Source organism: Streptococcus halichoeri, from assembly GCF_009870755.1.
Taxonomy (GTDB): Bacteria; Bacillota; Bacilli; order Lactobacillales; family Streptococcaceae; genus Streptococcus; species Streptococcus halichoeri.
In genome coordinates, this window is record NZ_WLZU01000006.1 from 1 (window position 1) to 88605 (window position 88605).

Below are 88605 nucleotides of genomic sequence, written 5' to 3' on the forward strand. Positions count from 1 at the left end.
ATGTTGGTACGGATCATACCCGTGAGTACATCCCTTTGTTGGCTTACAGTCCAGCATTTAAGGGCAATGGGGTATTGCCAGTTGGTCATTTTGCTGATATTTCTGCGACCATTGCTGAGAACTTTGGCGTGGAGACTGCCATGATTGGGGAAAGTTTCTTGGATCGTTTAGTGTAGGCATTACTAAGTAGGTGAGGGCTCGCGGCTTCTATCTGAGGCGTCAGCCCTTTTTTAGCTAGCTAAATTTCCTTTTGCAATCGGTACGTCCCAAGCAAAGGAAATAGCGAAGCTTTTTAAGAGAGGATGTTTCCAACAAACTAAGTGGTTAGGTTGTGGTATTTATTATTCGAAACAGAGTTGTTGGAAAAGCTAAACTTCTGTTGATTTTGAATTGTGACCGAAAGTCGGCTATCTTGCTGCTGCTTTTCGGTCTTTTTTTGATGAAGTTGCTTGGGCTTTGAGGTGGTTGCCTGTGGTTACGCAGGCATTTTGCTTTTAGCAATAGCAATAATAGCAGATTTGTAAGCTGTTCATGAGAATTTTATGAGATGGATTGGTTGGCAGAGTGCTTGTCTTACTTATAGTGCTATAAGATTTAGATAGTTCAGCTTATTAAAAGAAAGCGCTATCATTATAGAGAAAGGAAGGAAGCAGCTATGACTATTAGTACATTACATTTTGCTGACATTGTATCTTCTTATGATGCTAATTTTCCCATGTATCAAGTTTTGGATGCGGCTGGTCAAGTGGTTGATGCCAAAGCAATGGCTGAAGTATCAGAAGACGAATTAATTCAGTTAATGAAAACGATTACCTGGGGTAGGGCTATGGATGAACGGGTTATTCTTTTAAATCGCCAGGGAGCCCTAAGCAACTACGCACCAGGAGGAGGGCAAGAAGCTAGTCAGTATGGCTCTGTCTTAGCTCTTGAAAAAGGTGATGTTTTTGCCCCGACTTACCGAGATGTGTTTACAGGTGTTCAGTTTGGCATGACCCTGACCCAGGCTTTTTTATGGTATAAAGGCCATTTTAAGGCTAATCAATATCCAGAAGATCTGACGATGTACTCACCTAATGTGATTGTGGGAGGCACAGCAATTCAGGCTCTTGGTAATGCTATTGGTAAACGAATGAAGGGTGAAGCCAAGGTAGCATTGGCCCTGTGTGGCGACTCCTCAACCTCCCAAGGTGATTTTTACGAAGCTCTTAACTTTGCTGGTATTTTTAAGGCCCAATTGATCGCAGTTGTGCAAAATAATGGCTATGGCATTTCAGTGCCAACTGCTCGGCAAACCAAGGCTGCTACCCTAGCACAAAAGGCAGTTGCTGCAGGTATTCCAGCAGTTCGTGTCGATGGTATGGATCCAGTAGCTGTCTACTATACTGTCAAGAAAGCCAGGGATTATGTAATTGCCAATGGCCCAATCCTGATTGAAAATCTAACTTACCGTTTCGGACCACATACCATGTCTGATGATCCCAAACGCTACCGTGATGAGGCAGAAGTTGAGCAGTGGCGCAAGAAGGATCCTTTGATTAGATTAGGGCATTATCTCACTGAAAAAGGCTTATGGAGCCAAGAGCAAACAGATGCCATTTATGAAGACGTGAAAGAGCAGGCCAAAGCAGCCCTAGCTGAAATGGTTAAGACTCAGCCACAAAAAATCACAGATTTCTTAGGTTTTATGTTTGAGCAGGAACCTCAAAATATCCAAGAACAAAAAGCCATCTATGCTGCAAAGGAGGAAAACTAGTATGCCAGTTCTTACATTAGCCCAAGCTGTTAGTGATGGCTTAAAAGAAGCCATGCAAAAGTATGATAATGCACTGATCTTTGGTGAAGATGTCGGTAAAAATGGCGGTGTATTTCGGATTACGGCTGGCTTACAGGAAACTTTTGGTGAGGAGCGGGTTTTTGATACGCCGCTTGCTGAATCAGGGATTATCCACATGTCAGTTGGACTTGCGCAAGAAGGCTTTATTCCGCTGCCTGAGATTCAATTTTCTGGCTTCATCGTTGAAGCAATGGATGCCTTGATTGCTCAATTACCTCGGCAACGTTATCGTACTGGGGGAACAAGGCATGCGCAGGTAACGATTCGAGCACCTTATGGTGGTGGGGTCCATACTCCAGAGCTGCATTCTGATAGTTTAGAAGGCATGTTTGCTCAAATACCTGGTCTGCGAGTAGTAATCCCCTCTTCCGCTTATGATGCCAAGGGCTTACTCTTAGCTTCGATTGCTTCACCAGATCCGGTCTTTTTCTTAGAGCATCTGCGTCTTTACCGGACGGTGAAAGATGAGGTGCCTACAGGTTACTATACTGTTCCTTTGGATAAGGCAGCTATTGTTCACCAGGGATCTGATGTGACCCTTATTGGGTATGGTCAGATGATTCCTTTGGCGGTGCAAGCTGCAGAGGCTTTGGCATCTAAGGGTATTAGTGCAGAGGTGCTTGATTTGAGAACCATCTCACCAGTTGATTATGCAACCATTCAGGCTTCCATTACAAAGACCCACCGTGTCCTTGTCCTTCAAGAAGCCCAACGTCAAGCTGGGGTCGCTGGTCAAATCATGTCAGAAATTGCAGAGCGTTGCTTCATGGAACTTGATGCGCCGGTAGCGCGGGTGACCGCACCTGATACCATTTTTCCTTTTGGAATGGCTGAAGAACTCTGGTTACCTAGCGTTGAAGACATTGTTATGAAAGCACAAGAAATTGTAGAATTCTAGGAGGTCCATAATGTATCACTATATCCTACCAGATGCTGGCGAAGGAACCCACGAAAGCGCCATCATGTCTTGGTCAGCCCAAGTGGGTGATCAGGTCAAAGAAGACGATATTCTCTTAGAAATCGAAAGTGATAAGGCTGTTGTCGCATTACCTTGTCCTGTTGATGGTTACCTGGCCAAAATTTACGTTGAAGCAGGTGATATTGGCATTGTAGGGCAACCCATTGCCGATATTGCTGAAAGCAAAGAAGAATTACAGGCTGCATTAAAAGGTGGAGGGTCTGATGCTACTATGGCTAAAACCAAAGCAACAAGCACTACGTTAGCGAGTGACCTTGATCAGACAGACGTAGGCCAGTCTGCACTTGATTCTACCCAAACTAAGGACCAAAAGGATGCACAGCCAACTTCAGATAAGGACTGCCGGCAGTTAGCAGTTCCTCGTGTGCGCAAATATGCGCGTGCTAAAGGAATTGATCTCACCCAAGTAATAGGAACAGGCAATCATGGGCACATTACGATAGAAGATCTTGATACTTATCTGGCCCAAGCTTTAACACACAAGCAAGCGATTTCTTCTGAGCAAGATCAGCAAGCAAGGTCAGAGGATTATGACCAAGCTGCATTAGAGGAAAGGCAAACCCCGGCTTCTACTAATCCCCAAGCAAAGGGCAACCAAGACCTCTTTGTGGATACTATTGAAAAAATCCCAGCAATGCGCAGAACTATAGCCGATGCACTTTCTAAAAGCAGTAACCAGGTTGCACAGGTGACGGTCTTTGACCAAGTTGAAGTGGAAGCACTGGTAGCCCACCGGCAGAAAATGAAAGTGCTGGCTGCTGAAAGAGATATTAAATTAACCTTTACACCTTATTTGGTTAAAGCCTTGGTGGCCATGCTCAAACATTTCCCTGAACTGAATGTTTCCTTAGATATGGAAAAAAATGAGTTGCATCGCCATCAGTATTACAACATTGGTGTGGCAACAGATACCCCACGCGGTTTGATGGTACCGATGATCCGTAATGCACAAAGCAAAAGTCTGTTTGAAATTGCCAATGACATTTCAGCCATTGCTCAAAAAGCTCGCGATGGCAAGCTTGAAGCAACTGATATGGGTAAGGGTTCCATTTCAGTGACCAATGTTGGTGCAGCGGCAACGTCTGGGGTTTGGTCAACACCAATTATTAATTTGCCAGAAGTAGCCATTTTGAATGTTGGCCGGATTGATCAGCTTTTCCTCCCAGATGAAGAGGGCAACCCTATCCTTAAGCCTGTTATGAAGCTATCATTTGCTTTTGACCATCGTGTCGTTGATGGGGTCTATGCCCAACAAGCCATTAACCTGCTTAAGAATTATTTGCATGATCCAGATTTATTATTAGCAGAGGGGTGATGAGATGGTAGTTGGTGGATATACAAATGAAGTAGATACGATTGTTGTTGGTTCAGGTCCTGGAGGCTACGTAGCTGCTATCCGAGCTGCTCAGCTAGGGCAAAAAGTCGTGATAGTTGAGCGCCAAGCTATTGGAGGTACCTGTTTAAATGTGGGGTGCATCCCATCAAAAGCACTCATTCATGTCGGACAAGAATTTGCTAAAACAAAGGCAACTAGCCCCTTTGGTCTCCACTTATCTGGTCAGTTAGACTTTCAACAGGCACAACATTGGAAAGACCAGGCAGTTGTTGGCAAACTAACCAGTGGCATTGCTACCTTGTTGCGTAAAAATAAGGTTGATATTGTGCAAGGAGAAGCCCACTTTGTTGCTCCAGATACTCTGCACATCACACCCAAAGATGGTCTAGGTGAGGGTTATCGCTTTAAAAATGCTATTTTAGCCCTGGGCAGTCGGCCTATTGAATTGAAGGCCTTTGCCTTTAATCAAGATATTCTAGATTCCACAGGGCTTTTAAACCTCACGGCTATCCCGCAGGAATTAGCAATTATTGGCGGTGGCTATATCGGCATGGAGCTAGCTATGGCTTATGCTAATCTAGGCAGTCATGTCACTGTCTTAGAAGGAACTGATCGTGTACTTAGTGGTTTTGAGCCGGACTTGGTCAAACCAGTGCTTGCCCAAGCAGAAAAACTCGGCATGCGCATTTTAACTAATGCCCAAGCTTCACACTATGAAAAGACCGACCAGGGACTTGAACTCTTTTATCAATCACAAGGAAAAGCAGCTAGTATTCAGGCGGATAAAATTGCTGTTTTGGTCGGTCGCAAGCCCAATACCGATACCGTTAGTTTGGAACTTGCTGGCCTTGAGGTGGATGAGCGCGGTTTGATTCCGGTCAATGCGCAAATGCAGACCAGACAAAAACACATTTATGCCATCGGTGATATTACAACAGGTCCAGCTCTGGCTCATAAGGCCTCGTATGAGGGCAAGGTGGCTGCGCAAGCCATTTCAAATATTAAAGGCGTAGCCGCTGATTATCTCGCCCTTCCAACAGTTGCCTATACCCAACCAGAGATTGCTACGGTTGGTCTAACCAAGGAAAAAGCCAGCCAAGCAGGAATATCTGTCAAGGTAGCGACTTTTCGCTTTGCTAGCAATGGTCGTTCCTTATCAATGGGCAATACCGAAGGTTTTGTTCGGCTAGTGTCTGATAAAGCTGATAATCGCTTGATTGGTGCGCAAATGGTTGGGCCAGCAGTCAGTGAATTAATCGGCGAAGTCACTCTCGCTATTGAAAATTTACTAACAGCAGAAGATATAACACTCACAATCCATAATCACCCAAGTTTATCTGAGACGATTATGGATGCCAGTGAAGGCTTACTTGACCAGGCCATCCACCAATAGAGGTAAGAATATGGAAACTAAACTATCTGCAAAAGCATTTGCAATGAATGTCTTAAATGGTATTGCCACAGGAGCGGTGGTGGTTTTAATCCCTGGCGCCCTTTTATCAGAGCTTTTTAAAGCCTTAGCACCACACTTTCCTCTCTTAACCCCCTACCTTGGAATTTTTGGCATGTCCAATGCCCTAATGGGCTTGGTCTGTGGCACCATGGTTGGTGTTAACTTTAAATTTACTCCCATTCAGGCGGCTTCTTTGGGTCTTGCTACTGAGTTTGCTGCTGGTGCTGTTACCTTTAAAAAGGGGCTTATCGTGCTGGCCGGTACAGGCGACATCATTAATATGCTGCTTACTGCTGCCTTAGGAGCTGCACTCATTTTATTAGTGGGAAATGGCTTAAAAGCCTATACCATTTTGGTTATTCCACCTTTATTGTTAGTGGTAGTCGGTATTTTTGGTCGCCTGCTCCTGCCTTATGTCGCCAAAATTACCCAAGTCATTGGACTTGGCACGGCGCAGTTGCTTCATTTGCAGCCCCTAGTGATGTGTATCTTATTGGCGATTGTTTTTGGTATCTTAATTGTGTCACCAATTACCACTGTAGGTATAGCCTTGGCGATTTCCCTATCAGGTGTTGGTTCAGGTGCTGCAAATATTGGCATTTGTGCCTGTGGCTTTGGCTTTGCTGTGTTGGGCTGGTCAGTAAATTCCTACGGAACAAGCTTGGCTCATTTCCTAGGTTCGCCCAAGATTTCCATGCCAAATGTGGTCAAAAATCCAAAGACCTTATTACCCATTATCTGCTCGGCAGCTTGTTGTGGGGTTTTAGCAGATGTCTTTGATATTCAAGGAACGCCAATGAGTGCTGGTTTTGGCTTTAGTGGTTTGGTTGGTCCTATCAACCACTTAAATCTCGTTGCAGGAGGCTACTCGCTCACCAATCTGCTCATTGCCCTGCTGGTATTTGCTCTTGCTCCCCTTGGCTTTGGTTTTCTCTTTAAACACCTGTTTATGAATGTTCTTCATATTGTGAAACCTGAGGATTACAAATTAAATATTTAGTATTTGGTTAAAGAATGCAGGCATCATGTGAACAACCTGACAACTGCATTCTTTTTAAAAAAAGGAGTCCTGTATGTCCTTATTAATTGATAAATTATTAGAAGCTCGCCCGGAAATACAAACAACTGAGCAGCCCATCACACTAGTGGTCATCAAGGCTGCTGATGACCAAGTCTTAGCTTGTCTTGAAAAAGCTATTGCTGAACGGCGAGTTAACGCTTATCTCATTGATGACAAAAACAAACTAGCAGAAAAATTAGCAGCCTATCAGATTGATCCCAATTGGTATCAGATCATTGATCTAGCTGATGACCAAGCAGCGGCGGCTAAAGCGGTTCAATTGGTCAAAGAAGGAAAGGGCGATGCTATTTTAAAAGGCCACATTGCCACAGGCAAAGTCTTAAAAGAGGTTGTCAATAAAGAAACAGGTATCCGCCAAGCAGCGACTCTCTCTCATGTCGCTCTGCTAGCTGTGCCCCAATTAAAGAGATTACTGGCTATTACTGATGGTGGCTTGATTTTACAACCTGATCAGGCCACAGCTTCGGTAGTCATTGCAAATGCTGTAGAGATAATGTCGGCCTTGGGCCTAGCCCCTGTGAAAGTTGCCTTGCTATCAGCAGCAGAAAATCTGATTCCCAAATTGCCCTCTTCAGTCATGGAGACCCAACTCACCAAAGCCTACGCCGGCAAGGACCAGCTGGTGGTGGAAGGTCCTTTGTCCATTGATCTTTCCTTATCACCTAAAAGCGCCCGTACCAAAGAGTATCAAGGCAAGATTCAAGGTGATGCTGATGTTTTGTTTGCACCAGATATTGTCACCGGAAATGTTACCTCCAAGGCCTTGACCCTTTTTGGTGGCGCCGAAATGGCAGGGCTTATTATGGGGGCCCAAGTTCCTGTGATTATTACCTCAAGGAGTTCTAGCTTTGAAGAAAAATATGCCTCTTTATTGTTAGCCCAAATCCTCATGACCAAAAAGAGATAAGGAGAAGTTAATGAAGACCATTGTAGCTATAAATCCAGGGGCCACCTCGACAAAAGTTGCCCTCTTTACCAATCAGACGATGGCTTGGAAAGAAGAGATCACATATCAAGCTGCTGATTTAGCCCCCTTTGCTAAGGTTTATGACCAGTTTGATCTTCGCTTAAATGATATTGAAGTCATCCTTGCCAAGCACGCTGTGAGCCACATTGATTTAGCTGTTGGCCGAGGCGGATTGATTGGTCCAGTTAAACCAGGTGCCATCCTCGTCAATGATGCCTTAATTGAGCACCTAGAGCATCGACCTATTTTAGAGCACCCCTCTAATCTAGGAGCAAAATTAGCCAAAGCCTTGATGGCTAAGTACGGAAATGGCCAAGCAGCATTTGTCTATGATCCAGTGACGGTTGATTCCATGAAACCTGTCTCGCGGTTAACCGGCATCAAAGGCATCGAAAGAACCTCCACAGGTCATCATTTGAATATGCGAGCTGTCGCTAGAAAAGCAGCTCAAGCACTTGGTAAGAATTATGATGACGTTAATTTAGTCATTGCTCACATTGGAGGTGGCTCAAGTGCATCTGCCCATGAAAAAGGTCAGGTGGTTGATTTTGTTTCGGATGATGAAATCATGTTTTCGGCAGAGCGTTCAGGCGGTATGCCCCTAAAAGCCATGCTACCAGTGATTAAAGAACTAGGCATACCAGCATTTAACCAACTAGCACGCAAAAAAGCCGGTCTCCAATCGCATTGTGAGACGGCTGATTTACGCGAGGTAGAAGCACGCATCACACAAGGTGATGCCAATGCCAAACTTGTCTTTGAAGCCCTGGCTTTAGGGATTGCTAAAACATTAGCTGCTTTGGCAGCGAGCATTACAGGCCCAATTGATCAGGTCATTTTAACTGGGGGGATGGCTTACTCACAAGCCTTGTGTCAAGAAGTTGAAAAGCGCACCGCCTTTATTGCTCCCTTTAAAGCTTATCCAGGCGAGTGTGAGCTAGAAGCTTTAGCCCTTGGTGGTTTACGTGTCCTAAATAAGGCAGAAGCCTATCAGGTTTTATCCTTTGAAGCCTAGGATGAGGCTTTCATCGCTGCAATAAATCTGTGAATGGCATCAGCATTCTGACTTATTTTTTTGCGATAGGCCAGCCCTTGCTTGTAGGTATTGTGACTATCCATAAGGGGAATCCAAACCAATTCAGTCATGCTGCTATATACTTCTAATTCTTTGGGAAGAATGGTGATCACATCTAATCTATCAAGACTGCGCAGCAATATTTCAAAATCATCGTGAACCAAGATGATATGATCGCTAGTTCCTAGTTCTTGGCAGCGGTTTTTTGTGTATACCCCTAAAGCAAAATGGTCACTCAGGCTGGCAATATTATAGGGAGCAAGCTCGCCAAAACTCACCTCTTGTTTACCTGCTAGAGGATGTCCCTTAGGTACAACAACACAACCAGAATAGCTGGATTCTTCAATAGCCAAAAAATCAATTATAATATCAGGCTCAACCTGGGGCAAAGAAAGTATCCCAAGATCGATTTTTTCTTGGACCAGCAGGTGTTGCAGAGCCATTGAGCCGTCTTGGACGATATGGAGATTAATTGCAGGATTTTGCCGAATAAAGCGTGAGATCTGATCCATGTACTGCAGCATGGTCAAAAAAGTCACCCCAATTGTCAAAGTTTGTTTTTGCTTATCCACCTGTTCTTGCAGGTCAAAAACTAATTGATTAAAGGCTTTGACAATCGGCTCCCCACGCTCTTTGAGGAGTGTACCTGTCTCAGTAAGATTGAGCCGATGATTTTGGTAAATAAATAGCGGTGCATTCAATTCGTCTTCCATTTTTGAGATGGCTTGTTTCAGTGCCGGTTGTGACACGAATAAGATCTTGGACGCGTGCGAATAATTTTGTGCCTTGGCAATGGTTAAAAAGTAGGAAAGTTGTCTAATGTCCATAAGCGTTCTTTCTATTGCAAACTCTATTAAAAGCTAAGGAAGTTCCTAAAAGGAGGTGACATGATGAATCAGGAAAAATTAGCAAAACTGTTTACTACCTTTGTCCAAAAACACCACCTACCCCAAGCGATTGTGGCGCTTGAAACGACAGATAAAAAAGACAAAGTCCAGTTATCTTGGGGACAACTCCAGGCAGATTCGCCCTTTTTAATGGCTAGTGTGACAAAGTTATGGGTAACCACTCTAATCTTGCAACTGATTGACCAGAAAAAAGTTTTCTACGACTCTATTGTAACCGATTTCATCCCAAAAGAAAAGCTAGCTGGTATCCATTCCATGCTGCCTAAAAACCAGGATTTGCCGATTACTGTCGCTGATTTACTCTTTCAGCGCACAGGCTTTGGTAATATTTTTTATGAAGAGCCAATTCGTTTAAAAGAGCGCATTGCTCGTGAGGATTTTGCCTATAGTTGGCAAGAAATGAAGGAGTGGGTCCAGGCCACACCAGCTCATTTCCTACCAGGGAGCAAGGCCGCCTATTATGCTGATATTAATTTTACCTTGTTAGGACTTATTATTGAGCACATTTGCCACCAGGATCTGGATGTCTGTGTCGAAAAGGCGATTATGCTTCCTTTAGGCTTGCAGCATTCCTACCTTTGCAGCAGTGAATATGCTGTTATTCCCCCACTTTATACAGGCCGTGCCTATTTGGATAGGCCAAAAGTCGTAGCTAGTGGGCAGGGAGCTGGCGGTGGCGTATCCACCTGTCAGGATTTACTGGTGTTTATCCGTGCCTTTTTTGAAGGCCAGCTCTTTAACAAAGACCACTGGAATCGGCTCAAAGATTACTATCCCTTGCAGGCAGACTATGCTCCGGTCTTATATGGTGGAGGTCACATGCTGCTTGCAATGGGAAAGCCAGGAAATCACAAGCGTCCTGAATTTTATGGCCATTCTGGTATTTCTGGTGCCTTTGCCTTTTTTTGCCCCCAACTAAATCTCTACCTAAGTGGAACAACGGATAATGCTGGGCAATCATCCTTGTGTATCCAGCTAATCTATCTCTTGTTATCAGAGATTGAGCGCGAGCGTGACCAGACAAAAAGCAACAAAAGATGATAGCAAAGCAAGTAGAAAGAGAGGCAAAAAATAACCAAAGCTAGCTTGCTTCAAGTATACCTGCTTAACCAGGCGACCATTTAGCTCTTGGCAAGCCAGAGATAATTTGCTAAACTTGGCTAGGAATCAGAGCTTATAGATAGCTCAGACACATGTTTACAGTAAAGGCAGATGAATAGTATGGGAAAGAAATTTGTTTTAGCTCCTGACTCCTTTAAAGAGAGTCTATCAGCCATACAAGCCTGTCAGGCGATGACCAAGGGGATTCTTGCAGTTTTTCCGGATGCAGACATTTGTTCATTCCCGATGGCTGACGGGGGCGAAGGGACGGTGGATGCTCTTTTACAGGCCTTAGGAGGCAAACGGATCGACCTCACTGTTTCAGGGCCACTGGTAAAAGAGCAAGTCCGTGCTTATTATGGTTGGTTTCCAAAGCAGCAGCTAGCTGTAGTGGAAATGGCCAAGGCTAATGGCTTAGAGTTACTAGCTAGCAGCAAACGTAACCCGCTGCGCACTTCAAGCTATGGCACAGGCCAACTCATACGTCATGCTCTTAACCAAGGCGCTAAGCGTATCATTTTAGGACTTGGTGGCAGTGCCACCAACGATGGCGGTGCTGGAATGGCGCAAGCCTTGGGCCTAAGTTTTATCGGCCAAGACCAGCAAATCCTACCAGCTGGCCTTAGTGGGGGAACTTTAGCTGAAGTATCTGCCCTTGATGTGACAGCATTAGATTCCCGATTAGCACAGACAGAAATCATCCTGGCCTGTGATGTCACTAATCCCCTACTAGGTCCTAGCGGAGCTAGCCAGATTTTTGGTCCGCAAAAAGGAGCAACTGCTCAGATGATTCCAATTTTAGAAGAGAATCTCAAGCACTATGCTCGATTATTGCAACAAGCAGTAGGGCGTGATGTTGCCCTACAAGCTGGCGCAGGTGCAGCCGGTGGCTTAGGAGCTAGCTTATTAGCTTTGACCAATGCCCAATGGCAGCTTGGTAGCAACCTGATAGCAGACTTACTTGATCTGGAAGGAGCCATCAAAAATGCTGATTACGTCTTTACTGGTGAAGGTCGCATCGATGGGCAGACCGCCTTTGGTAAGGTTCCCTTGGGCGTAGCAAACCTTGCTCAGAAATACAACAAACCAGTTTATGCCTGTGTTGGTCAGATTGACCAGGGGAGTGCAAAGCTTTATCAAGCAGGAATAACAGCCATTTTTAGCCTCGTACCAGGGCCCATATCTTTGCCAGACGCCTTGGCCCAAGGGGCTGTTCATCTTGAAACTACCGTAGAAAACATTTGCCGCTTGCTTGCAAGCAGCCAAGCCCCATCTCTTACGTTTAGACCTTAAATCAGCTGCTAACACATAAACTACCTAAAATGCACTAGCTCGTGCAAAGGAGAGGGCAGGGATGTTGGAAAATCAGGAAATGAAAAAATACTTGCGCGACCTCTTGAATTGTGATAGAATATTTTGGTATGTGGTGCTAGCACATCCGTAAACACATTCTACCTAGGAGGAAATAAACCAAAATGGCTAAAGTATGTTATTTTACTGGTCGTAAAACCGTATCAGGAAACAACCGTTCACACGCTATGAACCAAACCAAACGTACCGTTAAACCAAACCTTCAAAAAGTAACAATCCTTGTTGATGGTAAACCTAAAAAAGTTTGGGCTTCAGCTCGTGCGCTTAAATCTGGTAAAGTTGAACGCGTTTAATTGAAATAAGCCTCAGGGCTTTTTTTCTTTTGACAAATCGCCGCAAGTTTGTCCTTGCCTCGATTTTTTACAATTCCCCTGAGATATGGTAGAATAAACTGACAAAACTTTATGAGGTAGCAATTATGACTGTAAAAATCAATACAAAAGATGGTCTTATTGAACTCTCTGACGATGTTATTGCAACTGTCGTTGGTGGTTCAGCAACGGAAATTTTTGGCGTTGTTGGCATGGCAAGCAAAAGTGCCATAAAAGATAATTTTCAATCACTACTTCGTAAAGAAAACTATTCCAAAGGAGTAGTGGTGAAATCAACAGAAACAGGTATTTCTGTTGACGTCTACACCGTGATGAGTTACGGTGTGAAAATTAGCGAAGTTTCGAAAAACATTCAAGAACGGGTGAAATTTAATCTAGAAAGTCAACTTGGCATTTCGGCTAATATGGTTAATGTTTACGTACAAAATATCAGGGTTGTAGGAGAAAAGTAGTGTCAAATATTACAACAAGCTTATTCCAAGAGATGATTCAAGCAGCTGCGACGCGTCTTGGAAAGCAAGCAGAATATGTTAATTCCTTAAACGTTTTCCCTGTTCCAGATGGTGATACTGGGACAAACATGGGAATGACCATGGATAATGGTGCCAAAGAAGTTGCTGATAAACCAGCAACAACCGTTGGAGAAGTTGGTCAAATCCTCTCTAAAGGGTTGCTTATGGGGGCGCGTGGCAATTCAGGCGTTATCACCTCACAATTGTTCCGTGGTTTTAGCCAAAGCATCAAAAACAAAACAGAACTTGATGGTAAGGCCCTAGCCCAAGCTTTTCAAGCCGGCGTTGAAGTAGCTTATAAAGCAGTTATGAAACCTGTCGAAGGCACCATTTTAACAGTCTCACGAGGAGCAGCTACAGCAGCTCTCAAAAAAGCAGAGACCAGTGATGACGCCATCGCAGTAATGGAAGCAGCCCTAAAAGGCGCTAAACGCGCCCTTGCTAAGACACCAGAATTACTTCCTGTCCTTAAAGAAGTTGGCGTAGTGGATTCAGGCGGCCAAGGCCTTGTCTTTATCTATGAAGGTTTTTTGTCTGCCCTAAATGGCGACTATGTTGCCTCAGAAGACTTCAAAGCAACCCCAGCTAATATGTCTGAAATGATTAATGCCGAACACCATAAAGCAGTTGTAGGACATGTGGCTACCGAAGACATTACCTATGGCTATTGTACGGAAATTATGGTGGCCCTAAAACAAGGACCAACCTATGTAAAAGAATTCAATTATGAAGAATTCCAAGGTTATTTGAGTAATCTGGGTGATTCTTTACTTGTCATCAATGATGATGAAATTGTTAAGGTGCATGTCCATACAGAAGACCCCGGGTTAGTGATGCAAGAAGGCTTGAAATTTGGTTCGCTTGTGAAGGTGAAAGTGGAAAATATGCGCAACCAGCATGATGCCCAAGTCCAAAAAACGAACCAAGCCAGCCAGGCAGCTCAACCAAAAGATTTTGGCTTAATTGCTGTTGTCGCAGGTGAAGGCCTAGCTGATATTTTCAAAGCTCAAGGCGTTGACTACATCATCTCAGGTGGTCAAACCATGAACCCATCCACCGAAGACATTGTGAAAGCCATTGAGGCAGTCAATGCCAAAAACGTGATTATTCTACCAAATAATAAAAATATCTTTATGGCTGCCCAGTCAGCAGCAGAAGTGGTCGAGCAAGCCGCAGCCGTTGTTGAAACAAGAACAGTGCCGCAAGGCTTAACCAGTCTACTTGCCTTTGACCCATCTAAATCCCTCCAAGAAAATGTGGCAGATATGACAGCCAGTCTATCAGACGTTGTTAGTGGCAGCATTACCCTGGCTGTGCGTGACACGTCCATTGACGGGCTTGATATTCACGAAAATGATTACCTGGGAATGGTTGATGGCAAAATTTTGGTATCTGATGCCAATCTAGAGACTGCCATCAAAGCAACTTTTGCTCAGATGATTACAGATGATAGTGAGATTGTTACTCTCTTTGTCGGAGAAGAAGGCAATCAAGCTTTTGCAAACGAGTTGGCTGACTACCTTGAAACCACCTATGAAGATATAGAAGTAGATATTCATCAAGGCATGCAACCTGTCTACCCTTATCTCATGAGTGTTGAGTAACATCCTTACAAAAATGAGTTTATCTTAATGCCCCACCTAGCGTAGCAAGTCGTCTGGTTATCAGTACCAGCTGACGCGTTAGAGTTTAGGGGCTTTTTTCTATTGCTAGCGCAGCTGATAAACTGCAGCTGGCATTAAAAAGAATTGACAATCCTAAAAAAAAGATTATAATTGTCTTATCACAATAAGTCAAAATCTAGAGGAGTTCCAGATGAATACTGCAATCATTGTCTTACTTTGTATTTTAGTACTGCTAGTATTAGTAGTGCTCAGTACACTTTATGTTGTCAAACAACAAACAGTCGCTATTATTGAACGATTTGGTAAATATCAAGTGACCGCAACTAGTGGGATTCACATCCGGATGCCCTTTGGCATTGATAAAATAGCTGCGCGTGTGCAGTTACGCCTCCTCCAATCAGAAATTGTCGTCGAAACAAAAACAAAAGACAATGTCTTTGTCACCCTCAATGTTGCCACCCAATACCGTGTGAATGAAAAAAATGTCACTGATGCTTACTACAAATTAATGAAGCCAGAAGCACAGATCAAGTCCTACATTGAAGACGCTCTACGCTCATCTGTACCCAAGCTCACCCTGGACGAATTATTCGAGAAAAAAGATGAGATCGCCTTGGAAGTCCAACATCAAGTGGCAGAGGAAATGTCCACCTATGGCTATATCATTGTTAAGACCTTGATCACTAAGGTTGAACCTGATGCCGAGGTCAAGCAATCAATGAATGAAATCAATGCCGCTCAACGTAAGCGCGTCGCTGCGCAAGAACTTGCTGAAGCAGATAAGATTAAGATTGTCACGGCGGCTTCTGCTGAAGCAGAAAAAGATCGCTTACATGGTGTGGGGATTGCCCAACAGCGTAAAGCAATTGTAGATGGCTTAGCAGATTCTATTCAAGAATTAAAAGAAGCTAACATTAGCTTGGATGAAGAGCAGATTATGTCTATCTTATTAACCAACCAATATTTAGATACCTTAAATACCTTTGCGTCTAAAGGCAATCAAACCCTGTTTTTGCCAAATACACCTAATGGTGTAGATGACATTCGCAGCCAAGTGCTATCAGCATTAAAAGTAAAATAAGGATTTTAGCTTTTCTTTAGTAGGTCAAGTAGGTTAGCACAAACGTCTATCAAGTTACCTCTCTTTTGCTAGAACTTTTGATTGCTCTGTGCTTGCCTGATAAGATACTAAAAAAAGACCATAAAAAACAACTAGAACGGAGGGATGTGTCCTAGTTGTTTTTTTGTTTGTCTGACTTTTAATGTTTTAGTTATTATTTCTTACCAAATCTCTTGTACTCATGAATAATCTTCAAAGCACGCTTTTTGGTTTTGATATTGGGACTCTTTAGCCGTCGGTAAGCCGATGCTAAATCAGTTTTTTCAGCCATAATAACCTCCTCATAAAAAGTATTTATTAACGTTAACAAAGACTAGTATAGCACAATAAACTTAACCGGTAAAGTATTTTAAGCAATTATTTTTTCTTGCTGGATTGACAACCTGCTCTATCCCAAATACCTCAGTGTTTTTAGCTGGTTTGGTGATTCATAGCTTACAGCTCTCTATGGAAGTCATTTTTGCCGTCCGAAGCCCTGCTAGTGGCCTTGGTGCCAGTGAACTTTTGCTTTTTTTATGGCGGCTTGTTTAGCCACAAAAACCCTCAAGCAGCTGATGGGACCAGTTTGCCTGAGGGTTGACTTGAATGCTTATGGCTGTGCTCATGTGTTCGTTAGAAGTCCTGTGTGAAAACCACTCTAGTCCTGACAAGAGTACTAGCTTAGGGCTTCTTAGCTTAAGAAACGTTGTAAAAATTCTTTGGTTCGTGCCTGAGTAGGGTTTTCAAAGATGTCTTGGGGCCGGCCTTCTTCGGCGATTAGGCCCTTATCCATAAAGATAATACGGTTAGAAACATCGCGGGCAAAATCCATTTCGTGGGTGACGATAATCATGGTTAGACCAGACTTGGCTAAATCTTGCATGATTTTTAAGACTTCGCCGACCATTTCAGGATCAAGGGCTGAGGTTGGTTCATCAAAGAGCATAGCTTCTGGATTGACAGATAGCGCGCGAGCAATGGCAACCCGTTGTTTTTGCCCGCCAGATAGTTGATTGGGCTTGGCTTTCCAATATTGTTCGGTCATACCAACAATAGTGAGGTTTTCTTTGGCGATTTTTTCAGCCTCAGCATGGCTACGCTTTAAGACCGTTGTCTGAGCCACAATAGCATTATCTAGCACATTGAGATTCTCAAAGAGATTGAAGGATTGAAAAACCATGCCGAGTTTTTCTCGATAATGGGTCAGATTATAGCCATCTGCTAGGACGTTTTTACCATGAAAGAGGACCTCTCCCGCCGTTGGCATTTCTAAGAGGTTAATAGAACGAAGTAAGGTTGACTTACCTGAGCCAGAAGAACCAATGATGGTAATCACCTCACCCTTGTTAACAGAAAGAGAAATATCTTTTAAGACTTCATTATGACCAAAGGATTTTTTTAAATGTTTAATTTCGATAATTGGTTCTGACATATTAGGCCTCCTCAACCAGAGCTGGACTGGCAACCCTTGTATAAGATTCATCGTCTAGGCGGCGTTCCACATAACGAAGAATGCGGGTGACAGTAAAGGTCAAGATAAAGTAAATGACGGCAATGAGCATAAAGGTTTGGAAGTACTGATAGTTCTGGGTAGCAACGGTATTACCTGAGAAATATAGTTCCACTACCGAGATAACATTTAGCACAGAAGTGTCTTTAATATTGATGACAAATTCATTCCCCGTGGCAGGGAGAATGTTACGTACCACCTGTGGCAAAATAATTTTGCGCATGGTTTGGCGGTGATTAAAACCAAGTGCCGTTGCGGCTTCAAACTGCCCCGCATCAACGGCGAAGATGCCTCCGCGGACAATTTCGCTCATGTAAGCACCTGTGTTGATCGACACGATAAAGATAGCCGCCAAGGTCCGATCCAGTGAAACCCCAAATGCTTGTGCGGTTCCATAGTAGATGACCATTGATTGTACAATCATCGGTGTGCCCCGAAAGACCTCAATGTAAATGGTTAGCAGACTACCAAAGAGCTTTTGGAAAAAGGCAGTTGTCTTATGCTTGGCTTTGGGTGCAGTACGATAGACACCGATTAATAAACCAATCATTAAGCCAATGACAGTCCCTACCATGGAAATGAGTAAGGTTAGGCCTGTCCCACGTAAGAACTGGTGCCAGTTGGTTAAAAGAATGGTCCACATTTGTTGGAAAAAGGATGGTTTTTCACCATTTTTTGCCTTGGCAAGAGTTGGCTGGTAGGTCACTACCTTGCGCATGAGTTTTTGCCGATCATGCTCGGATAGTTTGGCGAGGACTTGATTGACCTGCATGAGGCGAGGATCATCTTTTTTCATGCCAACTGAGATAGCAGTGTCTGTTTTTGAGAAGGTAAAACCTTGTTGTAGCGGAGCTATTTTAAAAGCAGGATTGGCATTTTCGGCTGTTAAGCCTTCGGGCTGTTCGGAGATATAAGCATCAATAACACCAGAAGATAAGGCCTGACGCATCTGTGAGAAATCTCCCATTGGGGTTTGCTTTTTAACCCCTTTGATCTGATCGATCAGTTTGACATGCCAGACGCCTTGTTGGGCTGTCACCTTTGCACCTGAAAAATCAGTAAGTGTGTGTGCCTTAGCAAAGCGGCTATCCTTGCGCACGACCAAGACGGGCTCGCTGGTATAATAACTGTCTGAGAAAGAAATTTCTTTTCGGCGTTCAGGAGTTGGGCTCATACCAGCAGCAATCATATCGATTTTACCAGAAGTTAGTGCTGGAATTAAACCTGTCCAGGAAGTTTTAACCACGATTAGGTCTTTGTCCATGGATTTAGCAATTTTTTTAGCAATTTGGACATCATAACCGTTGGCATAGGTCTTAGTTCCTTCGATGCGTACAGCACCGTTTTGATCATTGTCTTGTGTCCAGTTAAAGGGGGCATAGGCAGCCTCCATCCCCACACGAAGATACTGATCTGCTTTGACAGTCGAAAAGCCACTCAAAAAAAGCATAAGGGTCGCTGCCAAGTAGAGATATATCTTTTTCATAAAAGCTCCTGTCTCACTTCTCTATTTTTCTTTCCATTTTACAGCAAATCTGGGGTGATTGCAATTTAAATCATTTAAAAAATTGGAAAATTATACAAATACAGCCAAAAATATGATAAAAAATAAATTTTTGCTGCTCATTTCCTGACCTGCTGAGTTATTTATCCGAGCTCTACGGCTTTCTCGTTAAATAGCTGCGCAGCTTTTTTGAGCTAAAGGAGCCCATCAGACTAAAAAAACAAACTAGCACTCCCAAAGCAGCGCTATCTGGAAAAAAATAGGCGTGTTTTTAGAGGCTTCTTATGTCATTTTACGGTTTTTTTGGTAAACTTAAGGTAATATTTTAGGAATTTAGGAGAAATCATGTTATTTATTGAGCTTTTGAAAGCTATTTTCTTCGGGATTGTCGAAGGAATTACCGAGTGGTTGCCAATTTCTAGTACAGGGCACTTGATTTTGGTCCAAGAATTTATCACCTTAAAGCAAAATGCTTCCTATATGGAGATGTTTGATGTGGTGATTCAATTAGGTGCTATTCTAGCTGTTATCGTGGTTTATTTTGCCAGGCTTAATCCTTTTCAGCCTGGAAAAACAGCCAAAGAAGTCCGTCTGACCTGGCAACTATGGACTAAGGTGGTTGTGGCTATCATTCCGGTCGTTCTTGTTGGTCTTAAATTTAATGATTGGTTTAATAACCACTTTTATAATGTGATCACGGTGGCCTTGATGCTGATTATTTATGGGCTTGCCTTTATCTGGATTGAAAAAAGGCATCGGCATATGACGCCTCAGATCACCACTTTGGCCCAGATGCCCTATAAGACAGCCTTTTTAATAGGTCTCTTCCAAGTTTTAAGCATTATTCCAGGAACCAGCCGTTCAGGTGCAACCATCCTCGGCGGTATTTTAGTGGGAACCAGTCGGACAGTTGCCACAGAATTCACTTTCTTTTTAGGCATTCCCGTCATGTTTGGTGCCAGTCTCTTAAAGGTCGTTAAATATTTTGCAGCGGGCCATGGCTTTACCATGAGTCAATCCCTGATTTTACTCGTAGCCAGCCTAACCGCCTTTGTTGTTAGTTTGTACGCTATTAAGTTCTTAACAGACTATGTCAAACGACATGATTTCACCATTTTTGGCAAATATCGGATTGGGTTAGGAAGCTTGTTATTGATTTATTATGTCATCACACATTTGCGCTAGCTGATTCATGATTTAGCAGTCTTATAACCTGGCAAATCAGCAGAGCTAAGCTAGCCTTATTCAAATCAGCAGTACTAGGCTAGCTTTTTTAACACTAGTTGATAAGACTAACTCTCAAACAGTGGGCTAATCCTTTGTTGAGAGTTTTTTCATGGCCAATTAGCAAAGGTAAGGCAAGCTATCATTTCAACCGCTTGCTCAGCCAAAGCAAATCCAAGCAAAACAGGCAGACGTAGCTGCCTATGCGCCTGCTACTAACTGCTGGCACGAGCTGATTTTCTTGCCGTGAGCAGATGTCAGCTTGAGCGGCATTTTAGCAAAGATAGGAAGAAGTAGTCATAAAATTGCGATTTACAAGGTTTTCTTGTATAATAGAGTAACTACGCGTGCGAGGTATCTACTATGGAGATGAAACAAATTAGTGAAACAACACTAAAAATTACGATTAGTATGGATGATTTAGAAGAAAGAGGGATGGAATTAAAGGATTTCTTGATTCCTCAGGAGAAGACCGAAGAGTTCTTTTATTCTGTCATGGATGAGCTAGATCTTCCTGACACTTTTAAAGATAGTGGCATGTTGAGCTTTAGGGTCACACCGCGCAAAGACCGGCTTGATGTTTTTGTCACCAAATCAGACTTGAATAAGGACCTTGATTTTGAAGATCTGGCGGACCTGGGTGATATTTCCCAGATGTCTCCTGAGGAGTTTTTCAAATCACTGGAAAAATCCCTGCGGGAAAAAGGAGATACACAGGCTCATGAAAAGCTTGAAAAACTAGAAGAAGCCATGGAGGATGCCCTACAAGATCCAGATGCTTCTGCGACAGAGCAAGCTGCCATGAGCGAAGGAGATGAAGAGGAGGATGTTAATCCATTAGACTATATTCATTATGTTTTAGTTTTTGCTGATTTGCCTGCCGTCATTGAGTTTGCTCAGGCTATTGATTTTCAGGTGGAAGCTTCTGAACTTTATAAAGACAACAACCGTTACTATATGACCGTGCTATTGGATGTTCAAAACCAACCGGCTTATTATGCCTCAGTCATGTATGCTCGCCTGCTGGAACACGCTAGCCCCACGACAACAACGCGAGCTTACTTACAAGAGCATGCTCCCCAACTAATGGTAGATGGGGCGCTTGAAAAATTACAAAAGGTAAAATTGGTCTAAGGTTATGTTTCCATTTACATTTGACTATGTTTTAGTCTTAATTGGTGCCCTCTTAATTTCTTTAGTGCTAACGCCCTTGGTTCGCCTTTTGGCGTTTAAGGTGGGGGCAGTTGATTATCCCAATGCAAGACGGATTAACAAAGTCCCCATGCCAAGTAGCGGTGGCTTAGCCATTTTTATTTCCTTTGTCCTAACGACCCTTGTGATTGTGCCGATGATCTCGCAAGGGATTAGTATCCATGGACTTGATTATTTTTCATATATTCTGCCTGTGGTACTGGGGGGCTTTCTCGTCATGTTGACGGGTTATATTGACGATATTGTGGAAATCAGCCCCAAACTGAAGATGCTTGGCATCTTCTTTGGCAGTTTTGTGATTTGGGCCTTTACGGATTTTCATTTCAACAGCTTTAAAATTCCCTTTGGCGGCCCCTTGCTATCTTTTGGACCCATTGTGACCTTTATCTTGACCATCTTGTGGATTGTCTCCATTACCAATGCCATCAACCTAATCGATGGCTTAGATGGCCTAGTCAGTGGCGTTTCATTGATTAGCTTGCTGACCATGGCAATTGTCTCGTTCTTCTTTTTGCCCCAGCTTGATTTTTACCTAACCGTCACCCTCTTAATCCTGAGTGCCTCCATTGCGGGCTTTTTTCCCTACAATTACCACCCGGCGATAATCTACTTGGGAGATACGGGCTCACTATTTATTGGCTTTATGATCGGTGTGTTGTCCCTTCAGGGGTTAAAAAATGCTACCGCTGTGGTCGTGGTTACACCAGTGATCATCCTGGGCGTTCCGATCATGGATACCCTAGTGGCCATTATAAGGCGTAGCCTCTCTGGCAAAAAAATCTACGAGCCGGATAAGATGCACCTGCATCACCGCCTGCTCTCTATGGGTTTTAGCCATCGCGGGGCCGTCCTTGTCGTCTATGGCATTGCCATGCTCTTTTCCTTGATTTCCTTACTGCTCAACCTCTCTAGCCGCTTGGGCGGAGTGCTTTTGCTGTTTGGCCTGTTATTTGGCCTGGAAGTCTTCATTGAAGGTTTAGAGATTTGGGGCGAAAAGCGCACACCGCTCTTTAATCTCCTGAAATTTCTGGGTAACAGTGACTACCGCCAGAAAGTCCTACAAGCCAGACGTGACAGGCATAAGCATGACCACCACCATTAAGCTACCATTTGGGCGGAAGTGCTTAGTTAGCGAAGACCGCTTGGTGCGGCATCAGATTAGGACAAAAAAGACCGCTTGGTCTTCTTTTTTTGCTAGCAGTCCCCCTGGCCGCTAGGAACAACAAAGCTAAAGGAGGGTAGAGGCCTAAAAATGGCAGATTCAAAAAATAAAGTTTATAAAAATAAATGATATGCAATAGGAAAAATGAGAAGCAAAAATAGGTAGATAGCAACAACCGGAACTTAAAAAAGCACATCATCTATTGGTTTTTGCAATAAGCTCATATATCTTTAAAAAAGACAGGATTTGAGCTTTAAAAGCCTTTCCCATTCTCCTATAATACTCTGAGTAGAAAATATTAGTTACCTTACGATATTTTAATCACAAGGAAAAAGGAGAGACAGACAATTGAAAACGACCACACCCAAGCGCCTTAATCGGCTAGTTTGCCGCTATGGCTTGACTTCGGCGGCCCTATTACTAACCCTCGGGGGGGGGGTAAGCGTAAAGGCTGAAGAGCAACAATCTCCGTCGCTAGCAGAAGTAGCAAGAAAACTTAGGGACCGATCGGGGTCTCTGGATAGGCAGACTGTACCACCAGTTGCTACCACTGTAACCCATACTTGGGGAGCTTTAAACGATTATTCTACTTCAACTATTTATGACTACTTGCTTCTGTTACAAAGATATTTGGAAAATCAAAAAAAAGTTGAGAAGGAATGGAAAGAGATACTGGATCAAGCGCTTGAGGCTAGGACATTTCAAGGTCCCAAGGGTGACCGTGGTGAAACTGGCCCTGCCGGCCCGGCTGGCCCAATCGGTCCCGTAGGTGCTCGTGGTCCCGCTGGCCCGCAAGGTCCGCGTGGTGATAAAGGCGAAACCGGTGAGCGTGGCCAAGCCGGAGCAGCCGGCCCCCAAGGCCCAGCCGGTAAGAACGGAGACCGTGGTGAAACCGGCCCCGCTGGTCCCGCCGGCCCAATTGGTCCTGTAGGTGCACGAGGCCCCGCTGGTCCCCAAGGTCCGCGTGGCGATAAAGGCGAAACCGGCGAACGTGGTGAAGCCGGAGTAGCTGGCCCTAAAGGCGAAGTTGGCCCCGCCGGTCCACAAGGTCCGCGCGGTGATAAAGGCGAAACCGGTGAACGTGGTGAAGCCGGAGTAGCCGGCCCTAAGGGAGAAAAAGGCGACCAAGGAATTCAAGGCGAACGCGGTGAAAAGGGCGATCAAGGAATCCAAGGTGAACGCGGTGAAAAAGGTGACCAAGGAATCCAAGGCCCCCGTGGAGAGCAAGGCTTACAAGGCCTCCAAGGCGATCGTGGCGAAGCCGGCCCTAAGGGTGAAAAAGGTGACCAAGGTATCCAAGGTGAAAAAGGCGACCAAGGCCTCCAAGGTGAACGTGGTGAAGCTGGTCCTAAGGGTGATCAGGGTCCGCGTGGTGAGCAAGGACCCCAAGGTCCGCAAGGCACACCACAAAGCCCAGACAAGCCAGCAGAACCATCACCCCATGCACCAGAGCAGCACCGGCCACAGGTTCCTAGTCAACCTAATCAACCACAAACACCTGAGCAAGTGCCTCAAGACCGACCAGCTCCACAAGGTCAGTCAGCAGCGCCAACTGCTCCTAGTCGTCAGCCTCAGTCGATGCCAGCTCAGCCTCAGCTAGCCCCAGCGCCAGCTAGACACCAGCACTTACCAGCGACTGGTGAGCAGCGCCAGCCATTCTTCACAGCGGCGGCCCTAAGTGTCATGGCTATGGCGGGTGTTCTCACACACAAACGTAAGGAAAACAACTAACAATCCTATTTAAAAAACCACTACTAAAAAAGGTGGCTGTGCCCGTTCTGCCAGACTCAAGCACAGGTGCCACCCACTCTTACTGAGTGATTAGAGTCCTTTCATCTAGCCTTTGAGCAAGAGGAGAGGATCAACTGCCAAGGACAAGGGAAGAGCCGACTCACTCTCCCCTTGTTTTTGTTTTGGCAACATTTCCATATTCTGCCCTAGACAGAAAAAAAGCAGAGCCTCATCTTTTTTCGTAAAGTAATTTCCACCTTGTCTTGCCAATGGCAGCAAAAAAGTCTTATTCTTGGACTGACTGACCAGACAGTCGTCAGCTTCCTGGCTGTGCTAGACTAGCTCTTGCCTCCTAGCCCTTGGTAGTCCCGCCTGGCTTTTTTAGGCTAAGTAGGCTAGTCCTGGTTCGTCAGAAAGCCATTATAGGCTTTTTTTGTTATAATGAAATAGTGATGTTAAAAGTGAAACAGGCCTTCAAAGGGCCTGTTAGAAATAAATGAGGTGTAAGATGTCAACGCTTGAAATCATTGATTTACATGTTTCCATTGAGGAAAAAGAAATCATAAAAGGTCTCAATTTAAGCTTAGAAACGGGTGAAATTGCCGCCATTATGGGACCAAATGGCACAGGAAAGTCCACACTGTCTGCTGCCATTATGGGTAATCCCAATTACCAAGTTACCCAAGGAGAGATTCGCTTGGATGGTGTCAATATCCTGGAACTTGAGGTAGATGAACGGGCACGGCTGGGCCTTTTTCTCGCCATGCAGTATCCGGCTGAAATTCCTGGCATTACCAATGCCGAATTTATCCGAGCAGCTATGAATGCTGGCAAGGCTGATGACGATAAAATCTCAGTACGCGATTTTATCAGCAAATTAGACGACAAAATGGCTTTGCTTGGCATGAAAGAAGAAATGGCCGAGCGCTATCTTAATGAAGGCTTTTCTGGCGGTGAAAAGAAGCGAAATGAGATTTTGCAGCTACTCATGTTAGAACCTAAGTTTGCCCTGCTTGATGAGATTGATTCGGGCCTTGATATTGATGCCTTAAAAGTGGTCTCAAAGGGTGTTAATGCCATGCGGGGGCCAAACTTTGGGGCGATGATTATCACCCACTACCAACGCCTCTTGAATTACATCCAACCAGATAAGGTTCACGTGATGATGGATGGGCGGATTGTCCTTTCTGGCGGACCAGAGTTAGCAGCGCGCCTTGAAAAAGAAGGCTATGCCCAGATTGCTGAGGAACTTGGTCTTGATTACCATGAAGAAGTTTAATTTGTTACTTCGACAAAAAAGCAAAGGAGTTACAAATGTCAAAAGAATCACTAGTGCAATTTTCACAAGCCAAGGCTGAACCCAAGTGGCTACAAGATTACCGTCTCAAGGCCTTTGAGCAGATTGCTGATCTGCCCTTGCCCCATATTGAACGGGTCAAGTTTCACCGGTGGGACCTTGGTGACGGGACGATTGCTGATAACGAGGCCATTGGCGCGGTTCCTGATTTTGTCAACACTGGGAGTGGTCCTAAGCTAGTCCAGGTTGGTACCCAGACCGTCTTTGAGCAGCTCCCCTATGAGCTGGTAGAAAAGGGTGTGGTCTTTACGGATTTTTACTCCGCTTTAGCGGAGATTCCTCAGATTATTGAAACCTACTTTGGGACAGCGCGCGCCTTTGATGAGGATCGCTTGGCTGCTTACCATGCGGCTTATTTTAACAGTGCTGCAGTTCTCTATGTACCGGATTTTGTGGAAATTGCTGAGCCGATTGAGAGCATCTTTTACCAGGATGCTACTAGTTCGGTACCATTTAATAAGCATGTTCTGATTATTGCTGGCAAGGGCAGTCGTTTTTCCTATCTGGAGCAATTACAGTCTTATGGAACCACTCCTGTCAAAAGCAGCGCTAATATTTCTGTGGAGGTAATTGCTCAAGCTGGCAGCCAAATTAAATTTTCAGCGATTGATCAGCTGGGAGAGCACGTGACGACCTTTATTAGTCGACGGGGACGGCTAGAGCAAGATGCTGCTATTGATTGGGCCCTTGCGGTGCTAAATGAAGGCAATGTGATTGCCGATTTTGATAGTGATTTGTTGGGCCATGGCAGCCATGCTGATCTAAAGGTTGTTGCCGCTTCTAGTGGCCGACAGGTCCAGGGGATTGATACCCGTGTGACCAATTATGGAAAGAACTCAGTGGGCCACATTCTGCAACACGGGGTGATTTTGGAGCGGGCGACTTTGACCTTTAATGGTATTGGTCATATCATCAAAGGGGCAAAGGGAGCCGATGCTCAGCAAGAAAGCCGTGTCCTGATGCTATCAGATAAGGCACGTAGTGATGCTAACCCGATTTTGCTCATTGATGAAAATGAAGTGACAGCCGGTCATGCGGCTTCTATTGGTCAGGTTGATCCCGAAGATATGTATTATTTGATGAGTCGTGGTTTGGATCAAGAAACAGCAGAAAAACTGGTCATCCGCGGCTTCTTAGGTACGGTCATTACGGAGATTCCCGTTAGGGCAGTTCGTGAGCAGATTATCGAGGTCTTAGATCAGAAGTTAGCGACACGCTAGTAAAGGAGGCAATGTGTTAGATGCAAGAAAAATAGCAACTGATTTTCCGATTTTACATCAAGTGGTCAATGATGAAAGTTTGGTTTATCTGGATAGTGCGGCGACCAGCCAAAAACCTAAGCAGGTTATCCAAACACTCCAAGCTTACTATCAGCAAGATAATGCGAATGTACACCGCGGCGTCCACAGCTTGGCCGAGCGGGCAACGAGTCGTTACGAAGCTGCTCGCAGCAAGGTCAAAACCTTTTTAAACGCCGCATCTAGCAGGGAAATTATCTTTACCAGAGGGACGACGACGGGTCTTAATTGGGTGGCTAAGTTTGCTGAAGGGCTGCTTGAGGCAGGAGATGAAGTGCTGATTTCGATTATGGAGCACCATTCAAATATCATCCCCTGGCAGCAAGCTTGCCAAAAAACAGGCGCCAAGCTGGTCTTTGCCCATCTCAGGGAGGGGGCTTTAGATTTGGAGGACTTTGCTGCCAAATTATCTCCAAAGACGAAGTTTGTCAGCCTGGCTCATGTTTCCAATGTTTTGGGCTGTCGCAATCCGATTAAGGAACTTGCTGCCTTGACCCACCAGGTCGGGGCCTATCTGGTTGTTGATGGTGCGCAGTCAGCACCGCATCAAAAGATTGATGTGCAGGATCTAGATTGTGACTTTTTCACCTTATCTGGTCACAAGATGTTGGGGCCAACTGGGATTGGTGTCCTTTATGGCAAGGAGGCCCTGCTTCAAGCCATGTCGCCAATCGAATTTGGTGGGGAGATGATTGACTTTGTTTATGAGCAGGAGGCTAGCTGGAAGGAATTGCCCTGGAAATTGGAAGCTGGGACTCCGCATATTGCAGGTGCTATTGGTCTAGGCGCAGCCATTGATTACTTGATGGACCTTGGGATGGATGCTATTTACGCCCACGAGCAGGCGCTGATGGCCTATGTTTTGCCAAAGCTTGAGGCTATTGAGGGACTCACCCTCTATGGTCCCAAAGATCCTGCGCAGCACCACTCGGTGCTTGCTTTTAATCTGGCTGGTCTACATCCGCATGATGTTGCAACTGCCCTTGATTATGAAGGCGTGGCCGTTCGTGCTGGCCACCATTGCGCCCAACCGCTCATCGCTTATCTGGGTCTCCATGCCACCGTGCGCGCCAGCTTTTACCTATACAACACCACAGAAGATTGTGATCGCTTGGTGGATGCGATCTTAAAAACGAAGGAGTTTTTCAATGGCACTCTCTAGGTTAGATAGCTTGTATATGGCCCTGGTTGCTGATCATTCCAAACATCCCCACCATCATGGGAGCCTGGCCGGGGTTGAGCAAATCCAGCTCAATAACCCCACTTGTGGGGACGTGATTGCTTTGTCGGTTCAGTTTGAGGGTGAGCAGATTGCTGATATTGCTTTTTCTGGGCATGGTTGCACGATTTCAACAGCTTCTTCTAGTATGATGACGGATGCTGTTATCGGTAAAACTAAAGCACAAGCGTTAGCTTTAGCGGAGACCTTCTCCCAGCTGGTGCAGGGTCAGGCGCCTGCGCAAGCTAAAGAGCTGGGCGATGCGGAATGTCTAGCAGGGGTAGCAAAATTTCCCCAACGAATTAAGTGTGCTACCTTGGCATGGAATGCTTTGAAAAAGGCGATTGAGCGTGATTCGGTTAACTGAGCTACCAACTACTTAAGGCCAAGGGCTTGTGTTAACGCATAGGGGCTAATGCAAGCTTTAATCATCTATAAGCTGATGAGGCGGGGGTTCATATGGCCTGTTCAGTCAAACTTAGGAGCTTTGGTTCGTAGTAAGGAATCATTTTCTATCATAGTAGAAAGGGGACACATGTCCGAAACAATTGAAAAAGTAGATCCCAAACCAATTGATCTGGGAGAGTATAAATTTGGTTTTCATGATGATGTTGAGCCGATTTACTCCACTGGTAAGGGCTTGAGTGAAGCAGTGGTCCGAGAGTTGTCTGCTGCTAAAGGGGAACCTGAGTGGATGTTGGATTTTCGTCTTAAATCACTAGAAACCTTTCATAAAATGCCAATGCAAACTTGGGGTGCTGATTTGTCTGATATTGATTTTGATGATATTATTTATTATCAAAAAGCTTTGGATAAGCCTGCTCGCGACTGGGATCAGGTCCCTGATAAAATCAAGGAAACCTTTGAGCGCATTGGCATTCCTGAGGCTGAGCGTGCTTATCTAGCGGGTGCTTCTGCTCAGTATGAATCCGAAGTGGTTTACCATAATATGAAGGATGAATATGATAAACTAGGAATTATCTTTACAGATACGGATTCTGCACTCAAAGAATACCCTGATTTGTTCAAACAGTATTTCGCAAAGCTGGTGCCGCCAACAGATAACAAGTTAGCTGCCCTTAATTCTGCCGTGTGGTCTGGTGGGAGCTTCATTTATGTTCCTAAAGGGGTTAGCGTTGATATTCCCTTGCAGACTTATTTTCGGATCAACAATGAAAACACAGGCCAGTTTGAACGGACCCTGATTATTGTTGATGAAGGTGCTAGTGTTCATTATGTAGAAGGCTGTACGGCACCTACCTATTCTTCCAATAGTCTACATGCAGCTATTGTCGAAATCTTTGCCTTAGAGGGTGCCTACATGCGCTACACCACGATTCAAAATTGGTCTGATAATGTGTATAACCTGGTGACCAAGCGCGCAACGGCTAAAAAAGATGCGACGGTTGAGTGGGTGGATGGTAATCTGGGGGCGAAAACAACGATGAAATACCCTTCTGTTTACCTTGATGGGCCGGGTGCGCGTGGTACCATGCTGTCCATTGCTTTTGCTAATAAAGGGCAACACCAAGACACGGGCGCAAAAATGATTCACAATGCACCACATACCAGTTCATCTATTGTCTCTAAATCCATTGCTAAAGGTGGCGGCAAGGTTGACTACCGTGGTCAGGTAACCTTTAATAAGCACTCCAAAAAATCGGTTTCTCATATCGAATGTGACACGATTTTAATGGATGATCTGTCCAAGTCTGATACAATTCCTTTCAATGAAATTCACAACTCCCAAGTCGCTCTTGAGCATGAGGCTAAGGTCTCTAAAATCTCAGAGGAGCAGCTCTATTACCTGATGAGCCGTGGTCTGACTGAGTCTGAGGCGACCGAGATGATTGTCATGGGCTTTGTTGAACCCTTTACCAAAGAACTACCCATGGAGTATGCTGTTGAACTCAATCGACTTATCTCCTATGAAATGGAAGGGTCAGTTGGGTAGATAGGTATGCAACTGCTTTGACCGGGCTTTGGCGGTCGCTGCTTGCTAGAAGTAGCCATATCAGTTCTAGCAGTTTAAACCAGCAGTGCTTAGTTGTGGCTGCTAATAGTATTAGCCAGCAGTGAGCGACTGTTGGTTTTTTTGGTCCGCCCGAGACGCCCCAAGCAAAAGCAGCAGAAAGCAAAGTAGCAAGACGCTTACAGAAAAAAGCGGCAGCAAGGCAGCAGGACGCCTACAGCAAAGTAAAAAAGCAGACCGTTTATGTTTTCTCACAGTATGCCGGAGTGCTTCATCACTCCAGCAGAAAAGTCCTATCTCGCCAAGCAAGCAGCCTTAGCCATTTGGGGCTATAGCTAATAGCCATAGCTATGAGAACAGCTACCACAGTTCAGCCCAGCAACCAAGACCAAGCTCAGCTGGTTACCTTTTGCCAAAAAGCCCTAGATCCTTGCTCAGCCAGCCACATAGGCCTAAGCTCGCTATAGCAGCTGATCTGATTTAGCCAGCACGTAAGCCTGTAGTCATAGCTGAGGAGAAAAGGTGGACTAGGTAGCGCCAGCTCATACTAGCTAGTTTAGTAACATAGCACCCCTTGTGCAGTCATTAGGCAAAGGATAGTTTATAACTATAACTGTTCATAGTAAGAAACAACTGTTCAGGCCCTGCTTATTTTGATAAAATGAGTTTATTCTGATCGATAAGGAGAAAGCATTTGGCCAACAATTTATTAGTTTTACAATCTGATTTTGGCTGCGTTGATGGTGCTGTGGCCGCCATGACTGGTGTGGCTTTGCAAGAAGCAGCTGATTTAGGCATTTATCATCTCACCCATGACATTACCCCTTACAATATTTTTGAGGCCTCCTATCGTTTGTTTCAGACGATTGATTACTGGCCAAGTGGGACCACCTTTGTCTCTGTGGTGGATCCAGGTGTTGGTTCTAAACGTAAAAGTGTTGTGGCCTTAACCAAGAATGGTCAATACATCGTGACACCAGATAACGGCACCTTGTCTTATATTAAGCGGCATGTGGGCATTGCTGCGCTTCGGGAAATCTCAGAGGTGAAGAATCGCAGGCGCAATACTGAGCTCTCTTACACCTTTCATGGACGGGATGTCTATGCCTATACTGGGGCTAAGTTAGCGAGTGGTCATATTAGCTTTGAAGAAGTTGGCCCAGAGTTGGCTGTTGATCAGATTATTGAACTGCCAGAGGTGGCAACGCGAATCCATGATGACACCGTTTTTGGAGCGATTGATATTTTGGATGTCCGGTTTGGGTCGCTGTGGACTTCCATTACTCGGGCAGAATTTTATGCCTTAACTCCTGAATTTGGTGAGCGTTTTGAGGTGACCATTTATAAGGATGATATGCTGGTTTACCAAAATCAGGTTACTTATGGCAAATCATTTGCTGATGTTCGCATTGGTCAGCCGATTTTGTATATTAATTCACTATATCGCCTTGGACTGGCTATTAATCAAGGTTCCTTTGCCCGAGCCTATAATGTCGGTGTCGGTTCAAATTGGCGAATAGCCGTTAAGAAAATTTAGGAGAAAAAGATGCAAGATTCTACTATTAAAAAAGTTGTAGCGACAGGAATTGGTGCTGCCCTATTTATTATCATTGGCATGTTGGTCAATATCCCAACGCCCATTCCAAATACGAATCTGCAGTTACAATATGCTGTTTTAGCCTTGTTTGCGCTGCTTTATGGTCCAGGTGTTGGCTTTTTTATTGGGGTGATTGGCCATGCGCTCAAGGATTCCCTACAATACGGGGCACCTTGGTGGACCTGGGTGCTTGTCAGCGGTTTTCTTGGTCTGATGATAGGCCTGCTGGCAAAGCGCCTAGCGATTCACACAAAAGGGCTGACAAAAAAAGATCTGGTTTTGTTTAATGGCGTGCAGGTGCTAGCAAATGGGATTGGTTGGGGGCTGCTTGCTCCTTATGGTGACATTATTTTTTATAGTGAACCGGCTAGCAAGGTTTTTGCGCAAGGGATCTTATCTAGTCTGGTCAATGCGGTGACCATTGGCATTGGTGGTAGTTTATTGCTGATCGCCTATGCTAAATCAAGGCCACAGCAAGGCAGCTTGAGTAAAGATTAAAGTTAAAGGATGTCATGAAAGATTTTATTGAATGGAAGGATTTTACATTTACCTATGATGTGCAGTCCGAACCCACGCTTAAAAACATTGATTTAACCATTGCCAAGGGGGAAAAGGTATTGCTGCTTGGTCCGTCTGGCTCTGGCAAATCAACGCTTGGAAATTGCTTAAATGGTATCATTCCTGCCACCCATCAAGGCCATTATCAAGGTCGTTTTACGATTAATCAGCAAGAGGCATTTGGCTTGTCAATTTATGACAAGTCTCATTTGGTTTCCACGGTGTTGCAAGATCCAGATGGCCAGTTCATCGGCTTGAGTGTTGCTGAAGATATAGCCTTTGCTTTGGAAAATGACGGCCTGTCCAAAGCGGCCATGCAAGAAGTGGTAACGGCTTGGGCAGCGCGCTTGGAGATCTTGCCGCTCTTGGAGAAACGGCCACAAGACCTATCTGGTGGGCAAAAGCAGCGGGTTACTTTAGCTGGCGTGCTGGTGGATGACAGCCCAATCTTGCTTTTTGATGAACCATTAGCGAATCTGGATCCGCAATCTGGTCAAGAGATTATGGCCTTGATTGATCGCATTCATCATGAGCAAGCTGCCACAACTCTGATTATTGAACACCGCCTAGAAGATGTCTTGCAGTGTGAGGTAGATCGGATCGTTCTCATTAATGATGGTCAGATTGTCTATAATGGCAAGCCTGATGGCTTGTTGCAATCTAACCTTTTAGAGGAAAATGGCATTCAAGAGCCTCTCTATTTATCGGCTTTAAAGCAGATGGGCTATCCTCTTAAGCGGCAAGCTAGTGGCTTGCAGCTCAGCCAATTAGACCTAACAGATTTGCACCTGCCTGCGTTGACATCGCTTCCAAACTTCGCTCCCAAGCCTCCAGTCCTCACTGTAACTGGGCTCTCTGTCAGCTATCATCAGGCCAAAGTCAGCCCTGCCCAGCAGCAAAAGGTCCTAGATGAGCTGTCTGTGACCCTTGGACGTGGGGAAATGGTGGCCCTTGTTGGGCAAAATGGTGCTGGTAAGTCAACTCTAGCCAAGGCCTTATGCCAATTTGTCGAAAACACTGGTCATTTGCTCTATCAAGGACAGGATATTAGCAAGGATACGATCAAAGAACGCGCTGAACGCATTGGTTATGTTTTGCAAAATCCTAACCAGATGATTAGTCAAGCTATGCTGTTTGATGAGGTGGCCCTTGGCCTTCGCCTTAGAGGCCTTGATCCAGCTGAGATAAAGCAGCGTGTGCATCGGATTTTAAGGATTTGTGACCTGTATCCTTTTCGCAAGTGGCCTATTTCGGCCCTGTCTTTTGGCCAAAAAAAGCGGGTTACGATTGCTTCGATTTTGGTGCTCAATCCAGCTATTATTATTTTAGATGAGCCGACAGCTGGCCAAGACAAAAAGCATTATTTAGAAATGATGTCGTTTGTAGAAGAGCTTAAACAAAAAGGGCATACCATTGTAATGATTACTCATGATATGCAGCTGATGTTAGAGCATTGTGATCGGGCTTTAGTGCTACATCAGGGGCGGATTGTAGCAGATGATGCTCCAATTAGTATTTTGTCAAGGCCAGAGCTCCTTGAGCAGGCCCATTTGAAAAAGACCAGCTTGTTTGACTTAGCAGAGCGTCTTGGGCAATCACCGCAGGCTTTAACGCAGTGGTATATTCAGCAGCAAGGAGGGCCAAGCCATGGCTAATCGCTTAATTGGTTATCAAGAAGGCAGCGGTTTTCTTTACCGCCTCTCAGGCGCCAGTAAATTACTGTTTTTTATCCTGGTGTCGGCTGCTTGTATGACGACCTATGATACTCGCTTTTTAGTCCTGGTCTCTGTAAGCGCCTTGGTACTATTTAGATTGGCCAAGATTAAATGGCATCAGGTTTCGTTTGTGCTCATGCTGGTGATGATTTTTGCTAGTTTAAATCTGCTCATGGTTTATCTCTTTGCACCCCAGTATGGTGATGACATTTATGGGAGTTCAAGTGTATTGATTCAGGGGATTGGCCCTTATCGTCTCAGCCTTGAGGAAGCATTTTATCTCTTTAATTTAAGCCTGAAATATGTTTGTACGGTCCCGTTGTCCTTGCTGTTTTTAATGACAACCAACCCTAGCCAGTTTGCTTCTAGCTTAAATCAATTGGGCCTGCCCTATAAAATCGCTTACGCGGTCAGCTTAACGCTCCGCTATATTCCTGATCTCCAAGAGGACTTTTATACCATCCGCCGTGCTCAGGAAGCTCGGGGCATTGAATTGTCGCCAAAAAGCAGTCTCTTTACCCGAATCAAAGGCAACTTGCAGATTGTCCTTCCTCTCATTTTTAGTTCCTTAGAGCGGATTGAGACCATTTCTACGGCGATGGAGTTGCGCCGTTTTGGCAAGAATCCCCGCAGGAGCTGGTATAGCCAGCAAAGGATTCACTGGCGTGATTACCTGGTCATGGCTCTGGCCCTAAGTTTGTTTTTGCTCACCTTGTACCTGTTTACCGTGAATGGCGGCCGCTTTTACAACCCTTGGCGGACTTGACTTGATAAGCCAGCCCCGCTCCGGCTAGCCCAAAGCGGCAGACTTGCTGCTTTAAGGCGGGTAAAAGGAGAATGGCAAAGCTTGATTTTTCTGTTTTTTAAGACTTGCTGACTTAGTAGCCTAGTTCATACGGCTCTATCAGCTGCGCAGCAAAAATGCTCCACAAGCTGCTTAGGAGCTTGATCGTTGCCAAAATTGGCTAAACAAGCAAAAAATCCTGGCAGGAATGTTCCTCTGTCGATAAGGTAGTTAGTCTAGTTATTAAAGCTGAGCTTGATGTCTAATCAAACCATTCCTCTAAGTTTCTAAAAAAGACTTTCTAACACTCATAACTGTTAGAAAGTCTTTTTTTGCTTGTAAGTAGATTGGCTGGTTATTGTGTATCAATTGTGGTCATGTTTATTGCTGTATTGCTGTATTGCTGTATTGCTGTTAGCGTCTGCTAAGCGTCCGCCAGATGGTGATTAAAGCAACTAAGACAAAGAGAACCAGACCAATGGCAATGTAATTGTGATAACGATCAAAGATGTGATCAATCTGATCTAAGAGAGTATTTTGATGGTTGGTATGCTCATGCTTGTGCTTGTGTGCGTGTGGCGGAGCATCTGTTGTTACTTGGGCTTCAGAAATCAAATGTTCGTATCTTGCCTGAGGCTGGTCTTTTAAAAGTTTAAATCCTTTTTCGGTGAGAGCGTTGATGAAGGGATGACGATAGAATTCGCCATTTTGATCAGACCAGTCGCCAACTCCCATCACAATTGTGATCACACGATGACCATCTCGTTGCCCAGTTACCATGGCATTGAAGGCACCTGTAGGGCTTGATCCTGTTTTTAAGCCATCAATCCCTGGGATACCGTACTCGTCACCTGGTAAAGAATGATTATAAGAATGGAACTCTTCTTCATAGGGCGTTCCTACCATTGTTTTAACCACGAGTTTATTAGTGTATTGGAGGATTTCAGGGTACCTGTCTAGCATATGGTAGATTAAAATTGCTAAATCACGTGCCGTTGTTTGATTGGGTGCTTCTGGATCATACCCTTGCGGCTTATAATAGCCCTTAAAAGAAACCGCAGCAGCTCCACTAGCATTAGAGAAATGCGTATTGGTCATTTTTAATTTTTTAGCTGTTTGGTTGATACGATCAATAAATGCTCCCGCATTATTTTGGGACAAATAGTTGGCAATCATAATAGTCGCAACATTTGAAGAAGGAACGGCAGTCATGGCAATCAGGTCTTTAATGGGATAGGCAACACCAGCCACGATATTATTGTTACTGATTTCGTAGATTTTGCTAATGGCTTGATCGGTCTCAGTTGCTGTAACGGTAGTATCAAGTGAGACCTTGCCACTTGCCATATCTTCAAATAAGAGATAGAGTGTGAACATTTTTGACATACTTGCTGGATCGCGAAGATCATCAATGTGGTCTTGCCACAGGATCTGACTCGAGTTAGCATCGACGACAATAGAAGCTTTCGGCCGATTAATAGGATCAACCGTATATCCCGCATCTTGGGTAATTTTTAGAATGTCTTCTTGCTCTTGTGCAAGGGATGATGGTGCTATAAGAATGACAAGGCCAAGCAGCACACAAACAAACAATTTTTTCAAATAAAAAACTCCTTTGTATCAGTCGTAATCAGATAAAATATAACTCAATTATACCATTTACTTAATACAAGACAAGAGCTTTTTCATTTTATTATCATTTATTAATAAAAAAGGCTAGTTTTAAGCCGGTTTTTGATGCTCGACCAAAAGCCTTGCCGAGGGAGATCTTCCTTGGCATAGATTGACAGGTCAGGCTGCTTGTCAAGGTAAGCCAAGGACGGTGAGAAAGAGTCAACCTGATAGGACATGTGGCCCAGTTTTTGCTGCTTGGTTATGGGAGCTTGCGCATGGCTGAGCTTAACCTTGATATGTTGTCTGGCCAGAGGTTGGTTTTTCGGATGAATAATGGTTAGCTTACCACGCGTATAAATAGCAAGCTTGGACTTGGTGCCGCCACTTACCGGCCATGTTTGTGGCAAAATAGGGCTTGCTGGTGTGATAACCGTTGCTTGATAATGGTCGTAAAGATAGGTAAGTGCCTTTTTGGCTTCGACAAATCGCTTGTCATCTGCCTTGTTTGCCTCACCAGCATGTAGCAAAATCAGGACAAAGCGCATGCCATTATGTGAAGCAGTAGCCAGTAAGGACTGGCCGGCTTTAGCGGTGGTCCCTGTTTTTAAGCCATCTACCCCCTGAAGAGCAAACGTCTGCCCCGGTAAAAGAAGATTGGAATTAGCCATTTGTTCGTTTTCCCATTTTAGAAATGGCTGAGCTGTTATCGTGTTAATTTCTGGAAAATCATGAAGGAGATGCTGGGTAATCAGGGCTAAATCGCGGGCACTAAAGGCGTTTTCTTCATCTGGTTTTGAACCAGGATAGATGTGACGTCCCAGCATGCTATTATTGAGCCCGGTGGCATTGACGATCGTGGCATCCCGTATGCCCCAGGCCTGTACTTGCTTTAGCATCTGATCGACAAATCGTGGTTCTGAGCCAGCGATGTATTCGGCTAGAGCTACTGCTGAGCTATTAGCACTTACAATTAGCGTTGATTCGATGAGTTCTTTAGCAGAGTAACTATTGTTACTCATGTGAGGATTACTAATGTCGAGATTTTGATTAAGTTCTTTGGCATAGTCTGAAAGTGGTATTTGTGTGTCCCACTGGAGGCGGCCAGACTTGATTTCAGAGAGTGTTAAGTAGATGGTGAGTAATTTACTTAACGAAGCCACAGGCAACTTAGCTTGGCTATTATGCTCATAAAGAACTTGGCCCGAATGATACTCATAGGCGATTGCCGCCTGGCTGTCAATAGTAAGGTCTGCAGCTTGGCTCCTTTGCACACCAAAAAGGAAAAGATAAGCACTCATCAGCACGGCGCATAATAGGTTTTTCTTCATACAATCTATTGTATCAAGCTTGTTTAAGGTGGTCAAAATTTAGAGGTGTTTTTTTTCTGTGTGAGGAGCTAGCAAAAGAAGGCAAGGCAGCAAGCAGCTTCAGAACGTGGACAAACTCCTATCGAATGTCATCTTTTGAATTAGCCTAAGTGAGCTGCTAAATTGCTAAACTCTTAGAAACGTTAATCTAGCAATGCTTCTGAGAGTTCTTGATTAGTATCACAGAAAAAAAGATTGAAGAAAATTGTCCAAAATGGACTTTTTCTTCAACCTGAGGCAGCAAGCAGCTTGTCTTTAAAGCCTAAAAGGTTGCGTTGGCTCAAAGAGGTGTGATTGCTGTGAGCTGCCTTGGCTGACTTATAGATTTTGGTTGACATAATCAACCCAGTGATTCCACCAAACTTTAAGGAAAAAGCTGCGGGGGATGGCCTTTTGTGTGACAAGCTTAGTTTGGGGCATCTTACCCATGTAACCTCTTCCAATGTTGTTTTTATCAACGAGCGTAATGCTAGCAACGGTTTGATGCTTAGCCAAAGGGGCAAAATACTGGGCCTGTGTTTTGTTTACTTGATAGGTTAGCTTTTTGCCCTTTACCCGGGGTTGGACAGCAGTGAGCGTTGTAGCTACCTCAAGCGGGATCAACTTATCAGGACTGTCTTTAACGGTTAATCGAGGTTGCCTCAGGCTTTGCCCTTTTTTAAGAATTGTGACCTTTTGAAATTGCTTGGTAATCTCATCAAGGAAACGATTGGCAACCTGGAAGCGTTCGGTAGGTTGATCTTTTCCTTGATCAACATTTAGTAAAACCGTTACAATGGAGAGATCGCCTTCTGTTGAACTGGTGACTAATGAGGAAAGACCCTGAGCAGAAGTTCCTAAAAAAAGACCTTGGCTACCTTTTCGGGCGTAGGGCATACCTGGTAAAAGATAGTTATAGGAAAAGATGGTTTGCCCAGCAAATGTTGCACTGGCTTGACTAGTGATTTGGGTAACTTGAGGGAAGTCCTTCAATAAATGGTAGGTGGCGATGGCAACATCACTAGCAGACATTTGGTTTTCTGCTGTCTTAGCCAGCTGCGGCTTAGCAAATTCCCCCAGCTCCTCATTGGCTAAACCACTGGCGTTGATTAACTTACTATCCGTTGCTCCCCAGGCTTTTAGCTGCTGGTTCATTTTTTTCACAAAAAGTTCTTCTGTGCCAGCAATAGCTTCAGCTAGGGCAATGGCTGGGCTATTGGCATTAGTGACTAACATCGCTGTGAGTAAATCCTGAACAGAATATTGGCGCTTGTCTAAGGGAACATTGCTAATGTGATACTGAGATGTTAGCCAGTAGGGGTAGTTAGAAATGGTCACTGGGCTGTCCCATTTGAGGTGCCCTTTTTGCACTTCCTGATAGACGAGATAGGCTGTTACCACCTTGCTAATAGAGGCTACAGGCAGAGCTTTATTGCTGTTTTTTTCAAAGAGAATTTTACCAGTTGCAGCTTCAAAGGCAAAGCCGCTCTCAGCAGCAAATGGGATTGGTTTGGATTGAGCCTGAGCCTTATTGACACAGAAAAAAAGCATAAGCAATAGCAGGCGTGTAAATTGTTTAATCATCCTTAACTTCCTTAATCATTTTGTTAATTATACCATATAAATAATACTAAAAAGTTGAAATGATCAGAAGAAGATGAAAAAGTAAATCGCTACCATTTTTTAAAGTATGGTGCTTTGACGGCAAAGCAATTGAGAAACAAGCCATTCTAACGGGTAAATAGAGACAGAAATGTCACTTTAACGAGAAAATTGGGAATTCTCATTTTAAGTAATATAAAAAATAGTCAGAAAATTTATGCTTGGTTCTTTTTTTAACTAAAATTTATGATATAATATTTTCAATTAGCAAATAAAAATGCTCAAAAAGTTTTAGGAGAAGCTTATGAAAAAAGGTAAATGGTTAGCAGTAGCCGGTGTTACAGTCTTATCGGTATCCGTCTTGGCTGCTTGTGGTAATTCTAACAAAACAAGCAAAGGCAGTGTTTACAATTATGTCTACGTTCAAGACCCAGATACCTTAGACTATACGATTTCAGGCCGTGCTTCGACCAGTGATGTCACGCAACAGGCCATTGATGGTTTGCTCGAATATGATCGTTTTGGCAATCTCATCCCTTCTTTGGCTAAAAAATGGACTGTTTCAAAAGACGGTTTGACCTATACTTACAAGCTCCGTGACGATGCCAAATGGTATACGGCTGATGGCGAAGAGTATGCTAAGGTCACAGCCAATGACTTTGTCACAGGGGTTAAACACGCTGCAGATAAGAACTCTGACGCTCTTTATCTTATTCAAGACTCAATTGCTGGTCTAGATGATTATATCAATGGTAAAACCAAAGATTTCTCGACTGTAGGTGTTAAGGCGCTAGATAAACATACCGTTCAATATACCTTAAAACAACCAGAAAACTTCTGGAATTCCAAATTGACCTATGGGGTCTTGGCTCCGGTTAACGCTGATTTCTTAAAATCCAAAGGAAAAGACTTTGGTAAGGCTTCAGATGTTTCTTCGATTCTCTACAATGGTCCTTACCTTATCTCCTCACTGACCAGTAAGTCTTCTATTGAATTCACGAAAAATGAAAACTACTGGGATAAGAAAAATGTGCACATTGATAATGTTCAGCTGACCTATTATGATGGGCAGGACCAAGAATCGCTCTTTAGAAACTTTGATAAGGGTGCCTACACAGCTGCTCGGCTATTTCCGACAACGCCTTCTTACAAAACAGCTAAGAAAAAATACGGCGAGAGCATTACCTATGGACCGCAAAAGTCAAATACCTTTTTTGTAACCTTTAACTTGAATCGTACTGCTTATGGACATACCAAAAAGACTAATGATAAGCAAAAAGATGATACCCATAAAGCTATCTTAAACAAAGACTTCCGACAAGCCTTGACCTTTGGCTTTAACCGTAAATCCTATTCTGCCCAATCAGCTGGTCAAGAAGGTGCTGATAAATCCTTGAGAAATATGCTAGTACCACCAGCTTTTGTGCAAATCAAGGATCAAGACTTCGGTAAAATCGTTGAAAAAGATTTAGCAGCCTATGGTGATCAATGGAAAGGTATCAATCTAGCTGAAGCTCAAGATGGCCTCTACAACAAAGACAAGGCTAAGGCAGCAATAGCTAAGGCTAAGGAAGCCCTTCAAGCACAGGGCGTTCAGTTCCCAATTCACCTTGATTTGCCGCAAGAACAAACAGCAACAGTGCTCTTACAGCAAGCTCAGTCAATGAAGCAATCTATTGAAGACACACTTGGTAAGGAAAATGTTGTTATTGATATTGTTGAGCTGCAAAGCGATACTTACAATAATGTTACTTATATGGCAGAAACCCCTGCCCAACAAGATTGGGACCTTAACACAGCATCTGGTTGGAGCCCTGACTACACTGATCCAGGTTCTTATCTTGACATCTTTAACTCAAAATTACCAACTGCCCAAACGAAATTCATCGGTATTCAACCTTTGAAGGATCAAGCAATTGTTTCAGAGGCTGGCTTAGATGACTTTACTCAATTGGTCACTGAGGCAAGCAAGATTACTAATGATCAAGAAGCTCGCTATGAAAAATATGCTCAAGCCCAAGCAGCCCTTATTGATTCGGCAGTTTATATTCCAACTGTTTCATTAGGTGGTACACCAAGGGTTACGAGAATTGTTCCTTATTCTAATGCTTTTGGTTGGGCAGGTGTTAAATCTGATGATACCTATTACAAATACATGAAGATTCAAGACAAGCCAGTAACAGTTAAACAACAGGCCAAGGCCGCAAAAGAATGGGAAAAGGCTAAAGAAAAAGCAACTAAAAAATATGAAGAGTCATTAGAAAAGCATATTGAGAAATAAGGCTAGTTCAATTAAGAACTTTCTCTGTACGTGAGGAAGTTCTTTTGAGCTTATTATGAGGATTGGAATGAAAAAGTATATATTCGAACGCATCCTAAGGTCATTGGTTTCGATTTTGTTGGTAACAACCTTGACTTATGTCATTGTCTTTACCTTGGTACCGACAAGCTTGATTTTTAAACAAGACCCTAATTATAACAAGATGGTCACAACACCAGATAAAAAGGACAATTATCGCAATACGGTTTTTCAGCGTATGGGCTATATAACTTACTATAACAGTAAAGAACTTAAAAATAGAGCTGAAAAAGTGGATAAGAGTGTTACCGTCGAACCTACCCAAAAGAATAAAAAGATTTACCAGAAATACCTTAAAGAATTAGGTCATGGTTGGCAGTTGAAAACTTTTACAGAGAGTAAAGAGTTTTATGCTATCCGCAAGATTCCCATTCATGAGCGGGTTTGGAATTTCTTTAGCCATATGATTGTGATTGATCATCCTTGGGTTATTCAAGATCCAAAAAATCCTAAGTTAGAACGTTACGTTCGACCAGAAATTGATCCGGCGGTCGGTCCAGCTTTGGTTGGTTCAGGGACCAAACATAAATATTTGATCTATTTTAATAGTGCTTTTCCTTTTATTCATCAAAACATTGTTAGTTTTGACCTTGGAACTTCCTATCCCACCTATGCTAATATTCCGGTCATTCAGGTAATCACGCAAGGCCAGGGGCGGACACTGTCAGAGCAAACGAAATTCCCGACTGGAGTCACTAAATTCTCCCCGATTGACATCTACTCTCGTACCTATAAGTCCCCTAGTCAAGCGGATGCTCGTGACCGAGCAAACTTTGGGGCAAAAGATCCCTATACAGCAACCAATAATAAGCATGCTGAGCCATCTATGATTGCCAATTCCTTCAAGATTGGGATTATCGGTGTACTCCTCTCTTATGTTTTAGGCTTACCAATTGGGATGTTAATGGCTTATTACAAAGATGGTGTTTTTGATCGTTTCTCAACGGCTGTGACAACTTTTATGTTAGCTTTGCCAAGTATTGCCCTCATCTATATTATTCGATTTTTAGGTTCAAAAGTTGGCTTACCTGATACTTTTCCTTTGCTCGGGGCAGGAAATCCTAAATCTTATGTGCTACCTGCTCTTATCTTGGGGATTCTTGGGACGCCAGGAACAGTTGTCTGGTTCCGTCGCTATATTGTGGACTTGCAAGGGAGCGACTTTGTCCGTTTTGCGCGTGCTAAGGGCTTAACAGAGGCAGAGATTTCCAAACATCATCTTTTTAAACAAGCCATGGTGCCAATTGTAAATGGTATTCCTCAAGCCATTGTTGCAACGATTGCTGGTGCAACCTTGACCGAGACGGTCTTTGCCTTTCCAGGCATGGGGAAAATGTTAATTGATGCCATCAAAGCCGCCAATAACTCAATGGTAGTGGGACTGGTTTTCATTTTCGCGGTCTTATCTATTTTGGCATTGCTAGCAGGGGATATATTAATGACGATTTTAGACCCACGGATTAAATTATCAAGCAAAGGAGGGAAATAATGGCTGAGATTGATAAAAAGAAGTTTGAATTTGTCGAACTAGATAGTTATGCATCAGAAGTCATTGATGCCCCTTCTTATTCCTACTGGAAATCTGTTTTCCGCCAGTTTTTCTCACGGAAATCAACGGTCTTTATGCTTGTTATTTTGACCGCCATTATTTTAATGAGTTTCATTTATCCCATGTTTGCCAATTATGACTTTGGGGATGTTTCCAACATTAACGACTTTGGCAAACGGTATATTTCACCCAACGCTGACTATTGGTTTGGGACTGATAAGAACGGCCAGTCTTTATTTGATGGTGTTTGGTATGGAGCGCGCAACTCCATCTTGATTTCAGTGATTGCAACAGCGATTAATATGGTCATTGGTGTTGTGGTTGGTGGACTTTGGGGTGTTTCTAAGACAGTCGATAAGGTCATGATTGAAATCTACAATATTATTTCCAATCTACCTCAAATGTTGATTATCATTGTCCTCACCTATTCTATCGGTGCAGGGTTTTGGAACCTGATTTTTGCTTTTTGTGTGACCGGTTGGATTGGTATCGCTTACGCAGTGCGCGTGCAAGTGCTGCGTTATCGGGATTTAGAATATAATCTTGCTAGTCAGACCCTGGGCACACCAACTTATAAAGTAGTTAGTAAGAATCTCCTGCCACAATTGGTTTCTGTTATTGTATCGATGGTCTCACTCTTGTTGCCAGCCTACATTTCATCTGAAGCCTTCTTGTCATTCTTTGGCCTTGGTTTGCCCTTATCTCAGCCAAGTTTGGGACGGTTGATTTCTAACTACTCTTCAAATTTAACGACAAATGCTTATCTCTTTTGGATTCCGCTTACGACGCTTATCTTAGTTTCTCTCCCACTATACATTGTGGGACAAAACTTAGCTGATGCAAGTGACCCAAGAACTCATAGATAGGAGCAGCCATGGAAGCGAAAAAAGAAGTAATTTTAAGTGCAAAAAATATTGTTGTTGAATTTGATGTTCGTGATCGTGTGCTAACAGCTATCCGTGATATTTCACTTGATTTACATGAAGGAGAAGTGCTAGCAGTGGTTGGTGAATCAGGTAGTGGAAAATCAGTGTTGACAAAGACCTTTACCGGCATGCTAGAATCCAATGGTCGCGTTGCCTCAGGTAGCATCACCTATCGGGGCCAAGAATTAACAAAGTTAAAAAATCATAAAGATTGGGAAGGTATCCGCGGAGCAAAAATTGCGACGATCTTTCAAGATCCCATGACCAGCTTGGACCCGATTCAGACTATTGGTAGTCAGATTACCGAAGTGATTATCAAACACCAAAAACAATCCAAGGCACAAGCCTACAAAATGGCCATTGATTATATGACTAGAGTCGGCATTCCTGAGCCTGAGAAACGCTTTTATGAATACCCTTTCCAGTATTCAGGTGGAATGCGGCAACGTATCGTTATTGCCATTGCCTTGGCTTGTCGACCAGATATTTTAATCTGTGATGAGCCCACAACGGCTTTGGATGTGACTATCCAGGCGCAAATTATTGACTTGCTTAAGACATTGCAAAAAGAGTATGGCTTTACCATTATCTTTATCACTCATGATTTGGGTGTGGTAGCCAGCATCGCGACAACTGTCGCCGTCATGTATGCTGGTGACATTGTAGAATACGGCACAGTCGAAGATATTTTCTACGACCCTAGACATCCTTATACCTGGAGTTTGTTGTCAAGTTTACCTCAGTTGGCTGATGATAAAGGCGTTTTATTCTCAATCCCTGGCACCCCGCCTTCTTTGTATACTCCAATTGTTGGGGACGCCTTTGCACCGCGTTCTCGCTATGCTATGACAATTGACTTTGAAGAAAATGTGCCTCGTTTTGACATTTCAAACAGCCACTGGGCCAAGACTTGGTTGCTGCATCCGGATGCCCCTAAGGTTGAAAAGCCTGAGGTCATCCAAAATATTCACGAAAAAATTTCTAATAAACATGTTTATAAGGGGGAAGGAAATGTCTGAGAAATTAGTCGAAGTTAAGGACTTGGAAATTTCCTTCGGTGAAGGAAAGAAAAAATTTGTAGCGGTGAAAAATGCCAATTTCTTCATCAATAGAGGTGAAACCTTTTCCTTGGTTGGTGAGTCAGGAAGTGGTAAAACAACGATTGGCCGGGCGATCATTGGTTTAAATGAGACAAGTTCAGGGCAAATTCTCTATGATGGTAAACAAATTAACAAAAGCAAGAGTAAGTCAGAACAGGTTGATCTAATCAAGAAAATCCAAATGATTTTTCAAGATCCAGCTGCTAGTCTAAATGAGCGAGCAACAGTAGATTATATTATCTCAGAAGGGCTTTATAATCATAAGCTGTTTAAAAACGAAGAAGATCGGAAAGCAAAAATTAATCATATCATGACAGAGGTCGGCTTGTTGTCTGAACATCTGTCTCGTTATCCGCATGAATTTTCCGGTGGACAGCGCCAGCGGATCGGCATCGCGCGTGCCTTAGTCATGGATCCAGAGTTTGTCATTGCAGACGAGCCGATTTCGGCCTTGGATGTTTCGGTGCGTGCTCAGGTTTTAAACCTTTTGAAACGGATGCAAAAAGAAAAAGGACTGACCTATCTGTTCATTGCACATGATTTATCAGTCGTACGCTTTATCTCTGATCGTATTGCGGTTATCCATAAGGGAGTGATTGTTGAGGTTGCAGAAACCGAAGAGCTCTTTCTCAATCCCATCCATCCCTACACTAAATCACTCCTGTCAGCCGTTCCTATTCCTGATCCTATCTTAGAAAGACAAAAGAAACTAGTCATATACTCGGCAGATCAGCATGATTATTCAGTTGATAAGCCACAGATGGTAGAATTAAAACCTGGCCACTTTGTCTGGGCTAACCAAGCTGAACAGGAGATGTACAAAAAACAACTCAACCTTTCATCATAAGCTTAAGCAATCAAGCGTTTTCTAAAAACAAGACAGGCAGTCTTGGATTTAGAAGACGTTTTTTAGTAGAAATCAACCCAAAATAGAGAAATTTTTGCTTCATATACTTGAGCCTACTCCAGGGATCAGTCTGCAGACAAAACCTTTGCTGTAAGAGAGCTATGATTTAGGTGTTTGCTATTTTTGATAAGTGCTTGTAGTTGTACTGCCTAAGAGCACTTCAAATCCTCGAGTTTTGGACTCTTTTATTTTGCGTCTGGACACTAAACAAGACCTAACGGATTTTCAAATACTTAACAAATCATAGCAGTTTTGGTTTGGGCTTAAGAAATTCAAATTATGAGCTCTTTTTATTTCTGTTTCTGCTTGAGTTTGTGATAGACTTAGTCATAAGGTTAAGGATAGAAATAAAGGGAGAATTCATGATCACTCATCAATTGCATTTCATGAGGCAGTTGCCTCAAATGGTTAAACATAGTCTTAAGGAGTTGCTCCCTTTTTCATTGGTTTATGCCTATCTACAAATCCTACGTCACCTTGTTATGAGTGATAGCTCTTTTGTGGGACAAACGATTGGGGGTGCTCTTTTTACTCAGCACTGGTTTCTTTGGACCTCGCAACAATTATTTCAACTCTCTAGGATGACGCTCTTTTTTATGGCAAGTATCTTTGTAGCGCAGCTGGTGAACCAAATGCTGACATTCTGGGGAAAGGCCAACCAAAGGGCGGTCTTTCTAGCTTTTTTACTGACGTGGATCCTTTTCTTTCAAAGTGATCATCTCATGACTCATCATCTGAGCCAACCTTTTTGGCTTTTGTTGATTGTTTTTGCGGTTGGGATGAGTTTGGCTTTTGTTGCCTTTCATCAGATCAATGTGCAAAGGCGTGCTTTTTTGGTACTTATTTTCCTATTTTTGGCTTACCTGATGGCAGAGACGGTTTCTAAGCACTCTAACTATAGCCTTGATTTTTGGCTACAGACACTTAGTATGGATTGGTTGGGGAATGGGCCCACGCATTTTAGTGGTGTTTTATTTTGGTCGGTGCTTACTGGTTTGCTCCCTATTTTTGGTTTTTCGTTGCCGCTGAGTCTCCAACAACCAACGACAAATTTGCAAGTCAGCGCGGATAATTTAACGATGGCTTTGAGTGGTCATGCTAGCGGGATTCACTTACAGACCCTCTATACGGTGCGTGATAGCTTTGCAATGATTGGCGGAGTTGGCAATACTTTAGCCTTGGTTGGTCTGCTTTATCTGCTGGCCCATCGGTATCAACTGCCCCACTTTAAGAAGATAGCACTGCTATGCTTGATCCCCACGCTATTTGATCAAGTCTTACCACTTTATCTGGCTGTGCCCTTGCTTTTTGATTTGCAGCTAATCTTGCCTATGTTAGGGACTATCGTGGTTTCTGAAGGGATAGGAGCCTTAATGTTGCATTGGCACTGGTTGGATCCTGCTGTGTACACGATTCCTAGTGGTACGCCGAATATCTTTTTTGGTTTTTTAGCAAGTAATGGAGATTGGCGCTATGGTCTTGTAACCTTGCTCATCTTGGTCTTATCTGCTGGCATTTATTGGCCTTATCTTAATCGGTTAATAGCAAAGGAAGGAGGCGGTCATGGCTAAAGTAAAGCACGGGTTCATCATTGGCTTGCTTCTTGTTTTGCTTTGGGCCATAGGCAGCATTGGTCTAGCCTATGTGCAGACAACAACGCATCATAAGAAAAAATTAGCCAGTTCCAATATGGTCCCCCTGATCTTTGTTCCAGGCTCAAGTGCGACCAAGGAACGCTTTAATGACATGATTGATGATATTAATAGACTTGGTCCCAAGCACAATGTTTTAAAATTAACCGTCTCTAAGAATAATAACATTACCTATGAAGGGCATATCAATCATAATGAACGCAAGCCCTTAATTGTGATTGCCTTTGAAAACAACCAAGATGGCTATCAAAATATCAAAAAGCAAGCCTATTGGCTCAATACGGCCATGGATGCGTTGCAACAGCAATACCAATTCCAGACCTTTGATGCCATTGGCCATTCTAATGGCGGCTTAAACTGGACCATTTTCCTTGAAGAATATGATACGGCTAATCATTTCAAGATGAATCATTTGGTAACTATGGGTACCCCTTATAATTTTGAGGAAACCAATCCTGCTAATCAGACACAACTCCTAAAAGATCTTATTGCGCAAAATAGTAAGTTGCCTTCTGACCTGGTTGTCTATAATATTGCAGGTACTAATACGTATGAGGCTGATAAAATTGTGCCCATCCAAAGTGTGCAAGCGGGCAAATATATTTTTCAAAAGGCCGTTAAACACTACACACAAGTGACCGTAACAGGTGATCAGGCCGACCATTCTGGTCTACCAAGTAATCTTGAAGTGATTGATTATGTTATAGATAAATTGATTCTAAAAGGCCGCTCAGCTGATTTGCTGCCGGCAAGTACAGAATGATGGCCTTTTTTCTATGACAAAGGAGATAAACCCAACATACAAAAGTCTAGTGGTAAAAAGAAAACCAATTAATTAATCATTTGCACCTGGTATGGTAAAATGGGGACATGTAAGGAGGACGTCATATGATAAAGACGATTACAATGAACAATAATTTGACCATTCCTGCACTTGGCTTTGGTACCTACCAAGCAGCTGATGGCGAGGAAGCTTATCAATCAACTCTGGCAGCCTTAAAATTAGGCTATCGGCATATTGATACTGCTGCTGTTTATAAAAATGAAGAAAGTGTCGGTCGGGCGATCAAAGATAGCGGGATTGCTCGTGAAGAGTTATTTATAACCACCAAGCTATGGAACGATGCGCATAGTTATGAAGGGGCCAAGCAAGCCTTACATGATTCGCTTAAGCGGTTAGGACTTGACTATGTTGACCTTTACCTGATTCATTGGCCTAATCCTGTAGCTGTCCGCGATCATTGGCAAGAGGCCAATGCCCAAGCTTGGCGTTATATGGAAGAGGCTGTTGCTCAAGGGCTGGTGCGCACTATTGGTGTCAGTAACTTCTTAGTGCATCATTTAGAAGCCTTGGCTAAAACGGCGCAGATCAAACCAGCAGTCAATCAAATTCGCTTAGCGCCAGGTTGTTATCAAACGGAAGTAATCGATTACTGTCGCGCACATGACATTGTCCTTGAAGCCTGGAGTCCATTAGGACAAGGGGAGATTTTTAACAATCCAACGATGCAAGAATTGGCTCAAAAATATCATAAGACCATTGCCCAAGTAGCCCTTGCTTGGTCTGCCTATGAAGGTTTTCTTCCGCTTCCTAAATCTGTCCATGAAGAGCGGATCAAAGAAAATCTGGACTTTTTGGATATTGAACTATCAAAAGAAGACGCCCAAACGATTCGCAACTTACCAGGCATGTCTGCTATCCCAGATCCTGATACTAAAAATTTCTAGAGCTGCATGAAGTTCGTGCCTCTGACGGGGCCTGTCACCGCCACAGAGCCCCCCCACAAACACCGAAATCTCAAAAGAGAAGTTAGTTTATCTCTTTTGAGGTTTTTTTGTGGGCAAAATAGCTGAGCACCAAAACTTTCTGGCTACTGGGTGGAGGCTCGGGCCTGGTGAAAGGGGCTGCTTAGTGGTTTTTGACTTTTACCAAGATTTTAAATAGTTTAAAAAATAAATATTTATTTTTAAAAAAAGAAAATAAATATTGACTATTTTTAAATCAAGGCGTACACTTTATTTAAAAATAAAAAAATGAAAGGGCTTTATTTATGGTTGATTTTAATAAAGTGTTAGAGCTTCATCAACATCATACTGGGGTTTTGGATATTAAAGCGGACATTGCTATTACCTCAAAGGATGATTTAGCGCAAGCCTATACGCCAGGAGTTGCTGAGTTAGCCAGGCGGATCGAGGCGGATGCATCTGCTAAGAATAAATTCACGATGAGCGGCAAATTAGTGGCCTTGATTACAGATGGCTCAGCGGTCTTAGGCTTAGGCAATATCGGTCCGGCAGGTGGTTTACCCATTGTCGAAGGCAAGGCCTTGATTTATAAGAATTTCTCTGGGGTGGATGGCCTGCCTATTGCCATTGAGCAGGTGCCTGTGGATGAAATGGTTGCCACGATTAAAAATATTGCCAAATCGTTTGCTGGGATTCATCTAGAGGATATTGCCGCGCCGCGGTGCTTTGAATTAGAAGAAAAGCTCAAAGCTAGTTTGGCTATTCCGGTTTATCATGATGATCAAACCGGCACCGCCATTGTGGTTTTAGCAGCCTTGATTAATGCTGCTAAGGTGGTGAACAAGCCCCTTAAAGACTTAAAAGTGCTTGTCCATGGGGTGGGGGCTTCTGGTTTGGCTACGGCTAAGTTGCTTTATCATTATGGCATTCAGCAGATTAGTCTAATGGATCGCTATGGGAAAGTTGAAACCACCAGTCCTGATTATAATCCTTATCAAAAGGCCTTAGCGGCCAAAGTTACTCAGTCCAAGGGGCAAACCCTTGATGAGGTCATCGAAGGCCAGGATGTTTTCATTGGTTTGTCAGACAAGGAAGTCCTTAGCCAACAGCAAGTCGCTAAAATGGCTAAAGATAGTATTGTCTTTGCACTAGCTAATCCGATTCCAGAGATTTTACCACAGCTTGCTCATGCAGGTGGAGCAAAGGTTGTTGCGACGGGTTCTTCCCAGTATCCCAATCAAGTGAATAATGTTTTAGCTTTTCCCGGGTTGTTTAAAGGCGTCTTAGCGACTCAACTAAAGGATATTAGTTTAGAGCTGCAAGTCGCTGTAGCCCAGGCCCTCAGTGCCTTAACCAGTAAGCCAACACCAGAAAAAATTATTACCGATGTGTTTGATGAGAGAGTCGTACCGGTAGTGGTTAAGGCTGTTAAAGCATTTGTAAACCATTAGAAGTGAGTCATAAGAGAGGTACATTAGTATGGAGAGTAATGTTGCTAACAAGTCGTTTTGGTCACAGTTAAAAGAGGTTAAAATCGGTTTTATCCCTTTATTTGTTTATCTTATTTTACTAATAGGCTACGTAGGGATTACCGTTTTAGATATTGTTCCTGAAAATGATATGCTGATTGCATTGGGGATTATGACAGTCTTTGCTTATGTTTTAGAAGAAGTAGGAGCCCACATTCCTATTCTCAAATCTTTGGGTGGTAAAGTTTTAGTGGTCACTTTTTTACCGGCTTACTTGGTTTATAAAAACCTTCTGCCTCACTCGACTGTCAAAGTCGTATCAGCATTTATGGAACATAATAATTTTTTGATGTTCTTCATCACCTTATTGGTTGTTGGCAGTATTGCTTCGATGAATCGAAGAACACTTGTAAAAGCCACCTCAAGGATTATAGTCATTTTAATCTTATGTGATCTGATGGGTTCACTTATTGGGACAGGCGCAGGCATGCTCTTTGGCATGTCCGCCTATAAGACCTATTTCTTTATTGTCGCTCCGATTATGGCTGGTGGAGTTGGCGAAGGGGCAATGCCTTTATCGATTGGTTATGCAGCTCTTTTATCAGGGGTTAGCCAAAATCATATTTTTGGGCAAATTTTGCCTTGTGTGATGCTGGGAAGCTTGGTTGCCGTATTATTAGCAGGTTTATTAAGAAAGTTAGGGGAAATCAGACCGGAGCTTACGGGCAATGGCAAGCTGCTTGATAATGATGACGATAAGTTGGATAATTTAAAATCAGGAACTAAAGCAGTCAGTATCGAAAAAACCTTGACAGCAGGTGTTTTAGCAGTTGCTATTTACTTCATTGCGGTTTGGTTGGAATCCGCTTTAAAAGAAAGCCTGGGTTTCCACCTGCCTGCGCCGATTATTTTGTTGATCGTGCTTATGGCTGCTAAAATGCTGGGCTATATTCCTAAGGAAATAGAAAATGGCGGAGCTTCCTTAAATCGTTTTACAGTCAAAGGAATCACACCGCCTTTGCTCTTTGGCGTTGGGGTAGCTAAGACTGACTGGAAGGAATTAATCCAGGTCTTCAAAAGTCCGGCTGCCCTTGCAACGATTGTGGTAACAGTGGTTGCCATTGTCTTGACTGCTTTTATTGCTTCTAAATTACTGGGCCTTTATCCAGTTGACACTGCCATTGCCGTATCTTGCTGTAGTGGTCAGGGAGGGACTGGTGCGCTTGCGATCTTATCGGCCGGTGACCGGATGGAATTAATGCCCTTTGCCCAAGTGGCAGTTCGGCTAGGCGGTGCGATGACAGTTACCGTAGCCATTTTCTTACTGGGGTTGCTAACGAGATAAGCCTTTAAAATCTGGTGCTAGGTGTGTAGTATTGTTGCATCAAAGGACGCCAAAAAAGCCTTTTCGAGAAAGGCTTTAAGCGGTGTGTTTGATTAGTTGTGATACTTTTTAGCTTGAAAAATTGGAGCCAAAAGGTTGAGAGGTCGTATTGTTATCTGACTAGGCTTGCTTGTTGCTGCGCTTGCTATTTGAGGTCGTCTAGTAGGCGTCTGGCTACAGATTCGGTCAGGATTAGGTCGGTAAAGAGCCGGCCGCGCAGCGCTCCAATGGTGGCTTGGCTTTTAAACTTACTGCGAACGACACAGATTCTTTTAGGAACCTTGAAGATAGTCGCTAGATCAATTCCAAAAGTACAGTCACTGTCTTGATTAAGAAAATTGCCATGAATATCGTAGGGGCGACCATAGGCCATACCCGCAATATCACCGGTGTTGATTTTGGGAAATAAGGTTTTTAGATGGTCACGCCAGATGGGAATGGATTTTAAAGAGGCTAAGGTGCCCAAGCCACAGAAGATCAAGTCCATTTGCTTTGCTGCTGCTAAGGTTGGCTGTGATGAGAATTCTTCTAGCATGCCTTTGCGCGTGTTAGGCTCAGCAATATATAAGGGGCCAGATAGGGTTAGGTAATTGGCAGAAAATTTATCGGCTATTTTTTGGACCATCCGCATGGTGCCTGCCTTTGACTTGTATTTCTTATTTTCACCGATGAATTGGGTGAAGGTGCAGTCTTCTAGCATGACCTGTGGGAACTGCTCAATGATTTCTGAAATGGTTTCGCCCCAAACAGTCCCTACGATGCGGCTTGCTTGAATGTGCCTAAAAATTTCACTCGCAGCAAAGGTGATGACGTGTGATTCTTGATCACATGTGTCTTGGGAATCCTTGATGATATAAATATTATCAATGTCAAATAAGTCATGAATTTTCTTTTCGAGGTCGCGCTGCCGCTCAAGGGGTGTGTGGATTGTAATGGTCACAATTTTCTCTTGCTTGGCTTCTTCTAAGTATTTGTTTACGAGGTAGCGACTTAAATGATATTTATCCACAATTTGACCAATTGATAGACCAGAAATATAGTAGTCTTGAGCAATTTTAGTCAATAATTCGGTCTTGTTTTCCATCTTGTCCTCCAAAGGGTGTTAAATCTATTATAGCATTTCTAAGTATTTTTATAACAGTAAAGGAGGCTTTGAAAATGGCAAAAATTCAAGATATTTTTTTAAAAAATCCCAAAACCAAGCAAGAGTGGCAAAGTTTTTTGCGGGAGCGAGGGATTGAAAACTTTGCTAAAGGCGAACTAGCAGGCCTTACACAAACGATTGGTATTTATGAAGCAGACGAGCTGGTCGCAACGGGCTCCTTGGCTAGCAATGTCATCAAATATGTTGCCAGTAGCCAAAAAGATGGCCGGTGCGCGAGCTATTTTAATAGCATTATTAGTCGACTGGAGCAAGACTTGATTAAAGCCGGTCATACGCATTACTTTGTTTTTACTAAGGAAGCTTATCGGCAAAGCTTTCAGCATGTGGGATTTAAGGAATTAGCGCATTCAGATTTTGGTGCGATTTTGGAAAAAGGGCATCCTGACATTAACGATTACCTGCATGATTTTCCAGTGGGCGACCCGCAGCTAAGCAATGCGGCTATTGTTATGAATGCTAACCCATTTACGCTGGGGCACCGCTATTTAGTGGAAAAAGCTGCTCAGGAAAATGACTGGGTCTATGTCTTTGTCCTTAGTGAAGACAAGTCCTTGTTTACAACGTCAGAAAGGATGCATTTGGTCAAGGCTGGCCTAAGCCATTTAAAGAATGTGATTATTTTACCAACGTCAGACTATCTGGTCAGCTATACCACCTTTCCTGCTTATTTTATTCAAGACGACAGTCTGATTACAAGCTATCAAACCCAGCTTGATGCGCGGTTGTTTAAACGCTGGTTGGTTCCCTATTTTGCGATTACAAGGCGGTATTTGGGGCAAGAACCCTTCTCACAGACGACAGCACTCTATAATCAGATGCTTCAAAAAGAGCTTGCACCAGAGGTAGAAGTGGTCATCTTAGAGCGAAAGAAAACCAAGCATGACGTGATTTCAGCAACAGAGGTTAGAAAAAAGATTGCTGCGCAGGACTTGACGCATTTAGATCAGTTGGTACCACCAACAAGCTACGCTTTTATTGAAGAGCATCTCTTAGAACTACATCACAAAATGAAGGAAGGAAAAAAATGAACATACGTAAAACAGCCCTAGCTGGGACTCTGGAATCATCTGATGTCCAAATCATGATTACCAAAGCAAGTCACGGAATCACTATTGAGCTTGAATCCGATGTTAAAAAGCAATTTGGCAATGCGATTATCGCAACGGTAAAAGATGTCCTTGCTGCTTATGCGATTGAAAATGCAAAGGTAAGCATTGTTGATAAGGGAGCTTTGGATCTGGTTATTAAAGCACGCACCATAACTGCTCTTCAAAGAGCACTAGAGTTGGATGAACCCAAGTGGGAGGTGTTATAAAAAATGGTGGCAAGTGAACGCTTAAGACGTACGATGATGTTTGTGCCAGGTAACAATCCAGCTATGCTAAAAGATGCTGGTATTTATGGGGCAGACTCCATTATGTTTGATTTAGAAGACGCTGTATCTATAGCTGAAAAGGATGCTGCGCGTGATTTGGTTTATCAAATGCTGACTTTTCGTGATTATGGAAGTGCCGAGCTCGTCGTTAGGATTAATGGACTTGATACGCCTTATTGGAAGGACGATGTCAAGGCGATGGTCAAAGCAGGGATTGAGGTCATTCGCTTGCCCAAGGTCGAGTCCGCTCAGATGATGACCGAACTCGTTGCTGAGGTAGAAGCAGCAGAAAAAACCTTTGGCATTAAAGAGGGCCAAACCCAAGTGATGGCAGCGATTGAGTCAGCACTTGGTGTGCTCAATGCGCGAGAGATTGCCTTTGCTTGTCCTGAGCGGATGATGGGAGTGGCCCTTTCTGGGATGGATTATACCACTGATATGAAGACCCATCGTTACCCTGATGGACAAGAGCTTCTCTTTGCCCGGAACATGGTCTTGCATGCTGCTCGTGCTGCTAAAATATCTGCCTTTGATACCGTTTTTACTGATATGAATGATAAAGAAGGCTTTTTGCGGGAAACCGCCTTGATACGCCAACTTGGTTTTGATGGCAAATCCATTATTAATCCCAGGCAGATTGAATGGGTTAACAGTGTCTACCAACCAAGTGAACAAGACATTATCAAGGCTCAAAATGTCATGCTAGCTATCGAAGAAGCGCGTTTGAAGGGCTCTGGCGTGATTGCACTAAACGGTCAGATGGTTGATCGACCCGTAGTCTTACAAGCGCAACACGTGCTGCGCTTAGCCAAAGCAGCAAATCTGTTAGATGAGGAGGGCAATGACCGTGAAAAATAATGTCAATCGTGAGATACCAGATCATTTATTAGCACCATTAAACAGAAAACCATTTACTACTGTCGACTATGAAGGCACCGTGACCCAGCGGGTTGCTCCTAGAGTCACAGCTACTAGCGGCCGCTCCAAAGTGGTAGCTAGCTTAAAAGAAGTCATCGCAAAAACAGTGAAAGATGGCATGACCCTTTCTTTTCACCATCATTTTCGCGAAGGTGACTTTGTCTTTAATCAGGTGATGCGGCTGGTTATAGATATGGGATATAAAAATATCGCTATTGCGCCTTCTTCTTTGACCAATGTTATGAATGCTATTGTGGTTGAAGCTATTGAAAAAGGCGTAGTCACTAATATCACTTCTTCTGGCATGCGAGGTACCCTAGGCGATGCTATTTCCCATGGAGCTTTAGCTAATCCGGTAATCTTTAGGTCCCATGGTGGTCGTGCTCGCGCCATTGAAACGGGTGAGATTGCTATTGATGTGGCTTTCTTAGGCGTTCCTAACGCTGATGAAATGGGCAATGCCAATGGTATGTTTGGTGCGACAGCCTTTGGCTCCTTAGGCTATGCTCTTATGGATGCCCAGTATGCGCAAACCGTGGTGCTTGTCACAGACGAATTAAAACCCTATCCTAATACCCCCGCCTCGATTACGCAAACGCAGGTGGATTATATTGTAAAGGTTGATGCGGTAGGTGATCCTGATAAAATCGGCTCAGGTGCTACGCGCTTTACCACTGATCCTAAGGAATTAAAAATTGCTAAAACAGTCAACGAAGTGATTACGCATTCTCCCTACTTTAAACAAGGCTTTTCCTTTCAAACAGGGAGCGGTGGTGCCGCGCTAGCAGTTTCACGTTTTCTTCGTAAGGCCATGCTTGATCAAAAGATTACAGCTTCCTTTGGCTTAGGAGGTATTACCAAACCAATGGTTGATTTGCTAGAAGAAGGCCTGGTTGATAAGCTCATGGATGTGCAAGATTTTGATAAAGGCGCGGCCCAATCCATGCACACTAACCCAAACCAGCAAGAAATTGATGCGTCTTGGTATGCTGATCCAGCTAATAAAGGTGCCATGGTTGACAAACTAGATATTGTCATCTTGTCAGCTTTAGAAATTGACACGGACTTTAACGTCAATGTCATGACCGGTTCAGACGGCGTTATCCGTGGCGCCATCGGTGGGCACCAAGATGCCGCAACAGCGCAGTTGACCATTATCTCAGCCCCGTTGGTCCGCGGCCGGATCGCAACAATTGTGCCTCGGGTGACCACTGTCGTTACTCCTGGTGATTCTATCGATGTGGTAGTCACCGAAGTCGGAATCGCAATTAATCCAAAACGCCGGGACTTGCAAGAAGTCCTAAGCAACATTCCAGGTATTCCCGTTTATACCATTGAAGCCTTACAACAAATGGCCGAGCAACAAACGGGTACCCCACAAGCTTTGAGCTTTACCGATCGGGTCGTTGCCCTCATTGAATACCGTGATGGCACTTTAATGGATACTATTTTAGAAGTCAACGATTAACTCATGATAAAATTATTTGAAGGCGGCAAAGCAGTTAGCCTAGATGACATTCTATTAAACCGAGAATGGCGCGTTGCGATCCAAACGCAACTGCTTGCTAAACACCAGCCACAAAGCCTTGTGGCGCTTAAATTAAACATACCTGGGTCAATAAAAAATAGCCAGCTTTTGCGTTATATTTTTTACCAGGGACTTATGGCATTAACGGCAGACTTACAACCGAGTCACCAGCTTGTTTTTGCCGAGCGTAGCACCGGACCAGAAGCTTTTTTATGCTTGGAATGCTCAGCTAAGGCATGTAAGCAAAAGACCATCTATTTTGAGGAAAATTTCTCACTCGGACGGCTCTTTGATGCCGATGTTTTGCAGCCAGATGCTCAGCAGCTTTCCCGCATAGCCCTAGGTGCGCCCCCAAGGAGTTGTTTTGTGTGTTGCAAGCCAGCTAAAGTGTGCTCACGCAGTCAAAATCATGACACACAAGAGATCATTACCCAGCTTTCAGATGCTGTTGCAACCTTTTTTCAGCAAGAAAAACAAAGAATGGTGGGAACAGCTATCAAAGCCCTGCTCTATGAGGTCTCGGTCTTGCCCAAACCGGGCCTAGTTGATCCGGCTAGTCAAGGCAGCCACCCAGATATGGATGTCTTTACTTTTATTGATAGCGCGACCAGTCTAGCTCCCTATTTTGCCGCACTTTTTGACCTAACGATTAACTGGACCGGCTCGCTGCCAGCCTTATTTGCCGCTGCTCGAGGAGAAGGAATTAAGGCTGAGCGGCAAATGTTTGCAGCGACAGCAGGTGTTAATACCCATAAGGGAGCCATTTTTTCACTAGGGCTTGTGTATATAGCGAGCATCTACCAGTGTTTCACTGACCTGTCTTGTTCAGAAATCATTCGTGCAATGACTAAAGGCATTACCCAGACTGACTTTGCCAAGCTAGCCAGTAAACCTAGTCTAACAGCAGGTGAACAGCAATTTTTAGACTATGGATTCAAGGGAGTCAGAGGCGAAGCCGAAAAAGGCTTTCCCCAAGTCTTTGAGCTGGCCCTGCCGTATCTCAAACAAAGGCAAGGCACCATTAATCAGCGCCTCCTAGATACGCTGATGACTGTGTCCACTCAGATACAGGATTCTAATCTCATCAAGCGAGCAGGCAATCTCGCTGTGGTTGAGACCCTACAGACTCAGGTCCAGACCTTTTTTGACCTAGGAGGAGCCAAAACACCTCAAGGCATCGCCTACTTACAGACACTTGATGCAGCGTTTATCAGCCAAAACCTCAGTCTAGGCGGAACGGCCGACCTGCTGATTGTCACTATCTTTCTAGCACTTTTAGATGGGAGTTTGGGTAAGGAAAATCGCTGAGCCTGCCAGCTATTATTAGCTGAGACCGGCTTGCATGTTGGCTTGAACTAGCTTTTGGATTAGCTAGCGCCTCGCAGCAGTGGCGGTAACTCTTGCCAGACTGACTGCTACGTGCATGCAAAAAAGCATTGCTTCCAGCTAAGAGACCTCTTGTCTATGCTCAGCAGCAAAGCCAGCATGAAATCCTGCAGGAAGCCAGAAAAGCGATTGGACAAAGACACAAGAATGTGTTACAATCAAGTCCAAGAAAGAAACAGTTTTATTCTCATGCCAAGCGAATCCGGGAGAGTGGGAGCCGGATGGTGATGGTAAAACCCAGTGGCGCTTTCTTATCAGACTGCCTAGGCAGCCTTTAGCTAAGATAAGCTTAAACGAAGTAATAAAATAGGGTGGAACCGCGTTTTGACGCCCCTATGTCATAAGACATGGGAGGCGGACAGGCGGTTCTTTTCTTATGTTGACTAGGTGTTGAACCAAGTGCAAATCAGTAACGCGCTAGCTATTTTCAACCGCATAAACTTAAAAGTCAGGCGCCTTGTTAAAAAGAGATGCCACTTTGTTAGCCAATCTGCAAAGCCCAATTGCTAGCGCAAAGACCAGGCTAGTCTTGGTAAGATCAGCTAAACACATTTAAGGAGAAAGAACATGACACAACCATTGACCTTTCAAGAAATCATCTTAACCTTGCAAACCTATTGGAATGATCAGGGCTGTATGTTGATGCAGGCCTATGATAATGAAAAAGGAGCTGGCACCATGTCACCCTATACCTTTTTACGGGCTATTGGTCCTGAGCCTTGGAATGCAGCCTATGTCGAACCATCCCGCCGACCAGCTGACGGCCGCTATGGGGAAAACCCTAACCGTCTCTACCAGCATCACCAATTTCAGGTTGTGATGAAACCATCACCTGATAATATCCAAGAGCTCTATTTAAAATCCTTAGAACTGCTTGGCATCAATCCCCTAGAGCACGACATTCGTTTTGTGGAAGATAACTGGGAAAATCCTTCAACAGGTTCTGCTGGTCTTGGTTGGGAAGTCTGGCTGGATGGGATGGAAATTACCCAATTTACCTACTTTCAACAAGTAGGTGGCCTTGCTACCTCACCTGTGACAGCTGAGGTAACCTATGGCTTAGAGCGCCTAGCTTCCTATATTCAAGAAGTGGACTCGGTTTACGACATTGAGTGGGCACCAGGGATCAAATATGGTGAAATCTTTAAGCAACCAGAATACGAGCACTCAAAATATTCATTTGAGGTTGCCAATCAGGAGATGCTGCTTGATAATTTTGAAAAATATGAAAAAGAAGCCAACCAGGCACTGGCTGAAGGTCTGGTGCATCCTGCTTACGATTATGTGCTCAAATGTTCCCATACCTTTAACCTGTTAGATGCCAAAGGTGCAGTGTCAGTGACGGAACGTGCGGGCTATATTGCTAGAATCAGAAACCTGGCGCGGGTGGTCGCTAAAACATTTGTGGCCGAACGTAAAAAGTTAGGCTTTCCTCTATTAGATGAAGCGAGTCGGGCTAAACTCCTAGCCAAAGACGAAGCTTAAGTTCTAAGGAGCTCTTAACAAGGGCACAGCAACCTGACGAGCAGTCTTCTGCCACTTGATTCTTGCCTTGTCAGGCTTACGAAAGCTCAAGCAGAGCTAATGGAATGTGCCTAAGGAGCATTTTAAGCGCATATCCTTTTGCAAATTTTTACCAGTAAGGAGTAACAGATGACAAAAGATTTATTAGTAGAACTCGGCTTAGAAGAATTACCGGCTTATGTGGTGACTCCAAGTGAACACCAACTAGGCCAAAAAATGGGCCAATTCTTGCAAGATAATCGCCTCGCTTATCAATCCATTGAAACCTTCTCAACGCCGCGTCGTTTGGCCGTTCGTGTCAAAGGCTTAGCCGAGCAGCAGACTGATTTGACGGAGGATTTTAAAGGCCCAGCCAAAAAGATCGCACTGGATGCCCAAGGGAATTTTTCCAAGGCAGCGCAGGGCTTTGTCCGGGGCAAGGGCTTGACTGTGGCTGATATTGAGTTTCGTGAAGTCAAAGGCGAATCCTATGCCTATGTCACCAAACATGAACCAGGCAAGTCAGTGGTTGAGGTGCTTGCAGCCATCCCAGAAGTGCTTGCAAGCCTAACCTTCCCTGTGACGATGCATTGGGCTAATCACCATTTTGAATACATTCGTCCGGTCCATACCTTGACGGTCTTACTTGATGAGCAAGTTTTGCCTATGTCTTTTTTGGCTATTCAGTCTGATCGCATTAGTCGCGGCCATCGTTTCTTAGGGACAGAGACGCCGATTGCTTCAGCCAATTCCTACCAAGATGACCTGCGCCAGCAATTTGTCATTGCTGATGCTAAGGAACGCCAGCAAATGATTTTGGATCAAATCAAGACGATTGAAGCACAACATCAGATTAAGGTGGAGATTGATCCTGATTTACTAAACGAAGTACTTAATTTAGTGGAGTATCCAACTGCTTTTTTGGGCAGCTTTGATCCTAAATACCTGGATGTGCCTGAGGAAGTGCTGGTAACGTCTATGAAAAATCACCAGCGTTACTTTGTTGTGCGCAACCAGGCTGGCAAACTCCTGCCTAACTTTGTTTCAGTGCGCAATGGGAATGCTGAGCACATTGAAAATGTGATTAAGGGAAATGAAAAGGTCTTGGTTGCCCGGCTTGAAGACGGCGAATTCTTTTGGCAAGAAGACCAAAAACTCCAGATTGCTGATTTAGTTGCCAAATTAAACCAGGTGACCTTCCATGAAAAGATCGGGTCTTTGGCTGAGCATATGGAGCGGACCAAGCTGATTGCCCAATACTTAGCTCAACAAGCTGACTTGTCAAAAACTGAGCAGACTGCGCTTTTGCGTGCAGCTGAGATTTACAAATTTGACCTCTTGACGGGCATGGTTGATGAATTTGACGAATTGCAAGGCGTTATGGGTGAAAAATACGCCTTACTGGCTGGTGAAGACCCAGCAGTAGCCATCGCTATCCGCGAGCACTATCTACCAAGCTCAGCAGAAGGTGCTCTGCCAGAGACAAAGGTCGGTGCAGTGCTGGCCCTAGCTGATAAACTCGATACGTTGCTAGCCTTCTTTAGTGTTGACTTGATTCCAAGTGGCTCTAATGACCCCTATGCGCTACGCCGAGCTACCCAGGGGATTGTCCGCATTCTGGAAGCCTTTGGCTGGGATATTGCCTTGGATGAGCTAATTGCCCATCTCTATAGCCTGTCTTTTGACAGTCTAACCTATGCGCATCAGGCAGAAGTCATGGATTTTATTGCTGGACGGATTGAAAAGATGATGGCCCCAACCATTGCTAAAGACATTCGCACAGCTGTTCTTGCCTCTGACACCTATGTGGTCCGTCTCATGCTAGCAGCCAGCGCAGCCCTTGCCCAAAAGAGTAAAGAAGCTGACTACAAAGGAGCCATCGAGAGCCTATCTAGAGTCTTTAACTTGGCACAAAAAGCTGACGCAGCTATCAGTGTGCAACCAGACCTCTTTGAAAATGCCGCTGAAGCCGACTTGTATCAAGCTGTCGCTGCTCTTGATTTGCGCGATGACATGGCAGCAAATGTGACCCAATTATTTGCCCTAAGTTCGGTGATTGATGCTTTCTTTGACCAGACGATGGTAATGGCCGATGATGAGCAAGTCAAAAACAATCGTCTGGCTCTGCTTGCTAGCCTAGTGGCAAAAGCAAAAAAGGTTGCAGCTTTCAATCTCTTAAATTCAAAATAAGCATTGTCAACTTGGCGGCTAGGCTTGAAAAGACGCTGCAAGCCTACCCATCACTGCAATACAGGAGAAAGGAAAAAGGGCCAAAGGTCACACTTAGTGCTTGCTAAACCTTGTTAAGCCGAGGAAAAACAGCCTTAAGCCCAGATCGGTAAGAATAAATGGATCCTAAAAAAATCGAACGTATTAACGAACTTGCTAAAAAGAAAAAAACCGTCGGCCTCACTGGTCCAGAAAAAGTGGAACAAGCCAAGCTGCGTGAAGAATACATAGAAGGTTTTCGTCGCTCCGTACGCCATCACGTTGAAGGCATCAAATTAGTAGATGAAGCAGGCAATGACGTTACCCCAGAAAAGCTCCGCCAAGTGCAAAGGGAAAAAGGGCTACATGGCCGTAGCTTGGATGATCCCAATTCCTAATGCAAAGAAGCAGGAACTAGGCTTGGCCATGGGACCGTGGCCTTGTTTGGCAGTAAGTCCTGCTTGGCCCAGCTACAGCTTACAGGTTACGAGCACAAAGCCAGCCAAGCTAAGAAAGTCAAGTAGGCATTAAGCCAGCTTTGGCTTTCTTTTTTGTTGTCGTTGAAAAGCTTAAGCAATCCACCAAGCACTGTTTGAGCTAGAGGTGGCTTTCTCTTATCTGTAGGGAGTAAGTGAATAGCTGACTGAGCACATCAGTAGCTGTGGTCCAACTGGTCTAAAAGAATGTTTTTTGGGGTAAAGTCAGGTTTTCTGGCAGGCTTTTGATCTGAATTTGGGTATAATAGTAGAAACAGACAACCCCAAACCCCATTTTTTAGGAGGAGTAAAATGGTACAAGAGACCTACATCATGGCGATTGACCAAGGAACGACAAGTTCTAGAGCAATTATTTTTAACCATCAAGGTGAGAAAATTAGCAGTAGCCAAAAGGAATTCCCCCAACTGTTCCCACATGCTGGCTGGGTTGAACATGACCCGCATCAGATTTGGAATTCTGTCCAATCGGTCATTGCAGATGTGTTTATTGAATCAAGCATTAAACCTGGACAAATCGAGGCCATCGGTATTACCAATCAGCGAGAAACCACCGTGGTCTGGGATAAAACAACGGGGAAGCCTATTTATAATGCTATAGTGTGGCAGTCGCGGCAAACCGCAGAGATTGCCAATCAGCTCAAAGAAGCCGGACACACAGCGATGATTCATCGTAAAACTGGCCTGGTCATTGATGCCTACTTTTCAGCGACCAAGGTTCGCTGGATTCTTGATCAGGTACCAGGCGCGCAGGCGCGCGCAGAACGTGGGGATTTGCTCTTTGGCACCATTGATACCTGGTTGGTCTGGAAGTTGACAGACGGTGCTGTCCATGTCACCGATTATACCAATGCCGCTAGGACTATGTTGTTTAACATCAAGGACTTAGACTGGGATGATGAGATTTTAGCTTTATTAAATATTCCCAAGATCATGTTGCCACAAGTCCTCTCCAATTCAGAGATCTATGGCAAGACAGCTCCCTTTCATTTTTATGGTGGCGAGGTTCCCATTGCTGGGATGGCAGGTGATCAACAAGCAGCGCTTTTTGGCCAGCTGGCTTTTGAGCCGGGCATGATTAAAAACACCTATGGAACGGGCTCCTTTATCATTATGAATACTGGCCAGACCATGCAGTTATCTTCCAATAACTTGCTGACAACGATTGGCTACGGTATTAATGGGCAGATCCACTATGCTTTAGAAGGTTCGATTTTTATTGCTGGTAGTGCGGTGCAATGGCTGCGCGATGGGCTTAGGATGGTGGATACAGCCAGTGACTCTGAGACTCTCGCTTACTCAGCCACCAGCTCAGATGATATTTACGTGGTGCCTGCCTTTACGGGCCTTGGGGCGCCCTACTGGGATTCTGATGCGCGTGGTGCTGTCTTTGGCTTAACCAGAGGAAGCACCAAAGCCGACTTTGTTAAGGCGACCCTCCAAGCCATTGCTTATCAAGTCCGCGATGTGCTTGATACCATGACGGTAGATTCTGGCATGACCATTCCCCAGCTACGGGTAGATGGCGGAGCAGCGATGAATAACTACCTCATGCAATTTCAAGCAGACATCCTAGGCATTGATATTGCTAGGGCGAGAAATTTGGAGACTACTGCCCTGGGAGCAGCCTTTTTAGCTGGCCTTGCAGTTGGTTATTGGCCGGATTTGGCTGCGCTCAAAGAATTAAATGCGACTGGTCGGCTTTTTAGAGCTCAGATGCCGCTAGATCGCAGAGAAAAACTCTATCAAGGTTGGAAACAAGCCATTAAAGCAACTCAATTATTTGCCCAGCCAGATAGTAACTCGTAAGCATAGCAGCAGGCCAAACCCTAAGCCTGCTTTTTTAACGTCCTAGTCAGTGCTAGGTTGAAGTTAGCTAAAAACAAGTCTAACTTTGCACAGAAAAGTGTGTAAGACTTGGACTTTTGATGCCTGCATTTCCTTGGTATACTTTGGGAGCAATACCTGTAGAGAAAAGGGCTTTCTTTTAGCTGGTATTTTCTAAAACATAGTTTCAAAGGAGGGTAAAGATGAAATTTTTCTTAGATACTGCAAATGTTGAAGCCATCAAAGCGATTACGGAACTTGGTCTAGTTGATGGGGTGACAACCAACCCGACTATTATTTCTCGTGAGGGGTGCGATTTTGAGACCCAGATCAAAGAGATCTGTCAGATAGTTGATGGTCCCGTCAGTGCGGAAGTAACCGGTCTGACCACTGATGAGATGGTTGAGCAAGCGAGAAACATTGCGCAGTGGCATGACCAGGTAGTTGTCAAAATTCCCATGACTAAAGCGGGCTTAAAGGCGACGCACCAATTAGCCAAAGAAGGTATCAAGACGAATGTCACGCTTATTTTTACTGCTTCTCAAGGTCTCATGGCGATGAAGGCTGGTGCTACTTACATCAGTCCGTTTATTGGTCGCCTAGAAGACATTGGCTCTGATCCTTATCAGCTAATTGCTGATTTACGTCAGATTATTGATCATTATGGCTTTAAGAGCGAGATCATTTCGGCAAGTATTCGTAATGCTGCTCAGGTCGAAGCTGTTGCTCGGCTAGGTTCAGATATTGCCACTATTCCTGATGCGGTATTTAGTAAAATGGTCGCCCATCCCTTGACCACTAGTGGTCTTGAGCAATTCATGAAAGACTGGGCAGCCTTTAAAACATTAAAATAGGACTTGGGCACTCGTAAGAGGATATGAAGAAGATCGTGAAGTGCTTAACGATTTAGCAAAAAAGCTTAAAACACCACGACACATCAAAAAAGCCAATTGATGTAAGTGATTACATAGCTGTCAGATAAGTGTCTCACAAGGATGAATTTTTGGTGAATTCATGATTTTATGAAAGACTAAGGGGCTTTTTATGATACAATAGAAAACGTAAAAACGTTGTATTTTTAATAGGGAATAACAGAAAGGTTTTACTTATGACATTTGATGCAGTCGATCAGTTGGCAGTAACTACTGTCCGCACGCTTTCTATGGATGCCATTCAGGCGGCTAATTCAGGGCATCCTGGCCTTCCGATGGGATCCGCGCCGATGGCTTATGTGCTATGGAATCATTTCATGAATTGTAATCCTAAAACAAGCCGGAATTGGACCAATCGTGACCGATTTGTCTTATCAGCTGGCCACGGTAGTGCCATGTTATATAGCCTTTTGCATTTAGCAGGATATGATGTCACAATAGAAGACTTAAAGCAGTTTCGCCAATGGGGTTCTAAAACACCTGGCCACCCAGAGGTCAACCATACCGATGGTGTTGAGGCAACCACAGGACCTTTAGGTCAAGGGATCGCAAATGCTGTGGGAATGGCCATGGCTGAAGCTCATCTGGCTGCCAAATATAACAAACCTGGCTATGAGATTGTCAACCACTATACCTTTGCTCTTAATGGTGACGGCGACTTGATGGAGGGCGTTAGCCAAGAAGCCGCTAGCTTAGCTGGCCATTTGAAATTGGGGAAACTGATCTTGCTTTACGATTCAAATGACATTTCCTTAGATGGGCCAACATCCATGGCCTTTACAGAAGATGTGAAAGGTCGCTTTGAAGCTTATGGCTGGCAACACATCCTGGTAGAAGATGGAAATGACCTAAAAGCCATTGCCCAAGCCATCGAAGCAGCCAAGGCTGAGAGCACTAAACCAAGTATCATCGAAGTCAAGACAATTATCGGCTTTGGAGCGCAAAAACAAGGAACATCTGCTGTCCATGGCGCACCACTAGGACCAGAAGGCATCGCCTTTGCAAAGCAATCCTACCAATGGACCTACGATGATTTCGTTGTCCCTGAAGCTGTCAAAGAGCGTTTTGCCCAAGGCCTGCAAGCACGCGGTGCCAAAGCCGAGGCTGAGTGGAATGCTCTCTTTAACAAGTACCAAGCAGCCTACCCAGAATTGGCCCAAGCTTACCAAGCTGCTTTTGCCAATGAGGCCTTGTCGGTAGAATTAGCTGCGCATGAGCTGGGCACATCCAAGGCTAGCCGGGTGACCAGTCAAGAAGCCATCCAGCAGATTTCTGAGCAAGTGGCCAGCTTTTGGGGTGGTTCAGCTGACCTATCAGCTTCTAACAACACTATGGTCAAAGCAGAAACGGACTTCCAACCTGGCCACTATGTAGGCCGCAATATCTGGTTTGGGGTACGCGAATTTGCCATGGCAGCTGCGATGAATGGGATTGCCCTCCACGGCGGAACCAGAGTTTACGGCGGAACATTCTTTGTCTTTTCTAACTATCTGCTTCCTGCGGTGCGGATGGCTGCGCTGCAAAAACTCCCAACGGTTTATGTCATGACCCATGATTCTATTGCAGTTGGTGAAGATGGCCCTACTCATGAGCCTATTGAGCAATTAGCTTCGGTGCGTTCGATGCCAAATCTAAATGTGATTCGCCCAGCAGATGGCAATGAAACCAATGCCGCCTGGAAGCGCGCCTTGGCTGAAACAGACCGGCCTACCATGTTGGTCTTGACCCGGCAAAACTTACCTGTGCTTGAAGGCACTAAGGAATTGGCTGAAGCTGGTCTGAACAAAGGAGCTTATGTCTTATCAGAAGCTAAAGGCGAGCTTGATGGTATCTTGATTGCGACAGGATCCGAAGTGAAATTGGCCCTTGATACCCAAGCAGCGCTTGAAGTAGAAGGCATCCATGTGCGGGTCGTTTCGATGCCGTCCCAAAATATCTTTGATGAGCAATCAGCAGCCTATAAAGAAAGCATTTTACCAGCAGCAGTGACCAAACGTCTAGCCATCGAAGCAGGCTCAAGCTTTGGTTGGGCCAAATACGTCGGCCTTGCTGGTAAGACCCTAACCATTGATACTTGGGGAGCTTCAGCACCAGGCAACCGCATTTTTGAAGAGTACGGCTTTACCACCGCCAATGCCCTTGCTCTTTTCAAATCATTATAAAGATCAAAAGAAGGGCTTTGGCTCTTCTTTTTTGAACTGGTTTTCAACCGGACGAGGAGAGCTTGAACCAGGCTTGACAAGATGAAGAGAATCTATTAAGATGAATAAAAAAGATTGTATTAGAAAAGAAATACAACGCATGCTTTACGTGTCTTCAGGAAAAAAGGAGTAGCTATGATTGACTTTCAACATGTTTCAAAACTCTATGGTGACAAAGAGGCTTTAAGTGATCTCAATTTAAGAATTCAAAACGGGGAGATTTTTGGATTATTAGGGCATAATGGTGCCGGTAAAACCACTAGCCTTAGTATTTTAACCTCACAAATTGCAGCGAGTTATGGTGAAGTTATCGTTGATGGCCAAGCGCTGAGTGAGCATCGTGAGCAAATCAAACAAAAGATTGGTTATGTGCCTGACTCACCAGACCTTTTCCTCAACCTGACAGCTTTGGAATATTGGCACTTTCTTGCAAAGATTTACAGAGTTGATAGTGAGCATGCTCGTGAGCGTATTGATAGCCTAAGTCACTTGTTTGATATACAAGATGACCTGCACCAGACTATTGAGAGTTTCTCACATGGGATGCGACAAAAAACAATTGTTATTGGTGCCCTTTTATCCAATCCTGACATCTGGGTGCTTGATGAACCATTGACTGGTTTAGATCCTCAAGCAGCCTTTGACTTGAAGCAATTAATGCGCAAGCACGCCGATCAGGGGAAAATCGTCTTGCTATCCACCCATGTCCTAGCAGTGGCAGAGCAAATTTGTGACCGCTTTGCTATTCTAAAAAAAGGCAAAGTCATCTTTTTAGGTAGCATGGAAGATCTACAACGTGAGCATCCAGGCAAGGACTTAGAGGAGATTTACTTGAGTTTGGCTGGGCGGCAACAGCAAAAGGAGGTGTAGGATGATTCGTTGGTCCATTATTTGGGAACTTATTAAGATCAATATTCTTTATTCCAACCCATCAGCACTCCATAGCCTTAGGCGCAAGCAGGAAAAAAAGCCCAAGGAAAATTTTCATGCTTATGCTAGTATGCTGCGCGGTCAAGCTTTCCTCTCCCTCTCTTTCTTGCTGGTTTACATCTATATGTTTATGGGTGTTAATTTTAAGCATTATCCGGGCTATTTTTCCTTCTACCTTGCCTTATTCTTTGTCATGGCGACGGTTAGCTGCTTTACAGCCATGTACTCAGTTTTTTATGACAGTAGAGATATTAAAGGCTATGTGCCTTTGCCGATTCGCCCGGTCGAAATCTATCTGGCCAAGGTCGTTGCCTCGCTTGGGATGGGGACACTGTTTTTGATGCCGCTCTTTCCCCTCTTTATCATTGCTTACTGGCAAATGCTGGCGGGGCCTTTAGCTATCTTTTTAGCCCTGATGATGTTTGCCATCATTTTAGGTTCAAGCTTAGTCTTATCACTTATTTTGACTGCTTTGGTTGGGCACATTATCGTTCGTAGTCGGCATCGTAAGCTCATTGCTACTGCCTTGATTTTCTTTTCAAGTTTAGGTGCCTTTGGGTTGCTCCTTTATCTAAACATTGTGAACACCCAGCGGATGGCAGTGGGCGATCAGTTGAGTGATCAGCCTTTGGTTCCTTACTTTGCAGGCTTCTACCACGTGGTTCAAGCCCCCTTGTCGCAGGCTAGTTTACTGCATTTTTGGGCACCGCTTGCTTTGACGTTTGCTTTGGCAGCTTACCTTTATTGGAAAGTCATTCCAAATTATTACAACGAAGCCCTTTACCAACAAAAGCAATCAGCTAAAAAGCCAAGTAAGTCTAATTGGCAGACGATTAAAAACAAGGACCATTTGGCAATGGTTTGGTTCAAGCACCACGTTGCCACTGTGCAGGATCCAACCTTATTGAGTCAGACTTTTTTGCTTCCTCTATTTATGCTAGCTTCCTTATTTATGCCGCTTTTTATGAATGCAAGAACGATTGGTCATTTTATAACCGCTGATTACTTTGGAGCAGCTGCCTTAGCTGGCATTACCGTAGGGGGAATAACCACGCTACCAACAACCTTTGTCGGGGTAGGTATTTCCCTGGAAAAAGAAAATTTCAACTATATCAAGAGTTTACCTGTCTCGATGAAGTCATTTTTACAGGGAAAATTCTTCTCCCTGCTCCTCTTACAAATTGGTGTTCCTGTCTTGTTGTTTCTGATCCTTGAGGTAAGCCTATTTCACTTTAATGCCCCTATTTTTCTAAGCTTTATGCTGGCTTACCTGCTCAGCAGTGCCTTGATGGGGCAAATCTTCTATCGACGCGATTACAAAAACCTTAATCTCAATTGGCAAAATGTCACTGAATTGTTCACACAGCAGGGCAATCAGTGGCTATTTATGGGAATAATGTTGGGTGCTGTCCTTATTGGTGGAGGCTTATTAGGAGGCGTGGTTATGCTTTCTATAGTCACCCAGCAAACCCTATTGATTAATAGCTTAACGATCCTTTTGATGTTGGGCATAGCAATTGCTGTGCAACTATTTTTGCATCACAAGTTTTGGAAGCAGCTAGCACAAGGCCTAGACTCAGAGGCTCACTAACTGAACCTAGTGCTTTATCACAGACTGTGATGGGATCAGAAACGATTAGCACAAAAGAATTCTGGTAATGGGTTTGGTAGCTTGGCTGCCTGGCCCTTTTTGTATGGGGTGCGGACATGCTTGACCCAAGGACCAGCAGTGCGGCCTTGACTTTTGGTTTTCTAAAACTATAAAATGTGGTAGAATTAAAGCTATGACTAAAGATTTTCATCATATAACTGTCCTTTTACAGGAAACTGTTGACATGCTCCAGATCAAGCCAGATGGTATCTACGTTGATGCAACGCTAGGTGGAGCAGGTCATTCGGCTTATTTGTTGTCCCAATTGAACGAAAAAGGACACCTATTTTGTTTTGATCAAGATCAAAAAGCCATTGATCACGCCAAAGTGCGCTTAGCTGAGTTTGTGGCTAAAGGTCAAGTAACCTTTATTAAAGCTAACTTTCGAGACTTAAAAGCCCAATTATTAGAACGTGGTGTGACCACCATTGATGGAATTCTTTATGATTTAGGGGTTTCTAGTCCTCAGCTGGATGAGCGAGCCCGCGGCTTTTCCTATAAACAAGATGCGCCGCTTGATATGCGGATGGACCGTGAGGCTCCCTTAACGGCCTATCAGGTTGTCAATACTTATAGCTATCAGGAGCTGGTTCGCCTGTTTTTCCGTTATGGCGAAGATAAATTTTCCAAGTCCATTGCGCGTAACATTGAGCAAGCAAGAAGCAAAAAACCAATCGAAACCACGACTGAATTGGCAGAATTAATTAAGTCTGCCAAACCAGCAAAAGAATTAAAGAAGAAGGGGCATCCAGCCAAGCAGATCTTTCAAGCCATTCGTATTGAAGTCAATGATGAATTAGGAGCAGCGCAGGACTCTATTCAGCAGGCTATGGATCTCTTAGCTGTCAATGGGCGCATTGCGGTGATTACTTTTCATTCCCTAGAGGATCGCTTAACCAAGCAATTGTTTAAAGAAAGAAGTCATGTAGATGTCCCTAAGGGACTGCCTTTTATCCCCGATGACTTAAAACCAACATTCCAAGTGGTAACGCGCAAGCCCATCTTACCCAGCGCTGAAGAATTAGCAGCTAATAACCGTGCACACTCTGCTAAATTGCGTGTTGCACAGAAAGTACGAAATTAACGACTATGATAAATGAAAAAAAGACCCAAGCGGTTTCAACTGTTTTACAAAAGCGGATAAAAACTTTCTCTCGGATTGAGAAGGCTTTTTATGCAGCTATTATTATCACTTCCATTACCATGGCAGTAAGTATTATTTATCTGCAAAGCCGTAGACTGCAAATGCAACAAGACATTACAGCTCTCAATAGTCAAATTAGTGATAAAAAAACAGAACTCAACAACGCCAAGCAAGAGGTTAATGAATTGACACGGCGGGATCGAATTGTGGATATTGCCAGCAAGGCAGGATTGAGTAATCAAACTAATAACATTAAAAAGGTAGAGTAATCGATGAGAAAATTGCAAGGTTATTTCCTAGATTACGTCGTTCGTGATCGCAAATCACCCGTCAAAAATCGGATTCATGTGGGACAAAATTTGATGATTTTAACCATTTTTATCTTTTTTGTCTTCATTATTAATTTTGTCATCATTATTGGGACGGACCGAAAATTTGGCGTTAATTTGTCCAAGGGCGCGCGCAATGTCTACCAAGAAACCGTTAATGTCCAAGCCAAACGTGGGACTATTTATGATCGTAACGGTGTAGCCATTGCTGTAGACTCTACAACCTATAGCATCTATGCCATTTTAAATAAATCCTTTGTTTCAGCGACAGGTGAAAAATTATATGTTCAACCGTCGCAATACCAAGAGGTTGCGCAGATTTTAAATAGCCAATTAGGTATCAAAAAGCAATTGGTCTTAAAGCAGCTCAAGCAAAAGGGCTTGTTTCAGGTTTCTTTTGGCACGTCTGGCTCTAATATTTCCTATAGCAAGATGACTAAGATCCGAACGGAAATGGAAAAAGCTAGTATCAAAGGCGTGGCCTTCACCCCAAGTCCTGGTCGTATGTATCCTAATGGCACCTTTGCTTCAGAATTTATCGGCCTAGCCTCTTTACATGAAAATAAAGATGGCTCAAAAAGTTTAGTGGGAAAAACAGGTCTAGAATCTTCCCTTAACAAACTCTTGGCTGGTCGAGATGGCATTATTACCTACGAAAAAGATAAAAAAGGAAATACGCTCCTTGGGACGGGCAAGACTGTTCAAAAACCAATTGATGGCAAGGATATTTATACGACCATTTCTGAACCCATTCAGACCTTTTTGGAAACCAAGATGGATGTATTTCAGAATAAATCCAAAGGGGTCTTGGCTAGCGCCACCCTGGTTAATGCTAAGACAGGCGAAATTTTAGCCACCTCCCAGCGGCCCAGCTATAATGCCGACACCCTAGAAGGTCTTAACAATAAGAACTACAACTGGAAAAGCGCACTTTACCAAACCAACTTTGAGCCAGGTTCCACCATGAAGGTTATGACCTTAGCTTCTGCTATTGATAAGGGTGTCTTTAAACCAAATGAAGTGTTCTCTAATGCTAACGGGATTACGATTGCCGATGCAACTATTCAGGACTGGGCTATCAACGAAGGAGTCTCGACTGGGCAGTATATGACCTATGCCCAAGGATTTGCCTATTCTAGTAACGTTGGCTTAACCAAATTGGAACAAAAAATGGGAGATAAAGTTTGGTTGGATTACCTGACTAAATTCCGCTTTGGCTTTCCAACTCGTTTTGGAACAGGAGATGAAGAAGCCGGTATTTTTCCGTCAAACAATGTAGTGACCAGAGCGATGAGTGCCTTTGGTCAGGGGATTGGTGTGACACAGATCCAGATGTTGCGAGCTTTTTCAGCCATCTCTAACAATGGTGTCATGCTAGAGCCACAATTTATCAGTCAAATCTATGACCCTAATACCGCCTCTTACCGCACAGCGGCAAAAGAAGTTGTGGGCAAGCCAGTATCGAAAAAAGCAGCCAGTGAAACCAGAGACTATATGGTAACTGTTGGAACTGATCCTGTATACGGAACCCTATATGCGCCAGGTTCTGGACCAATCATCAAGGTTGGTAATCTACCTATCGCGGTAAAATCAGGAACGGCCCAAATTGCAGCTGACGATGGGAGTGGTTATTTAGAGGGTGGCCAGACCAATTATATCTTTTCAGTTGTTGCCATGGTGCCTTCAACCAATCCAGATTTTATCATGTATGTGACAATGCAACAACCACAGCACTGGAGTGGGATGTTCTGGCAAGATGTGGTTAATCCTGTCTTAGAAGAAGCCTATTTGATGCAAGACACCCTCAAACGCCCAGTGGCTGATAAGGGCCAAAAAGAAACAAGCTACCAGGCTCCAAAGCTCAAAGGCAGTAAGCCTGGCAATCTATCAGATGAATTGCGAAGAAACTTAGTTCAACCAATTGTCCTAGGTACAGGGACCAAAGTTAAGAAAGCCTCAGTTACCAAAGGAACACCTCTGGCAGCAAACCAGCAGATCCTCTTATTGACGAATGATTTTGATACCTTGCCAGATATGTATGGCTGGACGAAAAAAAATGTCGAGACCTTTGCTAAGTGGCTGGATATTGAGATAGAATATAAAGGCTCTGAATCTGGTACAGTGACCAACCAATCGGTAACTGTGGGTACGTCACTGAAAAAACTCAAAAAAATAAAAATAACTCTAGGAGATTAACATGTTTTTAACCATCGTTGCCGCAATGGTTTCCCTGCTTGTGACTGCTGTTACCATGCCATTTTTTATACGTTACTATCAGTTGAAAAAAATCGGTGGCCAACAAATGCATGAAGATGTTAAACAACATTTAGCAAAAGCAGGAACACCAACCATGGGTGGCACGGTTTTTCTGGCCGTCGCAATTACGACTGCCTTTGTGCTTGGCTTATTGCATTTTACTCAGTGGCATGAAATTCGCTTAATAACCGGAATGCTCTCTGTAGTACTTATTTATGGAATTATCGGTTTTTTAGATGATTTCCTAAAGATTTTTAGGCAAGTGAATGAAGGCTTAACGCCTGGCCAAAAGATGACTCTGCAGCTTATTGGTGGCTTGATATTTTATCTCATTCATGTCTTGCCAAGTGGGACTAATGCCGTGAATGTTTTTGGTTACCAGATACCCTTGGATTTTTTCTATGTTTTCTTTGTGCTTTTTTGGGTAGTTGGGTTTTCCAATGCGGTCAATTTAACCGATGGCATTGATGGACTAGCTTCCATCTCCGTTGTGATTAGCCTACTTGCCTATGGCGTTATCGCCTATGTGCAACAACAGTTTGATGTTTTGCTGATTATTGGGGCAATGATTGGTGGTTTAATAGGCTTTTTCTTCTATAATCACAAACCAGCCAAGGTCTTCATGGGTGATGTGGGGAGCTTAGCACTGGGTGCTTTGCTGGCTGCAATTTCCATTACTCTCCACCAAGAGTGGACCTTGTTAGTGATTGGATTTGTCTATGTTTTGGAGACGCTTTCAGTAATGATGCAAGTTTCCTATTTCAAATATACCAAAAAGAAATTTGGTGAGGGAAGACGTATCTTTCGAATGACACCTTTTCATCATCACTTAGAGCTTGGCGGTTTAAGCGGCAAGGCTAGTCGCTGGTCGGAATGGCAAGTGGATGCCTTCTTATGGACACTTGGTCTAGCAGCAAGTGCCCTAGTTCTAGCTATTTTATATTTATGATGGTTAAAGCAGTGGTTAGCCACTGCTTTTTGCCTGGTTCACCCTTTGTGGTATAATAGGAAAAGAGGTACCTATGTCATTTAAAGATTATCATTTTAAACACTATATTCAGGAGGCTTTGGCAGCCATCCATTTTGTGGAACCGACCCCTGTGCAACAGCGCTTGATTCCTTTTATTAAGGCTAATCGAGATATTGTCGGAGAATCCAAGACAGGTTCTGGGAAGACACATACTTTCTTGTTGCCCTTGTTTGAGAAACTAGATGAAGCCAGCCCAGATGTCCAAGCCGTCATTACCGCCCCTAGTCGGGAGCTAGCTACGCAAATTTATGAAGCTGCTAGGCAAATTGCAGCCTATGCGCCGACTGAAATACGTCTGGCTAACTATGTAGGTGGGACCGACAAGCAGCGGCAAATTGAAAAACTCAAACACGCCCAGCCCCATGTGGTTATTGGCACACCAGGACGTATTCACGATTTGGTTAAATCTGGTGATCTGGCGATTTATAAAGCGAAGACTTTTGTCGTTGATGAAGCAGATATGACTCTCGACATGGGCTTTTTGGAGACAGTGGATAAAATTGCGGCAGCCTTGCCCAAATCGGTTCAGATCTTGGTCTTCTCCGCAACAATCCCTCAAAAACTACAGCCTTTCTTGAAAAAGTACTTATCCAATCCTTTGATTGAGCAGATTAAAACGCAGACGGTTATTGCCGATACCATTGATAACTGGCTAATTTCTACTAAGGGTCGTGATAAGAATAGTCAAATATTACAGCTCCTAAAGACAATGCAGCCCTATTTGGCCATGCTGTTTGTCAATACAAAAGAGCGTGCTGATGAGTTGTATGCTTATCTCATCAGTAATGGCTTAAAGGTTGCTAAGCTCCATGGTGGTATTCCACCGCGCGAGCGCAAACGCATCATGAACCAAGTCAAAAAACTCGACTTTGAATACATTGTCGCCACAGATTTGGCGGCGCGTGGGATTGATATTGAAGGCGTCAGTCATGTGATTAATGACGCCGTTCCCACAGACCTCTCTTTCTTTGTTCACCGCGTCGGGCGAACAGGTCGCAATGGCTTGACTGGCACCGCTATTACTTTTTATCAACCAAGTGATGATGCTGATATTAGAGAACTCGAAAAAATGGGCATTACCTTTGTTCCAAAGGTTTTAAAAAACGGAGAAGTCCAAGACACCTATGATCGGGAACGCCGCCAAACTCGCGAAAAATCCTATCAAAAATTAGATACAGAGATGCTTGGCTTAGTTAAAAAGAAAAAGAAAAAAGTCAAACCAGGCTATAAGAAGAAAATTCAGTGGAAAGTTGATGAAAAGCGTAAGCGTGAGCGCCGTGCTAATGAACGAGCCAAGGGACGCGCTGAGCGTAAAGCAAAAAAACAAAGCTTTTAAGGGCAGGTGGACCCGGTTAGCAAGCTAGTCAGCTAGTTAATAAATTAACCAGTCGGTTAACAAGTGCACTGCTAGTCAGCCAGTCAATTAATAAGCTAACAAATGAATGCCTTGTCTGGCTGATCGCTAGCAGCATAAAAAGTCAGGTGAGGCCTCGTCTGCTTGAGAGCTCTACGCAATCCTTGTGCTCACAAGCGTATGTCCGTGTAACTGTAGTAGCTGGCCAATGACTGACAACTGAGTGCTAAGCATGCGAGTAGATGAACAGCGTCTACTCCCTAAACCCTGCTGCGGTGGTGGCCTTACCCACTCCAGGTGATAATGAGCTAGAAATGATAAGGCCACAAATGACTCACGAGCGAAAAAACACATCACTAGGAGAACAATCTTAGTGATGTTTTTTGATGTTTTTAGTTTCTCTATTGAGTGTGCTTCCGTCAGCAAGCAATTACTAGTTTTTTAATGACGTCACAGTAAAATCAAGCCCCAAAAGAGTGACAATCAGCCTATAACAGACCATAACGTTCTTAAAGTGCAAAAGCAGCCTTGTTATCCCAGGTTTAGTAGACAAAAAAGCGGCTGTAGCATGCGCTTTAAGAGCAAGGCTAGCCGACAATTCCTGAGGCAGCCCGCTGACGCTTGGCGACTTTAGCCGGCAACTCCTGCCAAGACAAGTCGGTAATTTCCGGGGAGTTTCAGCCGGCAATTACTCAGTGTTTTTGTGCTTGTCTTCTTTTTTTATAGACTTTGCTTATCACGATGATAGAAAATCACTATTGGGCGAATTACTTTACTTTTGTTATAATGACTGTTAAGCTAAAAAGGAGTTTAACTTAGCATCAGCAAGGAGCTAAGCCCTATTGCAAGCCTTTTAGGCTTTGCAAATACAAATACAATGGCCAACAAATGGCCATGCCTTATTCTAAGCATATTCGAAAAGGAAAGGATAACTATGCCACTATTATTAATAGGTGCTCACTGGACCTGGTATAGCAAACTTATTGAATGGCTGCCGCATGGCAAGTTATTTAGCTGGCATGCTGTTTTTGATGCCATCCCAAGCATTGTTGAACGCTTGCCCTTGACAATTGGTCTGACCATTGCTGGGGCATTTGTTGGTTTGCTGCTGGGCCTCTTATTTGCAGTAGTCAAAATTAATCGCGTACCAGTCTTATATCCCATTCAGGCGGTCTTTGTCAGTTTTTTACGCGGCACTCCGATTTTAGTGCAACTGATGTTAACCTACTACGGGATTCCTTTATTTCTGAAGTATTTAAATCTTACCTATCAGCTCAACTGGAATATTAATGCTATTCCAGCGGCCATTTTTGCGATTACAGCCTTTGCTTTTAATGAAGCAGCTTATATGAGTGAAACCATTCGCGCAGCTATTTTAGCAGTCCAACAAGGCGAAATTGAGGCAGCGCGCAGCTTAGGGATGACCAATCGGCAGGTTTACCAGCGGGTAATCATTCCTAATGCCGCAGTCATTGCCACACCAACCTTGATTAATAGTTTAATTGGCTTGACAAAGGGAACCTCACTTGCTTTTAATGCTGGGATTGTGGAAATGTTTGCTCAGGCGCAAATTTTAGGTGGGGCAGACTACCGTTATTTTGAGCGTTATATCTCAGTAGCGATTGTTTACTGGATCATTAGTATTATCATTGAACAAGCAGGAGGAGCCATTGAACGCAAGATGGCCATTCCAGTGCCAAAAGAAGAGCCACAGACAAGAGCAGGGGGCGAATTGGTATGATAACGATTAACCATCTACAAAAACAATTTTCAGGGCATAAGGTCTTAGAAGATATTTCCCTAACCATTGAAAAAGGCGAAGTCATTGCATTGGTAGGCGCCTCTGGAGCAGGAAAATCGACCTTCTTGAGGAGTTTAAATTATCTGGAAGCGCCTGATAGTGGCCAGATCACCATTGGTCAAATGACCATTGATTTTGCAAAGATTAGCAAGCCAGAAATCTTGCAGTTGCGCAGAAAATTAGCAATGGTCTTTCAACAATTCAATTTATTTGAGCGGCGGACGGCTCTGGGAAATGTCAAAGAAGGCTTGCTGGTGGTTAAGAAAATGAGCGATCAAGAAGCCACTCAGATAGCCCGCAAAGAGCTTTCAAAAGTTGGTTTATCAGATCGGGCTAATTACTATCCCAAGCAGCTCTCTGGTGGTCAAAAGCAGCGTGTTGCTTTAGCGCGTGCGCTAGCCATGACCCCTGAGGTGTTGCTCTTAGACGAGCCCACCTCTGCCTTAGATCCTGAGCTGGTAAGTGAGGTTGAAAAGGCCATTCAATTAGCTGCTGAAGCAGGACAGACGATGATTTTGGTCAGCCATGACATGGCCTTTGTCGAGCAAGTAGCTGATCGCGTCCTTTTTTTGGACCAAGGACAGATTATTGAAGAAGGTAGCCCACAGCAATTAATGCGGCAGCCAAAAGAGCAAAGAACCAAAGAATTTTTTGCTAACTACACCAAATCCGCTCTTTAAGTGCTAACTTTTTGCTATAATAGAAGAAGTCTAGAATTTCCTAGACTTTTTCTTGTAAGAAAAGCAAGCTCGCAAGGGAGATTACTGAGAAGGTGAGATATGTTACAGCAAATTTTTAGTCTTTATATACAAGGGTTACTGATTGCAACGTTTTTAGTGGTAGCGATTTGTGCCCTGTGGACTTTTGTACGGGTGCGCACAAAAAAAGATAAAACAGCCCAAGAGCGTCAGGCCTTTTTATTAGACATGGTTTTGATTACTATATTAGTAATCCCCATTTTATCCTTTGCCATTATGAGTATTCTCCTAGTAGGAAAGGCATAAAAATTGCATAATCATTCAGGCGTTGTTACAATGAAAGCATGATATAAAAAAGGAGAATGATATGTATGATACGCTAATTGTAGGGTCAGGCCCTGCAGGGATGACAGCGGCTTTGTATGCGGCCCGTAGTAATCTTAAAGTAGCTATTGTGGAACAAGGTGCACCTGGTGGACAAATGAACAACACCTCTGAGATTGAAAATTATCCGGGTTATGACCAGATTACAGGACCAGAATTGTCAATGAAAATGTTTGAGCCTCTTGCGAAATTTCAGGTGGAGCATTTATATGGTATCGTTCAAACTGTTCGTGACCAAGGAAGCTACAAGGAAGTCGTCACAGAAGATAATATCTATCAAGCTAAGACCCTTATTATCGCCACTGGATCTAAATATAAAGTGCTTGGTGCCAAAGGTGAAGAAGAATACACCAGCCGAGGGGTTTCTTACTGCGCGGTCTGTGATGGGGCCTTCTTTCGTAACCAAGATTTATTGGTTGTGGGTGGCGGAGATTCCGCAGTTGAAGAAGCAGTTTATTTGACACAGTTTGCTAAATCGGTAACAGTCGTGCACCGGCGTGATCAGCTTCGCGCGCAAGCTATTTTACAAGAACGAGCCTTTGCCAACGACAAGATTTCCTTTATCTGGGACTCGGTTGTTGATGACATTCAAGGGAATGCTACTAGGGTTACCAATGTCACGTTAAAAAACGTGAAAACTGGCCAAATCAGCAATCACCCATTTGGTGGAGTCTTTATTTATGTCGGCCTTTTACCTGTGACAGCCATGGTAGCGGATCTTGGCATCACTAATGAGGAAGGTTGGATTGAGACAGATGATCACATGAGGACCACTGTGCCAGGTATTTTTGCCATTGGTGATGTTCGACAAAAGGACCTTCGACAAATTACCACGGCAGTTGGTGATGGGGCGATAGCTGGACAGGGAGTTTATCACTATTTGCAACAGCTAAATGACTAGTAACGTGATAAGGTTTGCATAATCCCTTGCCATCATTTGGCTCTCTTAGACTTTGAAAAAGCTAATACTTCGCTTAAGCTCTAAGAAAATAAGTGCTTACAGTGGTGAACACTACTTATCCCAATTAAAAAATGTTAATAACTGCATGACAACTTTGCTTGACAAAGCTTGCTGTCATACAGTTTTTTTGATTGAGTTTTTGGGACTTTAACAGCTTATTATGGCTAGGGTGAGTGCTTTAACTAATGTTCTTGCTGCTGATGTTTGCTGAGAGGTTTTGTAAGTTTAGACCTTACTTTCTTCATAATGTGCTGCGCTTAGCTCCCTCTTGTTCACACCATACACTTCCAGCTAATTCCTTTTCCAAATAGCTGTTGTTCCTCAGCACTCTTGTCTTTTGAGGGAGAAACAACTATGGTATAACCAAGCTGAATTTAAAGAATAAGTCCTATCAGAACAACTAACTGCATTATAACGATATCAAGAAAAACCATCTAATTAGTAAAAGCTTACTGTCTTTTTGTCATCTGACTGCTCTGGTCTTGCGACCAAATGTTGAAAATATTCTGAAAAACGAGTATAATAATTATATTTTTAGCGAATGGAGTGTATGATGTCCAACAAACAGACACATGAAACAAATGAATCACAAAATGGAATGGTGCGTGGCTTAAAAAATCGCCATGTTCAGCTGATAGCTATCGCAGGAACCATCGGGACTGGCTTATTTCTTGGGGCAGGTCGCTCTATTGCCTTGACGGGACCATCTATTATTTTTGTCTATATTATTACAGGCTTCTTTATGTTTTTGATGATGCGCGCTATCGGTGAGATGCTCTACTATGATCCTGATCAGCATACCTTTATTAACTTTATCAGCAAATACCTAAGTCCAGGTTGGGGACATTTTTCACTCTTGTCCTACTGGTTATCCTTAGTTTTCATTGGTATGGCTGATATTACGGCAGTTGGCACCTATGTGCAATATTGGTTTCCGACTTGGCCTTCCTGGCTGATTCAAATTGTTTTCCTGATTATTTTGTCATCGGTCAACCTGATTGCGGTTAAATTTTTTGGAGAAACTGAATTTTGGTTTGCGATGATTAAAATTGTAGCCATTTTAGCACTGATTGCGACAGCTATTTTTATGATTTTAACAGGCTTTCAAACACCAACAGGCCATGCTAGCCTTGCTAATATCACACGCCATTTTTCATTTTTTCCAAATGGAAAATTAAAATTTTTGATGGGATTTCAGATGGTTTTCTTTGCCTACCAAGCAATCGAATTTGTAGGTATTACTACTGCTGAAACGGTTAATCCACGCAAGGTTTTGCCAAAAGCAATCAAGGATATACCGGTTCGCATTATTGTTTTTTATGTAGGATCTTTGATTTCTATTATGGCCATTGTCCCTTGGTATGATTTACCAGTAGATAAATCTCCTTTTGTGATGGTTTTTCAATTATTAGGGATAAAATGGGCAGCGGCTTTGATTAACTTTGTCGTGCTTACCTCATCGGCTTCTGCTTTAAATTCGGTCCTTTATTCTACCGGTCGCCATCTTTACCAGATTGCCTCAGAATATCCGGTTAGTTTGATGGATAAATTGAAATTCAATACCCTATCAAGACAAGGTGTGCCAAGTCGTGCGATTATTGGCTCAGGTTTTATTATTGGTATTTCTGCGCTGATCAGTGTCATTCCAGGTATCTCAGATGCCTTTAGTCTGATTGCAGCCTCCTCATCAGGAGTCTATATTGCCATTTATGTGCTTACCATGCTGGCGCACTGGAATTATCGAAAATCGGCTGATTTTTTGGCAGATGGCTTTCTCATGCCCTATTATCAGGTGATCTCACCTATCACCATGGCCTTTTTCGCCCTGGTCTTTATTTCCTTGTTCCTACAACAATCAACCTACATTGGGGCTATCGGTGCAAGTATCTGGATAATCGTTTTTGGGATTTATTGTAATAAGAAATTTAAGCGCAAAGCAGTAGAACTGTAGAGGGTATTGGATTAAGCGATTAAGCCACTAGCAACAAAGGGCGGGCTTTTTGCAATGTAAAAATAAACCCGGTGATTGAAACACCTTATCTCATTTTTGGAGGTTAGTCCCGTTTGGGTAACCTCTTTTTTTATCCCAAGCCTAATCGTAGGGCCTAGCCAGCTCACTGAGTGGCCTAAATCCTAAGTTTATCAATTGTCCAGGTTGCTTGCGACGCTAGGGTCTTTAGCTGTGGTCTAAGACTAGTTTTTGCTTTAAGATAATTCCCTGGTCATTTAAGGAGTCGGTTAAGACAAGATCAGTAAACAAGGAAGTAATACTGTCTTAGTGCTAAGCGGTCAAGCTAATCATACTTTTATGTTATAATAAGAGCAATAATGAGAAGGAGTCCATACATGTACAACGATGATAGTCTCACACTTCATACTGATCTCTATCAACTTAATATGATGCAAGTTTATTTTGATCAGGGGATTCATGAAAAAAAAGCAGTCTTTGAGCTCTATTTTCGCAAAGAACCTTTTGATAATGGCTATGCTGTATTTGCAGGCTTACAGCGGATTGTTACCTATTTACAAAATCTGCGTTTTACAGAAAGTGATTTAGCCTACCTGCAGGATTTAGGTTATAAGGCTGATTTTTTAGCCTATCTACGGGAGTTCAAATTGGCCTTAACAGTTCGCTCAGCAAAAGAAGGTGATTTAGTTTTTGCCAATGAGCCTATCGTTCAAGTGGAAGGGCCACTTGGCCAGTGCCAACTGGTTGAAACAGCCTTACTTAATATCGTCAACTTCCAGACTCTGATTGCTACTAAAGCTGCGCGGATTCGCTCTGTGATTGACGATGAGCCTTTGCTGGAATTTGGGACACGCCGTGCCCAGGAGCTAGACGCCGCCATCTGGGGAACGCGAGCAGCAGTAATTGGTGGGGCAGATGCCACCAGTAATGTACGGGCAGGAAAACTTTTTGATATTCCTGTTTCTGGGACGCATGCGCATTCGCTAGTGCAAACTTATGGCAATGACTACCAAGCCTTTAAAGCTTATGCACATACGCATAAGGACTGTGTTTTTTTAGTTGATACCTATGACACCTTGCGCGTGGGTGTGCCTACAGCGATTAGGGTTGCTAAAGAACTAGGAGATAGCATTAACTTCCTTGGGGTTCGGCTGGATTCGGGCGACTTGGCTTATCTGTCAAAAAAAGTTCGCCAGCAGCTAGATGAAGCAGGCTTTCCTGAGGCGAAAATCTATGCTTCCAACGATCTTGATGAAATGACCATCCTTAACTTAAAAATGCAAAAAGCAAAAATTGATGTTTGGGGTGTGGGCACCAAGCTAATCACGGCATACAACCAGCCAGCCCTAGGAGCCGTTTATAAATTGGTATCCATTGAACAAGAAGATGGCAGCATGCGTGATACGATTAAGCTATCCAACAATGCAGAGAAAGTCTCTACACCAGGAAAAAAACAAGTATGGCGCATTACCAGTCGGCAAAAAGGCAAATCAGAAGGTGATTATATTACCTTTACCGACACAGATGTTACCCAACTAGATGAACTAGAGATGTTTCATCCCACCTACACCTATATTAATAAGACCATCCGTGATTTTGATGCGGTGCCACTCTTGGTAGATATTTTTGATCAGGGACAATTGGTCTATGACTTGCCTAGTTTGCAAGAAATCAAAACCTACGCTCGCCAAGAGTTTGATAAGCTTTGGGATGAATACAAACGCATCTTGAATCCTCAAGATTATCCCGTTGATTTGGCACTTGATGTCTGGCAAAATAAGATGACCTTAATTGATAAAATTCGCAAAGAAAATCTAAAGAATGGGGAGATCAAATGAGTTTACAAGAAGACATTATTCGGACACTAGGAGTCAAACCAGAGGTTGATCCTGTCCTTGAAATACGAAAAACACTGGACTTTTTAAAATCCTACCTTATCAAGCATCCTTTCCTTAAGACTTATGTGCTTGGAATATCTGGCGGCCAAGATTCAACCCTAGCAGGCAAACTAGCGCAAATGGCAATCGCAGAACTCCGTCAAGAAACTGGCGATGCATCTTACCAATTCATTGCCGTACGCCTCCCTTACGGAGTACAGGCTGATGAGGCTGATGCCCAAAGAGCCTTAGACTTCATTGCCCCAGATCAGACATTGGTCGTTAATATTAAAGCAGCCGTGGATGCCCAGGTCGCAGCACTCAAGGCAGCTGGGCTTGTTATTTCTGATTTTAACAAGGGAAATGTCAAAGCCCGCCAACGTATGATTACACAATATGCCATAGCAGGTCAGACCAAGGGAGCTGTGATTGGTACCGACCATGCTGCTGAAAATGTCACTGGTTTCTTTACAAAATTCGGTGATGGGGCAGCAGACATCCTCCCGCTTTTTCGCCTTAATAAACGGCAGGGCAAAGCTTTACTTGCTAAGCTTGGTGCCCCTCGTGCCCTTTATGAAAAGGTTCCGATTGCAGACTTGGAGGAAGAGCGACCTGGCCTAGCTGATGAAGTAGCACTTGGAGTTTCCTATCAAGACATTGACGACTATCTAGAAGGGAAACAGGTAAGTGCTAAAGCCCAAGCAACCATTGAATCCTGGTGGCTAAAAGGTCAACATAAGCGTCATCTACCGATCACTTTATTTGATGATTTTTGGAAATAAGCAAAAAGACAGTTAGTCTCCTAAAACTAACTGTCTTTTCTTACTATTTCAGCTCATGTATCCCAATGAAAAAATGTCCTAAAAAAGAATTCAGCTCTAAAACTGAATTCTTTTTGGCTTAGTCGTTCTGCATTCTCACAGACAACTCTGAGATTGGCTGGCTTACTTAGTGACCGTTTTGGTTAGTGGTGCCATTTTGGCTAGTGTTAGTGTTTCCACCAGGCACTGGTGTATTTGAGCCATTTCCACTGTTTGTGCCATTGCTAGCATTGCTATCATCCTTTGAACTATTAGTGCTATCTTCGGCTTCTTTAGCATGGGTATTGCTACTGTTGCTAGCAGCAGTGGAAGAGTTATTATAAATATTATTATAGACACTACTTGAGTTGGTGTTATTAGTGGTATAGGTACCGCCATTGAGATAGAGGTAATTACCACTGCGATAAAGGCCACTAGGCATTATCCAATCTTCGCTATAGCCATCTGTTAGGTAAGACATCATGTTTCGATAAACCAGTGAGGCGATTTTTAAACCATTCCCATAAACTGGCATCAAGCGATTACGGTACCCTGTCCAAACAGCCATGGCATATTTGTTAGTATAGCCGACAAAGTTTTCATCAGGGGCCATAGTGCCAACATAATCAACATAAAGGCCAAAGTTATTACCGATTTTGGTCAGTTCATCATCGGTGTAGTTGGATGTCCCTGTCTTTCCGGCTTGAATAACACCTGGAATCTGAGCCTCAATACCTGTACCATAAGTTAGAACAGTTTTTAACATATCCGTCATCATGTAAGCAGTTGTTTCTTTCATGACCCGTTTTCCTTTGGTATCAAAGGATTTTGTCGTTCCGTCGTTAAATTCAATCTTGTTAACGTACTGCGGTTTGTAGTAGAGACCACCATTTGAGAAGGCGGCATAAGCTGCTGCCATCTTTTCGCTACTAGCGCCATATTTTTGATCACTGCTACTTGTATTACTAGAAATAGCATTTGAATAATGCAATTCTGGGTAGTTAATGCCTAAATCGCTAAGGAATGATTTGGCATAACCAAGTCCGGTCGCTTCGAGTGCTTTAACCGCTGGAACGTTACGCGAGAGCATGATTGCAGTTTGGATGGTCATTAGGCCATTGTACCTACGATCCCAGTTATAGAGCTGGATATTTGTATCCGGCCAGTAGTAGACAGAGTCATTGATGGATTGTGCCGTTGAGGTATAGACGCCTGATTCAATGGCTGGTGCGTAATCTGTGATTGGCTTCATGGTTGAGCCCCAGTCACGGTCTGTAAGGACGGCCTGGTTGGTACCAAAGGATACTTTGGTATCTTGATGACGTCCGCCTAATTGGGCGATAACATGACCATTTGTAACATCAATAATGGTTGAGGCCACCTGGAAGTCCTTATCTGGGTAGGCCACATAGTCATGAGAATTATAAATGTCAAAGAGCCGCTGTTGAGCATCTGGCTGAATATTCGTATAGACTTTTAAGCCAGATGTGAAAATATCTTTATTGGTTTGCAGGCGGACATCCTTGATCACTTCTTTTAAGTAATTATCAAGGTATTTAGGATAGCTAGCCGATGCTTTTAGCGGTTGCAGTCCATCCGTAACTGGAGTGTTGATGGCTTTGTCATATTGAGCCTTACTAATATCACCATCAGCAAACATTTGTTGTAAGACAACGTTGCGGCGATTAGTCGCTGATTCAGGTTGATTATAGGGATCGTACTGGGTTGGCGCTTGAGGAATGCCAGCAAGTAAGGCTAACTGCGCATAAGAAAGATCTTTTAAATCTTTTCCATAATAAGCCTTAGCGGCAGTCAGCATGCCGTAGTTGCCATTTCCCATGTAGACTTTATTGATATAAAAAGTCAGAATTTCTTCTTTGGTGTATCGGCGCTCCATCTGCAAGGCTAACCAAACTTCTTGGGCCTTACGCTTGAGTGTTTGGTCAGATTCTTTGGTGGAGAAATAGGCAAGCTTAATCAATTGCTGGTCAAGAGTTGAGCCCCCTTGTGTGCCTGAGCTAGTCAAGTTATGCCAGGCAGCTCCCATAATCCGATACAAATCGACACCACGGTGTTTAAAGAACCGTTTGTCTTCAATTGCTGTAATAGCGTTGACCAGATTGAGTGGAATGCTATCAGCAGTAACACTCTCGCGTTTTTCTGACCCCAAATCAGCAATTAATTTATTATTTGCATCATAAATTAAACTTGAATTGGTTGATTTAAGTGAGTTCTCAGATAGCTTTGGAGCTGTACTGATGTAAAATAGAAAGAGCAATGCTCCAAGGACAATACTAAGAATAATCAGGCTAACCAGCCCAGCCAAGACATATTTAAGGATTTTGAGAGTTTTTGGATTATTAATTGTCATCACCGCCTAATAAATTTTGTTCAATAATTTCTAGATAAGGGACCTGAGGAAAGGCTCCTATTGTTATCTTAAAGCCGTGCTTTTTGATATAATCAAGTGGCAGGGACTTATTTCCCTGCTCGATTTGATAATAATCAATCAGGGCTCGTGCGGGCAAATAGTAGGTTTCCTTTAATGTGGAAAAATGTAACAGAACAAAACAAATACCTGCTTGTTGTAAAACAGCCTCCATATGTTCAATTTGATGCAAATGAAAATTTTTCAGCGGCATAGCTGTTTTTTGACGAGTTTCTTTTGCTTCAAAATCAATGTAGTGCCCCTGGTAGACGCCACAATAGTCAGTTGTTGAAGCCTGTCTAAAGTAAGCTTCAACAATTTTAGCCTTGCTTCTTTTGGGGTAGTCTACCTTAACGATTTGAATCGGAGTAGGTTTTTTATGGATGACGGCGATGTTACGCGATAAATAATAGGCATTTGTCGCATTAATCGCTGCCTCAAAGGACATCCCACGATTGGCAAAATCAACTTTGGCTTTGGACAGTTGGTTTTGTACTGTTTTTTCTCTTTTACGAACAATATGATGTGGATAATTAACCATTATTCTCCTGTCATGTTTCACTTAATGAGAAATTTAGCACATTTTATTATATCATATTTTTTGAAAGGACAACACCTATTGACTGCAATTCTGATTAAAGGTTATCGTAGCTTTGAACTCGGTATTTTTAAAGATAAGGACCCGCGTATAACCATCATAAAAAAGGCCATTAGAAGCGATCTGCTGCGCTTTATTGATGAAGGGGCAGATTGGTTTATCTTTACAGGTGATTTAGGTTTTGAATACTGGGTTTTAGAAGAGGTTACTAGTCTCCAATCTGATTATTCGATAAATACAGCTACACTGTTTGCTTTTGAAAACCAGGGAGCTAATTGGAAAGAAAGCAATCAGGAAAAATTAACCCTTTTTAAGCAAGCCGATTTTGTCAAATATAGTTTTCCTGCCTATACAAATCCATCGCAACTTCAGCAACACCAGCGTTTTTTGCTTGATAATACGGATGGAGCCTATCTCTTTTATGATCCAGAAAATGAAACCAATCTAAAATATCTCATCAAGGATATACAGGACAAAACTAGCTATACTACCCACTTTTTAACCTTTGATCGCCTAAATGAAATAGCAGAAGAATAGTCAGCGTTTTTTAAGCAAGCGGTCTGAATCATTCCCGTAGTTAGTTATTCCATAGCCATCATAGCTTTTCAAACCCTCAAAAAAGAAAAATCGCCACGTTAAGTAGCGATTTCAGATTGAAGACAAAGCTCTAGGAATTGATTTTTCTAGG

Annotated in this window: 72 protein-coding genes and 1 pseudogene; 63 read left to right on the forward strand and 10 right to left on the reverse strand. The window is 43.6% G+C overall.

Translation table 11 applies throughout. The features are described from left to right. From GWD08_RS02605 to buk, 8 genes and pseudogenes are all read left to right on the forward strand, one after another. A pseudogene (locus GWD08_RS02605) lies at positions 1 to 176 on the forward strand (phosphopentomutase); the annotation flags it as partial. A 479-nt stretch (positions 177 to 655) separates the two neighbouring features. After that, positions 656 to 1753, forward strand: a complete 1098-nt coding sequence (locus GWD08_RS02610; RefSeq protein WP_159564093.1) for a thiamine pyrophosphate-dependent dehydrogenase E1 component subunit alpha — start codon at positions 656 to 658, stop codon at positions 1751 to 1753. A gap of 1 nt (position 1754) precedes the next feature. Beyond that, a complete protein-coding gene (locus tag GWD08_RS02615; protein ID WP_159559854.1) occupies positions 1755 to 2732 on the forward strand; it encodes an alpha-ketoacid dehydrogenase subunit beta in 978 nt (325 codons plus the stop codon). 10 nt (positions 2733 to 2742) lie between these two features. Beyond that, complete coding sequence (locus GWD08_RS02620) at positions 2743 to 4128, forward strand: dihydrolipoamide acetyltransferase family protein (protein ID WP_159564094.1); 1386 nt, start codon at positions 2743 to 2745, stop codon at positions 4126 to 4128. Positions 4129 to 4132: 4 nt separating this feature from the next. Then, the gene (gene lpdA / locus GWD08_RS02625) at positions 4133 to 5542 is read left to right on the forward strand and encodes a dihydrolipoyl dehydrogenase (protein ID WP_159564095.1); all 1410 of its coding nucleotides are present in this window, start codon (positions 4133 to 4135) and stop codon (positions 5540 to 5542) included. 10 nt (positions 5543 to 5552) lie between these two features. Beyond that, positions 5553 to 6602, forward strand: coding sequence for a PTS sugar transporter subunit IIC (locus GWD08_RS02630; protein ID WP_159564096.1), 1050 nt, complete (start codon positions 5553 to 5555; stop codon positions 6600 to 6602). A gap of 73 nt (positions 6603 to 6675) precedes the next feature. Then, complete coding sequence (locus GWD08_RS02635) at positions 6676 to 7590, forward strand: phosphate acyltransferase (protein ID WP_159564097.1); 915 nt, start codon at positions 6676 to 6678, stop codon at positions 7588 to 7590. A 10-nt stretch (positions 7591 to 7600) separates the two neighbouring features. Next, positions 7601 to 8665 (forward strand): butyrate kinase, encoded by a 1065-nt coding sequence (gene buk / locus GWD08_RS02640; protein ID WP_159564098.1) that lies wholly within the window; start codon positions 7601 to 7603, stop codon positions 8663 to 8665. Here buk and GWD08_RS02645 read toward each other — a convergent pair. Further along, positions 8662 to 9552 carry a LysR family transcriptional regulator gene (locus GWD08_RS02645; RefSeq protein ID WP_159542993.1) on the reverse strand — a complete coding sequence of 297 codons (891 nt, stop codon included), beginning with the start codon at positions 9550 to 9552 and terminating at the stop codon, positions 8662 to 8664. The two genes, buk and GWD08_RS02645, sit on opposite strands and share 4 nt — an antisense overlap. A 60-nt stretch (positions 9553 to 9612) precedes the next feature. On the opposite strand from GWD08_RS02645, the gene GWD08_RS02650 reads away from it, so the two are divergent. The 6 genes from GWD08_RS02650 (at position 9613) to GWD08_RS02675 (ending at position 15655) form a co-directional block, all read left to right on the forward strand. After that, a complete protein-coding gene (locus tag GWD08_RS02650) occupies positions 9613 to 10674 on the forward strand; it encodes a serine hydrolase domain-containing protein (protein ID WP_328799112.1) in 1062 nt (353 codons plus the stop codon). A gap of 180 nt (positions 10675 to 10854) precedes the next feature. Further along, a complete protein-coding gene (locus GWD08_RS02655; protein WP_159564099.1) occupies positions 10855 to 12027 on the forward strand; it encodes a glycerate kinase family protein in 1173 nt (390 codons plus the stop codon). Between the two features lie 182 nt (positions 12028 to 12209). Beyond that, complete coding sequence (gene rpmB, locus GWD08_RS02660) at positions 12210 to 12398, forward strand: 50S ribosomal protein L28 (protein WP_003025909.1); 189 nt, start codon at positions 12210 to 12212, stop codon at positions 12396 to 12398. Between the two features lie 125 nt (positions 12399 to 12523). Next, the gene (locus GWD08_RS02665) at positions 12524 to 12889 is read left to right on the forward strand and encodes an Asp23/Gls24 family envelope stress response protein (protein WP_159542987.1); all 366 of its coding nucleotides are present in this window, start codon (positions 12524 to 12526) and stop codon (positions 12887 to 12889) included. Then, positions 12889 to 14553, forward strand: a complete 1665-nt coding sequence (locus tag GWD08_RS02670) for a DAK2 domain-containing protein (RefSeq protein WP_159564100.1) — start codon at positions 12889 to 12891, stop codon at positions 14551 to 14553. Before GWD08_RS02665 ends, GWD08_RS02670 begins: the two co-directional genes overlap by 1 nt. Before the next feature lie 211 nt (positions 14554 to 14764). Next, positions 14765 to 15655, forward strand: a complete 891-nt coding sequence (locus GWD08_RS02675) for an SPFH domain-containing protein (protein WP_159564101.1) — start codon at positions 14765 to 14767, stop codon at positions 15653 to 15655. Positions 15656 to 15848: 193 nt separating this feature from the next. Here GWD08_RS02675 and GWD08_RS02680 read toward each other — a convergent pair whose 3' ends face one another. The 3 genes from GWD08_RS02680 to GWD08_RS02690 all read right to left on the reverse strand — a co-directional run bounded on the left by GWD08_RS02680 (position 15849) and on the right by GWD08_RS02690 (position 18669). Beyond that, positions 15849 to 15965, reverse strand: a complete 117-nt coding sequence (locus tag GWD08_RS02680; protein ID WP_159542978.1) for a putative metal homeostasis protein — start codon at positions 15963 to 15965, stop codon at positions 15849 to 15851. Between the two features lie 399 nt (positions 15966 to 16364). Next, positions 16365 to 17105 carry an amino acid ABC transporter ATP-binding protein gene (locus GWD08_RS02685; protein ID WP_159542975.1) on the reverse strand — a complete coding sequence of 247 codons (741 nt, stop codon included), beginning with the start codon at positions 17103 to 17105 and terminating at the stop codon, positions 16365 to 16367. 1 nt (position 17106) lies between these two features. Beyond that, positions 17107 to 18669 carry an ABC transporter substrate-binding protein/permease gene (locus tag GWD08_RS02690; protein WP_159542969.1) on the reverse strand — a complete coding sequence of 521 codons (1563 nt, stop codon included), beginning with the start codon at positions 18667 to 18669 and terminating at the stop codon, positions 17107 to 17109. Positions 18670 to 19032: 363 nt separating this feature from the next. On the opposite strand from GWD08_RS02690, the gene GWD08_RS02695 reads away from it, so the two are divergent. The 13 genes from GWD08_RS02695 (at position 19033) to GWD08_RS02755 (ending at position 34498) form a co-directional block, all read left to right on the forward strand. Further along, complete coding sequence (locus GWD08_RS02695) at positions 19033 to 19872, forward strand: undecaprenyl-diphosphate phosphatase (RefSeq protein ID WP_159564102.1); 840 nt, start codon at positions 19033 to 19035, stop codon at positions 19870 to 19872. Positions 19873 to 20274: 402 nt separating this feature from the next. Beyond that, positions 20275 to 21045 (forward strand): adaptor protein MecA, encoded by a 771-nt coding sequence (gene mecA, locus GWD08_RS02700; RefSeq protein ID WP_159564103.1) that lies wholly within the window; start codon positions 20275 to 20277, stop codon positions 21043 to 21045. Positions 21046 to 21049: 4 nt separating this feature from the next. Continuing rightward, the gene (locus GWD08_RS02705; protein ID WP_159564104.1) at positions 21050 to 22225 is read left to right on the forward strand and encodes a glycosyltransferase family 4 protein; all 1176 of its coding nucleotides are present in this window, start codon (positions 21050 to 21052) and stop codon (positions 22223 to 22225) included. A gap of 408 nt (positions 22226 to 22633) precedes the next feature. Next, positions 22634 to 24016, forward strand: a complete 1383-nt coding sequence (locus tag GWD08_RS08880; protein WP_341871810.1) for an LPXTG cell wall anchor domain-containing protein — start codon at positions 22634 to 22636, stop codon at positions 24014 to 24016. A 508-nt stretch (positions 24017 to 24524) separates the two neighbouring features. After that, positions 24525 to 25295 (forward strand): Fe-S cluster assembly ATPase SufC, encoded by a 771-nt coding sequence (sufC, locus tag GWD08_RS02715; RefSeq protein WP_159542957.1) that lies wholly within the window; start codon positions 24525 to 24527, stop codon positions 25293 to 25295. Positions 25296 to 25330: 35 nt separating this feature from the next. Continuing rightward, positions 25331 to 26593, forward strand: coding sequence for a Fe-S cluster assembly protein SufD (sufD, locus tag GWD08_RS02720; protein ID WP_159542954.1), 1263 nt, complete (start codon positions 25331 to 25333; stop codon positions 26591 to 26593). 13 nt (positions 26594 to 26606) lie between these two features. Then, entirely contained in the window at positions 26607 to 27833 is a 1227-nt protein-coding gene (locus tag GWD08_RS02725) for a cysteine desulfurase (RefSeq protein WP_159564105.1), read from the forward strand. Next, on the forward strand, positions 27820 to 28257 hold the full coding sequence (gene sufU, locus GWD08_RS02730; RefSeq protein ID WP_159564106.1) for a Fe-S cluster assembly sulfur transfer protein SufU: 438 nt from the start codon (positions 27820 to 27822) through the stop codon (positions 28255 to 28257). Before GWD08_RS02725 ends, sufU begins: the two co-directional genes overlap by 14 nt. 168 nt (positions 28258 to 28425) lie before the next feature. After that, entirely contained in the window at positions 28426 to 29844 is a 1419-nt protein-coding gene (gene sufB / locus GWD08_RS02735) for a Fe-S cluster assembly protein SufB (RefSeq protein WP_159564107.1), read from the forward strand. Positions 29845 to 30556: 712 nt separating this feature from the next. Continuing rightward, positions 30557 to 31399, forward strand: coding sequence for an SAM hydrolase/SAM-dependent halogenase family protein (locus GWD08_RS02740; protein WP_159564108.1), 843 nt, complete (start codon positions 30557 to 30559; stop codon positions 31397 to 31399). Positions 31400 to 31408: 9 nt separating this feature from the next. After that, positions 31409 to 31957, forward strand: a complete 549-nt coding sequence (locus GWD08_RS02745; protein ID WP_159564109.1) for an ECF-type riboflavin transporter substrate-binding protein — start codon at positions 31409 to 31411, stop codon at positions 31955 to 31957. A gap of 14 nt (positions 31958 to 31971) precedes the next feature. Beyond that, positions 31972 to 33672 carry an ABC transporter ATP-binding protein gene (locus GWD08_RS02750; protein ID WP_159564110.1) on the forward strand — a complete coding sequence of 567 codons (1701 nt, stop codon included), beginning with the start codon at positions 31972 to 31974 and terminating at the stop codon, positions 33670 to 33672. Continuing rightward, the gene (locus GWD08_RS02755) at positions 33665 to 34498 is read left to right on the forward strand and encodes an energy-coupling factor transporter transmembrane component T family protein (RefSeq protein WP_159542933.1); all 834 of its coding nucleotides are present in this window, start codon (positions 33665 to 33667) and stop codon (positions 34496 to 34498) included. The genes GWD08_RS02750 and GWD08_RS02755 overlap by 8 nt, the downstream gene beginning before the upstream one ends. Positions 34499 to 34930: 432 nt before the next feature. Here GWD08_RS02755 and GWD08_RS02760 read toward each other — a convergent pair whose 3' ends face one another. The 3 genes from GWD08_RS02760 to pbp3 all read right to left on the reverse strand — a co-directional run bounded on the left by GWD08_RS02760 (position 34931) and on the right by pbp3 (position 39060). Next, positions 34931 to 36079, reverse strand: a complete 1149-nt coding sequence (locus GWD08_RS02760; protein WP_425280426.1) for a D-alanyl-D-alanine carboxypeptidase family protein — start codon at positions 36077 to 36079, stop codon at positions 34931 to 34933. A gap of 140 nt (positions 36080 to 36219) precedes the next feature. After that, positions 36220 to 37458 (reverse strand): serine hydrolase, encoded by a 1239-nt coding sequence (locus GWD08_RS02765; RefSeq protein ID WP_159564111.1) that lies wholly within the window; start codon positions 37456 to 37458, stop codon positions 36220 to 36222. Positions 37459 to 37815: 357 nt separating this feature from the next. Further along, the gene (pbp3, locus tag GWD08_RS02770) at positions 37816 to 39060 is read right to left on the reverse strand and encodes a D-alanyl-D-alanine carboxypeptidase PBP3 (RefSeq protein ID WP_159564112.1); all 1245 of its coding nucleotides are present in this window, start codon (positions 39058 to 39060) and stop codon (positions 37816 to 37818) included. A 322-nt stretch (positions 39061 to 39382) separates the two neighbouring features. Here pbp3 and GWD08_RS02775 point away from each other — a divergent pair, with 322 nt between their 5' ends. The 10 genes from GWD08_RS02775 to GWD08_RS02820 all read left to right on the forward strand — a co-directional run bounded on the left by GWD08_RS02775 (position 39383) and on the right by GWD08_RS02820 (position 52131). Then, entirely contained in the window at positions 39383 to 41359 is a 1977-nt protein-coding gene (locus tag GWD08_RS02775; RefSeq protein ID WP_159564113.1) for a peptide ABC transporter substrate-binding protein, read from the forward strand. A gap of 67 nt (positions 41360 to 41426) precedes the next feature. Continuing rightward, a complete protein-coding gene (locus GWD08_RS02780) occupies positions 41427 to 42926 on the forward strand; it encodes an ABC transporter permease (protein WP_159542921.1) in 1500 nt (499 codons plus the stop codon). After that, a complete protein-coding gene (gene oppC / locus GWD08_RS02785; RefSeq protein WP_159542918.1) occupies positions 42926 to 43852 on the forward strand; it encodes an oligopeptide ABC transporter permease OppC in 927 nt (308 codons plus the stop codon). Before GWD08_RS02780 ends, oppC begins: the two co-directional genes overlap by 1 nt. 8 nt (positions 43853 to 43860) lie before the next feature. Further along, a complete protein-coding gene (locus GWD08_RS02790) occupies positions 43861 to 44931 on the forward strand; it encodes an ABC transporter ATP-binding protein (RefSeq protein ID WP_159564114.1) in 1071 nt (356 codons plus the stop codon). Continuing rightward, positions 44924 to 45859 (forward strand): ATP-binding cassette domain-containing protein, encoded by a 936-nt coding sequence (locus GWD08_RS02795; protein ID WP_159564115.1) that lies wholly within the window; start codon positions 44924 to 44926, stop codon positions 45857 to 45859. Before GWD08_RS02790 ends, GWD08_RS02795 begins: the two co-directional genes overlap by 8 nt. A gap of 464 nt (positions 45860 to 46323) precedes the next feature. Next, positions 46324 to 47490, forward strand: coding sequence for a PTS sugar transporter subunit IIC (locus GWD08_RS02800; protein WP_159564116.1), 1167 nt, complete (start codon positions 46324 to 46326; stop codon positions 47488 to 47490). Then, positions 47483 to 48334: an alpha/beta hydrolase gene (locus GWD08_RS02805; protein WP_159564117.1), complete on the forward strand. Its 852-nt coding sequence runs from the start codon at positions 47483 to 47485 to the stop codon at positions 48332 to 48334. The genes GWD08_RS02800 and GWD08_RS02805 overlap by 8 nt, the downstream gene beginning before the upstream one ends. A gap of 125 nt (positions 48335 to 48459) precedes the next feature. Next, complete coding sequence (locus GWD08_RS02810) at positions 48460 to 49299, forward strand: aldo/keto reductase (protein WP_159542904.1); 840 nt, start codon at positions 48460 to 48462, stop codon at positions 49297 to 49299. Positions 49300 to 49622: 323 nt separating this feature from the next. Further along, positions 49623 to 50768 carry an NAD(P)-dependent malic enzyme gene (locus GWD08_RS02815; RefSeq protein WP_159564118.1) on the forward strand — a complete coding sequence of 382 codons (1146 nt, stop codon included), beginning with the start codon at positions 49623 to 49625 and terminating at the stop codon, positions 50766 to 50768. A gap of 28 nt (positions 50769 to 50796) precedes the next feature. Then, positions 50797 to 52131: a 2-hydroxycarboxylate transporter family protein gene (locus GWD08_RS02820; protein ID WP_159542898.1), complete on the forward strand. Its 1335-nt coding sequence runs from the start codon at positions 50797 to 50799 to the stop codon at positions 52129 to 52131. A gap of 184 nt (positions 52132 to 52315) precedes the next feature. Here GWD08_RS02820 and GWD08_RS02825 read toward each other — a convergent pair whose 3' ends face one another. Next, the gene (locus GWD08_RS02825; RefSeq protein ID WP_159547759.1) at positions 52316 to 53254 is read right to left on the reverse strand and encodes a sugar-binding transcriptional regulator; all 939 of its coding nucleotides are present in this window, start codon (positions 53252 to 53254) and stop codon (positions 52316 to 52318) included. Between the two features lie 74 nt (positions 53255 to 53328). On the opposite strand from GWD08_RS02825, the gene citC reads away from it, so the two are divergent. The 25 genes from citC to nadE all read left to right on the forward strand — a co-directional run bounded on the left by citC (position 53329) and on the right by nadE (position 84873). After that, on the forward strand, positions 53329 to 54363 hold the full coding sequence (citC, locus tag GWD08_RS02830; protein ID WP_159564119.1) for a [citrate (pro-3S)-lyase] ligase: 1035 nt from the start codon (positions 53329 to 53331) through the stop codon (positions 54361 to 54363). After that, a complete protein-coding gene (gene citD, locus GWD08_RS02835; RefSeq protein WP_159542889.1) occupies positions 54360 to 54650 on the forward strand; it encodes a citrate lyase acyl carrier protein in 291 nt (96 codons plus the stop codon). Before citC ends, citD begins: the two co-directional genes overlap by 4 nt. 3 nt (positions 54651 to 54653) lie before the next feature. Continuing rightward, positions 54654 to 55568, forward strand: coding sequence for a citrate (pro-3S)-lyase subunit beta (citE, locus tag GWD08_RS02840; RefSeq protein WP_159542886.1), 915 nt, complete (start codon positions 54654 to 54656; stop codon positions 55566 to 55568). Beyond that, positions 55558 to 57096 (forward strand): citrate lyase subunit alpha, encoded by a 1539-nt coding sequence (citF, locus tag GWD08_RS02845; protein ID WP_159564139.1) that lies wholly within the window; start codon positions 55558 to 55560, stop codon positions 57094 to 57096. Before citE ends, citF begins: the two co-directional genes overlap by 11 nt. Positions 57097 to 57099: 3 nt before the next feature. Further along, positions 57100 to 58464, forward strand: coding sequence for a triphosphoribosyl-dephospho-CoA synthase CitG (gene citG / locus GWD08_RS02850; protein WP_159564120.1), 1365 nt, complete (start codon positions 57100 to 57102; stop codon positions 58462 to 58464). Between the two features lie 645 nt (positions 58465 to 59109). After that, positions 59110 to 60027, forward strand: a complete 918-nt coding sequence (glyQ, locus tag GWD08_RS02855; RefSeq protein ID WP_159564121.1) for a glycine--tRNA ligase subunit alpha — start codon at positions 59110 to 59112, stop codon at positions 60025 to 60027. Between the two features lie 168 nt (positions 60028 to 60195). Next, a complete protein-coding gene (glyS, locus tag GWD08_RS02860) occupies positions 60196 to 62235 on the forward strand; it encodes a glycine--tRNA ligase subunit beta (RefSeq protein WP_159564122.1) in 2040 nt (679 codons plus the stop codon). Positions 62236 to 62393: 158 nt separating this feature from the next. Continuing rightward, complete coding sequence (locus GWD08_RS02865) at positions 62394 to 62651, forward strand: DUF896 family protein (RefSeq protein WP_159542874.1); 258 nt, start codon at positions 62394 to 62396, stop codon at positions 62649 to 62651. A gap of 390 nt (positions 62652 to 63041) precedes the next feature. Continuing rightward, positions 63042 to 64556 (forward strand): glycerol kinase GlpK, encoded by a 1515-nt coding sequence (glpK, locus tag GWD08_RS02870; RefSeq protein ID WP_159564123.1) that lies wholly within the window; start codon positions 63042 to 63044, stop codon positions 64554 to 64556. Positions 64557 to 64777: 221 nt separating this feature from the next. Continuing rightward, the gene (fsa, locus tag GWD08_RS02875; RefSeq protein ID WP_159564124.1) at positions 64778 to 65428 is read left to right on the forward strand and encodes a fructose-6-phosphate aldolase; all 651 of its coding nucleotides are present in this window, start codon (positions 64778 to 64780) and stop codon (positions 65426 to 65428) included. 254 nt (positions 65429 to 65682) lie between these two features. Beyond that, positions 65683 to 67668, forward strand: a complete 1986-nt coding sequence (tkt, locus tag GWD08_RS02880) for a transketolase (RefSeq protein ID WP_159564125.1) — start codon at positions 65683 to 65685, stop codon at positions 67666 to 67668. Positions 67669 to 67842: 174 nt separating this feature from the next. Continuing rightward, complete coding sequence (locus GWD08_RS02885) at positions 67843 to 68577, forward strand: ABC transporter ATP-binding protein (RefSeq protein ID WP_159564126.1); 735 nt, start codon at positions 67843 to 67845, stop codon at positions 68575 to 68577. A 1-nt stretch (position 68578) separates the two neighbouring features. Continuing rightward, positions 68579 to 70228 carry an ABC transporter permease gene (locus GWD08_RS02890; RefSeq protein WP_159564127.1) on the forward strand — a complete coding sequence of 550 codons (1650 nt, stop codon included), beginning with the start codon at positions 68579 to 68581 and terminating at the stop codon, positions 70226 to 70228. A gap of 193 nt (positions 70229 to 70421) precedes the next feature. Further along, positions 70422 to 71372 (forward strand): 16S rRNA (cytosine(1402)-N(4))-methyltransferase RsmH, encoded by a 951-nt coding sequence (gene rsmH, locus GWD08_RS02895; protein ID WP_159564128.1) that lies wholly within the window; start codon positions 70422 to 70424, stop codon positions 71370 to 71372. A gap of 5 nt (positions 71373 to 71377) precedes the next feature. Further along, positions 71378 to 71701, forward strand: a complete 324-nt coding sequence (ftsL, locus tag GWD08_RS02900; RefSeq protein WP_159542853.1) for a cell division protein FtsL — start codon at positions 71378 to 71380, stop codon at positions 71699 to 71701. 3 nt (positions 71702 to 71704) lie between these two features. Next, on the forward strand, positions 71705 to 73957 hold the full coding sequence (gene pbp2x / locus GWD08_RS02905; RefSeq protein ID WP_159542850.1) for a penicillin-binding protein PBP2X: 2253 nt from the start codon (positions 71705 to 71707) through the stop codon (positions 73955 to 73957). A 1-nt stretch (position 73958) separates the two neighbouring features. Continuing rightward, on the forward strand, positions 73959 to 74966 hold the full coding sequence (gene mraY, locus GWD08_RS02910) for a phospho-N-acetylmuramoyl-pentapeptide-transferase (protein ID WP_159564129.1): 1008 nt from the start codon (positions 73959 to 73961) through the stop codon (positions 74964 to 74966). Positions 74967 to 75039: 73 nt separating this feature from the next. Further along, positions 75040 to 76383 (forward strand): DEAD/DEAH box helicase, encoded by a 1344-nt coding sequence (locus GWD08_RS02915; RefSeq protein WP_159564130.1) that lies wholly within the window; start codon positions 75040 to 75042, stop codon positions 76381 to 76383. A gap of 952 nt (positions 76384 to 77335) precedes the next feature. Next, positions 77336 to 78142: an amino acid ABC transporter permease gene (locus tag GWD08_RS02920; protein ID WP_159564131.1), complete on the forward strand. Its 807-nt coding sequence runs from the start codon at positions 77336 to 77338 to the stop codon at positions 78140 to 78142. Next, positions 78139 to 78882 (forward strand): amino acid ABC transporter ATP-binding protein, encoded by a 744-nt coding sequence (locus tag GWD08_RS02925; RefSeq protein ID WP_159542842.1) that lies wholly within the window; start codon positions 78139 to 78141, stop codon positions 78880 to 78882. The genes GWD08_RS02920 and GWD08_RS02925 overlap by 4 nt, the downstream gene beginning before the upstream one ends. Positions 78883 to 78981: 99 nt before the next feature. Further along, entirely contained in the window at positions 78982 to 79206 is a 225-nt protein-coding gene (locus GWD08_RS02930) for a DUF4059 family protein (protein ID WP_159547771.1), read from the forward strand. Positions 79207 to 79267: 61 nt separating this feature from the next. Continuing rightward, the gene (trxB, locus tag GWD08_RS02935) at positions 79268 to 80185 is read left to right on the forward strand and encodes a thioredoxin-disulfide reductase (protein WP_159564132.1); all 918 of its coding nucleotides are present in this window, start codon (positions 79268 to 79270) and stop codon (positions 80183 to 80185) included. A gap of 613 nt (positions 80186 to 80798) precedes the next feature. After that, positions 80799 to 82196, forward strand: coding sequence for an amino acid permease (locus GWD08_RS02940; protein WP_159564140.1), 1398 nt, complete (start codon positions 80799 to 80801; stop codon positions 82194 to 82196). Positions 82197 to 82591: 395 nt separating this feature from the next. Then, on the forward strand, positions 82592 to 84052 hold the full coding sequence (locus GWD08_RS02945) for a nicotinate phosphoribosyltransferase (protein ID WP_159547851.1): 1461 nt from the start codon (positions 82592 to 82594) through the stop codon (positions 84050 to 84052). Further along, on the forward strand, positions 84049 to 84873 hold the full coding sequence (gene nadE / locus GWD08_RS02950; protein ID WP_159564133.1) for an ammonia-dependent NAD(+) synthetase: 825 nt from the start codon (positions 84049 to 84051) through the stop codon (positions 84871 to 84873). The genes GWD08_RS02945 and nadE overlap by 4 nt, the downstream gene beginning before the upstream one ends. Positions 84874 to 85039: 166 nt before the next feature. On the opposite strand, the gene pbp1a is transcribed toward nadE, so the two are convergent. After that, positions 85040 to 87265 (reverse strand): penicillin-binding protein PBP1A, encoded by a 2226-nt coding sequence (gene pbp1a, locus GWD08_RS02955; RefSeq protein WP_159564134.1) that lies wholly within the window; start codon positions 87263 to 87265, stop codon positions 85040 to 85042. Further along, positions 87252 to 87860: a Holliday junction resolvase RecU gene (gene recU, locus GWD08_RS02960; RefSeq protein ID WP_159564135.1), complete on the reverse strand. Its 609-nt coding sequence runs from the start codon at positions 87858 to 87860 to the stop codon at positions 87252 to 87254. The genes pbp1a and recU overlap by 14 nt, the downstream gene beginning before the upstream one ends. Positions 87861 to 87938: 78 nt before the next feature. Between recU and GWD08_RS02965 the strand changes: the two genes are divergently transcribed. Beyond that, complete coding sequence (locus tag GWD08_RS02965; RefSeq protein ID WP_159564136.1) at positions 87939 to 88454, forward strand: SLOG family protein; 516 nt, start codon at positions 87939 to 87941, stop codon at positions 88452 to 88454. Positions 88455 to 88605 lie beyond the last annotated feature (151 nt).

What these genes read in the sequence shown, in the direction of transcription:
- GWD08_RS02610 (WP_159564093.1), top strand. Translation starts at nt 656, where the DNA reads ATGACTATTAGTACATTACATTTTGCTGACATTGTATCTTCTTATGAT.
- GWD08_RS02615 (WP_159559854.1), top strand. Translation starts at nt 1,755, where the DNA reads ATGCCAGTTCTTACATTAGCCCAAGCTGTTAGTGATGGCTTAAAAGAA.
- GWD08_RS02620 (WP_159564094.1), top strand. Translation starts at nt 2,743, where the DNA reads ATGTATCACTATATCCTACCAGATGCTGGCGAAGGAACCCACGAAAGC.
- lpdA (WP_159564095.1), top strand. Translation starts at nt 4,133, where the DNA reads ATGGTAGTTGGTGGATATACAAATGAAGTAGATACGATTGTTGTTGGT.
- GWD08_RS02630 (WP_159564096.1), top strand. Translation starts at nt 5,553, where the DNA reads ATGGAAACTAAACTATCTGCAAAAGCATTTGCAATGAATGTCTTAAAT.
- GWD08_RS02635 (WP_159564097.1), top strand. Translation starts at nt 6,676, where the DNA reads ATGTCCTTATTAATTGATAAATTATTAGAAGCTCGCCCGGAAATACAA.
- buk (WP_159564098.1), top strand. Translation starts at nt 7,601, where the DNA reads ATGAAGACCATTGTAGCTATAAATCCAGGGGCCACCTCGACAAAAGTT.
- GWD08_RS02645 (WP_159542993.1), bottom strand. Translation starts at nt 9,552, where the DNA reads ATGGACATTAGACAACTTTCCTACTTTTTAACCATTGCCAAGGCACAA.
- GWD08_RS02650 (WP_328799112.1), top strand. Translation starts at nt 9,613, where the DNA reads ATGATGAATCAGGAAAAATTAGCAAAACTGTTTACTACCTTTGTCCAA.
- GWD08_RS02655 (WP_159564099.1), top strand. Translation starts at nt 10,855, where the DNA reads ATGGGAAAGAAATTTGTTTTAGCTCCTGACTCCTTTAAAGAGAGTCTA.
- rpmB (WP_003025909.1), top strand. Translation starts at nt 12,210, where the DNA reads ATGGCTAAAGTATGTTATTTTACTGGTCGTAAAACCGTATCAGGAAAC.
- GWD08_RS02665 (WP_159542987.1), top strand. Translation starts at nt 12,524, where the DNA reads ATGACTGTAAAAATCAATACAAAAGATGGTCTTATTGAACTCTCTGAC.
- GWD08_RS02675 (WP_159564101.1), top strand. Translation starts at nt 14,765, where the DNA reads ATGAATACTGCAATCATTGTCTTACTTTGTATTTTAGTACTGCTAGTA.
- GWD08_RS02680 (WP_159542978.1), bottom strand. Translation starts at nt 15,965, where the DNA reads ATGGCTGAAAAAACTGATTTAGCATCGGCTTACCGACGGCTAAAGAGT.
- GWD08_RS02685 (WP_159542975.1), bottom strand. Translation starts at nt 17,105, where the DNA reads ATGTCAGAACCAATTATCGAAATTAAACATTTAAAAAAATCCTTTGGT.
- GWD08_RS02690 (WP_159542969.1), bottom strand. Translation starts at nt 18,669, where the DNA reads ATGAAAAAGATATATCTCTACTTGGCAGCGACCCTTATGCTTTTTTTG.
- GWD08_RS02695 (WP_159564102.1), top strand. Translation starts at nt 19,033, where the DNA reads ATGTTATTTATTGAGCTTTTGAAAGCTATTTTCTTCGGGATTGTCGAA.
- mecA (WP_159564103.1), top strand. Translation starts at nt 20,275, where the DNA reads ATGGAGATGAAACAAATTAGTGAAACAACACTAAAAATTACGATTAGT.
- GWD08_RS02705 (WP_159564104.1), top strand. Translation starts at nt 21,050, where the DNA reads ATGTTTCCATTTACATTTGACTATGTTTTAGTCTTAATTGGTGCCCTC.
- sufC (WP_159542957.1), top strand. Translation starts at nt 24,525, where the DNA reads ATGTCAACGCTTGAAATCATTGATTTACATGTTTCCATTGAGGAAAAA.
- sufD (WP_159542954.1), top strand. Translation starts at nt 25,331, where the DNA reads ATGTCAAAAGAATCACTAGTGCAATTTTCACAAGCCAAGGCTGAACCC.
- sufU (WP_159564106.1), top strand. Translation starts at nt 27,820, where the DNA reads ATGGCACTCTCTAGGTTAGATAGCTTGTATATGGCCCTGGTTGCTGAT.
- sufB (WP_159564107.1), top strand. Translation starts at nt 28,426, where the DNA reads ATGTCCGAAACAATTGAAAAAGTAGATCCCAAACCAATTGATCTGGGA.
- GWD08_RS02745 (WP_159564109.1), top strand. Translation starts at nt 31,409, where the DNA reads ATGCAAGATTCTACTATTAAAAAAGTTGTAGCGACAGGAATTGGTGCT.
- GWD08_RS02750 (WP_159564110.1), top strand. Translation starts at nt 31,972, where the DNA reads ATGAAAGATTTTATTGAATGGAAGGATTTTACATTTACCTATGATGTG.
- GWD08_RS02755 (WP_159542933.1), top strand. Translation starts at nt 33,665, where the DNA reads ATGGCTAATCGCTTAATTGGTTATCAAGAAGGCAGCGGTTTTCTTTAC.
- GWD08_RS02765 (WP_159564111.1), bottom strand. Translation starts at nt 37,458, where the DNA reads ATGAAGAAAAACCTATTATGCGCCGTGCTGATGAGTGCTTATCTTTTC.
- pbp3 (WP_159564112.1), bottom strand. Translation starts at nt 39,060, where the DNA reads ATGATTAAACAATTTACACGCCTGCTATTGCTTATGCTTTTTTTCTGT.
- GWD08_RS02775 (WP_159564113.1), top strand. Translation starts at nt 39,383, where the DNA reads ATGAAAAAAGGTAAATGGTTAGCAGTAGCCGGTGTTACAGTCTTATCG.
- GWD08_RS02780 (WP_159542921.1), top strand. Translation starts at nt 41,427, where the DNA reads ATGAAAAAGTATATATTCGAACGCATCCTAAGGTCATTGGTTTCGATT.
- oppC (WP_159542918.1), top strand. Translation starts at nt 42,926, where the DNA reads ATGGCTGAGATTGATAAAAAGAAGTTTGAATTTGTCGAACTAGATAGT.
- GWD08_RS02790 (WP_159564114.1), top strand. Translation starts at nt 43,861, where the DNA reads ATGGAAGCGAAAAAAGAAGTAATTTTAAGTGCAAAAAATATTGTTGTT.
- GWD08_RS02795 (WP_159564115.1), top strand. Translation starts at nt 44,924, where the DNA reads ATGTCTGAGAAATTAGTCGAAGTTAAGGACTTGGAAATTTCCTTCGGT.
- GWD08_RS02800 (WP_159564116.1), top strand. Translation starts at nt 46,324, where the DNA reads ATGGTTAAACATAGTCTTAAGGAGTTGCTCCCTTTTTCATTGGTTTAT.
- GWD08_RS02805 (WP_159564117.1), top strand. Translation starts at nt 47,483, where the DNA reads ATGGCTAAAGTAAAGCACGGGTTCATCATTGGCTTGCTTCTTGTTTTG.
- GWD08_RS02810 (WP_159542904.1), top strand. Translation starts at nt 48,460, where the DNA reads ATGATAAAGACGATTACAATGAACAATAATTTGACCATTCCTGCACTT.
- GWD08_RS02815 (WP_159564118.1), top strand. Translation starts at nt 49,623, where the DNA reads ATGGTTGATTTTAATAAAGTGTTAGAGCTTCATCAACATCATACTGGG.
- GWD08_RS02820 (WP_159542898.1), top strand. Translation starts at nt 50,797, where the DNA reads ATGGAGAGTAATGTTGCTAACAAGTCGTTTTGGTCACAGTTAAAAGAG.
- GWD08_RS02825 (WP_159547759.1), bottom strand. Translation starts at nt 53,254, where the DNA reads ATGGAAAACAAGACCGAATTATTGACTAAAATTGCTCAAGACTACTAT.
- citC (WP_159564119.1), top strand. Translation starts at nt 53,329, where the DNA reads ATGGCAAAAATTCAAGATATTTTTTTAAAAAATCCCAAAACCAAGCAA.
- citD (WP_159542889.1), top strand. Translation starts at nt 54,360, where the DNA reads ATGAACATACGTAAAACAGCCCTAGCTGGGACTCTGGAATCATCTGAT.
- citE (WP_159542886.1), top strand. Translation starts at nt 54,654, where the DNA reads ATGGTGGCAAGTGAACGCTTAAGACGTACGATGATGTTTGTGCCAGGT.
- citG (WP_159564120.1), top strand. Translation starts at nt 57,100, where the DNA reads ATGATAAAATTATTTGAAGGCGGCAAAGCAGTTAGCCTAGATGACATT.
- glyQ (WP_159564121.1), top strand. Translation starts at nt 59,110, where the DNA reads ATGACACAACCATTGACCTTTCAAGAAATCATCTTAACCTTGCAAACC.
- glyS (WP_159564122.1), top strand. Translation starts at nt 60,196, where the DNA reads ATGACAAAAGATTTATTAGTAGAACTCGGCTTAGAAGAATTACCGGCT.
- GWD08_RS02865 (WP_159542874.1), top strand. Translation starts at nt 62,394, where the DNA reads ATGGATCCTAAAAAAATCGAACGTATTAACGAACTTGCTAAAAAGAAA.
- glpK (WP_159564123.1), top strand. Translation starts at nt 63,042, where the DNA reads ATGGTACAAGAGACCTACATCATGGCGATTGACCAAGGAACGACAAGT.
- fsa (WP_159564124.1), top strand. Translation starts at nt 64,778, where the DNA reads ATGAAATTTTTCTTAGATACTGCAAATGTTGAAGCCATCAAAGCGATT.
- tkt (WP_159564125.1), top strand. Translation starts at nt 65,683, where the DNA reads ATGACATTTGATGCAGTCGATCAGTTGGCAGTAACTACTGTCCGCACG.
- GWD08_RS02885 (WP_159564126.1), top strand. Translation starts at nt 67,843, where the DNA reads ATGATTGACTTTCAACATGTTTCAAAACTCTATGGTGACAAAGAGGCT.
- GWD08_RS02890 (WP_159564127.1), top strand. Translation starts at nt 68,579, where the DNA reads ATGATTCGTTGGTCCATTATTTGGGAACTTATTAAGATCAATATTCTT.
- rsmH (WP_159564128.1), top strand. Translation starts at nt 70,422, where the DNA reads ATGACTAAAGATTTTCATCATATAACTGTCCTTTTACAGGAAACTGTT.
- ftsL (WP_159542853.1), top strand. Translation starts at nt 71,378, where the DNA reads ATGATAAATGAAAAAAAGACCCAAGCGGTTTCAACTGTTTTACAAAAG.
- pbp2x (WP_159542850.1), top strand. Translation starts at nt 71,705, where the DNA reads ATGAGAAAATTGCAAGGTTATTTCCTAGATTACGTCGTTCGTGATCGC.
- mraY (WP_159564129.1), top strand. Translation starts at nt 73,959, where the DNA reads ATGTTTTTAACCATCGTTGCCGCAATGGTTTCCCTGCTTGTGACTGCT.
- GWD08_RS02915 (WP_159564130.1), top strand. Translation starts at nt 75,040, where the DNA reads ATGTCATTTAAAGATTATCATTTTAAACACTATATTCAGGAGGCTTTG.
- GWD08_RS02920 (WP_159564131.1), top strand. Translation starts at nt 77,336, where the DNA reads ATGCCACTATTATTAATAGGTGCTCACTGGACCTGGTATAGCAAACTT.
- GWD08_RS02925 (WP_159542842.1), top strand. Translation starts at nt 78,139, where the DNA reads ATGATAACGATTAACCATCTACAAAAACAATTTTCAGGGCATAAGGTC.
- GWD08_RS02930 (WP_159547771.1), top strand. Translation starts at nt 78,982, where the DNA reads ATGTTACAGCAAATTTTTAGTCTTTATATACAAGGGTTACTGATTGCA.
- trxB (WP_159564132.1), top strand. Translation starts at nt 79,268, where the DNA reads ATGTATGATACGCTAATTGTAGGGTCAGGCCCTGCAGGGATGACAGCG.
- GWD08_RS02940 (WP_159564140.1), top strand. Translation starts at nt 80,799, where the DNA reads ATGTCCAACAAACAGACACATGAAACAAATGAATCACAAAATGGAATG.
- GWD08_RS02945 (WP_159547851.1), top strand. Translation starts at nt 82,592, where the DNA reads ATGTACAACGATGATAGTCTCACACTTCATACTGATCTCTATCAACTT.
- nadE (WP_159564133.1), top strand. Translation starts at nt 84,049, where the DNA reads ATGAGTTTACAAGAAGACATTATTCGGACACTAGGAGTCAAACCAGAG.
- recU (WP_159564135.1), bottom strand. Translation starts at nt 87,860, where the DNA reads ATGGTTAATTATCCACATCATATTGTTCGTAAAAGAGAAAAAACAGTA.